This is a genomic window from Janthinobacterium sp. LM6 (assembly GCF_002002885.1).
Lineage (GTDB): Bacteria > Pseudomonadota > Gammaproteobacteria > Burkholderiales > Burkholderiaceae_D > Janthinobacterium > Janthinobacterium kumbetense.
This window is the reverse complement of the sequence record NZ_CP019510.1, coordinates 5,551,445-5,663,961: the sequence shown is the minus strand read 5'-3', so window position 1 is coordinate 5,663,961 and position 112,517 is coordinate 5,551,445. Positions and strand designations below refer to the sequence as shown.

103 protein-coding genes and 2 tRNA genes (2 of these 105 running past the window's edge) are annotated in these 112,517 nt (G+C 64.4%); 69 read left to right on the top strand and 36 right to left on the bottom strand.

Annotated features, from left to right (window positions below; genetic code table 11):
* Together BZG29_RS24870 and miaB are read right to left on the bottom strand one after the other, a co-directional pair.
* Positions 1-610: the 5' portion of a PhoH family protein gene (locus tag BZG29_RS24870; protein WP_077408460.1), read on the bottom strand. It extends 455 nt beyond the left edge of the window; the window shows 610 of its 1,065 coding nt (coding positions 1-610); it begins with the start codon at positions 608-610; its stop codon lies off the left edge, out of view.
* Positions 607-1,974, bottom strand: a complete 1,368-nt coding sequence (gene miaB / locus BZG29_RS24865) for a tRNA (N6-isopentenyl adenosine(37)-C2)-methylthiotransferase MiaB (RefSeq protein ID WP_077408459.1) — start codon at positions 1,972-1,974, stop codon at positions 607-609. The genes BZG29_RS24870 and miaB overlap by 4 nt, the downstream gene beginning before the upstream one ends.
* Before the next feature lie 687 nt (positions 1,975-2,661).
* On the opposite strand from miaB, the gene BZG29_RS24860 reads away from it, so the two are divergent.
* Positions 2,662-2,988 (top strand): hypothetical protein, encoded by a 327-nt coding sequence (locus tag BZG29_RS24860; RefSeq protein WP_034746769.1) that lies wholly within the window; start codon positions 2,662-2,664, stop codon positions 2,986-2,988.
* A 149-nt stretch (positions 2,989-3,137) separates the two neighbouring features.
* On the opposite strand, the gene BZG29_RS24855 is transcribed toward BZG29_RS24860, so the two are convergent.
* On the bottom strand, positions 3,138-3,983 hold the full coding sequence (locus BZG29_RS24855) for an HDOD domain-containing protein (protein ID WP_077408458.1): 846 nt from the start codon (positions 3,981-3,983) through the stop codon (positions 3,138-3,140).
* Positions 3,980-4,318 carry a hypothetical protein gene (locus BZG29_RS24850; protein ID WP_070257435.1) on the bottom strand — a complete coding sequence of 113 codons (339 nt, stop codon included), beginning with the start codon at positions 4,316-4,318 and terminating at the stop codon, positions 3,980-3,982. Before BZG29_RS24850 ends, BZG29_RS24855 begins: the two co-directional genes overlap by 4 nt.
* Before the next feature lie 201 nt (positions 4,319-4,519).
* Here BZG29_RS24850 and BZG29_RS24845 point away from each other — a divergent pair, with 201 nt between their 5' ends.
* The 4 genes from BZG29_RS24845 to BZG29_RS24830 are packed head-to-tail and all read left to right on the top strand — an operon-like array spanning position 4,520 to position 7,277.
* Positions 4,520-6,097, top strand: a complete 1,578-nt coding sequence (locus tag BZG29_RS24845; protein WP_077408456.1) for a HAMP domain-containing sensor histidine kinase — start codon at positions 4,520-4,522, stop codon at positions 6,095-6,097.
* A 15-nt stretch (positions 6,098-6,112) separates the two neighbouring features.
* Entirely contained in the window at positions 6,113-6,700 is a 588-nt protein-coding gene (locus BZG29_RS24840; protein ID WP_077408455.1) for a DUF1697 domain-containing protein, read from the top strand.
* On the top strand, positions 6,700-7,101 hold the full coding sequence (locus BZG29_RS24835) for a DUF3224 domain-containing protein (protein ID WP_077408454.1): 402 nt from the start codon (positions 6,700-6,702) through the stop codon (positions 7,099-7,101). The genes BZG29_RS24840 and BZG29_RS24835 overlap by 1 nt, the downstream gene beginning before the upstream one ends.
* A complete protein-coding gene (locus BZG29_RS24830; protein WP_077408453.1) occupies positions 7,098-7,277 on the top strand; it encodes a hypothetical protein in 180 nt (59 codons plus the stop codon). Before BZG29_RS24835 ends, BZG29_RS24830 begins: the two co-directional genes overlap by 4 nt.
* 83 nt (positions 7,278-7,360) lie before the next feature.
* On the opposite strand, the gene BZG29_RS24825 is transcribed toward BZG29_RS24830, so the two are convergent.
* Positions 7,361-7,762: a hypothetical protein gene (locus BZG29_RS24825; protein ID WP_150131049.1), complete on the bottom strand. Its 402-nt coding sequence runs from the start codon at positions 7,760-7,762 to the stop codon at positions 7,361-7,363.
* Positions 7,763-8,094: 332 nt separating this feature from the next.
* Here BZG29_RS24825 and BZG29_RS24820 point away from each other — a divergent pair, with 332 nt between their 5' ends.
* The 4 genes from BZG29_RS24820 to BZG29_RS24805 are packed head-to-tail and all read left to right on the top strand — an operon-like array spanning position 8,095 to position 10,225.
* Entirely contained in the window at positions 8,095-8,448 is a 354-nt protein-coding gene (locus BZG29_RS24820; protein ID WP_070310209.1) for a metalloregulator ArsR/SmtB family transcription factor, read from the top strand.
* Between the two features lie 8 nt (positions 8,449-8,456).
* Positions 8,457-8,882, top strand: coding sequence for a YeeE/YedE family protein (locus tag BZG29_RS24815; RefSeq protein WP_077408451.1), 426 nt, complete (start codon positions 8,457-8,459; stop codon positions 8,880-8,882).
* Between the two features lie 8 nt (positions 8,883-8,890).
* Positions 8,891-9,322, top strand: a complete 432-nt coding sequence (locus tag BZG29_RS24810) for a YeeE/YedE family protein (protein ID WP_077408450.1) — start codon at positions 8,891-8,893, stop codon at positions 9,320-9,322.
* 45 nt (positions 9,323-9,367) lie between these two features.
* On the top strand, positions 9,368-10,225 hold the full coding sequence (locus tag BZG29_RS24805; protein ID WP_077408449.1) for a ChaN family lipoprotein: 858 nt from the start codon (positions 9,368-9,370) through the stop codon (positions 10,223-10,225).
* On the opposite strand, the gene BZG29_RS24800 is transcribed toward BZG29_RS24805, so the two are convergent.
* On the bottom strand, positions 10,226-11,053 hold the full coding sequence (locus BZG29_RS24800) for an IclR family transcriptional regulator C-terminal domain-containing protein (RefSeq protein WP_077408448.1): 828 nt from the start codon (positions 11,051-11,053) through the stop codon (positions 10,226-10,228).
* 166 nt (positions 11,054-11,219) lie between these two features.
* Here BZG29_RS24800 and BZG29_RS24795 point away from each other — a divergent pair, with 166 nt between their 5' ends.
* The 18 genes from BZG29_RS24795 to BZG29_RS24710 all read left to right on the top strand — a co-directional run bounded on the left by BZG29_RS24795 (position 11,220) and on the right by BZG29_RS24710 (position 33,218).
* The gene (locus BZG29_RS24795) at positions 11,220-11,918 is read left to right on the top strand and encodes a 3-oxoacid CoA-transferase subunit A (protein WP_077408447.1); all 699 of its coding nucleotides are present in this window, start codon (positions 11,220-11,222) and stop codon (positions 11,916-11,918) included.
* An 11-nt stretch (positions 11,919-11,929) separates the two neighbouring features.
* Complete coding sequence (locus BZG29_RS24790; protein ID WP_077408446.1) at positions 11,930-12,571, top strand: 3-oxoacid CoA-transferase subunit B; 642 nt, start codon at positions 11,930-11,932, stop codon at positions 12,569-12,571.
* Positions 12,572-12,605: 34 nt separating this feature from the next.
* Complete coding sequence (gene pcaF / locus BZG29_RS24785) at positions 12,606-13,808, top strand: 3-oxoadipyl-CoA thiolase (RefSeq protein WP_077408445.1); 1,203 nt, start codon at positions 12,606-12,608, stop codon at positions 13,806-13,808.
* A 152-nt stretch (positions 13,809-13,960) separates the two neighbouring features.
* Positions 13,961-15,256 (top strand): MFS family transporter, encoded by a 1,296-nt coding sequence (locus BZG29_RS24780; RefSeq protein WP_077409278.1) that lies wholly within the window; start codon positions 13,961-13,963, stop codon positions 15,254-15,256.
* 76 nt (positions 15,257-15,332) lie between these two features.
* Positions 15,333-16,028: a fumarylacetoacetate hydrolase family protein gene (locus tag BZG29_RS24775; protein WP_077408444.1), complete on the top strand. Its 696-nt coding sequence runs from the start codon at positions 15,333-15,335 to the stop codon at positions 16,026-16,028.
* Positions 16,029-16,046: 18 nt separating this feature from the next.
* Positions 16,047-16,370: a thioredoxin family protein gene (locus tag BZG29_RS24770; RefSeq protein ID WP_150131048.1), complete on the top strand. Its 324-nt coding sequence runs from the start codon at positions 16,047-16,049 to the stop codon at positions 16,368-16,370.
* A 785-nt stretch (positions 16,371-17,155) separates the two neighbouring features.
* Positions 17,156-18,406 (top strand): MFS transporter, encoded by a 1,251-nt coding sequence (locus BZG29_RS24765; protein WP_077408443.1) that lies wholly within the window; start codon positions 17,156-17,158, stop codon positions 18,404-18,406.
* 245 nt (positions 18,407-18,651) lie between these two features.
* The gene (locus BZG29_RS24760; RefSeq protein ID WP_150131047.1) at positions 18,652-19,671 is read left to right on the top strand and encodes an ABC transporter substrate-binding protein; all 1,020 of its coding nucleotides are present in this window, start codon (positions 18,652-18,654) and stop codon (positions 19,669-19,671) included.
* Positions 19,672-19,825: 154 nt separating this feature from the next.
* Positions 19,826-22,000 (top strand): iron ABC transporter permease, encoded by a 2,175-nt coding sequence (locus BZG29_RS24755; RefSeq protein ID WP_253192696.1) that lies wholly within the window; start codon positions 19,826-19,828, stop codon positions 21,998-22,000.
* Positions 21,997-23,082 carry an ABC transporter ATP-binding protein gene (locus BZG29_RS24750; protein WP_077408441.1) on the top strand — a complete coding sequence of 362 codons (1,086 nt, stop codon included), beginning with the start codon at positions 21,997-21,999 and terminating at the stop codon, positions 23,080-23,082. Before BZG29_RS24755 ends, BZG29_RS24750 begins: the two co-directional genes overlap by 4 nt.
* On the top strand, positions 23,079-23,912 hold the full coding sequence (locus BZG29_RS24745; protein WP_150131046.1) for an inositol monophosphatase: 834 nt from the start codon (positions 23,079-23,081) through the stop codon (positions 23,910-23,912). The genes BZG29_RS24750 and BZG29_RS24745 overlap by 4 nt, the downstream gene beginning before the upstream one ends.
* A 109-nt stretch (positions 23,913-24,021) precedes the next feature.
* On the top strand, positions 24,022-25,128 hold the full coding sequence (locus BZG29_RS24740; protein WP_077408438.1) for a porin: 1,107 nt from the start codon (positions 24,022-24,024) through the stop codon (positions 25,126-25,128).
* A gap of 70 nt (positions 25,129-25,198) precedes the next feature.
* Positions 25,199-26,188 (top strand): inositol 2-dehydrogenase, encoded by a 990-nt coding sequence (gene iolG / locus BZG29_RS24735; protein ID WP_077408436.1) that lies wholly within the window; start codon positions 25,199-25,201, stop codon positions 26,186-26,188.
* Positions 26,189-26,200: 12 nt separating this feature from the next.
* Positions 26,201-28,147, top strand: a complete 1,947-nt coding sequence (iolC, locus tag BZG29_RS24730) for a 5-dehydro-2-deoxygluconokinase (RefSeq protein WP_077408434.1) — start codon at positions 26,201-26,203, stop codon at positions 28,145-28,147.
* Complete coding sequence (gene iolD / locus BZG29_RS24725) at positions 28,144-29,997, top strand: 3D-(3,5/4)-trihydroxycyclohexane-1,2-dione acylhydrolase (decyclizing) (RefSeq protein ID WP_077408432.1); 1,854 nt, start codon at positions 28,144-28,146, stop codon at positions 29,995-29,997. Before iolC ends, iolD begins: the two co-directional genes overlap by 4 nt.
* 1 nt (position 29,998) lies before the next feature.
* Positions 29,999-30,913 (top strand): myo-inosose-2 dehydratase, encoded by a 915-nt coding sequence (gene iolE / locus BZG29_RS24720; RefSeq protein WP_077408429.1) that lies wholly within the window; start codon positions 29,999-30,001, stop codon positions 30,911-30,913.
* Positions 30,910-31,704: a 5-deoxy-glucuronate isomerase gene (gene iolB / locus BZG29_RS24715; protein ID WP_077408427.1), complete on the top strand. Its 795-nt coding sequence runs from the start codon at positions 30,910-30,912 to the stop codon at positions 31,702-31,704. Before iolE ends, iolB begins: the two co-directional genes overlap by 4 nt.
* A gap of 14 nt (positions 31,705-31,718) precedes the next feature.
* Positions 31,719-33,218, top strand: coding sequence for a CoA-acylating methylmalonate-semialdehyde dehydrogenase (locus BZG29_RS24710; protein ID WP_077408425.1), 1,500 nt, complete (start codon positions 31,719-31,721; stop codon positions 33,216-33,218).
* A gap of 19 nt (positions 33,219-33,237) precedes the next feature.
* On the opposite strand, the gene BZG29_RS24705 is transcribed toward BZG29_RS24710, so the two are convergent.
* From BZG29_RS24705 to BZG29_RS24650, 12 genes are all read right to left on the bottom strand, one after another.
* Positions 33,238-34,818: a histidine phosphatase family protein gene (locus tag BZG29_RS24705; RefSeq protein WP_253192695.1), complete on the bottom strand. Its 1,581-nt coding sequence runs from the start codon at positions 34,816-34,818 to the stop codon at positions 33,238-33,240.
* A 91-nt stretch (positions 34,819-34,909) separates the two neighbouring features.
* Positions 34,910-36,529: a histidine-type phosphatase gene (locus tag BZG29_RS24700; RefSeq protein ID WP_077408423.1), complete on the bottom strand. Its 1,620-nt coding sequence runs from the start codon at positions 36,527-36,529 to the stop codon at positions 34,910-34,912.
* 79 nt (positions 36,530-36,608) lie between these two features.
* On the bottom strand, positions 36,609-38,009 hold the full coding sequence (locus BZG29_RS24695) for an alkaline phosphatase family protein (protein ID WP_077408421.1): 1,401 nt from the start codon (positions 38,007-38,009) through the stop codon (positions 36,609-36,611).
* 213 nt (positions 38,010-38,222) lie between these two features.
* Positions 38,223-39,242 (bottom strand): LacI family DNA-binding transcriptional regulator, encoded by a 1,020-nt coding sequence (locus BZG29_RS24690; RefSeq protein WP_077408419.1) that lies wholly within the window; start codon positions 39,240-39,242, stop codon positions 38,223-38,225.
* Positions 39,243-39,403: 161 nt separating this feature from the next.
* Entirely contained in the window at positions 39,404-41,884 is a 2,481-nt protein-coding gene (locus tag BZG29_RS24685) for a TonB-dependent receptor (RefSeq protein WP_077408417.1), read from the bottom strand.
* Positions 41,885-41,962: 78 nt separating this feature from the next.
* Positions 41,963-42,970: a FecR domain-containing protein gene (locus tag BZG29_RS24680; RefSeq protein ID WP_077408415.1), complete on the bottom strand. Its 1,008-nt coding sequence runs from the start codon at positions 42,968-42,970 to the stop codon at positions 41,963-41,965.
* Positions 42,967-43,494 (bottom strand): sigma-70 family RNA polymerase sigma factor, encoded by a 528-nt coding sequence (locus tag BZG29_RS24675; protein ID WP_077408413.1) that lies wholly within the window; start codon positions 43,492-43,494, stop codon positions 42,967-42,969. The genes BZG29_RS24680 and BZG29_RS24675 overlap by 4 nt, the downstream gene beginning before the upstream one ends.
* Positions 43,495-43,677: 183 nt before the next feature.
* Positions 43,678-43,754, bottom strand: a tRNA-Met gene (locus BZG29_RS24670).
* 59 nt (positions 43,755-43,813) lie between these two features.
* Positions 43,814-43,890 (bottom strand) — tRNA-Met (locus BZG29_RS24665).
* Between the two features lie 91 nt (positions 43,891-43,981).
* Complete coding sequence (gene miaA, locus BZG29_RS24660; RefSeq protein WP_077408411.1) at positions 43,982-44,941, bottom strand: tRNA (adenosine(37)-N6)-dimethylallyltransferase MiaA; 960 nt, start codon at positions 44,939-44,941, stop codon at positions 43,982-43,984.
* Between the two features lie 114 nt (positions 44,942-45,055).
* Positions 45,056-46,960 carry a DNA mismatch repair endonuclease MutL gene (gene mutL / locus BZG29_RS24655; RefSeq protein WP_077408409.1) on the bottom strand — a complete coding sequence of 635 codons (1,905 nt, stop codon included), beginning with the start codon at positions 46,958-46,960 and terminating at the stop codon, positions 45,056-45,058.
* A 118-nt stretch (positions 46,961-47,078) separates the two neighbouring features.
* Positions 47,079-48,017, bottom strand: coding sequence for a peptidylprolyl isomerase (locus BZG29_RS24650; protein WP_077408407.1), 939 nt, complete (start codon positions 48,015-48,017; stop codon positions 47,079-47,081).
* A 248-nt stretch (positions 48,018-48,265) separates the two neighbouring features.
* Here BZG29_RS24650 and BZG29_RS24645 point away from each other — a divergent pair, with 248 nt between their 5' ends.
* Positions 48,266-48,916: a VTT domain-containing protein gene (locus tag BZG29_RS24645; protein ID WP_071075583.1), complete on the top strand. Its 651-nt coding sequence runs from the start codon at positions 48,266-48,268 to the stop codon at positions 48,914-48,916.
* 99 nt (positions 48,917-49,015) lie between these two features.
* Here the strand turns inward: BZG29_RS24645 and BZG29_RS28605 are convergent, their stop codons facing one another.
* Positions 49,016-49,207 carry a hypothetical protein gene (locus BZG29_RS28605; RefSeq protein WP_251351786.1) on the bottom strand — a complete coding sequence of 64 codons (192 nt, stop codon included), beginning with the start codon at positions 49,205-49,207 and terminating at the stop codon, positions 49,016-49,018.
* Between BZG29_RS28605 and BZG29_RS24640 the strand changes: the two genes are divergently transcribed.
* Entirely contained in the window at positions 49,125-50,105 is a 981-nt protein-coding gene (locus BZG29_RS24640) for a carbonic anhydrase (RefSeq protein WP_253192694.1), read from the top strand. The two genes, BZG29_RS28605 and BZG29_RS24640, sit on opposite strands and share 83 nt — an antisense overlap.
* Here the strand turns inward: BZG29_RS24640 and BZG29_RS24635 are convergent.
* From BZG29_RS24635 to tsaE, 3 genes are read right to left on the bottom strand one after another with little or no spacing between them, the layout of a single operon-like run.
* The gene (locus tag BZG29_RS24635; protein ID WP_077408405.1) at positions 50,102-50,938 is read right to left on the bottom strand and encodes a D-hexose-6-phosphate mutarotase; all 837 of its coding nucleotides are present in this window, start codon (positions 50,936-50,938) and stop codon (positions 50,102-50,104) included. The two genes, BZG29_RS24640 and BZG29_RS24635, sit on opposite strands and share 4 nt — an antisense overlap.
* A 14-nt stretch (positions 50,939-50,952) precedes the next feature.
* On the bottom strand, positions 50,953-52,359 hold the full coding sequence (locus BZG29_RS24630) for an N-acetylmuramoyl-L-alanine amidase (protein ID WP_077408403.1): 1,407 nt from the start codon (positions 52,357-52,359) through the stop codon (positions 50,953-50,955).
* Complete coding sequence (tsaE, locus tag BZG29_RS24625; RefSeq protein WP_077408401.1) at positions 52,323-52,811, bottom strand: tRNA (adenosine(37)-N6)-threonylcarbamoyltransferase complex ATPase subunit type 1 TsaE; 489 nt, start codon at positions 52,809-52,811, stop codon at positions 52,323-52,325. The genes BZG29_RS24630 and tsaE overlap by 37 nt, the downstream gene beginning before the upstream one ends.
* Before the next feature lie 78 nt (positions 52,812-52,889).
* On the opposite strand from tsaE, the gene queG reads away from it, so the two are divergent.
* Positions 52,890-53,981: a tRNA epoxyqueuosine(34) reductase QueG gene (gene queG / locus BZG29_RS24620; RefSeq protein ID WP_077408399.1), complete on the top strand. Its 1,092-nt coding sequence runs from the start codon at positions 52,890-52,892 to the stop codon at positions 53,979-53,981.
* A gap of 19 nt (positions 53,982-54,000) precedes the next feature.
* Here queG and BZG29_RS24615 read toward each other — a convergent pair whose 3' ends face one another.
* Positions 54,001-54,378, bottom strand: a complete 378-nt coding sequence (locus tag BZG29_RS24615) for a DUF3052 family protein (RefSeq protein ID WP_077408397.1) — start codon at positions 54,376-54,378, stop codon at positions 54,001-54,003.
* A 113-nt stretch (positions 54,379-54,491) separates the two neighbouring features.
* Between BZG29_RS24615 and BZG29_RS24610 the strand changes: the two genes are divergently transcribed.
* Together BZG29_RS24610 and BZG29_RS24605 are read left to right on the top strand one after the other, a co-directional pair.
* Entirely contained in the window at positions 54,492-55,148 is a 657-nt protein-coding gene (locus BZG29_RS24610; protein ID WP_077408395.1) for a PadR family transcriptional regulator, read from the top strand.
* A 22-nt stretch (positions 55,149-55,170) separates the two neighbouring features.
* Positions 55,171-56,007, top strand: a complete 837-nt coding sequence (locus BZG29_RS24605; protein ID WP_077408393.1) for a siderophore-interacting protein — start codon at positions 55,171-55,173, stop codon at positions 56,005-56,007.
* Between the two features lie 46 nt (positions 56,008-56,053).
* On the opposite strand, the gene BZG29_RS24600 is transcribed toward BZG29_RS24605, so the two are convergent.
* A complete protein-coding gene (locus tag BZG29_RS24600; RefSeq protein ID WP_034780029.1) occupies positions 56,054-56,638 on the bottom strand; it encodes a response regulator in 585 nt (194 codons plus the stop codon).
* A 32-nt stretch (positions 56,639-56,670) separates the two neighbouring features.
* Positions 56,671-58,689 carry a PAS domain S-box protein gene (locus tag BZG29_RS24595; RefSeq protein WP_253192693.1) on the bottom strand — a complete coding sequence of 673 codons (2,019 nt, stop codon included), beginning with the start codon at positions 58,687-58,689 and terminating at the stop codon, positions 56,671-56,673.
* 129 nt (positions 58,690-58,818) lie between these two features.
* Between BZG29_RS24595 and BZG29_RS24590 the strand changes: the two genes are divergently transcribed.
* From BZG29_RS24590 to BZG29_RS24565, 6 genes are all read left to right on the top strand, one after another.
* Positions 58,819-59,817: a TRAP transporter substrate-binding protein gene (locus BZG29_RS24590; protein WP_077408391.1), complete on the top strand. Its 999-nt coding sequence runs from the start codon at positions 58,819-58,821 to the stop codon at positions 59,815-59,817.
* Positions 59,818-59,935: 118 nt separating this feature from the next.
* The gene (locus BZG29_RS24585) at positions 59,936-60,508 is read left to right on the top strand and encodes a TRAP transporter small permease (protein ID WP_077408389.1); all 573 of its coding nucleotides are present in this window, start codon (positions 59,936-59,938) and stop codon (positions 60,506-60,508) included.
* Positions 60,505-61,785 (top strand): TRAP transporter large permease, encoded by a 1,281-nt coding sequence (locus BZG29_RS24580; protein WP_034746868.1) that lies wholly within the window; start codon positions 60,505-60,507, stop codon positions 61,783-61,785. The genes BZG29_RS24585 and BZG29_RS24580 overlap by 4 nt, the downstream gene beginning before the upstream one ends.
* Before the next feature lie 425 nt (positions 61,786-62,210).
* Entirely contained in the window at positions 62,211-62,711 is a 501-nt protein-coding gene (locus BZG29_RS24575) for a methylated-DNA--[protein]-cysteine S-methyltransferase (RefSeq protein ID WP_077408387.1), read from the top strand.
* Complete coding sequence (xerD, locus tag BZG29_RS24570) at positions 62,711-63,625, top strand: site-specific tyrosine recombinase XerD (protein ID WP_171985180.1); 915 nt, start codon at positions 62,711-62,713, stop codon at positions 63,623-63,625. Before BZG29_RS24575 ends, xerD begins: the two co-directional genes overlap by 1 nt.
* 80 nt (positions 63,626-63,705) lie before the next feature.
* The gene (locus BZG29_RS24565; RefSeq protein ID WP_070257461.1) at positions 63,706-63,912 is read left to right on the top strand and encodes a hypothetical protein; all 207 of its coding nucleotides are present in this window, start codon (positions 63,706-63,708) and stop codon (positions 63,910-63,912) included.
* Positions 63,913-63,977: 65 nt separating this feature from the next.
* Here BZG29_RS24565 and BZG29_RS24560 read toward each other — a convergent pair whose 3' ends face one another.
* From BZG29_RS24560 to BZG29_RS24550, 3 genes are read right to left on the bottom strand one after another with little or no spacing between them, the layout of a single operon-like run.
* Positions 63,978-65,255: a TolC family protein gene (locus BZG29_RS24560; protein WP_077408385.1), complete on the bottom strand. Its 1,278-nt coding sequence runs from the start codon at positions 65,253-65,255 to the stop codon at positions 63,978-63,980.
* Entirely contained in the window at positions 65,252-68,347 is a 3,096-nt protein-coding gene (locus tag BZG29_RS24555; protein WP_077408383.1) for a CusA/CzcA family heavy metal efflux RND transporter, read from the bottom strand. The genes BZG29_RS24560 and BZG29_RS24555 overlap by 4 nt, the downstream gene beginning before the upstream one ends.
* Positions 68,340-69,464: an efflux RND transporter periplasmic adaptor subunit gene (locus BZG29_RS24550; RefSeq protein WP_077408381.1), complete on the bottom strand. Its 1,125-nt coding sequence runs from the start codon at positions 69,462-69,464 to the stop codon at positions 68,340-68,342. The genes BZG29_RS24555 and BZG29_RS24550 overlap by 8 nt, the downstream gene beginning before the upstream one ends.
* Before the next feature lie 228 nt (positions 69,465-69,692).
* On the opposite strand from BZG29_RS24550, the gene BZG29_RS24545 reads away from it, so the two are divergent.
* Together BZG29_RS24545 and BZG29_RS24540 are read left to right on the top strand one after the other, a co-directional pair.
* A complete protein-coding gene (locus BZG29_RS24545; protein ID WP_077408379.1) occupies positions 69,693-70,373 on the top strand; it encodes a response regulator transcription factor in 681 nt (226 codons plus the stop codon).
* On the top strand, positions 70,366-71,763 hold the full coding sequence (locus tag BZG29_RS24540) for an ATP-binding protein (RefSeq protein WP_171985179.1): 1,398 nt from the start codon (positions 70,366-70,368) through the stop codon (positions 71,761-71,763). The genes BZG29_RS24545 and BZG29_RS24540 overlap by 8 nt, the downstream gene beginning before the upstream one ends.
* Here BZG29_RS24540 and BZG29_RS24535 read toward each other — a convergent pair.
* The 4 genes from BZG29_RS24535 to BZG29_RS24520 all read right to left on the bottom strand — a co-directional run bounded on the left by BZG29_RS24535 (position 71,755) and on the right by BZG29_RS24520 (position 77,501).
* On the bottom strand, positions 71,755-72,066 hold the full coding sequence (locus tag BZG29_RS24535) for a hypothetical protein (protein WP_077408375.1): 312 nt from the start codon (positions 72,064-72,066) through the stop codon (positions 71,755-71,757). The two genes, BZG29_RS24540 and BZG29_RS24535, sit on opposite strands and share 9 nt — an antisense overlap.
* Positions 72,066-72,788: an MgtC/SapB family protein gene (locus BZG29_RS24530; protein WP_070223069.1), complete on the bottom strand. Its 723-nt coding sequence runs from the start codon at positions 72,786-72,788 to the stop codon at positions 72,066-72,068. Before BZG29_RS24530 ends, BZG29_RS24535 begins: the two co-directional genes overlap by 1 nt.
* A 360-nt stretch (positions 72,789-73,148) precedes the next feature.
* Positions 73,149-76,268 carry an efflux RND transporter permease subunit gene (locus BZG29_RS24525; protein ID WP_077408373.1) on the bottom strand — a complete coding sequence of 1,040 codons (3,120 nt, stop codon included), beginning with the start codon at positions 76,266-76,268 and terminating at the stop codon, positions 73,149-73,151.
* A gap of 3 nt (positions 76,269-76,271) precedes the next feature.
* Complete coding sequence (locus BZG29_RS24520) at positions 76,272-77,501, bottom strand: efflux RND transporter periplasmic adaptor subunit (RefSeq protein WP_077408371.1); 1,230 nt, start codon at positions 77,499-77,501, stop codon at positions 76,272-76,274.
* Positions 77,502-77,894: 393 nt separating this feature from the next.
* Between BZG29_RS24520 and BZG29_RS24515 the strand changes: the two genes are divergently transcribed.
* Entirely contained in the window at positions 77,895-80,426 is a 2,532-nt protein-coding gene (locus BZG29_RS24515; RefSeq protein ID WP_077409271.1) for an EAL domain-containing protein, read from the top strand.
* An 8-nt stretch (positions 80,427-80,434) separates the two neighbouring features.
* Here the strand turns inward: BZG29_RS24515 and BZG29_RS24510 are convergent, their stop codons facing one another.
* Positions 80,435-81,397, bottom strand: coding sequence for an endonuclease/exonuclease/phosphatase family protein (locus BZG29_RS24510; RefSeq protein ID WP_077408369.1), 963 nt, complete (start codon positions 81,395-81,397; stop codon positions 80,435-80,437).
* A 37-nt stretch (positions 81,398-81,434) separates the two neighbouring features.
* Here BZG29_RS24510 and ybaK point away from each other — a divergent pair, with 37 nt between their 5' ends.
* The 21 genes from ybaK (at position 81,435) to eutC (ending at position 102,647) form a co-directional block, all read left to right on the top strand.
* On the top strand, positions 81,435-81,926 hold the full coding sequence (gene ybaK, locus BZG29_RS24505; RefSeq protein WP_077408367.1) for a Cys-tRNA(Pro) deacylase: 492 nt from the start codon (positions 81,435-81,437) through the stop codon (positions 81,924-81,926).
* Positions 81,927-82,023: 97 nt separating this feature from the next.
* Positions 82,024-82,668, top strand: a complete 645-nt coding sequence (gene plsY / locus BZG29_RS24500) for a glycerol-3-phosphate 1-O-acyltransferase PlsY (RefSeq protein ID WP_253192692.1) — start codon at positions 82,024-82,026, stop codon at positions 82,666-82,668.
* A gap of 90 nt (positions 82,669-82,758) precedes the next feature.
* On the top strand, positions 82,759-83,430 hold the full coding sequence (locus tag BZG29_RS24495) for a DsbA family oxidoreductase (protein WP_077408363.1): 672 nt from the start codon (positions 82,759-82,761) through the stop codon (positions 83,428-83,430).
* A gap of 70 nt (positions 83,431-83,500) precedes the next feature.
* Positions 83,501-83,791: a DUF427 domain-containing protein gene (locus BZG29_RS24490; RefSeq protein ID WP_077408361.1), complete on the top strand. Its 291-nt coding sequence runs from the start codon at positions 83,501-83,503 to the stop codon at positions 83,789-83,791.
* A gap of 35 nt (positions 83,792-83,826) precedes the next feature.
* On the top strand, positions 83,827-84,792 hold the full coding sequence (locus BZG29_RS24485; RefSeq protein WP_077408359.1) for a DUF2157 domain-containing protein: 966 nt from the start codon (positions 83,827-83,829) through the stop codon (positions 84,790-84,792).
* A complete protein-coding gene (locus tag BZG29_RS24480) occupies positions 84,789-86,450 on the top strand; it encodes a GDYXXLXY domain-containing protein (RefSeq protein WP_150131045.1) in 1,662 nt (553 codons plus the stop codon). Before BZG29_RS24485 ends, BZG29_RS24480 begins: the two co-directional genes overlap by 4 nt.
* 102 nt (positions 86,451-86,552) lie before the next feature.
* Positions 86,553-87,797, top strand: coding sequence for a metal-dependent hydrolase (locus BZG29_RS24475; RefSeq protein WP_077408355.1), 1,245 nt, complete (start codon positions 86,553-86,555; stop codon positions 87,795-87,797).
* A 119-nt stretch (positions 87,798-87,916) separates the two neighbouring features.
* The gene (locus BZG29_RS24470; protein ID WP_077408353.1) at positions 87,917-89,668 is read left to right on the top strand and encodes a cation:proton antiporter; all 1,752 of its coding nucleotides are present in this window, start codon (positions 87,917-87,919) and stop codon (positions 89,666-89,668) included.
* 92 nt (positions 89,669-89,760) lie between these two features.
* Entirely contained in the window at positions 89,761-90,669 is a 909-nt protein-coding gene (locus BZG29_RS24465) for an ion transporter (protein ID WP_077408351.1), read from the top strand.
* A gap of 37 nt (positions 90,670-90,706) precedes the next feature.
* Entirely contained in the window at positions 90,707-91,687 is a 981-nt protein-coding gene (locus tag BZG29_RS24460) for a 3-oxoacyl-[acyl-carrier-protein] synthase III C-terminal domain-containing protein (RefSeq protein ID WP_077408349.1), read from the top strand.
* A 10-nt stretch (positions 91,688-91,697) separates the two neighbouring features.
* Positions 91,698-92,735, top strand: coding sequence for an NAD(P)-dependent oxidoreductase (locus BZG29_RS24455; protein WP_077408347.1), 1,038 nt, complete (start codon positions 91,698-91,700; stop codon positions 92,733-92,735).
* The gene (locus BZG29_RS24450) at positions 92,728-93,558 is read left to right on the top strand and encodes an MBL fold metallo-hydrolase (RefSeq protein WP_077408345.1); all 831 of its coding nucleotides are present in this window, start codon (positions 92,728-92,730) and stop codon (positions 93,556-93,558) included. Before BZG29_RS24455 ends, BZG29_RS24450 begins: the two co-directional genes overlap by 8 nt.
* Positions 93,555-94,850: a F390 synthetase-related protein gene (locus tag BZG29_RS24445; RefSeq protein ID WP_077408343.1), complete on the top strand. Its 1,296-nt coding sequence runs from the start codon at positions 93,555-93,557 to the stop codon at positions 94,848-94,850. The genes BZG29_RS24450 and BZG29_RS24445 overlap by 4 nt, the downstream gene beginning before the upstream one ends.
* Complete coding sequence (locus BZG29_RS24440; protein ID WP_077408341.1) at positions 94,847-95,485, top strand: phosphatase PAP2 family protein; 639 nt, start codon at positions 94,847-94,849, stop codon at positions 95,483-95,485. The genes BZG29_RS24445 and BZG29_RS24440 overlap by 4 nt, the downstream gene beginning before the upstream one ends.
* Complete coding sequence (locus tag BZG29_RS24435) at positions 95,482-96,597, top strand: sterol desaturase family protein (RefSeq protein WP_077408339.1); 1,116 nt, start codon at positions 95,482-95,484, stop codon at positions 96,595-96,597. The genes BZG29_RS24440 and BZG29_RS24435 overlap by 4 nt, the downstream gene beginning before the upstream one ends.
* On the top strand, positions 96,594-97,712 hold the full coding sequence (locus BZG29_RS24430) for an acyl-CoA desaturase (RefSeq protein ID WP_253192691.1): 1,119 nt from the start codon (positions 96,594-96,596) through the stop codon (positions 97,710-97,712). The genes BZG29_RS24435 and BZG29_RS24430 overlap by 4 nt, the downstream gene beginning before the upstream one ends.
* Before the next feature lie 67 nt (positions 97,713-97,779).
* Positions 97,780-98,334, top strand: coding sequence for a MarR family transcriptional regulator (locus BZG29_RS24425; protein WP_077408335.1), 555 nt, complete (start codon positions 97,780-97,782; stop codon positions 98,332-98,334).
* A complete protein-coding gene (locus BZG29_RS24420) occupies positions 98,331-98,972 on the top strand; it encodes a DUF4166 domain-containing protein (RefSeq protein ID WP_077408333.1) in 642 nt (213 codons plus the stop codon). Before BZG29_RS24425 ends, BZG29_RS24420 begins: the two co-directional genes overlap by 4 nt.
* A complete protein-coding gene (locus BZG29_RS24415; protein WP_077408331.1) occupies positions 98,969-100,432 on the top strand; it encodes a TIGR01777 family oxidoreductase in 1,464 nt (487 codons plus the stop codon). The genes BZG29_RS24420 and BZG29_RS24415 overlap by 4 nt, the downstream gene beginning before the upstream one ends.
* Before the next feature lie 43 nt (positions 100,433-100,475).
* Positions 100,476-101,864 carry an ethanolamine ammonia-lyase subunit EutB gene (locus BZG29_RS24410; RefSeq protein WP_077408329.1) on the top strand — a complete coding sequence of 463 codons (1,389 nt, stop codon included), beginning with the start codon at positions 100,476-100,478 and terminating at the stop codon, positions 101,862-101,864.
* Positions 101,865-101,873: 9 nt separating this feature from the next.
* On the top strand, positions 101,874-102,647 hold the full coding sequence (eutC, locus tag BZG29_RS24405; protein ID WP_077408327.1) for an ethanolamine ammonia-lyase subunit EutC: 774 nt from the start codon (positions 101,874-101,876) through the stop codon (positions 102,645-102,647).
* A gap of 70 nt (positions 102,648-102,717) precedes the next feature.
* Here the strand turns inward: eutC and tsaD are convergent, their stop codons facing one another.
* Positions 102,718-103,758, bottom strand: a complete 1,041-nt coding sequence (gene tsaD / locus BZG29_RS24400; protein WP_077408326.1) for a tRNA (adenosine(37)-N6)-threonylcarbamoyltransferase complex transferase subunit TsaD — start codon at positions 103,756-103,758, stop codon at positions 102,718-102,720.
* Between the two features lie 208 nt (positions 103,759-103,966).
* Between tsaD and BZG29_RS24395 the strand changes: the two genes are divergently transcribed.
* Positions 103,967-104,374: a nitrite reductase (NAD(P)H) small subunit gene (locus BZG29_RS24395; protein WP_077408324.1), complete on the top strand. Its 408-nt coding sequence runs from the start codon at positions 103,967-103,969 to the stop codon at positions 104,372-104,374.
* Between the two features lie 84 nt (positions 104,375-104,458).
* Here the strand turns inward: BZG29_RS24395 and BZG29_RS24390 are convergent, their stop codons facing one another.
* Together BZG29_RS24390 and BZG29_RS24385 are read right to left on the bottom strand one after the other, a co-directional pair.
* Positions 104,459-105,520 (bottom strand): 3-deoxy-7-phosphoheptulonate synthase, encoded by a 1,062-nt coding sequence (locus BZG29_RS24390; RefSeq protein ID WP_077408322.1) that lies wholly within the window; start codon positions 105,518-105,520, stop codon positions 104,459-104,461.
* Between the two features lie 150 nt (positions 105,521-105,670).
* On the bottom strand, positions 105,671-106,348 hold the full coding sequence (locus BZG29_RS24385) for a hypothetical protein (RefSeq protein WP_077408320.1): 678 nt from the start codon (positions 106,346-106,348) through the stop codon (positions 105,671-105,673).
* Between the two features lie 170 nt (positions 106,349-106,518).
* Here BZG29_RS24385 and ybiB point away from each other — a divergent pair, with 170 nt between their 5' ends.
* The 6 genes from ybiB to rpoD form a co-directional block, all read left to right on the top strand.
* Complete coding sequence (ybiB, locus tag BZG29_RS24380; protein WP_077408318.1) at positions 106,519-107,511, top strand: DNA-binding protein YbiB; 993 nt, start codon at positions 106,519-106,521, stop codon at positions 107,509-107,511.
* Positions 107,512-107,567: 56 nt separating this feature from the next.
* Positions 107,568-108,782, top strand: a complete 1,215-nt coding sequence (locus BZG29_RS24375; RefSeq protein WP_077408316.1) for an NAD(P)/FAD-dependent oxidoreductase — start codon at positions 107,568-107,570, stop codon at positions 108,780-108,782.
* A 162-nt stretch (positions 108,783-108,944) separates the two neighbouring features.
* Positions 108,945-109,157 carry a 30S ribosomal protein S21 gene (rpsU, locus tag BZG29_RS24370; RefSeq protein WP_008451879.1) on the top strand — a complete coding sequence of 71 codons (213 nt, stop codon included), beginning with the start codon at positions 108,945-108,947 and terminating at the stop codon, positions 109,155-109,157.
* A 196-nt stretch (positions 109,158-109,353) separates the two neighbouring features.
* Positions 109,354-109,806 carry a GatB/YqeY domain-containing protein gene (locus BZG29_RS24365; RefSeq protein WP_076567823.1) on the top strand — a complete coding sequence of 151 codons (453 nt, stop codon included), beginning with the start codon at positions 109,354-109,356 and terminating at the stop codon, positions 109,804-109,806.
* Positions 109,807-109,936: 130 nt separating this feature from the next.
* Entirely contained in the window at positions 109,937-111,733 is a 1,797-nt protein-coding gene (gene dnaG / locus BZG29_RS24360; RefSeq protein ID WP_077408314.1) for a DNA primase, read from the top strand.
* 464 nt (positions 111,734-112,197) lie between these two features.
* Positions 112,198-112,517, top strand: the 5' portion of a protein-coding gene (gene rpoD / locus BZG29_RS24355; protein WP_076567827.1) for an RNA polymerase sigma factor RpoD. 1,924 nt of this gene lie beyond the right edge of the window; 320 of the gene's 2,244 nt are visible here — the first part of the coding sequence; its start codon is at positions 112,198-112,200; the stop codon falls past the right edge of the window.

The window sequence follows — 112,517 nt, the reverse complement described above, 5'->3', positions numbered from 1 at the left end:
GACGCAGATACGGGTCGACCTTTTGCGCCAGGTCGCCCGGCAGGAAGCCCAGGCGTTCACCCGCTTCGACGGCGGGGCGCGTCAGAATGATGCGCTTGACGGCGTCGCGTTCGAGCGCGTCGACGGCGCAGGCGACGGCCAGGTAGGTTTTACCCGTGCCCGCCGGGCCGACGCCGAAGCTGATGTCGTGTTCAAGGATGTCGCGCAGGTAGGCGATCTGGTGCGGCGTGCGCCCGCGCAGGTCGGCGCGCCGTGTTTTCAGCACGGGGCTGGCGATGTCCGGCTCGACGAAGGTGCTGGCGGGTGCGTTGGCGTGGTGTTCCGAGGCGGCGGACAGGCCGGCGCGCTGTTCCACCAGGGCCAGCTGTACTTCTTCCAGCGGCACGACCTTGTTGGCGATGGCGTAGAACTGTTCGAGGATTTCCACGGCCCGTTCGGCATTGCTGCCGCCGACGATGAATTTCTCGCCGCGGCGGAAGATCGTCACGTCGAGGGCGGCGGAAATCTGGCGCAGGTTTTCATCGAGGGGGCCGCACAGGTGCGCCAGGCGCGTGTTGTCGAGCGGCTCGGGAATGAAGTAATGCGGCTGTATCGGGGCTTTGGTTTTCAACTGGCTCTTTTCAATGCGGGTGCGCTGGCGACGAGTTCGCCGCGCAGGGTGTAGGAATGGCTTTCGGTGATGCGCACGTCGACCAGCTGGCCGATCAATTGCAAACCGTCGGGGCCGGCGTCGAAATTGACCACGCGGTTGTTTTCCGTGCGGCCTTGCAGTTCGCGATCTATCGTGTCCTTCTTCGAACGGCCTTCGACGAGGATGGTTTGCACGGTGCCGACCATGGCCAGGCTGTATTTGCGCGTGTTGGCGTCGATGGCCGCCTGCAACTGTTGCAAGCGAGCCAGCTTGACTTCATGCGGCGTGTCGTCTTCCAGGCTGGCGGCCGGCGTGCCGGGGCGCTTGCTGAAGATGAAGCTGTAGCTGTTGTCGAAGCCCACGTCGGCGATCAGCTTCATCATGGCGTCGAAGTCGGCCTGGGTCTCGCCGGGGAAACCGACGATGAAGTCGGACGAAATGGCCATGTTCGGGCGTACGGCGCGGATGCGGCGGATGATGGACTTGTATTCGAGGCCCGTGTAGCCGCGCTTCATGGCGCCGAGCACCTTGTCGGAGCCGTGCTGCGCGGGCAGGTACAGGTGGTCGACCAGCTGCGGAATTTTGGCGTAGGCGTCGATCAGGCGCTGCGTGAATTCCTTCGGGTGGCTGGTGACGAAGCGCATGCGTGCAATGCCGGGGATGTCGGCCACGTATTCGAGCAGCAGGGCAAAGTCGGCGATCTCGCCGCCTTCCATCGCGCCACGGTAGGCGTTGACGTTTTGCCCCAGCAGGGTGATTTCCTTGACGCCCTGGGCGGCCAGGCCCGCCACTTCCGTCAGCACGTCCTCGAAGCGGCGCGACACTTCCTCGCCGCGCGTGTAGGGCACGACGCAGTAGCTGCAATATTTGCTGCAGCCTTCCATGATGGAAACGAACGCCGAGGCGCCTTCCACCTTGGCCGGCGGCATGTGGTCGAACTTTTCGATTTCCGGGAAGCTGATGTCCACTTGCGCGTCGCCGCTGGCGCGGCGCAGCTCGATCATCTGCGGCAGGCGGTGCAGGGTTTGCGGGCCGAAGACCATGTCGACATACGGCGCCCGCTTGACGATGGCGTCGCCTTCCTGCGACGCCACGCAGCCGCCCACGCCGATCAAGAGGTGCGGCTTGGCCAGTTTCAGCTCGCGCAGACGGCCCAGGTCGGAAAACACTTTTTCCTGCGCCTTTTCGCGCACGGAGCAGGTATTGAGCAGGATCACATCGGCGTCTTCCGGCGTGTCCGTGCGCACCAGGCCATCGGAGGCGCCCAGCACGTCGGCCATCTTGTCCGAGTCGTACTCGTTCATCTGGCAGCCGAAGGTTTTAATGAATACTTTTTTCTGCATGGCGTCGGGTGCTTATCGGTAAATGTGGCGGCAAATAAGTGGGACAAATAATGGAGCAAATCAGTGTGGCTGCAAATAAGCTGGGCAGGGGGCTTGCGCTGTGCGCCGCTCGGGGCGGGAGGCGGTGGATGACCGGCCGGGCGCCTCTGGCTGCCCGGCGGCAGGCTCGCTGCAATTTCAGGCCATAGTTTAGCGTAAATCGCCGGGGCGGGCCATGTTGTGCTTACCTTGCCGACAAGGTTGTCGCCTGTCTATGTCCGCTTGCATCGTGATGCTTAAAAGCATTTGTTGCCGTGCGACACCATTGATTTGTAACAAGTTGCTGCAAAGCCTTGTGTGCGCCCGCTGGCATCCTAATGTGTTGAAATAGCATCGTTGCCAAGCCAACCAGCAGCTTGATTGATATTTAACAATCAGGAAGTTTGCGCGAGGCGCAGATGCCGCGTGTTTGGGCTAGTATATTGCCTTATATGCAATTCATTTTAGTGGATTGCACGTGCTTTTACTCACGCGGCAAGTTGCGTACGTTGGCTGGGCGTGGCTGTGCGAGTCCTGTGCAGGCAGTGCGATACGGAGGAAGGGCGGGGGAGGGCTGAATCCGATGGACAGACGTTTATTTGAACACTCTAAGCCAGCCTTAAGTTCGTATCGGCATTATTTTCTACATTCACCAGACGAGGAAAAATCATGGCACATCATGCATTAGCATCGCAAGAGAGTTACAACCCGAACCACCTGCTGGATATTCTGCTGAGCAAGATGCAGCTGAAAAACGATGCAGCCCTGTCGCGTCTGCTTGAAGTGGCGCCACCCGTCATCAGCAAGATCCGCCACCACCGCTTGCCGGTCGGCGCCTCGCTGCTGATCCGCATGCACGAAGTGACGGGCATGAGCATTCGTGACCTGCGCGACTTGATGGGCGACCGCCGCACCAAGTATCGCCTGTCCGACGCCCAGGGCCGTCCAAAAGCGGAAGACCGCGGCGATGCGCAAGAATCGAATTACGCGCACTGATGCGGTGGTGGCGCGCTGACTGTGCCGCTTGCGTAGCTGCTGGCGGCAACAGGCTGGCGTGGACCGGGCAAGGTGGAATGATGGCAGTACCCATAACGGCTTTCGCCCTCAGGCGAGGGCCGTTTGCGTTTGCGGCTTTGCCTGCCGAGTCAGCTTAACAAGGCCGAGGTGATTTCGTCGTAGCGCAGTTCCGTTTCGCGGAACAGCTGCAGATACGTGTCTTCGCCCAAGCCCAGGGCATCCCAGGCCACCGGCGAGACGCGCGGCACCATGTCGTCGCCCGCCTGCGCCAGGTCGAGCGCGCAGACGACGGCATTGGCCACGTGGATCAGCGACGCGAGGAAGCCTGCTCCCGGCGTTTCCGGCTGCAGATAGTTGCCCAGCGCCAGGCGCATCGTGTCGGAAAAATTCCAGTGTTCGGCCAGCGCCACGCCGGCCTGCACGTGATCCACGCCCAGCACGGTTTGCTCCGCTTCGAGCAGGCTGCAATCGTGCGCCGCCTGGTGTGCGATGACTTGCGCATAATGCGTGGGAAAACTGCTGACCAGCACCAGGCGGCCGATGTTGTGCAGCAAGCCGGCCGTGAACGCGTAATCCTGGTTGAAGCGGATTTGCCGCGCCAGCACCTTGGCGCAGGCGGCCGTCGCCACCGAATGGCGCCAGAAGGCCTTGTCGTCGAAACCGGGGCAGCGTCCTTCCGGGAAGCAACCCGTGATGGCCGCCGACGTGATCAGGCTGCGCGTGGTCTGGAAGCCCAGGTAAGTGATCGCCTGCTGAATGGTGGTGGCTTTCACTTGCAAGCCATATTGCGACGAGTTGGCCAGGCGCAGGGTTTTCGCCGTCAGCGCCTGGTCGTACGACACTTTTTTGGCCAGCACGGAAATATCGACGTCTTCCTGGTCGATGCTGTTCAATAGTTCCATGACGACGGCGGGCAGCGAGGGCAAGTCATCGAGGTGGGCGACGATGTCGTCGAGCGTCAGCTGGGTGCTCATGCGGCCTCTCCCGTGCCCAGGCGGTAAGCCGTGACATAGCTGCGCAGCAAGGTCGTGGCCGCGTCCAGGGGATCCTCCGGGTCATGTTTGCGGAACAGGTAGGCCAGCCGTTCGCTGTCGGCCGCCTGTTGCGCGGCGATTTCTTCCGGCGAGGGGGGCGGCGCCTGGATCGGCAACATGTCGATGTTGTGGCGCGGCATCAGGGCCAGCATGTTTTCCGTCAATACCGCGCCTTGCGGCAACAGCACTTGTCCATGCGCATCGAGCAATACATCCGACAAAACCATGCCAGGACGAACTTGTTCCAGGGGTAGATGTTGATGCATGACCGCCATGACGACTCCTTAGATGATTGCGGGATATTACCATTGCCATGACGCAATGTCTCAACCTGTATCAAGGCCTGGTGGAAAACGGCATTGCTGTAAATCTTGCCAATAAGCATGTCATACCGTACATTTGATTCAGGCTGTTGTCCGCTGACGTCACTGCGCCCGCGCCGCGGGCTGGCGGCCTGGCCCGGGGAGTGTTGATCGATGGTGAGTATCCAAGTCCGGCTGACCCTGCTTTTTGTCGTGATCGTCACCCTGGTGCTGGGCATTTCGGGTAGCTATACCCAATATACCTTGAGCAAGGAACTCGAATCGGGCAGCGCGCGCCTGCGCAGCGGCGTGCTGACGCGCTTGCAGACCAGCTTGCCGTCCGCCCTGTGGGACCTCGACAAATCCAAGGTCGACAGCATCGTCGCGGCCGAAATGCTGCCGCCGGAACTGGTCGGCATCCGCGTCTACGACGCCTCGGTCGGCCTGTTCGCGGGCGAAGTGCGCGACGCGGCGGGTACCCTGGTGCCGCTGACGGCCGACGTGGCCATGGGCGGCACGCCCGTCGAGGCGCCGCTGGTGTTCCGCGACGCCGTGGCGGCGGCCACGGGCGGCAAGCCGGTGATCGTCGGCAAGGTCATCGTCAATTTCAGCCGTGCCCAGATCGATGCGGCCCTGCGCGGCGAAGTGCGGCGCAAGGTGCTGGAAGTGTTGCTACTTGACATCATTTTGGTGGGCGCCCTGGCGCTGAGCCTGCGCATCGTCTTCGGCCCATTGAAACAGTTGCGCGACGGCTTGTTCGACCTGGCCACGCGCGGCAGCGCCGACGTCGAAGAGCTGCCGGAAAACCGGCGCGACGAGCTGGGCGACGTGATCCGCGGCTTCAATGCCGTGCAGCGCAAGCTCAAGTCCATCATCGAGGGCAGCCGCGAGGCGGAAGACATGGCGCGCCGCTCGCAGCAGGAGACGGCGCAAGCCATGGACGAATTGCGCCGGGCGCAGGAATCGTTGCTGCAGTCGGAACGCCTGGCCTCGCTGGGCAGCCTGGTGGCGGGCGTGGCGCATGAAATCAACACCCCGGTCGGCATCGCGCTGACCAGCGCATCGGTGCTGAAGGAAGCCACCGATCACATCAGTGCGGCGGTGGCGGGCGGCAGCGTCAAAAAGACCGATATCGTGCGCTACCTGGAAACGGCCGGCGAAAGCGCGCGCCTGATCATGAACAATGCCTACCGCGCCGCGCACCTGATCCACAGCTTCAAGCAGATCGCCGTCGACCAGGTCAGCGAGGCGCGACGTTTGTTCGAATTGCGCGACTATATCGGCGAAGTCATCTCGAGCCTGCAGCCGACCCTGAAAAAGACACGCATCCGCATCGATATCGATTGCCCGCCCGGCATCATGCTCGACAGCTATCCGGGCGCGCTGGCGCAGGTGCTGACCAACCTGGTCCTGAACTGCGTCGAGCACGCTTTCGATGCGGACACGGATGGCCACATCCATATCGGCGTGCACGGCGACAACGACTGGATCGCCATGCAGGTGCGCGACAATGGCCGCGGCATCGCGCCCGACATGCTCGACCGTGTGTTCGACCCGTTTGTCACCACGCGGCGCGGACAGGGCGGCACGGGCCTGGGCTTGAATATCGTATTCAACTTGATTGCCAAGCAGTTTGGCGGCACCATCACGGTCAGCAGCACCTTGGGGCAGGGCGCGACGTTCCTGCTGCGCCTGCCCAAGGTGACGCCATTGCCGGAAGGCGCCGCCAGCGTTCCGGCCGGCCAGGCATAGGCAAGGAGACAACACATGGCACAGATGGAAAATAGTCAGCAAGTGGCGCTTTTGCGCGGGATCAATGTCGGCCGCGCCAAGCGCGTGGCCATGGCCGACCTGCGCAAGCTGCTGGGCGACCTGGGTTTTGCGCAGGTGCGCACCGTGCTCAACAGTGGCAACGTCGTGTATGACGGCGGCAAGGTCGCGCCGGCCGACGCCGCTGCCCGCATCGAGGAAGCGCTGGTGCTGAAACTGGGCGTGGCGGCCCGGGTGACGGTGCTGTCGGCCAGCCAGTTTGCCGAACTGATCGAACAAAACACCCTGGCGCCGGCGGCCGATGCGGCGCGTCTGCTGACCTTGGTGCTGAACAATCCGGCCGACATGCAGCGCCTGGCGCCCCTGGCGCAGCGGCCGTGGCAGCCGGAAGCGCTGGTCCTGGGGCGCTGGGCTGCGTATGCCTGGTGTCCCGACGGCGTGTTGGCCAGCAAGGTGGTGGCGGCGCTGGGCGCGCTGCTCGGCGATGGCGTCACCTCGCGCAACTGGGCCACCATGCAAAAATTGCATGTGCTGCTGAACGGGCCGGAGGCGGCCGCCACCTCTTCATCTTCCAAGGAGCACTGATGCCTACCATTACAGGCGAATTCAACGTCACCATCACCCCGGAAACCTTGTCGGATACGGCCGCGCAATCGGGGCTGGGACGCCTGTCGCTAGCCAAGCGCTACCACGGCGCCCTCGACGCCAGCGCGCGGGGCGAGATGCTCAGCGCGCGCGCCAGCGTGGCCGGCTCGGCAGGCTATGTGGCGCTGGAGCGGGTGGAAGGCACGCTGGACGGGCGTCACGGCAGTTTTTATTTGCAGCACAGCGGCACGATGACGCGCGGCGCGCCCGCTTTGTCGGTGACGGTGGTGCCCGATACGGGGACGGGGCAACTGGAAGGGCTGTCGGGCAGCCTGGCCATCCGCATCGAAGATGGCAAGCATTATTATGATTTCACGTACGACATTGCTGAGGCGCAATGAACTGGGATATCGTCAAGGGTATATTGATCCTGCTGGTCGCCGTCAGCGCCCTGGGCACGGCCTTCGTGCTCATTTCCGCCTCGGGCACGGACAAGGCGGCCTGCATCGCGCGCGCCCTGAAGTCGGGCATTCCTGTGGGGAATATCGAACGGGTTTGCCGCTTGCTGGACAAGTGAGCATTGACCGGCACGGCAGGCAAAAAAATTCCGCGCAAGGCGGAATTTTTTTTAAGGCAGCGGCATCGGCTGCCGGAATAGGCTCAGCTATCGAATTTTTCCTGTTTTTCGCCGTGCATGCTAAAGGCCAGCAGGCCCAGTCCCACCAGCAGCATCGAGACCATGCTCGCTTCGGGCACGGGCGGGGGCACGTTCGTTTGCTGCACGGGCGGGGCCGTGGCGGCTGCGGACGGAGGCAGTGCGCCCTGGCGCGCACCGGTGCTGCTCCAGCGCGGGGCCGCGTTGAGCATGGTGCCCTGCGCCAGCAGGCGCGCATACGGCAAGTCCGGTGTGTCCCAGCCGGGATTGTCGGCAGTGCTGGTGAAACCGAGACTGTCGTCGCTCACGACCTGGGCGTGTGCCGTGGGCGGGGTGCTGGCCGCCGCACTGCCGGCACACGCCGACAGCGCCAGCATGGCCATGCCTAGCGGCTGAAGTAACTTCATCTTTGACTCCCTGGTTCACCGTGCGGTGCGGTCGAAAACCGGCCTGCGCCTGGACGGACAATGCGCCTGTACGGGGGCGTATCACGATTTTTCTGAAGAGGTCTTATTACAGCACAAATCGTGGCAATTTTGCTACGCTTATTTGCTTTAAATTACGAATATTTATCATTTTGATAGCGTGATGGCTATCGCTGCCGCACACTTCGCAAGAGCACGCTATCGCCGAAGAACACTGTTGTTTTTTTGTGTGAATCGCCAGCAGGAAAACAGTATATTGATTAGTATATTGTTTATCGCATGATGATCAATATGACCGCCTGTGGGAGGGCACGATGGAGACAGTCGCAACACAACACGCCGAATACAACCTCGACGCCATGCGTGGCTCGGCCTACAAGGCCAGCTCGCTGCTCAAGGCCATGGGCAATGCCGACCGATTGATGCTGCTGTGCCAGCTATCGCAGGGCGAGCATTGCGTCAGCGACCTCGAACAAAAAGTGGGCATCGGCCAGCCGACCCTGTCGCAGCAGCTGGGCGTGCTGCGCGAAGAGATGCTGGTGGCCACGCGGCGCGACGGCAAGCAGATCTATTACCGTGTCGCCAGCGCGCCCGTGCTGGCCGTGCTGCAAGTGCTGTACGCGCAATTTTGCGCGCCGCGGCCTCCGTTCAACGACGAAGCGGACTGAATATTTCCATGCACATCGACTGGCAGCACTTCACGCCGTGGGCCTCGCTGGCCGGCGGCATGCTGATCGGCCTGGCGGCTGCGCTATTGATCTTGTTCAATGGCCGCATCGCCGGCATCAGCGGCATTCTTGGCGGCTTGCTGCGCCCGCGCCAGGGCGATCTGGGCTGGCGCATCGCCTTTCTTGCCGGCCTGGTCGGCACGCCCCTGCTGTACCAGCTGTGGCATGCCTTGCCGCCCGTGCGGATCGACGCCGGCACGCCCGCCCTGATCGTGGCGGGTTTGATGGTGGGCGTGGGCGTACGCTATGGCGCCGGTTGCACCAGCGGCCACGGCGTGTGCGGCCTGTCGCGCCTGTCCCCCCGTTCGCTGGCGGCCACCATCGTCTTCATGGCGGCCGGTTTCCTCACCGTGTATCTGTTGCGCCATCTGTGAGCAAGCTTATGAGCAAGCTGATCTTTTCCCTGTTGAGCGGCCTCGTCTTTGGCCTGGGCCTGATCGTCTCCGGCATGAGCAACCCGGCCAAGGTGCTCGGTTTCCTCGACCTGGCCGGCGCCTGGGATCCGTCGCTGGCGCTGGTGATGGGCGGCGCCATCGGCGTGGCCCTGCCCGCCTTCTGGCTGGCGCGCCGGCGCACCAGGTCGCTGCTGGGCGACTCCATGCAATTGCCGGCATCGCGGCGCATCGACCGGCGCTTGCTGCTGGGCAGCCTGGCCTTTGGCGCGGGATGGGGCATCGCCGGTTTCTGTCCCGGTCCCGCCCTCGTCTCCCTGCTGGCGGGACAGCCGAAGGCGTGGATTTTTGTGCTTGCCATGCTGGCCGGCATGGCCGTCTTTGAAGTGCTGGAGCGCCGCAACGCACCCGCGCCGGCCTGAGACGGTACAATCTGGCGCATCGCCACTTGAAGATACCCGCCTGACATGAAAACCGTGATTTTCCGCGCCGGCGCGCGCGCCGCCCTGTTGTGCAGCGTGCTGGCACTGGCCGCCTGCGGCAGCTTGCTGAAGAAAGACGCTCCGCCCCCTCCCGCGCCCGTGGCCGACGCCTTGCCCAATCCGCAAGTGTTGCTGCTGGGCGAAGTCCATGACAATGCGCAAGGCCAGCGCCTGCGCGTCGAGGAATTGCGCCGCCGCCTGGCGGCCGGCTGGCGTCCCGTGATTGTCATGGAACAGTTCGACCGCGAAAACCAGGCCTTGCTGACGCGCGCCGCGCGCGATTGCGCCGACCCCGATTGCATCATCCGCGTGATGGAACAGCCGCGCTGGGACTGGAGCTTGTACCGGCCCGTGCTGGACCTCGTCATCAGCTACCAGCTGAGCCTGGTCGCCGGCAACCTGTCGCCGGCCGATGCCTCGCGCATCGTGCGCGACGGCATCCAGTGGGGCATGCCGCCCGCCATGGTGGCCACGTACCTGGCTGCGCCCGTGCCGGCCGATATCCTGGACGGGCAACAGAAGGAAGTGCAGGCGGCCCGCTGCAACATGTTGCCCGACATGATGATCAAAGGTGTCGTCAACGCCCAAGTGGCGCGCGATATCTGGATGGCCAAGCTGATCCGCGACCAGGCGCCGCGCGACGTGGTGCTGATCGCCGGCAACGACCACGTGCGCAAGGATATCGGCGTGCCCCGCTGGCTGAAGCTGGCCGACCCGCAGCTGAACGTGCGCAGCATCGGCTACCTGGAGCAGGGTAGCACCGGCTACAAGGGCACGTTTGATCTGACGCAAACGATGCCGGCGCAGCCGCGCCCGGATCCGTGCGCGAAGTTTAACAAGTAATCACTGCTGCACCCGCACCAGGGCGCTGACCCGGCTGGCCGTATCGAGCAGTTTCGGCAAGCTGTGTTCCAGCAGGTGCGCGACGGACGGCCCCGCCGTCTGGCCGCTGACGTTGATCGCCGCCACCACCTTGCCGGCCCGGTCGAACACGGGCGCGGCCAGGGCGATCAAGCCCTGTTCCAGCTCTTCCTGCACCAGGCACCAGCCCTGGCGCCGCACTTGCGCAATCTCTTCCATCAAGACGTCGATATCGACCTTGGTCGCCGGCGTGATTTTTAGCAGCGCCATCTTCGACAGCCGTTCGCGCAGCACCTCGGGCGCCAGGCCCGACAGCAACACCCTGCCCATCGAGGTGCAGTAGGCGGGCAGGCGGCTGCCGATGCCCAGGTTGATCGACATGGTGCGGTGCGCGGACAGGCGCACGACGTACACGATGTCGTCGCCGTCGAGCACGGTGGCCGAGCACGACTGGCGCAAGGTCTGCATCAATTCTTCCAGCAGCGGCTGCGCCTGCGTCCACACGGGCAGCGACGACAAATAGGCATAGCCGAGGTCGAGCACCTTCGGCGTCAGGCGGAACAGCCGCCCATCCGCTTCTACGTAGCCAAGATGCAACAAGGTGTGCAGGATGCGCCGCGCGCCGGCGCGCGTCAGCTGCGCCCGTTCCGCCACTTCGCTCAGGGTCTGTTGCGGCGCGTCCGCGCCAAAGCTGCGCAGCACGGCCAGGCCCCGCGCGAACGATTGCACATAGCTGTCGCCAGGGCGCGGTGCGCCGTCGGCATCGAGGGTTTCTTCGGCGGAAAGGGGCGTGCTGCTGCGTACGGTCATGGCGATTCCAATTGGTCAAGGTGGCAATTATAGCCATGGCGCCGGCGAAAACGGCAAATTGACAAGCGCCCCGATCAGGCATATTCTCACGAATAAGTTCTAAATACGAATATTTGTTCGACATACGAACAAATGGATTGTGAGTTTGATTGGGAGGAGACAGGCAATGATCGACAAACTGCGTTCCAGCGTGCTTGATGCGCTGGCCGATATCCACGATGGGGCCACCGTCATGATTGGCGGCTTCGGCGGCGCGGGCCAGCCGGCCGAGCTGATCGACGGCTTGATCGCCCAGGGCGCGCGCGACCTCGTCATCGTCAACAACAATGCGGGCAATGGCGACACGGGCCTGGCCGCCCTGCTGAAAAACGGGCAGGTGCGCAAGATCATCTGCTCGTTCCCGCGCCAGGCCGATTCCCACGTGTTCGACGCGCTGTACCGCGCAGGGAAGCTGGAGCTGGAATTGGTGCCGCAGGGAAATCTGGCCGAACGCATCCGCGCCGCCGGCGCCGGCATCGGCGGCTTTTTTACGCCCACGGGCTATGGCACGGACTTGGCCAAGGGCAAGGAAACGCGCGAGATCGATGGCCGCATGTATGTATTCGAGTCACCGATCCACGCCGATTTCGCGCTGATCAAGGCGGAGCAGGGCGACCGCTGGGGCAACCTGACCTACCGCAAGACGGCGCGCAACTTCGGTCCCATCATGGCCATGGCCGCGAAAGTCAGCATTGCTTCCGTGCATGAAGTTGCTGAACTGGGCAGCATCGATCCCGAGCACGTCATCACGCCGGGCCTGTTCGTGCAGCGCCTGGTGCAAGTGCCGCGCACGGCCACCGGCCCCGCCGGCTTCAAAGCTGCCTGAGGAATATCAACATGAATAAATGGAATCGAGACCAGATGGCGGCCAAGGTGGCGGCCGACATCCATGAAGGCAATGTCGTCAACCTGGGCATCGGCTTGCCGACCCTGGTGGCCAATCACTTGCCGGCTGGCGCGGATATCATCCTGCACAGCGAAAACGGCGTCATCGGCATGGGGCCCGCGCCCGCGCCGGGCGAGGAAGACTACGACCTGATCAATGCGGGCAAGCAGCCCGTCACCCTGCTGGCCGGCGGCAGTTACTTCCACCACGCCGACAGCTTCGCCATGATGCGCGGCGGCCACCTGGACATCTGCGTGCTGGGCGCGTTTCAAGTATCAAGCACGGGCGACCTGGCCAACTGGCACACGGGTGCGCCCGACGCCATTCCCGCCGTGGGCGGGGCCATGGATCTGGCCATTGGCGCGAAAAAAACCTGGGTCATGATGGAATTGCTGACCAAGACGGGTGAAAGCAAGCTGGTGCAGGCCTGCACGTATCCGCTCACGGGCATAGCCTGCGTCAGCCGCATCTACAGCGACCTGGCCGTGCTCGACCTGGGACCAAACGGTGCCACGGTCGTCGAGCTGGTGGACGGCTTGAGTTTCGAGCAGCTGCAAGCGTTGACGGCCGTGCCGCTGACGGATGCGCGCTAACTCACAATCAATACACTTTCTTGGAGGAAAGAACATGACCCACGCATACATTTGCGACGCGCAGCGCACCCCATTCGGCCGCTACGGCGGCGGCCTGTCCGGCGTGCGCGCCGACGACCTGGGCGCCGTGCCCATCCGCGCCTTGATGGCGCGCAACCCGAATGTGGACTGGACTTTTGTTACCGACGTGCTGTACGGCTGCGCCAACCAGGCGGGCGAGGACAACCGCAACGTGGCGCGCATGGCCGCCTTGCTGGCGGGCTTGCCCGACAGCGTGCCGGGCGCCACCCTGAACCGCCTGTGCGGCTCGGGCCTGGACGCTATCGGCAGCGCCGCCCGTTTCATCAAGAGCGGCGAAGCGGGCTTGCTGATCGCCGGCGGCGTGGAAAGCATGAGCCGCGCACCGTTTGTCATGGGCAAGGCGGACAGCGCCTTTTCGCGCGGCATGAAAATGGAAGACACGACCATCGGCTGGCGCTTCATCAATCCCTTGATGAAGGCGCAGTACGGCGTCGATTCGATGCCGGAAACGGCGGAAAACGTGGCGTCCGACTTCGGCATCAGCCGTCTTGATCAGGATGCGTTCGCCCTGGCCAGCCAGGTGAAAGCGCTGGCGGCGCAGCAGGCGGGCGTGTTCGACAGTGAAATCTGTCCCGTCACCATTGCGCAAAAGAAGGGCGAACCCCTCGTCGTTGCCCGCGACGAGCACCCGCGCGCCACCACCCTGGAAACATTGACGAAACTCAAACCCGTCGTGCGTGCGGACGGCACGATTACGGCCGGCAACGCGTCCGGCGTCAACGATGGCGCCGCGGCCCTGCTGCTGGCCGACGAGGCCAATGCGGCCCGTTTCGGCCTGACGCCCCGCGCGCGGGTCGTGGCCATGGCCACCGCCGGCGTGGCGCCCCGCATCATGGGCATCGGCCCCGCGCCCGCCACCCTGAAAGTGCTGGCCATGACGGGCTTGACCCTGGCCGACTTCGACGTCATCGAACTCAACGAAGCATTCGCCGCCCAGGGCCTGGCCGTGCTGCGCCAGCTGGGTCTGCCCGACGACGATCCGCGCGTCAACCCGAACGGCGGCGCCATCGCCCTCGGCCATCCGCTGGGCGCGTCGGGCGCGCGCCTGGCCATGACGGCCGTCAACCAGCTGCACCGCACGGGCGGGCGTTACGCCTTGTGCACCATGTGCATCGGCGTGGGCCAGGGCATCGCGCTGGTGCTGGAACGGGTCTGATTCCGCCCGCCCGCAGGTGAAAAAAGTTGCCGGCGATACGTATTAACGCGTATGCCGGGCGGCTTTTTGACCCTGATCAAGGGCGTATGATGCAAAACCAGCCCGGGCAACCCGGCTGGCGTTGGCTTTTTCACACGAACAAGAAGACTGATATGACATCCCACGATACTCCGCATGACGTTGCGCAGCTGACATCCCAGCAGCGCATCAAGGCCATCATTGGCGCTTCCTCCGGTAACCTGGTCGAATGGTTCGACTTCTACATTTACTCGTTTTGCGCGCTGTACTTCTCGCACGCCTTCTTCCCTTCCGGTAACCCGACGACGCAGCTGCTGCAGACGGCCGGCATCTTTGCCGCCGGTTTCCTCATGCGTCCGGTGGGCGGCTGGCTGTTCGGCCGTATCGCCGACAAATACGGCCGCCGCCAGTCGATGATGATTTCCGTGCTGATGATGTGCGGCGGCTCGCTGATGATCGCCGTGCTACCCACGTATGAAACCATCGGCGCCTTCGCCCCGTTCCTGCTGCTGGTGGCGCGCCTGTTCCAGGGCTTGTCCGTGGGCGGCGAATACGGTACCAGCGCCACCTACATGAGTGAAGTGTCGGAATCGGGCAAGCGCGGTTTCTTCGCCTCGTTCCAGTACGTGACCCTGATCGGCGGCCAGCTGCTGGCCTTGCTGGTGCTGGTGGTCTTGCAGCAACTGCTGACCCTGGAAGAATTGCGCGCCTGGGGCTGGCGCATCCCGTTCGTGTTCGGCGCCCTGGCGGCCCTCGTGTCGCTGAACCTGCGTAAATCCCTGACGGAAACGACGACCGCCAGCGAGCGCAAGGACAAGGACGCGGGCAGCCTGCGCGGCTTGCTCAAACACAAGCGCGCGTTTATTACCGTGCTGGGCTTTACTGCCGGCGGCTCGCTCGTGTTCTACACGTTTACCACCTACATGCAGAAATACCTGGTCAACACGGCCGGCATGGACACCAAGACGGCCAGCGCCGTCATGACGTGCGCCTTGCTCGTCTACATGATTTTGCAACCGGTGTTCGGCGCCTTGTCCGACCGCATCGGCCGCCGCACCTCGATGCTGTTCTTCGGCGGCCTGGCCACCCTGTGCGTGCTGCCGATCATGCATGCCTTGAAGGATATTTCCAGCCCGTACGCGGCGTTCGGCCTGATCATCATCGCGCTGGCCATCATCAGCTTCTACACCTCGATCAGCGGCCTGATCAAGGCGGAAATGTTCCCCGTCGAAGTGCGCGCGCTGGGCGTGGGCCTGTCGTATGCGGTCGCCAACGCCATGTTCGGCGGTTCGGCCGAATACGTGGCGCTGCAGTTCAAGGCCTGGCACGTGGAAGAGTATTTCTATTGGTATGTCACCATCATGTGCCTGATTTCCTTCATCGTGGCCATCCGCATGCCGGACCCGAGCCGCTCGGGCTTGCTGAAGTAACGTTGTCGTAAAATAGGGGACACTGCGGTGTCCCTTTTTCATCGCCGCCTTTTTATCGTGCCGATCAGGAGTTTTCATGTCGTATGTCATTCCCGCAGCCATCCAGCCCAGTGTTCCCGTCAGCGGCAGCGTTGATACTTTCCCCGTCCACCGCATCTATTGCGTGGGCCGCAACTATGTCGACCATGCCAAGGAAATGGGCCACACGGGCCGCGAGGCGCCGTTTTTCTTCATGAAGCCCGCCGACGCCGTGCTGCCCGTGCCAGCCGGCACGATGGGCGAGCTGCCGTATCCGGCGCAGACGCAGGATTTCCAGCATGAGATGGAACTGGTGGTGGCCATCGGCAAGGGCGGCAGCGATATCGGCGTGGCCGATGCGCTGAGCCACGTGTGGGGCTATGCGATCGGCCTGGACATGACGCGTCGCGACGTGCAGGGCGCGGCGAAAAAACTGGGCCGTCCGTGGGAGACGGGCAAGGCCTTCGAGCACTCGGCGCCCATCGGCCCCATCACGCCGGCCGCGCAGGCGGGTGACGTCCAGCATGCCGCCATCACCCTGCGCGTGAATGGCGAGCTGCGCCAAAGCAGCAGCATCGATATGCTGATCTGGAATGTGGCGGAAACTATCGCCGACCTGTCGACCTATTTCACCTTGCAGCCGGGCGACCTGATCTACACGGGTACGCCGGCCGGCGTGGCGGCCGTGCAGCGCGGCGACGAGCTGGTGGGGGCCATCGATGGCCTGGGCGAACTGCGCGTGAAAGTGGTCTGAGTGGACAAGGAGAGCGGCATGATGAATGACACGTATGCTGTGGCGCAACCCACGCGTGCCGGGATCGACGCGCTGGCGGGCCCGGCCCTGCTGGAATTCGGCACGGGCTGGTGCGGCCACTGCCGCGCCACCCAGGCGCCGCTGGCCGCTGCCTTTGCGCAGCACCCCGAGGTGCCGCACCTGCGCGTGGAAGACGGCCCCGGCCGCGCCCTGGGACGCTACTTCCGGGTGAAACTGTGGCCGACCTTGATTTTCCTCAAGGATGGCCAGGAAGTGGCGCGCCTCGTGCGCCCGCTCGACAGCGCGGAGATCGCCAGGGCGTTCGCCCTGATTGATGCGTAGGTCGTTTTAAGCCCAACGGCAGATGCCGGGGTCGGACCCTCAGGGTCCGACCCCAGTCCTTGCTGTTGGGGTTTGCATTTCAAACTATCTTGCCGCACCGCACCACTGCGCGTATCATAAGCCGCTTACAGCAAGATCAACCGCATCCTTAGTGATGCAGCGCGATGATCGCCGGCCCGCTCCACCCGGAGGGGCCGCAGGCAAGGATTCACCACAAATGACCGATGCCGCGATGCCGACGCGCGGGTCTGGTACGGAATGCCTGGCGATACGCCGGGCCTGATACACGTCGCCCATCCCCTGACGCCTTTCCTGCCGTGCCCCGGGTAACCGGATGGCGCACGACCGTTGTTTCTCTGATCAGCACTGATCACAGCGCGATAGCGCGCGTTTGTTCACCGTTGCCTGCCGTTAACAACGGCGTGTTGCTGCGTGGAATTTGTTTGCGAATTTAGTAGCAAATTCACAGCAAATACGTCCGCGCACAGCTATGATAGGTGAACAATGCGCCTAAGTAATCGTCGGGAAATTATTGTAAATTTATGATGAACAGAAGCGGATGTGATGCAAGGCGGCTGTCGCGACGCAGTGCGAGCACTGCGAGCGGCTGCCAACGCAGCAGCACGCCGCTTATGGAAGTCAGAAATAACAATAATTTACTGGCGGTTACTTTATACAACGTGCTGTGCTGCTGCCTGAAAAAACATCCAGAGAATGGCCTTTAGACACCCTCCCCAAGGAGCGCAGTAAATGAGCACCCCCCCAAGAAAAATTCCCCCGGCACGGTGCTGTTCGCCAGCCTGATCGGCACCACCATCGAGTTCTTTGACTTTTATATCTACGCCACCGCCGCCGTGCTGGTGTTCCCGAAACTGTTCTTCCCCGCCGGCGACCCGTCGGCCGCCGTGCTGCAGTCGCTGGCCACGTTCGCCATCGCCTTTTTTGCCCGTCCCATCGGTTCTGCCGTGTTCGGCCATTTCGGCGACCGCATCGGCCGCAAGGCCACCCTCGTGGCCGCTTTGCTGACCATGGGTATCTCCACCGTCATCATCGGCTTGCTGCCGACGTATGCCGCCATCGGCACCTTGGCGCCGCTGCTGCTGGCGCTGTGCCGTTTCGGCCAGGGCCTGGGCCTGGGCGGCGAGTGGGGCGGCGCGGTGCTGCTGGCCACGGAAAATGCGCCACCGGGCAAGCGCGCCTGGTACGGCATGTTCCCGCAGCTGGGCGCGCCGATCGGCTTCTTCCTGTCGGGCGGCATCTTCCTGCTGCTGAGCGAAACCATGACCGATGAGCAATTCTTCAGCTACGGCTGGCGCATCCCGTTCCTGGCCAGCGCGCTGCTGGTCATCGTCGGCCTGTACGTGCGTCTGAAGATCACGGAAACGCCGGACTTCCAGAAAGTCATCGACAAGAACGAAGTCGTCAAGCTGCCCGTGGCCACCGTGTTCCGCCAGCATGGCCGCATGTTGTTCCTGGGCACCATCATCGCCCTGGCCACCTTCGTGCTGTTCTACCTGATGACGGTGTTCGCGCTGAGCTGGGGTACGACCAAGCTGGGCTTCACGCGCAAGGAATTCCTCGTCGTGCAGCTGTTTGCCGTGCTGTTCTTCGCCCTGACGATTCCATTCTCGGCCGTGCTGGCCGACCGCCGCGGCCGCCGCGCCACCCTGATCTGGGTCTCCGTCGCCATCGCCATCTTCGGCCTGGTGCTCGCTCCCATGTTCGGCTCGGGCGTGACGTGGGAAGTGACGGTCTTCATGGCTGTCGGCCTGGGCCTGATGGGCATGACCTACGGTCCGCTGGGCACGATGTTGTCCGAACTGTTCCCGCCCGAAGTGCGCTACACGGGCGCCTCGCTGACGTTCAACCTGGCCGGCATCCTGGGCGCCTCGCTGGCGCCGTACATCGCCACCTGGCTGGCCACCAACTACGGCTTGCAATACGTCGGCTATTACCTGTCGCTGGCAGCCGTGCTGACTCTGGGCGCGCTGTTGATGGTGGGCAAGCCACGCGCGGGCAAGGAAGCCTGGCAGTAACACCCCTCTGACCCCACCGGTCCCGAAAGCCGCCAGCTGCAACGCTGGCGGCTTTTTTTGTCGGTAAAACACCACGCGGCACGCCTGCCGAGATTCTTGTTGACAGTCAAAATCGGCTGGTGGTAAGGTGTGCACACGTGTGCAATGCAGTGCAAGGCCTTTAAAAGCACATCCCGGGACAGTGACACCGCAAGATAGCGGTGCGGTCTGAAGTACCACAACGACAACAAACTTGGAGTGAGACGATGAAGATGCGCAATGTTGCGATTGCTATAAGCCTGGCCCTGCCGATGACGGCCATGGCCGCCGAGGAACGCCTGTCCGTGCTGTGTTCGGCCGACATGGAGTGGTGCCAGCTGATGAAGAACCGCTTCGAGGCGGAAAGCAAGATCAAGGTATCGATGATCAGGAAGAGCGCCGGCGAGGCGTATGCGAAGATCCGCGCCGAAGCGTCGAACCCGAAATCGGACATCTGGTGGGGCGGCACGGGCGACCCGCATCTGCAAGCCGCCGCCGAAGGCTATACGGAAGAATACAAGTCGCCCACCCTGCCCAAGCTGCAGCCGTGGGCGCTCAAGCAGGCCGAGACGGCCAAATACCGCACCGTCGGCATCTATATCGGCATCCTGGGCCTGGCCTACAACGAAAACGTGCTGAAGAAGAAAAACCTGCCGCCGCCCCAATGCTGGAAAGACCTCGTCAAGCCCGCCTACAAGGGCGAGATCGAGATGGCCAACCCGAACTCCTCGGGCGCCGCCTACAACGCGCTGGCCACCGTGGTGCAGTTGATGGGAGAAGAGGACGCCTTCGATTTCCTGGCGAAAATGGGGCAGAACGTCAGCAAGTATCCGAACGCGGGCGTGGCGCCCGGCGAGGACGTGGGCCGCGGCGAAGCGGGCGTGGCCATCGGTTTCATGCACGACCTGATGAAACTGACCGTGGCCGGCTTTCCCGTGAAAGTCTTGCCGCCCTGCGAAGGCACGGGCTACGAGATCGGCTCGATGAGCATCGTCAAGGGCGCGAAAAACATGGAGCAGGCAAAGAAATTCTATGAATTCGCCCTGCGTCCGGACGTGCAGAGCGAAGCCGTGAAAGCGCTGGCGTTCCAGATCCCGTCGAATACGGCCGCCACCATTCCCGCCGCCTCGCCGCGCCTGGAAAACATCAAGACCATCAACTACGACTTCGCCAAGTATGGCGCCTCGGACACGCGCAAGCGCTTATTACAACGCTGGACCACGCAGATTTATTCTGCCGGCAATTAACGCGCGTCAAAACTTACTGCGCGTCTCGGCCGCAACTCACTGCCGCTCGCTACAGTTTTGGCAGGCGTTAAACCTATATCAATTGTTCAAAACGTCTGGGAAACAGAGCGCACCGCGCAACAGAATTTCAGACGTTCATAGTTGGATGAAACTCATGAAAAAGATATTTTACGGCTGGCTGCTGGCCGCCCTGGCAGCGTTGTGCCTGTTGCCCTGGCAGCAGCAGGAAGCGGGATTGTTCGCCGGCGAGTGGTTGCGGGACGGCCAGTTCTTCAGTGACCGCGGCGCACCGGCCATGCTGCACCTGCTGTCGTTCGGCGCCTGGCCGCTGGGCGTGTTCTTCGCCCTGCTCGCCGCCAGCGCCGCGCTGGTGGCCGCCAATCCCCACCGCAAGACCCTGGGCCTGGGCCAGATCGCCCTCGGCGGCGCGGGCCTGCTGTGGCTGGCATGGCTGGGCTGGGGCCCGCTGGCCGCCGGCACCGGTCTCGGTTTCGGCGCGCTGCTGCTGTCGCTGTGCCTGCTGTTCCTGCTCACCTCGGGCGCCGCCGCCTGCGGCGTGTGCCGCGGCGACGCCTTCGTGGCCGGCGCCATCGGCCTCATCATTTGCTTGATTTCCCTGTTCGTGCTGTTCCCCGTCGCGCTGATCCTCGTCAGCGCCGGCCAGCCGATGGACGATGGCGGCACGGGCGCCGCCGCCCTGGCGCGCCGCATGGCGGATCCCGGCATCTGGAGCCTCAATTGCGTGTCCGGTCCCGGCCGCTGCGGCGTGGCCTGGAATACCCTGGCGCTGGCCCTGCTGACGGGCGTGTCGGCCACCTTCCTCGGTCTCGTGTTCGCCCTCTTGGTGACGCGCACCAATGGCCGCTGGGTACGTCCGATGCGCGCCATCACCATCTTGCCGATCGTCACGCCGCCCTTCGTGCTGGGCCTGGCCCTGATCCTGCTGTTCGGCCGCAACGGCGCCATCACGGGCCTCGTCGGCGACCTGTTTGGTATCGAGCAGAGCCGCTGGCTGTACGGCATGACGGGCGTGTGGCTGTCGCAGATGCTGGCCTTTGCTCCGATTGCCTTCATGACATTGATTGGTGTGGTGGAAGGCGTCAGCCCGTCGCTGGAAGAAGCGTCGGGCACCCTGGGCGCCAGCAGCTGGCAAACCTTCGTCAAGGTGTCGCTGCCCTTGATGCGTCCCGGCATCGCCAATGCCTTTTTGCTGTGCTTTATCGAAAGCATGGCCGACTTCGGCAACCCGATGGTGCTGGGCGGCAACTTCCACGTGCTGTCGACGGAAATCTTCTTTTCCGTGGTGGGCGCCTCGAACGATCAGGGCCGCGCGGCGACTTTGGCCATCGTGCTGCTGACGTTTGCCGTGGGTGCCTTCTTCATCCAGAACCTGTGGCTGGGCAAGAAATCGTATGTGACGGTGACGGGCAAGGCCGACCACGGCGGCCACGCCTCGCTCAACCCGCGCCTGAAAACCACCTTGTGGACCATCGCCCTGCCATGGTTCGCCTTCACGGCCCTGGTCTACGGCACCGTGGTGGCGGGCGGCTTCGTGAATAACTGGGGCCAGGACAACGCCTTCACCTTGCGCCATTACATCGACGCCTTTGGCATCACGGCGGGCGCTTCCGGCTGGCAATGGACGGGCCAGGCCTGGCCGTCGCTGTTCACCACGCTGACGATCTCGGCCATCGCCGCGCCCTTGACGGCCTTTGTCGGCATCCTGTCGGCCTGGCTGCTGGTGCGCCAGCAATTCGCCCTGAAGAGCGCGTTCGAGTTCGGCACCATGCTCAGCTTTGCCATTCCCGGCACCGTCATCGGCATCAGCTACATCCTGGCGTTCAACTCGGCGCCCATCGAGTTGACGGGCACGGCGACGATTCTGATCCTGTGCTTTGTCTTCCGCAACATGCCGATGGGCTTACGCACGGGCATCGCCGCCATGCGCCAGCTCGACGGCAGCCTGGATGAGGCATCGATCACCCTGGGCGCCAGCAGCTGGACCACCATGCGCAAGGTCATCCTGCCGCTGCTGCGCCCGGCCATCGCCTCGGCCCTCGTGTATGGCTTCGTGCGCTCGATCACGTCGATCTCGGCCGTCGTCTTCCTCGTCAGCGCCGATTACGACATGGCCACGTCCTACATCATCGGCCTGGTGTCGAACGGCAACTACGGCACGGCGATTGCCTACGCCACGGTCTTGATCGTCGTCATCCTGCTGTGCATCCAATTGATCCATTTGCTAGTCGGCAAGCGCCGCCTTCGCCGCGTCAGCGCCGAAAAAACGCTGCCGGCCGCCGTTCCCAACCTGGAAAAGAGCTACGCATGAACCACTTTACTACCCAAGCAACAGAGCTTGCCGCGCTGGAATTCGACGGCGTTACCAAACGCTACGGCAAGGCGCTGGCCGTGAACGATGTGTCGTTCACCATCGCGCCGCGCACCATGGTTACCCTGCTGGGCCCCAGCGGCTGCGGCAAGACCTCGACCCTGCGCCTGATCGCCGGCCTGGAACGCGTCAGCGCCGGGCGCATCCTGCTGGCCGGCGAAGACGTCACCCTGACGTCCGCCGCCGAGCGCGACGTCAGCATGGTGTTCCAGTCCTACGCCCTGTTTCCGCACATGACGGTGCTCGACAACGTGTGCTACGGCCTCATCGTGTCTGGTGAAAGCAAGCCGCGCGCCGTGGAACGGGCGCAGGAAAGCTTGCGCCTGGTGGGCCTGGCCGATTTTGCCGCGCGCTTCCCGAACGAGTTGTCGGGCGGCCAGCAGCAGCGCGTGGCCGTGGCCCGCTCGCTGGTGCTGCAGCCCAAGGTCTTGCTGCTGGACGAGCCGCTGTCGAACCTGGACACGAAACTGCGCCGCCGCGTGCGCGACGAGATCCGCGACATCCAGGTCAAGCTGGGCTTGACGGCCGTGTACGTCACGCATGACCAGGAAGAGGCGCTGGCCATTTCCGACCAGATCATCGTCATGAACCGGCAAGTGATCGCGCAAAAGGGCACGCCGCACGAGCTGTTCGAATCGCCGGCCGACAAATTCGTCGCCGACTTCATCTGCAATGCGAACATCGTCGATGGCGTGATCGAAGCGGTGGCCGATGGCAAGGCTACCTGCGTCATGGGCAAGTTGCGGCTGCGTCTGCCATGCCGCAGCCAGCGCAGCGGCGAAGCGAGTTTCGCCGTGCGTCCGGAAGCGATCCTGCTGTCGCCCGCGCAGCCCGACAGCGCCATGGTGGTGCGCGTGGCGCGCGCCACCTACCTGGGACGCGAAATGCAATACACGCTCGACACGCCGGTCGGCGAACTGTTTGCCGTCTCGCACGACTTGAGCCAGGTTTTCACGCAAGGCACATCGGTCGCCATGACCGTACACGAACATGGCGCAGCCATCATTGGAGGACAAGCATGACAGATATGACACAGGCAGCGGTACTGGCCGACGCGGCCACCCTGGAGCGCTATGCCTACGCCCGGCACATCATCCGCCAGGCGGGCGAGATTGCGCTGGGCATGTTCCAGCGCCGCACGGAACTGGTGATCGAGGAAAAAGGCTTGCAGGACATGGTCAGTATCGCCGATCGCATGGTGGAAGACTATGTGCGTGCGCAAATCGCCGCGCGTTTTCCTGACGACGCCGTGGTGGGCGAGGAGCGGGGCGGCGGGGCGTCGGACGCGCGCTGTGTGTGGGTCATCGATCCCATCGACGGCACGGCCTGCTTCGTCAACGGCATGCTGGCCTGGTGCGTGTCGATTGGCGTGCTGGTCGACGGCAAGCCGGCCATCGGCGCCGTGTACGACCCGAACGCGGACGAGTTGTTCCACGCTTGCCAGGGGCAGGGCGCCTACGTGGCGGCGAAGGCCGGGGAAACGCGGCTGCGCGTCAACGACGTGGCCAGTTTGCAGGGCGGCGTGCTGGGCGTGGGCTTTTCGCACCGCGTGGGCACCGATACCTTCCTGCCTTTCCTGCTCGACGTGCTGGAAGAGGGCGGCATGTTCATCCGCAACGGTTCCGGTGCGCTGATGATCGCGTATGTGGCGGCCGGGCGCCTGATCGGTTATTTCGAGCCGCACATCAATTCCTGGGATTGTCTGGCCGGCATCGTGCTCGTCAACGAGGCGGGCGGGCGCTGTAATGATTTTCTGGCCGATAACGGTCTGGAAAAGGGCAACCCCATCCTGGTGGGCGGCCCCCGCCTGTATCCGCAACTGGCAGCGCTGGCCTTGCCGCGCTGTGCCTGAGCACATTTTATTGAAAGGGGGGACAGGCGTCCGGCGAGGGACGCGGAGTGGCAACACACTGTTGAGCATCATGAGTAATCCACCACCATAAAAACAAGCAGGAGACAAAATGAAAAACGGGATGAAAAACGAGATGAACACCATGCAGTTGAGCAAGATCGCCGCCGTATTCTTGCTGGCCGTGCCAGGCTGCGTGCTGGCCGAATCGAGCGTCGTCGTGTACGGCCGCATCCATGCGGGCTTCGACCGTATCGAAACGTCGAGCTCGGCCACGGCACCGAATGGCGAATCCATTTCCCGCGTATCGGACAATTCCTCGAAGATCGGCTTCCGGGGAAGGGAAGACTTGGGCAATGGCAACACGGCCTTCTTCCAGATCGAGGGCAATGCCAAGCTGGACGATGGCACGGGCGCCATCAATAGCAAGGATACCTTTGTCGGGCTGGAAAACCCCGCCTATGGCCGCATCGCGCTGGGCCGCTTCGCCACGCCGATTCGCCAAATCAACGGCTACACCAACCGTTTCGTGGGCGAAGGCATCCAGGATGACGCCAACATCTCCCAGTTGGGCGGCGAAGGCTTCAACCGCCGCAGTTCGAACGCCGTCAGCTACCGCACGCCGGTGCTGCAAGGCTTCAGCGCCACGATTTACCACGCCAGCGAAAACGAGGCATCGAACGGCGACCGCATCTATTCGGGCATCGTGCAATACGTGAACGGCCCCATCAAGGGCGCCGTCGGCTATGAAAAGCATAAGGACTTGCGTCCCGGCTTCAGCGAAAAGATGTTCCGCGCCGTGGGCAATTACAACTTCGGCGGCGGCGACGTGGGCGTGGCCTGGAACCGCATGGTGTATGACGTGGCCGGCGGCGACTTGCAGCGCGACTACTTCACCATCACGGGCGCCTACAAAGCGGGCGGCGGTTCCTTCATCGGCAGGTTCGGCGTGGCGGGCGACGTCTCCGGCAGCGCGCCGAACGGCAGCAGCGTGACCATCAAGGCGACCACCCTGGTGCGCGGCGACGACAGCGGCGCCAAGCAGGCCACCCTGGGCTACGAGTATTACCTGTCCAAGCGCAGCACCGTGTACGCCTATTACACGCAAACGAATAACGACAGGAACGCCAACTACACGTTTGGCGGCAATGCCTTCGCCGCCACCAAGAAGGGGGCCAAGCTCAGCGGCGTAATGCTGGGCGTCATCCACCTGTTTTAATCTTTTTTGCCTGGAAATGCACACGTGTGCATTTCCAGGCAGAATTATTCCGACTATCGAGGAGATGGAAATGATTCAAGTGGCATTGTTCGGCGCCGGGCGCATCGGCCGCATTCACGCCGGCAATCTGGTGCGTCAGCCTGGCGTGCGCCTGAAATACGTGGTCGACGTGCATGCGGGTGCGGCGGCGGAGGTGGCGGCCCTGCATGGCGCCAGCGTGGCCAGCGTGGAAACTGTGTTGGCCGACCCTGAAGTCAAGGCCGTGCTGATCGCGTCGAGCACGGATACGCATGCGGACCTGATCGTGCGCGCAGCGGCCGTCGGCAAGGCCATCTTTTGCGAAAAACCCGTCGATTTGACGCTGGAGCGCGCGCGCGCCGCCGCGGTTGCCGTCAAGGATGTTGGCGTGCTGTGCATGATCGGTTTTCAGCGCCGCTACGACCCCACGTTTGCCGCCGTCAGGCAGCGCATCGCAGCAGGCGAGATCGGCACGCCCGAATTGCTGGTCGTCACCAGCCGCGATCCGGGCCCGCCGCCCGTCAGCTATATCCAGGTATCGGGCGGCATCTTCAAGGATATGCTGATCCACGATTTCGACATCTTCCGCTGGATACTCGACGATGAAGCCGTCAGCGTGCACGCCACGGGCAGCTGCCTCGTCGACCCCGCCATCGGCGCGGTGGGCGACTTGGACACGGCCGTCGTCACCATTCGCACGGCCAAGGGACGTTTGTGCCAGATCAATGCCTCGCGCCGCGCCGCCTACGGCTACGACCAGCGCTTCGAAGTGCTGGGCAGCGCCGGCATGCTGCAGGCGGGCAACCACAAGCCGACGGAAGTGACGGCCTACGGCGCCATCAACGTCAGCGTCGACAAGCCGGAAGACTTTTTCCTGGAACGCTACCGCGCCGCCTACGCCAGCGAAATGGCGCACTTTTTCGAGGCCTTTGCCCATGGTGCGCCCTTGCGCACCACCGTCCACGATGGCTTGAAGGCACTGGAACTGGCCGAGGCGGCCACCGTGTCATGGCGCGAACAGCGCATCGTGCAATTGTCATAAGGAATGCATGTCATGAAGAATACGACTGAATTTGCCCAGGGCCACGCGCTGGACGTCATCTGCCTGGGCCGCCTGGCGGTGGACCTGTACGCGCAGCAGATCGGCAGCACCCTGGAAGACGCGACCAGTTTCGCCAAGTACCTGGGCGGCTCTTCCGCCAATATCGCCTTCGGCACGGCCCGCCTGGGCCTCAAATCGGCCATGCTGTCGAAAGTGGGCGATGACCACATGGGACGTTTCCTCACTGATACCTTGGCGAAAGAGGGCTGCGACGTCAGCCACATCGGCATCGACCGCGACCGTTTGACGGCTTTGGTCATGCTGGGCCTCAAGGATAAAAACACCTTCCCGCTGATTTTCTACCGTGAAAACTGCGCCGACATGGCCATCGACGCATCCTTGGTGGATGCGGCCTTCATTGCCTCGAGCAAGGCGCTGTTGATCACCGGCACGCACTTCTCCACGGCTGCCATGCACGCCGTCAGCACGCAAGCCTTGAAATTGGCCCGCGCGAATAACGTGCGCACCGTGCTCGACATCGATTACCGGCCCGTGCTGTGGGGCTTGTCGGGCAAGGCGGACGGCGAAACGCGTTTCGTTTCGAACGAAGGCGTCACCAAACATCTGCAGGCGATCTTGCCGCAGTTCGACCTGATCGTCGGTACGGAAGAGGAATTCATGATCGCCGGCGGCGGCGCGGACATCATGGCCAGCTTGCGCGCCGTGCGGGCCGCCACCCTGGCGACCCTGGTCGTCAAGCGTGGCCCGCTGGGCAGCGCCGTCATCGACAGCGTGGTGCCGGCCAGTCTCGACGATGCATATAACTACCGCGGCGTGCGCGTGGAAGTGCTGAACGTGCTGGGTGCCGGGGACGCGTTTCTGTCCGGCTTTTTGAAAGGCTGGCTGCGCGGCGAGGATTACGAGGCGTGCTGCCGCTACGCGAATGGCTGCGGCGCCCTCGTCGTGTCGCGGCATGGCTGCGCGCCGGCCATGCCGTCGCCCGTGGAACTCGACTATTTCCTGGCCAATGCGACGAAACTGACGCAGCCGGACCAGGACGCCACCTTGTCGCGCCTGCACCGCACGACGGTGGCGCGCAAACAGTGGAATGAGCTGTGCGTGTTCGCGTTCGATCACCGTACGCAATTCTTTGAGCTGGCGCAACAAGCGGGCGCGCCCGAATCGCGTATCTGCGCCCTGAAGCAATTGATGGTGCAAGCCGTGGCGCAGACGGAAACGGCCTTGCAGTTGTCCGGCAAGACGGGCGTGCTGATCGATGGCCGTTATGGCGTCGACGCGCTCAACGATGCGACGGGCCGTGGCTGGTGGATCGGCCGTCCCGTGGAATTGCCGGGATCGAACCCGTTGCAGTTCGACTGGGGCCGCTCCATCGGTTCGCACCTGCTCAGCTGGCCGAAGGAACACGTGATCAAGTGCCTGGTGCAACTGCATCCGGACGACGCCGTGGAAAACCGGCTGGAACAGGAAGCGCAGATCAAGGCCCTGTATGACGCCGCGCAAGTGAGCGGTCACGAACTGTTGCTCGAAGTCATACCGTCGGACTCCTTGCCGCACGGCGACGACACGGTCTTGCGCGCCGTCAAACGCCTGTACAACCTGGGCATCTATCCGGAATGGTGGAAGCTGGAAAGCATGTCGGCCCAGCAATGGCAAGCCATCGATGCCCTCGTGCACGAGCGCGATCCGTATTGCCGTGGCGTCGTCTTGCTGGGCCTGAACGCGCCCATCGACAAACTGGCTGCCAGTTTTGAACAGGCCAGTGCCAGCACGACGTGCCGCGGCTTCATGGTCGGACGCACCATCTTCCAGGAACCGAGCCGCCGCTGGCTGGCCGGGGAACTCGACGATGCAGGCCTGATCGCCGCAGTGCGCGCCAACTTCGAGCAGCTGATCAGCTTGTGGCAGCGCACGCGCAACCGCCTGGAGCGTGCCGCATGAGCGCCACCATGCACAAAACCATCCGCTTGACCATGGCGCAGGCATTAGTCCGCTACCTGTCCGCCCTGCGCACGGAGGAGGGCGATGGTTCCTTGATCCCCCTGTTCGGCGGCGCCTTTGCCATCTTTGGCCACGGCAACGTGGCGGGCCTGGGCGAGGCGCTGTACCAGTACCGTGACAGTTTCCCGACTTACCGCGCCCACAATGAACAGGCGATGGCGCACTCGGCCATTGCCTATGCGAAAGCGCACATGCGCCGGCGCATGATGGCGGTGACCAGTTCCATCGGTCCCGGCGCCACCAACTTGTTGACGGCGGCAGCATTGGCCCACGTGAATCGCCTGCCGGTCTTGCTCTTGCCCGGCGACGTGTTCGTCTCGCGCGCGCCGGACCCGGTGTTGCAGCAGCTGGAAGATGCCAGCGACGGCAGCGTTTCCGTCAACGATGCCTTCAAGCCGCTGTCGCGTTACTTCGACCGCATCGTGTATCCGGAGCAATTGCTCACCGCCTTGCCGCGCGCCATCGCCGCCTTGACGGACGCGGCCGCCTGCGGCCCCGTGACCTTGTCCCTGCCGCAAGACGTGCAGACGATGGCGTATGACTATCCGGTCGACTTTTTCGAACCGAGAGTCGTGCGTTTCCGCGCCGTGCCGCCCATCGAACAGGAACTGGAAGAGGCGGCCGCCTTGCTGAAAAATGCAAAACAGCCGCTGATCGTGGCCGGCGGCGGCGTGTTGTACGGCCAGGCCGGCGCCGCCTTGCAGGCGTTTGCCGAACGGCATGGTATTCCCGTGGCGGAAACCCAGGCCGGTAAAAGTTCATTGCCGTGGGACCACCCGCTGCAGCTGGGCGCCATCGGCGTGACGGGTTCGCCCGCCGCGAACGCGCTGGCGGCGCAGGCGGACGTCGTGCTGGCCGTCGGCACACGGCTGCAGGATTTTACGACGGGGTCCAATTCCCTGTTTGCGCAAGCGCAACTAGTCAGCCTGAACGTCAACGCTTTCGATGCGCTGAAACGCCGGGGCCTGGGTTTGCAGGCGGACGCGACACTTGGCTTGCAGGGACTGTCGCGGCTGCTGGGCAGCTGGAACAGCGCGGGCCAGTGGCTGGAGCGGGCGCAGCAGGCGGGGAGCGCGTGGCGCGAGACCGTGCTGGCGATCACCGGCAAACGGGAAGTCGCCGGCTTGCCGTACGACGGCGAAGTCATCGGCGCCGTGCAGCGCTCTTCACTTGACTCCACCACCCGCGACATCGTCGTCTGCGCGGCAGGCACCTTGCCGGCCGAACTGCATAAACTGTGGAGAACATCGACGCCCGGCGGCTACCACATGGAATACGGCTATTCGTGCATGGGCTATGAAATCGCCGGCGGCCTCGGCGTCAAGATGGCGAAACCTGAATCGGAAGTCATCGTCATGGTGGGCGACGGCAGTTATCTGATGATGAATTCGGAAATCGCCACCTCCGTCATGCTCGATAAAAAACTCATCATCGTCGTGCTCGACAACCGGGGTTACGGCTGCATCAACCGCCTGCAGCAGGCGTGCGGCAATGCCTCGTTCAACAATATGTTGCCCGACAGCGCACCCCGCATCGACTTCGCCCTGCATGCGCAATCCTTGGGCGCCTTGAGCGAGCACGTGGCCAGTATCGCAGAACTGGAGCAAGCCATGCTGCGCGCCCGCGAAGCTAGCCGCACGTATCTGATCTGCATCAATACGGACGACACGCGCACAACCGAGGAGGGTGGTTGCTGGTGGGAAGTGGCCGTGCCCGAAGTCTCGACGCAAGCCGGCGTGCAAGCTGCCCGTGCCCGTTATGAAAATGATCGCCTGAAACAAAGGAATTGAAATGACTACATGGAATGTGAAGATCGGCATCAACCCGATCTCGTGGATGAACGACGATTTGCCGAGCCTGGGCGGCGAGACGCCTTTGGAAACGGCGCTGAAAGAGGGCGCCGAGATCGGCTACGTGGGTTTTGAGCTGGGCAACAAGTTTCCGAAAGATGCCCCGGCCCTGAACGCCATGCTGGGTAAATACAATCTGGCCTGCGTCTCCGGCTGGTATTCGGGCCGGCTGGCGCACCGCAGCGTCGAAGAGGAGATCGCTTCCGTCGCATCGCACTTGCGCTTGCTTGCCGACAGCGGCGCCACCGTCATGGTCTACGGCGAAGTGGCCGACGCCATCCAGGGCGAAGCCCGCCCGTTATATAAACGTCCGCGTTTCCAGACGCAGCAGCAATGGCGGGCCTATGCCGACAAGCTGACGGCGTTTGCGAAACACTTGCTCGACCACGGCGTGCGCCTGGCCTACCACCACCACATGGGTGCTTACGTGGAAACGCCGGCTGACGTGGATCAACTGATGGCCCTGACGGGGCCGGAAGTTGGCTTGTTGTTTGATACGGGTCATATCACCTTTGCCGGCGGCGACGCGTTGGCGGTGCTGAATAAACATATCGATCGCATTTGCCACGTGCATTGCAAGGACGTGCGCCCCAACGTGGTGAAACTGGCGAGAAATGGCCACTGGAGTTTCCTGCAGGCCGTCATCAACGGCGCCTTCAGCGTGCCGGGCGACGGCAGCATCGACTTCCCGGCCATCCTGACGCGTTTGTATCTGCACGGCTACGAGGGCTGGCTGGTGGTGGAAGCGGAGCAGGACCCGGCCGTCGCCCCCAGCTACGAATACGCGAAGATGGGCCACGATTACCTGGCAAGTCTGGTCGACGCGATTCCGCGCCTGGGCCGGGAGGCGGCATGAGCCCGCTGCTGGTGAAAGCGGGGCAGGGACAGACCATCGTCGAGGTCACGCCCGAGTCCGCCGGCTGGACGCACGTGGGCTTTGCCGCCCACCGCCTGGCGGCCGGCGAATCGCTGAGTCTGGAGACGGGCAGCCGCGAGCTGTGCCTCGTCGTGCTGACGGGCACGGTCACCGTGCAGGCGGGCGAGCAGACCTGGGAAGCCATCGGCAAGCGCGCCAGCGTCTTCGAGGACGTCTCGCCCTATGCCGTGTATGTGCCGCTGGAAACCACGGTCGGCATCACGGCCGTGAACGCCGCGGAAGTGGCCCTGTGCAGCGCGCCGGCCACGACGCACCGTCCGGCACGCCTGATCGAACCGGCCAGCATGACGCGCTCCGTGCGCGGCAAGGGCGCCAACACGCGTTATGTGTGCGACATCCTGCCGCAGACGGAGGAAGCAGACGGCTTGCTGGTAGTCGAGGTGGTCACGCCGTCCGGCCATTCGTCCAGCTATCCGCCGCACAAGCACGACAGCGACAATATTCCAACCGAAAGTTCTCTGGAAGAAACTTATTACCACCGTTTGAACCCCGAACAGGGCTTTGCCTACCAGCGCGTCTACACGGATGACCGTTCCATCGACGAAGCCATGGCCGTGGAAAACCACGACGTGGTGATGGTGCCCAGGGGCTACCACCCCGTCACCGTGCCGTATGGCTACGACGGCTATTACCTGAACGTGATGGCCGGCCCGAAACGCGTGTGGCACTTTAAAAACGACCCGGCCCATGACTGGCTGATGACGAAATAACCAAGGACAAGACAATGACGACCCCGACAATCGGCCACTTTATTGGTGGCAACCCCATGGCCTCGCGCTCCGAGCGCACGAGTGACGTGTTTAACCCTGCCACGGGCGCCGTGACGGCCAGGGTGGCGCTGGCGACGCCTGCCGAGCTGAACGCGGCCGTGGCCGCCGCCCACGCGGCCTTTCCCGCCTGGTCGCAAACCTCGCCGCTGCGCCGCGCCCGTGTCATGTTCAGGTTCAAGGAATTGCTGGAAGAACATGCGGATCAATTGGCGGCCCTGATCACGGCCGAGCACGGCAAAGTGTTCACGGATGCGAAAGGGGAAGTGACGCGCGGCATCGAAGTGGTGGAGTTTGCCTGCGGCATCCCGCAAATGATGAAGGGAGAATATTCGGAGCAAGTGGCCGGCGGCATCGACGCCTGGTCCATCCGCCAGGCGCTCGGCGTGTGCGTCGGCATCACGCCGTTCAACTTTCCCGTAATGGTGCCGATGTGGATGTTTCCGATGGCGATTGCCTGCGGCAATACCTTCGTATTAAAACCGTCGGAGCGCGTCCCGTCGGCCAGCCTGCTGCTGGCGCAGCTGCTGACGGACGCGGGCTTGCCCGACGGCGTCTTCAACGTGGTGCAGGGAGATAAAGAGGCCGTCGATGGCTTGCTGCATCACCCGGACGTGCGCGCCGTCAGTTTCGTCGGTTCCACGCCGATTGCCGAGTATATCTACGCCACCGGCTGCGCGCAGGGCAAGCGCGTGCAGGCGCTCGGCGGCGCGAAAAACCACATGGTCGTCATGCCCGACGCGGATATTCCCCAGACGGTCGATGCCCTGATGGGCGCCGCGTTTGGCTCGGCCGGCGAGCGCTGCATGGCCATTTCCGTCGTCGTGGCGGTGGGCAATGTCGCGGACCAGCTGGTGGAAGCCCTGGTGCCGCGCATCGCGGCGTTAAAGATCACGCAGGGCATGGATCTGGCGGCCGAGATGGGCCCCGTGGTGACGCAGGTACACAAGGACAAGATTGCCGGCTATATCGCCACGGGCGTCAAGGAAGGCGCCAGGCTGGTCAGTGACGGGCGCGGTTTCGTGCTGCCCGGCCATGAAAAGGGCTTTTTCCTCGGCGGCAGCCTGTTCGACCATGTGACGCCGGAGATGACGATCTATCAAGAGGAAATCTTTGGCCCCGTGCTCTGTATCGTGCGCGTGCCCGATTTTGCCAGCGCGCTGGACCTGGTCAATGCGCATGAGTACGGCAACGGCACGGCCATTTATACGCGCGACGGCAACACGGCGCGCGAGTACACGCACCGCGTGCAGGTGGGGATGGTGGGCGTGAACGTGCCGATCCCCGTGCCGATGGCCTTCCACAGCTTCGGCGGCTGGAAGCGCAGCCTGTTCGGCGACCACCACGCGCATGGCCCGGAATCGGTGCGCTTCTACACGAAACAGAAGGCGGTGACGCAGCGCTGGCCGGCCTCGACGGCTGCCGGGGCCGAGTTTGCCATGCCGACCTTGAAGTAATCAGGCCAGTGGCGGTGCCTTAGCGCGCCGCCACGTGTCCGTAGCAGGTTTTCAGTTGCGCATAGTCGTAGAAGACGCTGCCCGGTGCGATGCGGGCGCCTTCGCAAGCGGCCTGGAAGTCCGTTTCCTTTTCGTTGTACAGCAGGCGCACGATGAGCTGCCCTGCGCCGTTGCGGTACACATCCCACTGCATATTGGCCGCCAGCGGCGAGACGCTCTGTCCGCGCCATGGATTGTTTTCATAACTGTAGCTGAGCGATGCCGGCAAGGGGGCCAGCGCCTGCTGCAAGCCCATGGCCGACGCGAGCGGAATAATCATCTCGGCGTGCGTGAAGCGCAGCTTCGCCGCGTGGCGCAAATCTCCGCTGGCCAGCGCGTCGACTTCCTTGAAAAAATCCTCGCGCAAGGCCAGCGCGAAACGCCAGGTCACGCCACTGCTTTCCATGGTGGCCGGTCCCTTCTGGTAAAAATCCTCATGGTCGGCCACATACGCGTAGTAGCGCGCATCTTCGGCGGGCATGTAGCGGCTGAAATCGGCCGGTACTTCATGCCGCATGCCGGCGGCGATCGCATACAACTCATACAGTTTTGTCGTGGCGGCATTCAGGCTGCGGATGACGGTTTTGCCGCTGCCCGTCATGGTGCGCGTGAGCTTGCCGTCGTCGCTGGTGAAGGTGTAGCTGCCCGTGTCCGCATAGCTGGCGCGGCCGCCTTCAAACTGGTCGAGGAAGGCAGGAGAAAACAGCCGTTCGAGCACGTGGCGCGCATGTGCGGTCGTCGCAGGCAGCCTGGCCGGGGCGTCCATCAGCGCGTGCAGCTGCTTGGTTCGTTCATAGTACTGGTAGGCCTGGCTGGCGGCATAGGTGGCGTAATACGGGTTGGCCGGATCGGTGACGCGGTCCGTCTGCGGCGCCAGCTTGTGCGCGTACAACAGGAAGCGGTTGACGCCGGCTGGCTGCAATATCGGCTGTACCGCAGCCTTGCGTCCTTGCGGATACGGCGCCGGCGCGGGCGGCAGATATACCAAGGGTGTCAGCGCTGGCGCGTGCTCCAGCAGCGACTGCGTGAAGAAGCGCGAACTGTCGCGCGCGCGGTCCACGCCGGAATGGATGGTGACGAGCTGGCGCGGCGCCGTCGCCGCGTCTTGCCCCACTTGCGCAAACAGGGCGGGCAGGCGCGCCAGCATGCGCACGGCCAGCTGCCGGTGCTCGTCGATACCCGTCTGCGACAGATTGCCGTAGCCGGGCCGCTCGATGCCAGCCACGCCATAACCGAGCAAGGCATTGGCCTTCATCAGGGCCAGGATGTCGGGACCGAGTTCGCGTCCCAGGGGCGTGAGCGCATCCTGCGCGGCGGCCTGCTGCCACATCGCATACAGGGCCGCGTCGTTCTTCATGCTGGTGAGCCCGCGCGAACCGTGGCGCGCCACCAGTTGCGTGAAGATGGGCTGGAAGCCGGCCGGCGGCGCGGCATAGGTGGCCGGGTCCTGCTGCGGCGCATACGGCGTCTTGGTCTGGTAATGGCCTTCGACGGCCAGGGCGGGAGCGGCGCAGATGGTGAGGGCCAGCAGCATGCTGGACAAGGGGAGCGGTGGGGGCATGGCGATCCGTAAGTGACGTGATTGATTCTTACGTGCAAGCCTAGCAGCAAACGTCGAACAGGCGGGCACGGCTGCCCGCCTGCATTCGTACTTACTGCGTCACGTGGCCGTAGCAGGTCTTCAGCTTCGCATACACATAGAAATGGCTGCCGGCGGCAAAGCGGGCGTCATCGCAGGCAGCCTGAAAGTCGGTTTCCTTTTCGTTGTACAGCATTTTCACGAGCACATTGCCGCTGGCGTCGCGGTACACATCCCACTGCATGTTGGCCGCCATCGGCGCCACGTACAGGCCGCGCCAGCTGCTGTTGTCATAGCTGTAGGTCTGCGCCGCCGGCAGCGCGCCGACGACGGTCTTCAGACCCATGGCCGTGGCCAGCGGGATGATGGCTTCCGCATGCGTGAAGCGCAGCTTGGCGCCGTGTGACAGGTCGCCGCGCGCGATGGCGTCCACTTCCGTGAAGAAGTCGTCGCGCAGCGCGCGCACGTAGTTCCAGGTGACGCCGGCGCTTTCCGTGGTGCCGGGACCCTTGTTGTAGAAATCCTGGTAATCCTGCACGAAGGCCTGGTACTTGGCCGCGTCCGACGGCATGTACTGCACGAAGTCGGCTTTGACCTCGTTCGTCATGCCGGCCACGATGGCGTACAGGTTGTACAGCACCGATGCGGCATCGGCCAGGCCCTTGATGGTGGTGCCGCCGTCGCCCGTGACGGTGTTGGTGAATTTGCCGTCGTCGCTGGTAAAACTGTAGGTGCCCGTGTTGGCGAAGCGGTAGGTGCCGTTGTCGATCTTGTCGACGAAGGTCTTGGTGAACAAGCGTTCCAGTACTTCGCGGCCCAGGGTACGCGCCGTGGCGTCCGTGTCGATGGCCGTGTATTTGCCCAGGAAGCCGGGGCTTTCCAGGTAGGCTTGATAGGCCTGGCTATCCTGATAAGTCTGGTAATGGCTGTCGAGGGTGTCGGTGACCAGGTCCGTCTTCGGCACCAGCTTGTGCGCATACAGCAGGAAGCGGTTGGTGCCAGCTGGTTGCGCCACGGGCTTGCTGGCCGGGTAGCCGGCCGGCGCGGGCGGCAGGGTAATCAGCGGCGCGACGGCCGGTGCCGTGGCGGCCAGCGACTGCGCAAAGTACGCGGCGCTGTCCTTGGCGCGGTCCACGCCGGAGCTGACGGTGACGATCTGGCGCGGTGCGCTGGCGGCATTGCTACCCAGCTGCGTGAACAGGGCGGGCAGGCGCGCCAGCATGCGCACGGCCAGCTGCTTGTGTTCATTGATGCCCGTCTGCGACAGGTTGCCGTAGCCGGGCGCCGTGATGCCGTCCACGCCGTAGCCGAGCAGCGCGTTGGCCTTCATCAGTTTCAGGATGTCGGCGCCCAGCTTTTGCCCCAGCGGCGTGAGCGCATCGTCGGCCGCCGCCCGTTGCCAAACGTTGTAGAAGGCGGCGTCATACTTCATGCTCGACAGGCCGCGCGAACCGTGGCGCGCCACCAGTTCGGTGAACACGGGCGCGTAGCCGGCCGGCGCGGCCTCGTAGGTGGCGGCGTCCTGCTGCGGCGTGTAGGGCGTCTTGGTCTGGTAGTAGGTGGCGGGGGCGGCCGGCGTCACGGGCGGCGTTACCGGGGGCGTGACGGGGACGGGCGGCGTATCGTCGCCGCCGCCACAGGCGGCCAGGGAAAGCATCAGGAGGGACAGGGGAAGATGGCGTGCGTGCAGCATGGTGTTTCCTTCAGATGTGGTTAGTCCGGGCGCGCCGAGCAGACGGCGCACCCTGGGCAGACAGGCAGGGGAATGGGTATTACAGCTTGAGGGCTTTGGCCAGGCTGTTGGCGCGCGCATCGCGCTCGCTCAATGGCGCCAGGCCATGGCGTTCCTCGATGAACTTCAGGATCGACACGGTTTCATATTCGGTATGGTCGATATGGCCGCCCTCGCTGAAGGGCGAGATGACGAGGGCGGGGATGCGCGTGGCCGGGCCGAAGCGGTCGCCTTTGGGCGGCGCCACGTGGTCCCAGAAACCGCCGTTTTCATCGGTGGTGACGATGATGACGGTATCCTTCCATTGCGGACCTTCCATGATGGCGTTGATGATGGCCACGCCCTCGTCGTCGCCTGCCGCCACGCTCGATTTGTCCATCCCCGGATGCATGTTCTTCTTGCCCATGGGCTTGTAGAACGAGACGGGCGGCAGCTTGCCCGCCTGGACATCGGCGATCATGTCGGAGCGGTCCTTCAGGTGCGTGGCGCGCTGCTGCGGGCTGTCGATGAAGCGCTTGAAGTAGGTGAACGGCTGGTGGTGATATGAGAAATCGTCTGCCTTCTTGCCCGACTTGGTCGAGGCGACGGCGATGTCGTAGCCGTCCGCATAATAGACCCAGGATATGCCCTTGTCCGTCAGGCGGTCGCCGATGGTGGGCATGGTTTGCGGCGGCAGGAACGTCTGCTTCTTAGTCGGATCGAACAGCAGCGGGCCCTGCATGGTGTTGACGGCGTAGCCGTCCTGCGTCACTTCCGCTTCCTCGCCCTTCTTGTGGCCCGTGCCGCGCTCATCCTGGGCGACGATGGACTTGGGCGCGTTCGGGAACACGGGCGTGCAGGCGCAGGTCAGCCACATGTGGTTAAGGAAGGAACCGCCGTAGGCGGACTGGAAAAAGCGGTCGGCCAGGGTGTAGCGCTGCGCCAAGGCCCACAGTTTGAGCTTGCTGCCGTCGAAATAGCCCATGGGCAGGGCGCCCGTGTTGCCCTCGACGACGAAGCGGTCGTTCTTGCCGTCGTTGATCTGGCGCTTGTGCGTCCAGAACGCGTGCACGGGACTGGCCGTCTTGTCGCCCAGCGACACGCTCGGCTCCATGTGGAAGGGCGCGTTGGCGATGTCGGCCTTGAAGCGCTGGTCCAGGCCGCCCTTGTCGAGTGCCACGGCGGGCAGCATGGCATAGGGCTTGCCATCGGGGCCGGTCTGCGTGGTGGTGTCGGGCGAGCGGCCATTGGCGATGCCGTCGGCGCCGGGGAAGGTGCCGAACAGGTGGTCAAAGCTGCGGTTTTCCATGTACACGACGACGATCTGGCCGATCTTCGCCAGTTTCGGATCGGCAGCGGCACCGGCAGCCGTATTGTGCTGCATGCCGGTGGGGGTGGTGCAGGCCGCCAGGCCGATGGCCCCGGCGCCAAACAGGGCGATTCTTAGAACGTGGTTCAACATAACGGTCTCCTTGATACGCCTCCGTGGGCGGGGCGCTTTTTTTAGTGGTATGGCCAGAACAGGCTTTTTGAAGAAATTGCACACGTGTGCAGTACACGTGTGCAAACAGTAACCCGGATTTTTTTTGATGTCAACAAGTACGGGCGGGGGACGAAAAAGTGTGGAAAACGGGGTACGGCAGACGGCGTTGCGCCATCTGCCGTGTTGCAGCGCTTAGCGCGTCGTGCCGCGCCGCACCAGGGTGACGGGCACTTCCTTCAATCGGCCCGGCATGGCAAATTTTTCCATGCGCTCGACCAGGCTCTTGACGGCGCGGCGCGCCAGTTCGCCCGCATCCTGGCGGATGGTGGTCAGCTGGTAGGCGTCCAGCGCCGCCATGGGAATGTCGTCGAAGCCGATCACCTGCAGTTGCGCGGGCACGTCGATGCCGTACTTGCTGCGCGCCGCATCGATGAAGCCGCAGGCGATCAGGTCGGTGGCGCAAAAGACGCCGTCAGGCAGCTTGCTTGATGCGAGCAGGGCGTCGGCCGCTTCCTGGCCCGCCTGGTAGCCGATGGCCTCGGCCAGGTATTCGTCGGCCGCGCAGTGCTTCTTCGCCACGGCCGGCGCCAGGTGGTCGAGGAAGGCCTTGCCGCGCGCGATGCCGCTGAAACTGCTGGCGCGCGTGTTGACGAAGGCCAGCCGTTTGGCGCCGCTGTCGAGTAGGGTGCTGGCCGCCAGTTCGCCGCCATGGCGGTTGTCGCTGTTGACCACGTCCACGCCCTTCAGGTCGCGCGCGCGGTTGATCATGGCCACCGGAACTTGCCGCTGCAGGTATTCCGTCGCCACGGCGGACGGCGGCGAGCCGGACGTCATGATGACGCCGGAAATCTTGTAGCTGAGGAGGATGCGCAGCAATTCGCTGAGGCGCTCGGGGTCTTCCGCATTCATCAGCAGCGGCACCAGCGCATGTTCGCTCAGGCTGCGCGTGACTTCGCCGAGCAGGGCCACGCGGAACGGGTCCGTGAAGCCAGTGATGACGACGCCCACCAGGTTGCTCTGGCCCTGGTTCATGCTGCGCGCCAGGATGTTGACCTGGTAGCCCAGCGACTGCGCCGCTTCCATCACGCGGGCCCGCGTTTCGGGCGCCACGCTGGCGCCGGGCGTGAATGTGCGCGAGACGGCGGAGCGGGAGACGCCGGCCCGTTTGGCGACGTCCACCGAAGTGACCCAGGACTTGTCTTTTTGTTCCATTGACGGTGTAGATGAATGAGAGGCCGATGCACGATGCGGTGCGGCGCAATGCCGCGCCATCATCTTAGCCGAAAATCCCGGCCGCGGCGCGAACTGAATGCCGGTTGCACTATCAGTCCCGCGCCTTGGCCATCGTGCCGGTGCTCAGCTTCTCACTCGCCTTACCACTTCGGCGTGTACTTCAGGGTGAACTGCACGTTGCGCGGGTCGCCATAGTAGTTATTCGACCCGGTGGTATTGTAGGCCGGGATGATGTAGCTCTTGTCGAAGACGTTGTTGACATTGAGCGACAGGGCCACTTGGGGCGTGGCTTGCCAGGCCATGCGTGCATTCCAGATCGAGACGCCGGCAACCTTGAAGGTGCTATTGGTATCGAGCGTATGGCTTTGCGTGTTGACGCCGGCGCCCACGCTGAATTTGTCCCAGGCGCCGGGCAGCGTGTAGCTGGACCACACGCGCAGCATGTGCTTGGGCGTCCATGTGGAAAAGACCTTGCCCTGGTTGTCCGGGTCGTTCAGATAGGTCGTCGTCGTGTAGGCGTAGCCGGCCGACAGCTGCAAGCCGCGCGCCACTTCGCCCGATACTTCCGCTTCCAGGCCCTGGCTACGCACCTTGCCCGAGGCGCGCGAGCAGTACCCGTCGGCGCACACCATGCCCGCAGCATAGTCGGTGACGGCGCGGTTCTTGTGGTCATAGCGGAACACGGCCAGCGAGGTGTTGACCTTGCCATCCATCAGCTCACCCTTGATGCCCGCCTCGTAGTTGCTGCCCGTGATGGGTTTGAGGACCTTGTTTTGCGCATCGCGGATACTTTGCGGCGTGAAGATGTCGGCATAGCTGGCGTAGGCCGACCATTGCGGATCGAGCGCGTAGATCAGGCCTGCCGATGGCGTGAACTTGGCGGTGGCGTTGAGCTGTTCTTCAGGACCTTTGGGCGTCGCATACACGAAGTCGTACCAGCTGAAGCGTCCACCCAGCACGGCTTTCAGCTTGCTGGTCAGTTGGCCGTTCCAGCTGCCATACAGGCCTTTCTGGCGTATTTCATAGGTGCTGACGGGACGCACGCCCTTCGGGCGCGCGGCGATGCTGTCGAGGTCTTGCCATGGGCGGTTGTGCCTGATGTTGAAGACGTCCGCACCAGATTCCCAGGCGCGGGCGTAGACGTCGTCCGACGCCATCGTGACATAGCTGGCGCCCACGAGGACTTCCTGCGCCATGCCCAGGCCGTCGAATTTGCCGCGCACGTAGGTATCGATGCCGCGCTTGCGGTTGTCGAAATCCATGCCAAAGTCGGCATAGCTCGCACCGCTGCCGTCGGGATTAATGGGCAAGGCCACGCGCTGGTGCACGGAGCCGGTGTTTTCCTTCATGTTCACGGCGGATGCCTTCAGGCTCCACTGGCTGTTGAAATGGTGTTCCAGGTCGAGATACACGTTGGTTTGTTTGGCCTCGCTGCGGTTCCAGTCGGCGCCCGTGAAGGTGGAGCGGGGCAGGTTCAGCGCGCTGCCGTCCGCGTAGCGGGGCAGGCCGATGAAGGTGGGACGGCCGTGGTCGTTGACGTTGCTGATGGCCAGGCCCAGGGTGGTGGCCGGTCCCAGGTCGTAGTCGAGCGCCGCGTACAGGGTGCGGTTCTGGCTCCATACCTGGTCGACGAAGGAATGGGTATCGTCTTCATCGACGATGGCGCGTCCGCGCAGGCTGCCGTCCGCATTCAGGGGCATGCTGACGTCGAGCTGGGCGCCGTAATGGTCCCACGAGCCGGCGCGCGCCGTCATGCTGACACTGCGCGCGGCGGTCGGGCGCTTGCGCACCAGGCTGACGGAGCCGCCGGGACTGCCCGTGCCGACCAGCATGCCCGAGGCGCCGCGCAGCACTTCCAGGCGGTCGTAGATGACCATGTTTTCCTGGCCCCAGTTGCCCAGCGCATAGGTGTTGCGGTCGATGGGCACGCCATCGTACTGCCATTGATCGATCTGGAAGCCGCGCGCCGTGATCACCACGCCCGGTCCCACGCCATGCACGCCCACCACGCCGGTGACGTTGTTGACGGCTTCGCGCAGATCCGTGATGCCCTGGTCGTCCAGGCGCTGGCGCGTCAGCACGCTCACGGATTGGGGGATGTCCTTCATCGATTGCTCGCCCTTGCCGATGGTGATGCTACGCGCCGTGTAGGAGCCGCTGCCTTCCGTGGTGGCGCCTTGCTCGGCCTGGCCGACGATGGTAATCGAGGGCATGGTGCGCTCGGCCGCCGAGGCGGCATTGGCAGCCGCCGTGGGTGCGGACGCCGGCGCGGTCACCAGCACATAGCCGGTGGAGGTCTTGCCGATGGCGTAGCCGCTGCCGCGCAGCAGCACGGCGAAACCGTCATCGATGGCGTAGCTGCCTTGCAGGCCTGCACTGGTCAAGCCCTGCACCCGGGATGCATCGATGACGATGGACACGCCCGCCTGCTGCGCATAGCGGTTCAGGGCGCCGGCCAGCGGGCCGGCGGGGATGGCGTAGCTGGCGACAGCCGGGGCGGTCTGGGCGGTAGCCTGGGCGTGCAGGCCGGCGCTTGCCAGCAGCATGGCCGCCAGGGCGAGCGGACGCAGACGCGTGCGCAGGGTGTTCGGGGAGGAAGCGGCAACGACTTGAACGTACATGGTGACAGCCTTTTTTGAATGATCTCAGCTGCCTTGACGCATGAGATGCGCAAAGTGGAACCGCGAACGCACAATTTCTTATTTATTTTTTGCGGGGCCGCTGGCGGGGACATCGACCATCACCAGGTAGCGCGTCAGCATGCGGATGCGAAGTTGCGGGAAATTGTCGATCAACAGCTGCAGCGCCTTGTCGGTGTCGTCCAGCGGCAGCACGGCGGCCACGCGGATGCCGGCGATCTGCGCGCGGTCGTAATGCAGCTGGCCGGGACGGTGGCGCGCCAGCTCGTCAAGCACCTCGGCCAGCGGCAAGTCGTCGACCACCAGCTGGTGCGCGCGCCACGCTTCCTGCACGCTGGCCGTATCGATGGCCGTGATCGGCCCCACGCCATCGTCCGTGATGCGCGTGCGTTGGCCCGCCTGCACCACGACGGCCGGATGTTGCGGCACTTGCGCCAGCACCTTGGACTCCAGCATGCTCAAGATGGTGGCGCCGTCTTCCCTGCGCACGCTGAAACGCGTGCCCAGTGCGCGGATCGCCGCCTGCCGGCTGTCGACGATGAAGGGGCGCTGCGCATCCTTGGCCACGTCGACTAGAATGTCGCCGCGCACCAGCTCCACATGCCGCTCGCCCGCATTGAAATGCACGTTGACGGCGCTGTTGCCGGCCAGGGTGATCCGGCTGCCATCGGCCAGGGTGTGCGTGGACCATTGTCCCGTGGGGCTGCGCAGGTCGGCCAGCAGGTAGGCGGGGCGTTCGCTGAAGGCCAGCGCCCCGGTCAGCGTCAGCACGGCCACGGCGCTGGCGGCGGCCAGCTGGCGCAGACGCTGGCGGGGACGGTCGGGGGCGATGGCGGCAAGGGCGGCGCGCGCGGGGCGATGGTCGCCGCCGGCCGGCTCGCGCACGGCGTTCAATTGACGCAGCAGGTTTTCCATGCCGGCGGCCGCCGTCGCGTGCAGCGGGTCGGCCGCCTTCCATGCGGCGAAGCCGGCCTGCGCGGTGTCGCGTTCGGCCGGGTCGTCGGCGCTCAGGCGCACGATCCACCGTGCGGCCTGTTCGGCGGCGATATCCGTGCGGGGGCTATTCATGCCGCCAGGGCCGGGCAGGCGTGGCGGCAGGCCAGCAAGGCTTGCACCAGGTATTTTTGCACCATGCGCGTGGAGACGTTCAGTTGTGCGGCGACGGCGGCCTGCGGCTGTTCTTCCAGATAGTGCAGCAAAAAAGCGTCGCGCGCCTTGGCGGACAAGCCGGCCAGCGCCGTGGCGATCTGCTCGAGCGCCTGCACGGCCATCAGGATTTCATCCGGCGAGGGCGCGCCGGGCAGGCTGTCGGCCAGCAGGGCCAGTTCCGCCAGGTAGCTGCGCTCGAGTATCTGGCGGCGCGCGCGGTCGAGCAGCAAGCGCTTTGCCGTGGTGGACAGGTAGGCGCGCGGCTCGCGCATGCCGAACAGTGCGTCGCGCGAGGCGATGATGCGCACAAAGGTGTCTTGCGCCACGTCGGCCGCGCCATGCGGGCAGCTGAGTTTTTTGCGCAGCCAGCCGACCAGCCAGCCGTGATGCTCGCTGTAGAGCGACTGCACTTGCTGTTGCAGGCTGGGCTGGATGGCGGACATGGGCGATGAATAATATAAATGAGAATTATTCTCATTGTAAGCGCCAGCGGCGGATTGCCACAATCCCCGATTGCATGTGGATGGGGCTGGTGTTGCGTACAGGCCGCACGCGAGGCGGTGCCGGAAATGAAAAAACCCGCCGCTGCACGGGGCAGAGGCGGGTTTATCAGTGCTGCAAATTCTTGGTGGTGATAGGTGGACTTGAACCACCGACCCCAGCATTATGAATGCTGTGCTCTAACCAACTGAGCTATATCACCAAACAGACCGGTCAGACCGGATGCTCGTTTTGACCAGGTGAAACCTGATCGATGTTCTTTGGTGGTGATAGGTGGACTTGAACCACCGACCCCAGCATTATGAATGCTGTGCTCTAACCAACTGAGCTATATCACCCAACAGCCGAGCATTATCCAGTCTTCCCATTTCCTTGTCAATGCCGGCGCAAAAAAATGTGCGGTTTTTTCACGCGCCGGCGCTGGCGTGATTATTTTTGTAACGGCGTCAACAAAGGCTGGATTTGCGCCAGCATGGCCGCGGCTGGATCGGCGCCCAGGCAATCGATGACGAGGCGTTCCGGCATGGAGCGTAGCCAGGTGAGCTGCCGCTTGGCCAGTTGGCGCGTGGCGATGATGCCCGTCTCGCGCAAGGCGGCGCGGTCGATGCGGCCGTCCAGGTAATCCCAGGCTTGGCGGTAGCCCACGCAGCGCATCGAGGGCAGGCCCGGGTGCAGGTCGCCGCGGCGGCGCAGCTGCTCCACTTCATCAAGCAGGGCGTCGTTTTTCAGCATGAGGTCGAAGCGCGTGGCGATGCGCGCATGCAGCACGGCGCGGTCGGACGGCTCCAGCGCGAACGACTGCAGCCGGAACGGCAGCACGGTTTTTTCGCGCAGGGCCAGCAAGGCCGACATCGGCTGGCCGGACAGGGCGATGATTTCCAGCGCGCGACCGATGCGCTGCGCATCCTGCGGCGCCAGGCGCGCTGCCGTGATGGGGTCTTGCTCGGCCAGGCGCGCATGCATGGCGGGCCAGCCGATGGCGGCCGCATCCTCTTCCAGTTGGGCGCGCAGGGCAGGATCGGCGCCGGGCAAGTCGTCGAGGCCATCGGCCAGGCCCTTGAAGTACAGCATGGTGCCGCCGACGAGCAGCGGCAGCTTGCCGCGCGCCGTGATCTCGGCCACCAGGCGCAGGGTATCGTTGCGGAACTGCGCCACGGAGTACGCGTCCAGCGGGTCGATGATGTCGATCAAATGATGCGGCACCTGGGCCAGTTCTTCCTTCGACGGCTTGGCCGTGCCGATATCCATGCCCCGGTAGACGAGGGCGGAATCGACAGAGATGATCTCGGACGGGATGGCTTGCGCGATGGCCAGCGCACTGGCCGTCTTGCCGCTGGCCGTGGGGCCCATGATGGCGACGGCCAGGGGGAGGTGTGGGGTGGTTTGCATGTTGAATCTTGTAAGGTGGTGCGCAAGTCTGCGTAGGTCTTTGCCAAACCCGGCGTTAAGGGCTGGGGTCTGCCCCTCAGGGGCCGACCCCGGTATTCGCCGTTTGGGGGAAACTCACTGTCCCCGTAAAAATAGCTTGTCCAGCGCATTGATTTCCACCTGCACCCACGTGGGCCGGCCATGGTTGCACTGGTCGGCGCGTTCCGTGCTCTCCATCTGGCGCAGCAGGGCGTTCATTTCCTGCACCGACAGGATGCGGTTGGCGCGCACGGCCGTGTGGCAGGCCAGGGTGCCCAGCAATTCGTTCTGGCGCTCGATCAGCACGCGCGAGCCGCCGTATTCGCGCACGTCGCGCAGCACGTCGCGCGCCAGCGTCTGCGCGTCCGCGTTTTTCAGCAGGGTCGGCACGGAGCGCACGGCCAGAGTGGTGGGCGACAGGGCGGCGATGTCGAAGCCCAGCGCCTTCAAGGTGTCCTGGTTTTCATTTGCCGTCGACACTTCGATGGCGTCCGCGTAGAACGTCACGGGGATCAGCAGCGACTGCACCTGCATGTCCTGGCCGGAGACCTGCGCCTGCAGCGCGTTTTTCAGCTGTTCGTACAGGATGCGCTCGTGCGCCGCGTGCATGTCGACCAGCACCAGGCCCTTGGTATTTTGCGCCAGGATGTAGATGCCGTGCAGCTGGGCCAGGGCAAAGCCCAGCGGATATTCTTCGCGCGCCATCGCTTCGGGCGAGGCGATGTAGGGCTCCACCTGCGTGATGGGAGAACTGGCGCCGCCGCCGAACAGGGCGCCGTAGGCGGACGTGTCCTGCGCCACGCCTGGCGCGTCGGCAAAGAACGGGCGGTTGGCGCCGGGCGAGGCAGGCGCGAAGGTATTCGTGAATTGTGTGCCGAACGAGGTCTGCGTCTGTTCGCGGCGCCAGATGTCGGGGCCGCCGGGAGCCGCACCCGCGTCGCCGCCGCCCAGGGTGGAGGCGGCAGGCAGCGGTGCCGGCACGCTGCCGAAGGCCGTGGCCGATGTTTGCGCCAGCGCGCGCTGCACGGCGTGGAAAACGAACTGGTGCACGGAGCGGCTGTCGCGGAAACGCACTTCGATCTTCGACGGGTGCACGTTGACGTCGACCAGGGCCGGGTCGAGGTCGAGCGCCAGTACGTACGACGGGAAGCGGTCGCCGTGCAGCACGTCTTGATACGCCATGCGCACGGCGTGCACCAGCAGCTTGTCGCGCACGAAGCGCCCGTTGACATAAAAGAACTGGCCGTCGGCGCGCGCCTTGGACGCCGTCGGCAAGCCGGCAAAGCCGTGAATGCGCAAGGTGCCGGCCGATTCGTCCAGCGCCAGCCGGGCCTCGGCGAAGTCATTGCCCAGGATGTGGGCGCTGCGCTTGGCCAGTTCGCTGATATTCCACTGGTCGATGGTGCGGCCATTGTGCGACAGCGAGAACGACACGTCGGGCCGCGCCAGAGCGATGCGGCGCACGACTTCGGCGCAATGGCCGTACTCCGTCTGCTCGGATTTGAGGAATTTGCGCCGCGCGGGCGTGTTGAAATACAGGTCCTGCACGTCGACCGTGGTGCCGTGCGCGCCCGACGACGGCGAGACGCTGCCATTGTGCGAGCCGACGATTTCCCAAGCGTGCGCCGCGTCCGCCGTGCGCGAGGTCACGGTGACAGCGGCCACCGAGGCGATGGACGCCAGCGCCTCGCCCCGGAATCCCAGGGTGCCCACGTTTTCCAGGTCGTGCAGGGATGCGATCTTCGACGTGGCGTGGCGCGCCAGGGCGAGCGGCAGCTGGTCTTTGTCGATGCCGCGCCCGTTGTCGGTGATCGCGATGCGTTTCACGCCCCCTTCTTCCAGCCGCACCGTGATCTGCGTGGCGCCCGAGTCGAGCGCGTTTTCCAGCAACTCCTTGACGACGGCGGAGGGCCGTTCGACCACCTCGCCGGCGGCGATTTGCGAAATCAACTGGTCAGGCAGGGCCTGGATCGGGCGGTGGGGCGTAATGGGAGCGTTCATACCCTGATTATAGCGGGTTCGCAAGGGGAGGCACTGCTGTGCTGATGCCTTAAACCCAAAACGAAGACTGGGGTCGTACCCTCAGGGTACGACCCCGGAATTTGCCCTTCGGCGCGTTTTACTTCCCCACCTCCCGCACCGGTATCGGCGCATTGCACAGGTCGACATGGCCGGCCGTGACCTTGCTCCATGGGCCGCCGCGGTGGCGCTGGGCTTCCAGCACGGCCTGGTAGGCGGCGCTGTCGGTGCGCATCACTTCCAGGTTGCTGCGCTGTGCCAAAGGCACGCTGGCGGCCAGGCGGATGGACTTGATCGGCACGTTTTTCTCGGGGCTGTCATAAAAGCCCATGGGGCCGGCGCCGCGCGGCAGTGTCGACAACAGCGGCATGCCGGAGACGACTCTGCCGACGACCGTGATGTCGCGGTCCAGGTGGCGCGGCGACTGGCCGATGACGGCGTACAGCTCGGTGCCGCCGCCGCTGTCGCTGGCGCTGTCGCGGCCCACGCCCACGGTGGCGTAGCAATGCGTGAGCCAGGCCGTGCCGGTTTTCGGGTCGCGCGCGGACGGGAAGCCGTTCGAATGCCCCACTTGCGGCGCATAGCCATCGACGTCCGGCAGGCGGGTGAAGCTCTTGACGTTTGTCAAAGGTACCGTGAATTCGCCAGGCAGGGTGCGCTGGGCATGCTGGATAGGCTTGGGATTTTTCTCGTTCGGATCTCCCCACTGCGCCACCCAGTTGTCCTGCGCGCGCGTGATGGCCAGGCCGTCGTAATACTGCTCGGCCACCAGAGCCTTGATGTTGGCCACGTGTTTCGGCGCGAAATCCGGCGCCAGTTCGATCACCACGCGGCCGGCGGGAATGTCCATATACAAGGTGTTGTCCGGGTCCAGCGCACGCCAGTCGGACGGCTTCGAGGCCTTGATCACGTCGGCCAAGGTCGCCTTGGCGGGCAGTTCGGCGGGCGCCTTGATCTGGACGGGCGCCGCGTGGGCAGCCAGATGTGCAAGGCCCAGTACGGTGGCCATGGTCAGGCCGCTCAGTGGGTGTCGATACATGTTTTCTCCTGGTCGACGCGGGTTGCGCCGTGCAGAAAGTGTATACCGGAATGCCAATATTTCGTTGGAAAAACATTGCATATGGCAATCCTGACAGTTGCCTGTCGATAAGGCGTTTCCTTAACCTTTACTTAAAATGCCACGCCGCCAAGGGCGCTGCCGAATTAATCACGAAATATCGGCCCGGGGACTGCCGTTGCGCTGGCCGGGTGGTGTATGATTCCGCCGCTACCTTTAGGGAAAAATATATGGATTTTGTGCAATTCCTCGACATGATCGTGCATGTCGACAAGACGCTGGGTCTCTTGATCGAGCAGTACGGTACCCTCGTGTATGCAGTGCTGTTTGCCATTATTTTTTGCGAGACAGGCCTCGTGGTACTGTTTTTCTTCCCTGGGGATACCTTGTTGTTTATCGCCGGCGCGTTTTGCGCGACGGGACAGATGCACCTGGGCTTGCTGATAGCCTTGCTGGTGACGGCTGCCGTCACGGGCAACACGCTCAATTACTGGATAGGCGAGGCCATCGGGCAAAGGGTGTTTACCCACGATTACCGCTGGATCAACAAGGATGCCATGCGCCGCACGCATGAATTCTTTGAAAAGCACGGCGGCAAGACCATCATCCTGGCCCGTTTCGTGCCGGTGGTGCGCACCTTCGCGCCGTTCGTGGCCGGCATTTCCGACATGACGCATGCGCGCTTCCAGATGTACAACGTGACGGGCGCCCTGTTGTGGGTGGTCGGTCTGGTGACGGCCGGTTACTTCTTCGGCAATATCCCATGGATCCGCGACCACCTGACCTTGATCGTGCTGATCGGAGTCGGCGCCGCCGTCGTGCCGGTAGTACTGGGCGGCATGTGGAAACTCTACAAGCGCATGGTCGGCAAGTCGGCGTAAGGCCGCATGAATCCGGGGCAAGCGCGCTGCGGCACAGCCCGCAGCCGGCCCCGGATCCCGTTTTTCTCTGCCTTGTTTCTGTTTTACTCCCGCCCTGATTCAAGTTTTGTTGCTTTCCAGCCGTAAACCAGAGGGTATTCTCACTTTCTGGATTTCCATGCGACATTTGAGCGCCCTGTTAGCTTGCAGCCTTGCCGCGATGGCGGCCATGGCAAGCGCCAAAGATGCCCCCGCTTCGGCGAGCGCCGCTGCATCCGCGCCCATGTCGGCGTCGGCGCGCGCGGCCGCCATGAAAACCCTGACCGAATCGGTGAAGGGCAAGGAGGCCAAGGCGCCTGTCGTGGTCGCGCCGACGGCGCGCGAGAAGGAAGAAGCGGCCGAAGTCGACCTGTCCGAACGCATCGCGGCGCGCCTGGCGGAAATGCGCGCCACCCAGGCGGCCCGCGCCGCCGCCCGCGCCAAGCGCGCCGCCGTGGTGAAGGCCGCGCCGCCGCCACCGCCACCCGTGGCGCGCGGCACGCACTGGTCGTACGAGGGCGACAGCGGCCCGGCCAACTGGAGCAAGATCAATGTCGACTGGGCCAAGTGCGGCAATGGCAACCGCCAGTCGCCGATCGACATCCGCGATGGCATGAAGGTGGAGCTTGAACAGATCAGCTTTGACTACCACCCGTCGTCGTTCAATGTGGTCGACAATGGCCACACGGTGCAGGTGGGCGTGAGCGGCGGCAATTACATCACGGTGCAGAACCGCATGTTCGAGCTGCAGCAATTCCATTTCCACCGGCCGTCCGAAGAGCGCATCAATGGCAAGGCGTTCGAGATGGTGGTGCACCTGGTGCATCGCGATGCAGAAGGCCGGCAAGCCGTGCTGGCGTTGCTGCTGGAGCGGGGCGCGCCGCAGGCGACCATCCAGACCGTGTGGAACAATCTGCCGCTGGAAAAATTCGAGACCATGCAGCCGACCATCCTGCTCGACCCGGCCGAGATGCTGCCGACGCGGCGCGATTACTACACCTACATGGGATCGATGACGGAGCCGCCTTGCAGCGAAGGCGTGCTGTGGATGGTGATGAAGCAGCCGGTGCAGGCTTCGCCGGCGCAGATGGCGCTGTTCAGCCGTTTGTATCCCTTGAATGCGCGCCCGATTCAGTCTGCCAACGGCCGCATCATCAAGGAGTCGAATTAAATAAATGCGAGATGCTGGCGGCCGGTCCATTCGGCGCCGGCAGCCAGCGAATCGGGCTGGATCAGGGCTGGCTCGATGCAGAGGAAGCGCTGGTATTCGTCGTCGGCCAGGTCGGGCAGGGCGGACGCATCCTGCGCGCCCGGGTTCCACACGACGGCGTCCGTGAAGCCCTGCTGTTCCAGGCGCAAGGTGTGGCCGCCGGACTGCAGGCTCAAGGCGCCAGGCAGCTGGTAGTAGATGCGGTCCAGCTTGTCCGAAAATTGCAGCACCTCTTCCGCCTGCAGGGCATCTTGCGGCGTCTCGTCCGAATAGCGCACGCGCTGCAAGCCGCCAATGCGCGCCTCGCTCAATTGATCAATCGCAAAATAGCTGTGCAGGGCGGCCGAGAACGGAAACGCCTGCTCGCCCGTGTTATGCACGGACAGGTTCAGTTCCAGCGTCTGCGCCTTGACGGCCACGCGCAGGCGCAGGGTGAAGGCCCAGGGCCAGGTGGCGGCGATCGCTTCCGGCAAGTCAGCCTGGGTCAGGGCAAATTGCGCCCAGGCCGCGCCATCGGCTTCGCCCGTCGATTCCAGCTGCCAGGTCGCCACGCGGGCAAAGCCGTGGCGCATGCCCGTGCCGCGCGCGCCGAACTGGGGGAAGATCACGGGCACGCCGCCACGGATGGCGCGGCTGCCGTCGAGTGCTGAATCGCGGCTGCAGAACAGGCGTTCCCGTCCATCGCTGGTCCGCCACGAGACCAGATGGCCGCCGTACAGGGTGACGGTCGCCTGCGCGCCGTCGGCAGCACGGATGGTCACGGCCGGCAGCTGGCCAAAGGTGCTGTTGCTCATGCTAGGCTTTCATGTCAGGTCAAACGGCTTTTCGCCAGCGGCGGATTCTTGGCAAAGTAATTCTTGATGCCCGTGACGATGGCGTCGGCCATCTGGTCCTGGTAGCCGTTGTCGGTCAGCTTGGCTTCTTCTTCCGGATTCGAGATGAAGGCCGTCTCGATCAGGATGGAGGGAATGTCGGGCGCTTTCAGCACGGCGAAGCCGGCCTGCTCGACGGAACCCTTGTGCAGGCGGTTGATGCCGCCGATTTCGCGCAGCACGGCCTTGCCCAGCTTCATGCTGTCATTGATCTGCGCCGTCGTCGACAGGTCGAGCAGCACGCTGGCCAGCTGCTTGTCGTGGTTCTTCACGTTCACGCCGCCGATCAGGTCGGCCTGGTTTTCCTTGTTGGCCAGCCAGCGCGCGGCCGTCGAGGTGGCGCCCTTTTCGGACAGCACGAACACGGACGAGCCGCGCGCCGTCGGCTGGATGAAGGCATCGGCGTGGATCGAGACGAACAGGTCGGCCTGCACCTTGCGCGCCTTTTCCACGCGCATGCCCAGCGGGACGAAGAAGTCGGCGTCGCGCGTGAGCATGACGCGCATGTTCGGCTGCAGTTCCAGCTTGGTCTTGAGGCGCTTGGCGATGGCCAGCACCACGTCTTTTTCGCGGCTGCCACGGCTGCCCATGGCGCCCGGGTCTTCGCCGCCGTGGCCGGGATCGAGGGCGATGGTAATCATGCGCACCACTTTCTGGCCCGGCAGGGGACGTGCTTCGGGGCGCTGCTCCGGGCGGATATCGGGCACGGGCGGCACGATGGGGGCTACCGGCGTTACCGGCGTGACGGCGGCCACGGGCGGCTTGCCGCTGTCGGGCAGGGGCAGCGCGGGCGGCGGCGTATGCGTGCCGGCCATTGGCGGCTTGGCCGGGTCGCTCGACCAGTCGCCCTTTTCGATCATCTGCGCGATCAGGTCCGGCTCGCGTACGGGATACAGGTCGAAGATCAAACGGTGGTTGTAGGAGCCGGCCGGCGGCAGGGTAAACAGCTGCGGCGTGACTTCTTCCTTCAGGTCGAACACCAGGCGCACGACGTTGGGCCGGTTCTGGCCCACGCGCACCTGCTTGATATACGGGTCGTTCGACTGGATCTTCGCCACCAGGCCCTTCAGGGTGGGATTGAGTTCCAGCCCTTCGATGTCGACCACCAGTCGTTCCGGATCCTTGACGATGAAGTGGGTCGCCTTGAGGATGCTGTCGTTTTCCAGGGTGACGCGCGTGTAGTCCTCGGCCGGCCAGACGCGCACGGCGAGAATTTGCGCCGCCATCGCCGACATGGGCGCGAACACGGACAACAGCAGGGTGCCGCCGGCCTTGAGTACCGTGCGCCGGGTGATGGGCGAGGAAATCAAAGGTTCGGGGCGAATTTGAGACGGTGAAGGCATGACAGACCCAATTCAGAAGACGCTTGCAATTCTACATCACGTCCTGTACCCGCAACGTTCAAATAAACATTCAGGTCGGCCGGCGGCAGCACCGGTTCGGCTTTCTCCGGCCATTCGACGATGCAGATATTGCGGCCGTCGAAGTCTTCGCGAAAACCGGCGTCGAGAAATTCCTCGGCGCTGCCCATGCGGTACAGGTCGAAGTGGATGACGTTGACGCTCTGGCCATCGAGCTGCACCGTGTACGGTTCGGACAAGGTGTAGGTGGGGCTTTTCACGTGGCCAGCATGGCCGGCCGCGTGCAGCAGCGCGCGGGTGAGGGCCGTCTTACCGGCACCCAGGTCGCCGTGCAGGTAGATCGCCAGGCCCGGCGCCAGCGCGCGCGCCAGCGCGGCGCCCAGCGCGGCGGTGCCGGCTTCGTCGTGGAGGTGGGCTTTGAAGTGTTCGGTCATTATCTTCTGTATCGCATAAAATGGAGGCTGCTGTCATTGTAACCGTCCGCGCGCCTGCCGTTTTCCGTAAAGTCCCCTATGTCCGCCACCGTCACCGATCTCGCCGCCTTGGCGCGCACCATTAAAGAATGGGGGCGCGAGCTGGGTTTTGCCGAAGTGCGCATCGCCGACGTGGACCTGTCGCACATGGAAGCGCCGTTGCAAGCCTGGCTCGATGCAGGGTATCACGGCGAAATGGATTACATGGCCAGTCACGGCATGAAGCGCGCCCGCCCGGCCGAACTGGTGCCGGGCACGGTGCGGGCCATCAGCGCGCGCATGAATTATCTGCCGCCGGCGCTGGGGCCCGACTGGCGCACACACGAGGCGGCGCGCGACGCCGATCCCGCGGCGGCCGTGATCTCCGTGTATGCGCGGGGCCGCGACTATCACAAGGTGATGCGTTCGCGTCTGCAGCAGCTGGCCGAGCGCATCAAGGGCGAGATCGGCGACTTCGGCTACCGCGTCTTCAGCGATTCGGCGCCCGTGATGGAAGTGGAGCTGGCGCAAAAGGGCGGCCTGGGCTGGCGCGGCAAGCACACCTTGCTGATCAACCGCCAGGGCGGCTCCTTTTTTTTCCTCGGCGAGATCCTCATCGACGTGCCGCTGCCAGTCGACCCGCCGGAGACCCCGCGTTGCGGCCAGTGCTCGGCGTGCATCACGGTGTGCCCGACGCAAGCCATCCTGGGGCCGTACAAGCTCGACGCGCGGCGCTGCATCTCCTACCTGACGATCGAGCTGAAAGGCGCCATTCCTGTCGAGATGCGCCCTCTGATCGGCAATAAGGTGTACGGCTGCGACGATTGCCAGACCGTCTGCCCGTGGAACAAGTTTGCCCAGCGCGCCGTCGTACCCGATTTCGACGAGCGCCACAGCCTGGGCAGCGCCGGCATGGTGGAGCTGTTCGCCTGGACGGAAGAGGAATTCAACCGCCGCATGGAAGGCAGCGCGATCCGCCGCATCGGCCACGAACGCTGGCTGCGCAACCTGGCCGTCGGCATGGGCAACGCGGCGACCAAGGCCCGGGGCCAGGCCGACATCGTCGCGGCCCTGCTGTTGCGCCGCGAGCATCCATCGGCCATCGTGCGCGAACACGTCGAATGGGCGCTGGCGCTGCACGGCATCGCTTGACCTGCGTTTATAACTGCGTTTAAACCTGCTTCAGGCGCAGCGCCGACCACTCACTATCGATGGCGACCATCGCCACGCTGTCGAGTCCCATGGTTTGCGCAAAGTCGCGGATATCATCGCGGTGGATATCGCTGCCCGCTTTGATTCCACCCTTGCGGTACGCCACCCAGACCGCACCGCCGGGCGCCAGGCGCGCCTGCGCCGCCGGCAGGAACTGTTCCAGTTCCGCGCGGCTGCGCGCGAACAGCAATAGCCAGTCGGCGCTTTCCCCTTCACTCGCCCGCCGCTCCGCCGGCAGCTGCGCCAGCAGGGCATCGTGCCCGCCGCCGTCATTGAGCACGGCCAGGGCCTTGGCATTTTTCACATACATTTTTTCAGCGACGGTTTTTTCAGGCATGGCATCGGCGTGTCGATTGCGGAAAGACGAGCATAACAAATTTCTCCTTGATTTATCGATATATCGTTATAAAATGTCGATGCCTACTAACGATATATCTTTAAAGAGAAAACATGAGAAACTCACACCACGCAGAACACGGCCATCATGGCCATCAGCATCATCACGGCCATTGCGGCCAGCATCACCACCATGGCGAACACCGCCATGACTATTTCACACACGGCCGCGGCCCGCGCGGCTTCGACGAGCGCGGCGACGGCATGGGCCATGGCGGCCCCGGTGGCCGGGGCGGGCGCGGCGAACGGGCCGAGCGCGTCTTCGGCCGCGGGGACCTGCCGCTGATCGTGCTGGCGCTGATCGAGATCAGCCCCCGTCACGGCTATGAAATCATCAAGGCCATCGAAGAGCGTTGCGGCGGCGCCTATGCGCCCAGCCCGGGCGCCGTGTATCCGACCCTGACCCTGCTGGAAGAGCAGGACCACGTGACGTCCTCCGAAAGCGCCAGCGGCAAGAAGCTCTATACGATCACGGACCTGGGCCGCGCGTATCTCGACGAAAACCGCGCCCAGGTGGACGGCATCCTGGCCCGCCTCGACATGTTTGCCCGCGTCCAGGCGAAAAACGCCTTGCCCGAGCGCGTGCGCCAGGCCATGCACACCCTCAAGCATGCGCTCTTGCTGAACAAGACCAGCTGGAGCGACGCGGAAGCCGAGCGCGTCTCCGCCGTGCTGGAACAGGCGGCGAACGCCATCGTCGACGGCCACTGAGCCCACTTTACAAGGACAAGCAATGACTACTGCCTCACCAGCATCACCTGCAGCACCACGTCCGCATGCCATCGAGCGCGTGCGGCATGACTTGAAACTGCGCGTGCTCACCGTCGTGCGCACCGAGCAGCTGACGCCGCACATGCGCCGCATCACCCTGGCCGGCGACGATCTGGATGGCTTTGTCTCGCCGGCGCACGACGACCACGTCAAGCTGTTCTTCCCCGCCCCCGGCGAGACCACTCCTGTGTTTCCCGTGCTGGGCAATGGCGCGAATCCCATCCAGTATGGGGAAGGCGCGCGTCCCATCGCCCGCAACTACACGCCGCGCCGCTACGACGCGGCGCGGCGTGAGCTGGAAATCGACTTCGTGCTGCATGGCGACGGCCCCGCGGCCAGCTGGGCGGCGCAAGCCGCGCCCGGCCAGACCCTGGGCGTGGGTGGGCCGCGCGGCTCCATGCTGGTGCCGCTCGATTTCGACTGGTATGTGCTGGTGGGCGACCAGACGGCCTTGCCGGCCATTGCCCGCCGCCTGGAGCAGCTGCCGGCCACGGCGCGCGCGACGGCCGTGATCGAGATCGTCGAAGACGGCGAGCAGATCGCGCTCGAGTGCGCGGCGCAGCTGGACGTGCGCTGGGTGGCGCGCAATGGCCGCAAGGGCCCGCTGCTGCTGGATGAATTGGCGCAGGTCACCTTGCCGCAGGATGGCGATGGCTATGTGTGGGTGGCGTGCGAGCATGCGCAGGTGCAGGGCTTGCGCGGGCATTTCATTGATGCCGGGGTGCCGAAGCAGCATCTGCACGTGGCCAGCTACTGGAAGCATGGCGTGGAAGAGCACCATGAGCATCACGACGACTGATTAGATACTTGAAACCTCAATCCGGGGTCTGACCCCGGATTTCAGTCTACTTCAACAACCCCGCCAGCTCCACCGCCGTCTTGACCTGCATCTTGTCGAAGATATGCGCGCGGTGGACTTCCACGGTGCGCATGCTGATGCCCAGCTTGTCGGCCACCACCTTGTTCATCTTCCCCGCCAAAATCAGGTCCAGCACTTCGCGTTCGCGCGTCGATAGGGTGGCCAGGCGCGCGTGCACGGCGGCCAGTTCGCCCGCCTGGCGCGAGTTGGCCAGGCCCTGCTGCACGCGGTCCATCAGGTCGTTGTCGTTGAACGGCTTTTCAAAGAAATCGAAGGCGCCCCGTTTCAGGCTGTCGACGGCCATCGGCACGTCGCCGTGGCCGGTGAGGAAAATCACGGGCAGGCGCGCCGTCAGGTCGCGCTTGACCAGCTGGTCGAACAGGGCGATGCCGTTCATGTCGGGCATGCGCACGTCGAGCAGCACGCAGTCGCCGGCCGCGTCGAAGCTGCCGTCCAGGCTATCGAGAAATTGCTGGGCGCTGGCGTAGTTGCGCGCCTCGATGCTGCGCGAGGCGGCCAGCCAGGACAGGGAGTCGCGTACGACCTCTTCGTCGTCAATGATGTGCAGCATGGTGTCTCCGGATTGTCGTTATGCGTTATTCGTTAATGCGAGTGCGGCGCTTGCGGCGCGGCCGGCACGCTGAATGTAAAGATCGTACCGCCAGCGGGGTTGGCGCCGAAGGTCAGCGCGCCGCCGTGAAATTCGATGGCGGTGCGGCAGATGTTCAGGCCCATGCCCATGCCTTCGGACTTGGTCGAGAAAAACGGCGAAAACAGCCGCTCGGCCACGTCTTGCGCAATGCCGTGGCCATGGTCGATCACGTCCACCGTCACCATGCCTTGCTGCGCATCGTGGCTGGCCCGCAGGCGCATGATACGCCGTCCCGGCGCCGCATCCTGCATCGCCTCGATGGCGTTGCGCGTCAGGTTCAGCAGCACTTGCTCGATCATCACGGGATCGGCGCGCAGCAGCGGCAGGTCCGGCGGCAGCTCTTCCTGGATGGTGACATAGTATTTGCGCGCCTGCAGGTCGATCAGCGCGCGGATGCCGTCGATCAGGGTGCGGATGGCGATATCCTGGCGCTGCGGCTCGCTCTTGCGCACGAAATCGTGCACGCTGCGGATGATTTGGCCGGCCCGCTGCGCCTGCGCGCTGGCCTGCTCCAGCGCCGGTTTCAGGGTGCCTGGATCGACGGGGGCCTCATGCTCGATGGCCCTGCGGATCAAATTCAAGGCCCCTGTCGTGTAGCTGGAAATGGCCGCCAGCGGCTGGTTCAATTCATGCGCCAGCATCGACGCCAGCTCGCCCATGGTGGCCAGGCGCGAACTCGTTTGCAGTTTTTCCTGCTGCTGGCGATTGAGTTCCTCGACGCGCTTGCGGTCCGAGATGTCGAGCACGGAGCCCATCCAGCCCGTCTGCTGGCCGTTCTTGTCCACCAGCGGCGCTTCGAAGATCAGCACGGGCACGCGCGTGCCGTCCGGGCGCTGGAAATAGGTTTCGAACTGCGGCGTGGGATTGCCTGCCAGGGCCTTGACGAAGCGCTGCTGGTATTCCTCCAGCGCCTCCGGCACCCAGTAAGGCATGGGCGGCAGCCGTCCCAGGATTTCCTCGGGCGGATAGCCGACGATCTGGCAAAACGCGGGATTCACGTAGGTGACTCTTCCTTCCAGGTCGCGTGCGCGCATCCCCGTCACCAGCGAGTTTTCCATCGCCGTGCGAAACAGCATCTGCTGGCGCAGCGCGCCTTCGGCCACCAAGCGGCGCGAAATATGCCGCCACAGGGCCAGCAAGCTCCATAGCAAACCCAGCGACAGGGCGATGACGGAGCCGACCAGCAGATTGGGCAGCAGCTTGGGCTGGCTTTTTACGCTGTCGGTAAACAGGGTGATGCTGGCGCCGGGCACGTCGAGGGCGCGCTTGTGCGTGTACACGCCGTGGCCGGGACCGGCTGCGGCGCGCCGCGCCAGCACCTTGTCGTCGCGGTCGATCAGCGAAATCTGGTTATCCTGCGCGAACCACCACGGCACCATTTCATCGAGCAGGCTGCTGATCTGGTAAGTGGCCACCAGGCTGCCCACGTAGCGCTGGCCATCGAACAGGGGCTGGTGGTAATCCATCAGCATGGCGCCCGGCGGCGCGTCGGGAAAGCCCGTCTGCTGCGAAGGCTGGGCGTATTGGCCCCGGTGCAGGCGGCGCGCATTGTCGGCCGCCGTCAGCGAGGCGGGCGAAAACGACAGGGCGTGCGGCAGGTTGCTGTCGCTAGTGGCCAGCACCTTGCCGCTGGTGTCGAGCCAGAGAACGCGCTGCAGTTCGCGGCCATTGCGCAGCATCTGCTGCAGCCGCTCGTGCACTTTTTCCGCCGACAGGGAGCTGCTGGCAATGTCCACGCCCAGGTTGAACAGGCTTTCCTCGTTGCGCGCCAGCTGGAAGCGGATGGTCTGCTCCACCCACAGGGTGTCGGCGATCAGCTGCTCCTGGCGCTCGTTGCTCTCCATCTGGCGCGCCTGCCAGGGCAGCCAGAACAGGATGGACAGGAACAGCAGCAGCAGGATGACGGGCAGCAGCCAGCGCATCGGGCTCGACAGCTTGAAACGGCGCGCAAAGGTGGGGGAAGTCGGCATGGCTGGCAGGGTAGCGGCTTATCGGGAGCCGGCTATTGTGGTTAACCACAATAGCCGGGGCAGTTTCTTTGGCACAATATCCAAATAGACAAATAATAAAGTTTTTTAAAAACCACTCAGGAGACAATAATGCAGATGAAAACCATGTTCGTCGCGCTGTGCGCGGCCATCGGCGCCACCGCCGGCGTTCACGCTTACGCGCAAGCCCCCATCGTCATCAAGTTCAGCCACGTCGTGGCCACCGACACGCCGAAAGGCCAGGCCGCCGAGCGCTTCAAGCAACTGGCCGAAAAAGCCACGAATGGCAAGGTCAAGGTCGAACTGTACCCGAACAGCCAGCTGTACAAGGACAAGGAAGAACTCGAAGCCCTGCAGCTGGGCGCCGTGCAGATGCTGGCGCCGTCGCTGGCCAAGTTCGGCCCGCTGGGCGTGAAGGAATTCGAAGCGTTCGACCTGCCCTACATTTTCCCCACCAAGACGGCGCTGTACAACGTCACCGAAGGCGAAATCGGCAAGAGCCTGCTGAAAAAACTGGAACCCAAGGGTATCACGGGCCTGGCCTACTGGGACAATGGCTTCAAGGTGATGTCGGCCAACAAGCCGCTGCACACGCCGGCCGACTTCAAGGGCCTGAAAATGCGCATCCAGTCGTCCAAGGTGCTCGACGCGCAAATGCGCGCGCTGGGCGCCAACCCGCAGGTGCTGGCCTTCTCGGAAGTGTATCAGGCGCTGCAGACGGGCGTGGTCGACGGCACGGAAAACCCGCCATCGAATATGTACACGCAAAAGATGCATGAAGTGCAAAAGCACGTGACCGTGTCGAACCACGGCTACCTGGGCTATGCCGTCATCGTCAACAAGAAATTCTGGGACGGTCTGCCGCCCGAGATCCGCGGCCAGCTGGAAAAAGCCATGCGCGAGGCGACCACGTTTGAAAAAGCCATCGCCCAGCGCGACAACGACCAGGCTCTCGACGCCATCAAGAAAGCGGGCAAGACGCAGATCTATACCCTGACGGTGCAGGAACAGGCCGAGTGGCGCAAGGCGCTGGCGCCCGTGCAGAAGACCATGGAAGCGCGCATCGGCAAGGACCTGATCTCGGCCATCAACAAGGAAAGCGCGAAGTAAGGCGCAGGCTTTGGCGCACCGCCTGGTGCGCCAGGCAGGGCATCCCTGCCACTCGCTCGAATGACTCCTGCGCGTCCTGCGCGGGAGTCCGTGTACCCGCATTCTTTGAAAGTCCACCATGAAATTTCTGGATCACCTGGAAGAGTGGCTGATCGCGACCCTGATGGGCGCGGCCACCTTCATCATCTTCGTCGCGGTCGTGCACCGCTACCTGGCAGGCTTGCCGATACCGGTCGTGCAAGACTTCCTGATTCAAATCAATACCAGCTGGGCCCAGGAACTGTGCATCTACATGTTCGTCTGGATGGCCAAGTTCGGCGCCGCGTACGGCGTGCGCACGGGCATCCACGTGGGCGTCGACGTCTTGATCAACCGCATGAACCCGCGCTGGCGCGACCGATTCATCGTCTTTGGCCTGGCCGCCGGTGCCCTGTTTACGGGTGTCGTGGGGACCCTGGGCGCCAGCTTCGTGTGGTCGATCGGCCACACGGACCAGACCTCGGCCGACATGGAAGTGCCGATGTGGCTGGTTTACCTGGCCGTGCCGCTCGGTTCCTATCTGATGTGCTTCCGCTTCCTGCAAGTGATGGTGCATTTCATCAAGACGGGCGCCTTGCCAAAACACGACCACTCGCATGTCGAGGGGCTGGAAGAGGAATTGACGGCTGAAGAAAAAGGAGCCAAGGCATGAACGCGCTGATCATTTTTGTGTTGCTGCTGGCGCTGATGCTGACCGGCATGCCGATTTCCATTTCGCTGGGCCTGACGGTATTGACGTTCCTGTTCACCATGACCAGCGTGCCCATCGAATCGGTAGCCCTGAAGATTTTCACGGGCATCGAGAAGTTCGAGATCATGGCCATCCCGTTCTTCATTTTGGCGGGCAACTTCCTCACGCATGGCGGGGTGGCGCGGCGCATGATCAACTTCGCCAGCTCCATGGTCGGCCACTGGCATGGCGGCCTGGCGCTGGCCGGCGTGATGGCCTGCGCGCTGTTTGCCGCCGTCTCCGGCTCCAGCCCCGCCACCGTGGTGGCGATCGGCTCCATCATCCTGCCGGCCATGGTCAAGCAGGGCTATCCGCGCGGTTTCGGCGCCGGCGTCATCACCACCTCGGGCGCGCTGGGCATCTTGATACCGCCATCGATCGTGATGGTGATGTATTCCGTCAGCACGAATACCTCGGTGGGCAAGCTGTTCATGGCGGGCGTGATTCCCGGCATGATGCTGGCCATGCTGCTGGGCCTGACCACATGGTTCTTGGCGCGCAAGCACAATTATCCACGCATGAAAAAGGCCAGCTGGGGCGAGCGTTTCGTCACGTTCAAGAAGAGCGCCTGGGGCCTGCTCCTGATCGTCATCGTCATGGGCGGTATCTATTCGGGCGCGTTCACGCCGACGGAAGCGGCCGCCATGGCCGCCGTGTATGCCTTCATCATCGCCGTCTTCGTCTACAAGGACTTGAAGATCAAGCAGGTGGGCAAGGTCTTGCTCGATTCGGCCGCCATGTCGGCGATGCTGTTGTACATCATCACGAATGCCGTGCTGTTCTCGTTCCTGATGACCAGCGAAAACATCCCGCAGGCGATGGCCGAATGGATTACGGGCAAGGGCCTGGGCGTGATCAGCTTCTTGCTGGTGGTCAACGTGCTGCTGCTGTTGGCTGGTAACGTCATGGAACCGTCGTCCATCGTGCTGATCATGGCGCCGATCCTGTTCCCCGTCGCCATGAAGCTGGGCATCGACCCAGTGCACTTCGGCATCTTGATCGTGGTCAATATGGAGGTCGGCATGTGCCATCCGCCTGTGGGACTGAACTTGTACGTGGCGTCCGGCATCACCAAGATGGGCATCTCGGAGCTGACTGTGGCCGTGATGCCATGGCTGCTGACGATGCTGGCCTTCCTGGGCTTGATTACTTACGTACCACAAATCTCGCTGTGGCTGCCAAATTTAATTTACAACTAAAACAGTTGTCCCCGTCATGGTGCAAAAAAAGTCGATCCGGCCGAATAAATGCGCTATGATGGGCAGCCTTAAGGGGAAACACGTATATGCATATACGCCCAGGTAGCAAGGCTGAAATACAGAATTGGCAATAAAGTTAGTGGGGGAGTGGTCTATAAAAACGGTATTGATACCGGGGATATATTGAGGAGACACACGTTTCACAGAAGTTGTTGAGTCATAGCTGTCTGCGGCCACAAGCCGGCACCGGCGGACCCAAACGACCGGGAACGTGAAGCAATATTTGAAGCGCACCGTCTGGTGCGCTTTTTTTTCGTGCGGGGGAAACGTCCGCCGGCAGGCCCAAAGTCGGTGCATAATTCCCGTGGCGCTGTTTCCGGCGCCGGCAGGTTGCATATATGCCACACTTGAATAATGATCAGCAGATGAAAAAACAACAGGGCAGTGAACTGTTCAGCGCCATCGTGGCCGCGCCGTTCGGCGCCATGGGCGTGCGCGCGCAGGATGGCCAGTTGCGCGAACTGGTGTATTTGCCGCCGCACTTCGACGAGAAAGCGCCGCAGGATGCCGTCTCCGAACGGGCGTGCCAGCAACTGGCGCGCTATTTCCTTGATCCCGATTATGACTTCGACCTGCCGCTGGCAGACGCGGGCAGCGCCTACCAGCAACGGGTATGGGCGGCGATCGCCGGCATCCCGCGCGGCCAGGTGCGCACGTATGGCGACGTGGCGCGGCTGATCGGTTCGGCCCCGCGCGCCGTGGGCCAGGCCTGCGGCGCCAACTGGTTTCCTGTGGTGATTCCCTGCCACCGCGTGACGGCCGCTGGCGGCCTGGGCGGCTTCGCCCACCACGACGATGCGACGGGCTTTCACCTGGGCGTCAAGCGCTGGCTGCTGGCGCATGAAGGCGTGGAAGCGTACCGATGATGAGCAGCCTGCTGGCGCCCGACAACGCCACCCTGATCGATGAATTCTGCGACAGCCTGTGGCTGGAAGACGGCTTGTCGAAAAACTCGCTGGACGCCTACCGGCGCGACATGCGCTTGTTTTCGCGCTGGCTGGAAGTGGCGCGGCCCGGGCGCGAGGGCCTGTACGAGGTGTCCACGGCCGATATCGAGGCGTATTTCGCCGCCCGCCACGACGAGAGCAAGGCGACATCGTCGAACCGGCGCTTGTCCGTGCTCAAGCGCTTTTACCAGCTGGCCTTGCGGCACAAGCATATCGCCGCCGATCCGTGCCTGAAGATGGTGTCGGCCAAGCAGCCGGCGCGCTTCGTGCACACCTTGAGTGAAGCGCAGGTGGAAGCCTTGCTGGCGGCACCCGACGTGAGCACGCCGCTGGGCCTGCGCGAACGCACGATGCTCGAACTCATGTATGCGAGCGGCTTGCGCGTGTCGGAGCTGGTGGACTTGAAATCGGTCGAGCTGAGCCTGAACGATGGCGTGCTGCGCATCACGGGCAAGGGCAGCAAGACGCGCCTGGTGCCGTTCGGAGAGCAGGCGCGGCTGTGGGTCGAGCGTTACCTGAAGGAAGCGCGCGGCGTCATCCTCGACGGGCAGATGGACGACGCGCTGTTCGTCACGCGGCGCGGCGGCGCCATGACGCGGCAAATGTTCTGGGTCATCATCAAGAAACACGCGCTGAACGCGGGCATCACGGCGCCGCTGTCGCCGCATACCTTGCGCCACGCATTTGCCACGCATTTGCTCAACCATGGCGCGGACTTGCGTGTTGTGCAATTGTTACTGGGGCACTCCGATATTTCCACCACGCAGATTTACACGCATGTGGCGCGCGAACGGCTGAAACTGCTGCATGCGCAGCATCATCCGCGCGGCTAAAAATTTTGTATTTGCTCCAACTGCGTCATAATGTGCCCTATGTGCTTATCTGTAACAATAAAAAACTAAAGAGGTAGTAAATGGCCAAGACAAATTTCCAATACGAAAAACGGCAAAAAGAGCTGGAAAAGAAGAAGAAAGCCGAGGAAAAAGCCAGACGCAAGCTGGAAGCGAAGAACAATCCGAAGCCGGCCGACGGCGGCGAAGGCGATGAGCCGGAAGCGGACGACGCCGACGTCGACGCAGATCCGGCCGCCGAAGGCGACGCCCCCGCCCAGCCCCAGTAACTCCCCGTTCCTGACGACCGGTGCGGCATCGCCGCGCCGGTATCTCCCCGTTTTCCCTTCCTCCGCTACAAGCGTGGCCGCTGGCCAAGCGCCAGTTGCAGCTGCGTGCTGGCAATGGCCGCATCGGCGCGCGCCTGCACATAACCCTGATACGCCTCATCGGCCGAACGCTGCGCCGCCAGCCATTCCAGCAGCGAGGCATTGCCTTTGACGTAGGACAGGCGCATGCCGTCGACCACCTTTTGCGCATCGACCAGCACGCCGTCGCGGTAGCGTGCCAGTCTGTCCTGCGCCGCATGCAGCTGCCGCTGCGCCGTGCGCACCTGCGTTTCCGCCGTCAGTTCCGCCTGGCGCAGGGCCAGCATCGCCTGCGTCACACTTGATTCCGCCTGCACCACGTCGCCCGTGTCGCGCCGCGACAGGGGAATTGGGATTGCCAGCGAGAGGGACAGCGCGCGGGAACGGGACGCGCCATCGACGGGATTGCCGCCAGCGTCGATGCCGTCATGGTAGCCGCGCGTGGCGGCCAGGCCTACGGTTACGGTCGGGTCGACGGCGCGGTTGGCGCGCACCAGCGCCGCACCGTCGCGCAGGTTGTCCAGCGTGGCGCGGGCGATGCGCACATCGCTGCGGGCCTCGAGCGCCTGCGGCGCCAGCACGCTGGCATCCTGGTCGGCATACGCGGCGAGGTCGCAGCCCAGCTGCGCGTCAGGAAACAGTGCGTCGAACTGGCGCCCCAGCGGCGGCGACAAATTCAACATGGCGCTGTCCGCCTCGCTGCGCGCCTGCGCCAGCTCGGCCTGGAACTGGTCGCGTTCCACGCGCGACTGCAGCAGCTCGATGCCGCCCACGTCGCCCGCCTTGCGCCGCACGGCATTCGCGTCGACGACTTTCGACAGGGCCGCCATGGTCTGCTCCTTGCGCGCGAGGACTTCGCGCGTGCGGCACGCTTCCGTGAACGCGGCGGCGGCCGTGCCATACAGTTCGCTCCTGAAACCGGCCACCGTTTCCTCGGCCAGCGCGACATGGCTGTGCGCCGCCTTCAAGCGCGCGGCGCGCTTGCCGCCCGTCTCGATGGCCATGCTGATGGCCGGATTCCACGTGATGGGACGGTGTTCGACGCTGCGCACGGTCTCGCGCGTGGCGCCCAGGGTGAATTCGGGATCGGGACGCAGGCCGGCGATGCCGATGCCGGCCTTGGCCGAGACGATGTCTTCCTGCTGCGCCTGCAGTTCCAGGCTGTGGCTTTCCACGGCGGACAGATAGGTTTCAAAGCTCAAGGGCGCGGCACTGGCGCCGGTGGCGATCAGCCAGGCTGCCAGCAGTACATTAATACGTGTCATGGGGTCTCTCCTTCGGTGTCGATCCGGCGTTTTTGCAGGTGCGCCTCGATCAGGTAATACAGGGCTGGCAACAGCAGCAAGGTCAGTGCGGTCGCCGTCACCAGGCCGCCCACCACGACGGTAGCCAGCGGGCGCTGCACGTCGCTGCCCAGGCCCGTTGCCAGCATGGCCGGCGTCAGCCCCAGGGCGGCCACCGTGGCCGTCATCAGCACGGGACGCATGCGGTCGCGCGCGCCTTCGAGCACCGCCTCGCGCAAGCTTTTCCCCTCGTCGCTGCGCAAGCGGTTGATCTGCGCCAGCATCAGCACGGCATTCAGGACGGCCACGCCGAACAGGGCGATGAAGCCGACGGCGCTCGACACGTTCAAGGTCATGCCGCGCAGGTGCAGCGCGGCCAGGCCACCGAGCATGGCCAGCGGCACGGCCAGCAAGACCAGCGCGGGCTGGCGCAGGTTGCGGAACTGGCCAAACAGCAGCAGGAACATGGCGCCCAGGGTCATCGGCAGGATCAGCGCCAAACGGCTTTGCGCGCGCTGCAGGTTTTCGAACTGGCCGCCCCATTCGACGCTGATGCGCTGGTGTTCGTCGGCTACGGTTTGCGCCACCAGCGGGCGCGCTTCGGCCAGGAAGCCTGCCAGGTCGCGCCCGCGGGCATTCAGGCGCACGATGATGTGGCGCCGTCCCATTTCGCGCACGATCACGCTTTCGCCCGAGGTGGTGCTGATGGTGGCCACCTGCGCCAGCGGAATCCTCGCGCCGTTGGCGGCGTTGAGCTTCAAGTTGGCGATGGCGTCCGGGCTGGAACGCGTGGCCGGCGGGAAGCGCACGGCGATGTCGTAGCTTTTCTCGCCGACGTACACCTGGCCGATGGGTGCGCCGCCGATGCCGGTGGCAATCAGGTCGGCCACGTCGGCCGCGTTGATGCCGTAGCGTGCCGCTTTTGCCCTGTCCAGTTCCACCTTCAGGTTGGGCAGCGGCGGCTCCACGTCCACCGCCACGTCGGAGGCGCCAGGGACGGTTTTCAGGACGTTGGCCACCTTGCCGGCGATGCCGCGCACTTCATCGAGGTCGCTGCCGAAGATTTTCACCGTCAGGTCGCTGTGCGCGCCCGACAATTTATCCTGCACGCCGTCGATCATCGGCTGCATGAAAGCCACCGTGACGCCGGGCATGCTGGCGAAGCGCGCGTTCATGTTGGCGATCAACTGCTGCTTGTTCATGCCCGACTTCCAGCTCTTGTACGGGTGTAGGCCCACGCTCGCTTCGATGTGCGACGGCGTCCAGTAATCGGTGCCGTCGTCGTTGCGCCCCGTCTGCGTGACGATGGTCGACACTTCCGGGAATTCCAGCGCGGCGCGCCGCAGTTCGCTGGCCATCTCGGACGCCTTGTCCAGGGTGATCCCGGGCGGCATCTGCACCTGTAGCCACAGCGAACCCTCATCGAGGTAGGGTAAAAAATCGCGGCCGATGCTGCCGCCCAGCAGGGCCAGACCCGCCAGCGACGCGGCGCACACCATCGCCACCCAGCGCTTCTTGCCCACCATGCGTTCGAGGAAGCGGCCGTACGCGCCCGCCAGCTTGTCCAGCGCGCGGTTATGGAAGGTGCGGCGCGGTTTGCGCAGGGCCAGCCAGGCCAGGCCCGGGATCAGTACCAGCGCCACCACCAGCGCACCCACCAGCGCCGCGCCCACCGCATACGCCATGGGCGAGAACAGTTTGTATTCGATGCGCTGGAAGGCGAACAGGGGTAAATAAGCGGCGATGATGACGGCCATGCCGAACATGATGGGGCGCGCCACCTGCAGGGTTGCCTCGATGGCATCCTGCAGGGTCAGGGGCCGTTCCTGGTCCCGTTCGCGGCGGCGCAGCAGGTTTTCCAGCACCACCACGGAACCGTCGACGAGGATGCCGAAGTCGATCGCCCCCAAGGATAGCAAATTGGCGGGAATTTTAAAGTGGTGCATGAAGATGAAGGCGATCAGCAGGGCCAGCGGAATCGTCAGCGCGACGATGGCGGCCGCGCGCGGGCTGCCCAGATACAGCAGGAGCACGAGGGCGACCAGCAGCATGCCTTCGCCCAGGGTAAATCCCACCGTATGCAGGGTGGCGTCGATCAGCGAGCTGCGGTCCAGGTAGGGCACGACTTTCACGTCCTTCGGCAGCACGTTGGCGTTCAGGTCGTCCACGGCAGCATGGATGCCGGCCAGCGCTTCGGACGGATTGAAGTCCTTCAGCAGCAGGGTGATGCCTTCGATGGTGTCGGGATTGTCGTCCTTGCCGAGGATGCCGCGCCGCTCGACGTTGCCGTAAGCGAGTTTGCCCAGGTCTTTCACCAGCACGGGCACGCCATCCTTGCTGCTCACGACGACGTTGCCCATGTCATCGAGCGAATGCAGCAAGCCCACGCCGCGCACCACGTACGATTGCTGGCCGCGGTCGATGACGCTGCCGCCGCCGCTGATGTTGTTGGCGTTGATGGCGTCCTTCACCTGCGCCAGCGAAAAGCCGTAGCTGTCCAGTTTTGCGGGGTCGAGTTCCAGCATGAACTGCGTGGTCAAACCGCCGAAATTGCTCACGTCCGCCACGCCGCGCACTTGCTGCAGGCGCGGGATCACGGTCCAGAATTGCAGCTCCGACAGTTCGCGCAGGCTGCGCGACTTCGATTCCAGCGTGTAGCGGTAGATTTCGCCCGTCGGCGAGGTGTAGGGATCGAGGCCCGGCTTGGCGTCGTACGGCAGGTTCACGCTGGCGAGGCGTTCCTGCAGCCGTTCGCGCGTGAAATAGCCGTCGCTGCCATCTTCGAACACCACCGTGATCAGCGACAGCGCGAACAGGCTGCGCGTGCGCAGAACGTGCATGCCGGGCGTGCCCAGCAGGGCGCGCTCGAGCGGGATGGTGATCTGCTGCTCGATTTCCTCGGCGCCCAGGCCCGGCACCTGCGTGACGATTTGCGAGGTGACGTCGGCGATGTCGGGATAGGCTTCGATGGGCAGCTGCTTCCAGCAATACACGCCGTAGGCGGCGACGAACAGCAGTACCAGCCAGACGATGCCGCGCCGCTGGCAGCAGGTGGCGATGAAACGGTCAATCATTGAGCAGCACTCCTTCCTTGACGACGATGCGCTCGCCTGCCTTCAGGCCGGAGACGATTTCCACCTGGTCTCCATGGCTGGCGCCCACTTCCACCGTGCGCGGCGTGAATACCAGCGCGCTGCGCTCGACCATCACGCGGGTCGACAGCCCGCTTTGCAGCACGGCCGCCGCGGGCACGAGGAGGGCGCGGCGGCTGGCGCCAGCGAATCCCGCATGAGCGAACATCCCCGGCTTGAAGGCGCCGGCGCGGTTGTCGATGGCCACGCGTACTTGCACCGTGCGCGTCTCGGGATCGAGCACGGCGCCCACATATGCGACCTTGCCTTCAAAATCCTTGCCGGGCCAGGCGTCGACCTTGATGCGGGTCTTTTGTCCCACGGCCACCTGCGCCAGGTCCCTCTCGGCGACATTCGCCGACAGCCACACGGTGGAGAGATCCGCCACCGTCATGACGGGCGCGTTGATATCGTTCCAGTAGCCGCCCTGGGCGCCGTCCATGGCGATCACGGTGCCGGCGATGGGCGAACGCAGCACGTAGTCGCGGCGCGAACCGCGCGCGCCGGCGCCGTACTGGGCCAGCTTGTCGGCGCTGGCCTGGGCGTCGCTGCCCGCCTGCACAAAGGCCGCCTGGGCTGCTTCGTACTCCTTGCGCGCGGCGATTTCCGCCTCGAACAGGGTTTTCTGACGCTCCAGTTCCTGGCGCGCCTGCAGCAGGGCGGACTTCGCCTTGCTGTCGTCCGCGTAGGCGGCACTCAGTTCCGCCGAGTCCAGGGTGAACAGCGGGTCGCCCGCCTTCACGCTGTCGCCCAGCGCGCGCTGCAAGCGCGTGATGCGTCCGGCCAGGGGCGGCGTGATCTTCACCAGTTTTTCCGGCATCGCTTCGATGCTGCCCGGCGCCTCCGTCTGCGTGGCGATCTCCTGTTCTTGCACGGCGGCGATCTGCAGGCGCTGGCGCAGCGGCGACATCTTGTCGACGGCGATGCTGCCGTCGTCCAGATGCATCGATTGGACGGGCGGCGTGGCTGCCGCCGTCGGTTTGGCGCAGCCGGCCAGGGCCGAGCAGGCTAGAGCGAGGGCGCAGCTGGCGCCCAGGGCGTTGCGGGTGGTCGTGTTCATCCCGTGTTTCCTTGTTATTGATGGTGATGGGGCATGCGTGGATGCCGTGCCCAGGCGGGCGGTCAGAGGGGAGCGCGGGCAGCGGTATGACAGCGCCGGAAAAGCATAGCAATGTGCTCCTGAAGAAGCGCCCAAGAACGCCTGAATCATTCTTCAGGTTCCGTGCGCGCGCGGTGGAGCGCGGTAAAATGCCAGCATGGAAAACACGGCGCAATGCGAAAGGCAGGCATGAGAATCCTTCTGGTGGAAGATGACCGCAAGGCGGCGCGCCTGCTGGCGCGCGGCTTGCAGGAAGAAGGCTTTGTCGTCGACGTGGCGCACAGCGCGGAAGAGGGCGAGGACGAAAGCTATGCCATCGACTACGACGTGATCGTGCTGGACTGGATGTTGCCGGGCAAGCAAGGCATCGATTTTTGCCGCGACTTGCGCGCGCGCGGCATCCAGACGCCCGTGCTGATGCTCACGGCGCGCGACGCCACGGCCGACCGGGTGGCGGGCCTGAATACGGGCGCCGACGATTACCTGACCAAACCGTTCGAATTCGAGGAGCTGCTGGCGCGCATCCGCGCCTTGCTGCGCCGCTCCGACATCAGCCGTCCGCTGGTGCTGGCGCTGGCCGACCTGACGCTCGATCCCGTCAGCCACCAGGCGACGCGGGCCGGCGCGCCGCTGGTGCTGACACCCAAGGAATATGCGATTTTATTGATCCTGCTGCGCCAGGCGGGCGAGGTGGTCAGCCGCGCGCGCCTGGCCGAGCAGATATGGCAGGCGGACCTGATCGGCATCGATAACCTGATTGATGTCCACGTGCGCAACCTGCGGGGAAAAGTCGATGCGCCGGGCTTGCCGCCATTGATCCACACGGTGCGCGGACGCGGCTTCCGCCTGGCGGAAAACAATGGTGGCTAGTTTTCGCAAGCGATTGCTGCTGGTGCACCTGGCCGTCATCCTCGCCATCGTCGCCTGTACGGCGCTGGCCGGTTACTGGGGCTTGTCGCGCGCCGTGCATGGCCAGCTCGATGCGGCCCTGCTGGCGCTGGCCGAAACGGAAATGGCCATGCTGCCGGCCGCGCCGCGCCAGCCCGTGCAGGTGCACGAGGTGGCGCCTGGCCTGGCGCCGCCGTCGTTGACGCGGCTGGACCGCCTGGTGCAGATCATCGATGGCGAGGGGCGCGTGCTGGCGCGCAGCCGCAACCTGGAGGCGGCGCAGCTGCCGGCGTCGGCCGCCCTGCTGGCGCGCCTGGCGGCCGGCGAGACCGTCTTCGAAACCCTGCCGAAGTTCGGCGAAGAGCCGCTGCGCATGATCTCGATTCCCGTGCCCTCGTCCGGTTCGCGCCTGGCGGTGCAGGTGGCCGGTTCGCTCGACGACACGAATCACGTGCTGGCCGCGGCCACCGTGCTGTTTGGCGCCATGGCGCTGGCCTTGCTGGCGGCCGTGGGGCTGGCCGGCGAAATGCTCACGCGCCGCGTGCTGGGCGCCATCGACGACGTGGTCGACCAGGCGCATTCGATCGGCGAAGCCAGCCTGCACCAGCGCCTGCCCCATCCCGGCACGCAGGACGAGATCGGCCGCCTGGTCGATACCCTGAACGCCATGCTGGACCGCCTGGAACACGGCTACGATGCGCAGCGCCGCTTCACGGCCGACGCTTCGCACGAACTGCGCTCGCCCCTGTCGCGCCTGCGCACGGAAATCGAAATCACCCTGCGCCGCCCGCGCGAGTCGCCCGAGTATGTCGACGCGCTGGCGTCCTGCCTCGATGAAGTGCAGCGCCTGACGACCCTGGTGGAAGAACTCCTGATGCTCACGCGCCTGGACGTGGGGCAGGAGCGCAATGCCGTGGAAACCATCGAACTCAATCCGCTCGTGCGGGCGGCTGCGCAGCGGCTGGAAAAGCCGGCGGCGCAGCGCGGCATCCGCATCGTCTTCGATGACAGCGTGGCCGTGCACGCGCGCGTGGCGGCCGGCCCCGTGGACTTGGTGCTGGCCAATCTGCTGGATAACGCCGTGAAGTTTTCGCCGCCCGGAACCAGCATCAGCGTGCACGTGGCGCGCGATGGCGCGCATGCGATCGTCGGCGTGGCCGATGCGGGACCGGGTATCGGCGTGGAAGACTTGCCGCATCTGTTCGAGCGCTTTTACCGTGGCGCCCAGGCGCGCGCGGGCGAGGCACCCGGTTTCGGCCTGGGCCTGGCCCTGTCGCAAGCCATCGTGCACGCATACGGCGGCAGCATCGAGGCGCGGAACCGCCCGCAAGGCGGCGCGCTGTTCCTCATGCGCCTGCCCGCCTTAGATTGACGGTGCGACGCCTTCCCAGCGCACTTGTCGTACTTGCGGCCAGGCGCCCGCACGGTTGACGAAGCGCACCAGCACGGCGCGCTGCACGGCCTGGCACAGCACCGTGGCGATCAGTTGCACCACCTGCCTGGCCGCGTCCCAGCTGCGCAGCATTTGCGACGGCGCCAGGCCCGCGCCTTTGAGTTCGGCCAGCAGCAGGCGCACCACGTGGTCGGCCTGCGCCGCCGGGCAGGTGACGGTCAGGCGGTAGGTGGCGATAGCCGGACCGCGCCGGGCGAACCAATGGAAGAATTTTTTCATCATCACACTCCCCGTTCGGCGACAAATTCCGCGTTGTTCACCAGCGCCCAGCGCACGGCCGAGACGCTGCCTTCCAGGCTGACCTGGCTGACGATCTGTTCCAGCAATCCCAGACTGGACAGGGGCGTGAGCAGGTCGGCCCGCACTTCGATGCGCCCGGCCTGCGCGGCATCCTCGCTGTGCAAGGATTGCAGCATCAGCGCCGGCATGCCGCTGATCAAGCGCAGCATCAGCTTGCGCACCTGGACTTCCTGCTCCGCCTCGCACACGGCCGTCACGCGGTAGATGCTTTCCGTCTCGATGCCCGCTTCGCTGCCGTGCGCGTTGATGCGTTGCGCCAGGTGGCGCAGCACCAGGTTGGCGATCAGCACGAAGCCCGTGCCGATGGCCGCTTCCAGTGCGAAGCCCAGGCCGCACAGGATGCCGATGGCGGCCGAGCACCACAGGGTGGCCGCCGTGTTCAGGCCGCGCACCGTCATGCCTTCGCGCATGATGACGCCGGCGCCCAGGAAGCCGATGCCGGACACCACCTGCGCGGCGATGCGCATATGGCCAGAGGCATCGCCTTCGAGCACGGAAACCATCACGAACAGCGAGGCGCCGACGGAGACCAGCGCGTTCGTGCGCAAGCCCGCCATGCGCTGGCGCAGCTGGCGTTCGGCGCCGATCATGGCGCCCAGGGTCAATGCCGCGGCAACGCGCAGCGCAAAATCAAATACCACCATCAGTTTCTCCCGGCTGGGGAGGAACAGGCGAGTGCAGGGGCGAAGACAATTCGCCCCGAAACGGGGCAGCAGACGATAACGGTGGAACGATGAGGAGGGAAGTGGCGGCGAGAGAGTACTGCCGCTGATAAAACCGCACCTTGCCATGGGCAGGGCGGGCGGAATGCGCGCGTCTTGCCTAAGGCCGATCGCCGATGGTCAATCGACTACTGTCACTGGAACAAGCACCCACGAGTCACTCCATATCATTGATAACGGGGACAGTCTAGCCAGTGGGGCAGCTTTGGTCAACTGAAGCTCTCTTCAGGAAGCCGCCGCGTCGTCCCCGCCAATGCGGGGACGGTGAAGGCGACCGGTCAATCAGTGGGCGTGTGCCTTGCCGTCGTCGGCGGATTCGGCATGCGCATGCTCGCCGCCGCCGAAAAAGCGCGCGGCGCGCTTGCCCAGGCTGTCGAGGTAGGTGTAGGCGACGGGCACCACCACCAAGGTCAGCAAGGTCGAGGTGATCACGCCGCCGATGACGGCGCGGCCCATCGGCGCCTGCGATTCGCCGCCGTCGCCCATGCCGATGGCCATCGGCAGCATGCCGAAGACCATCGCCAGGGTCGTCATCAGGATGGGGCGCAAACGCACTTGCCCCGCTTCCATCAGCGCCTCGAACTGGCCCAGTCCTTCGCGCTGGCGCTGGTTGGTGAAGTCCACCAGCAAGATCGCGTTCTTGGTCACCAGCCCCATGAGCATGATGAAGCCGATCACGGAGAAAATGTTCAGGGTGCTGCCCGTGATCAGCAGGGCGGCCAGCACGCCGATCAGGGACAGCGGCAGGGACACCATGATGGCGATCGGCTGCAGGAAGCTGCCGAACTGCGACGCCAGCACCAGGTAGATGAAGATCACGGCGATCCCCAGCGCCATCATCGCGCCGCCCATGGTTTCGGCCATCTGCTGCGCATTGCCGGCCACGTCGAAGCGCACGCCGGGCGGCAGGTCGATGGACTTGATGGCCTTCTGCACGTCGGCGTCGACATCGCCTGCAGGGCGGCCCTGCGTGCCCGCATAGATGGCGACGCGGCGCTGCAAGGCCTGGCGTTTCAGCACTTGCGGGCTCGATGACGGCACGAAGTCGACCACCTGGCGCAGCGGGATCATGACGGGCTTGCCGTTCGCATCAAGCTTGCTGGACGCCAGCGACAGGTCGGCCAGGTCGGCCACTTTCTGGCGGCCCGATTTCGGCAGCTGCACGTTGACGTCATAGTTTTGCCCGTCGCTGGCCAGCCAGTGGCTGACCGTGTCGCCCGCAACAAAAGGCCGCAGGGCATTGCCGATCTGCTGCACCGACAGACCCAGGTCGCTGGCCAGTTCATTGTTGATCTTCACGGTGGTCGATGGATTGGCGCCTTCCTGGCTGTATTCCATGTCGGCCAGGCCCTTGATGCCGCGCATCTTGTCCATCAGGGTGTGCGCCACGGCATCGAGCTTGCCTTCATCCGTGCCGAGGATGGCGATGAAGATGGGGCGCTGGCCGACGGACAGGGTGATGCCGGCAATCGGCGCCAGGCGTTCGCGGATCAGCTTTTCCAGCTCCTGCTGCGAGCGGCGCTTGTGCTTCTTGATGTCCGTCAGCTTCAGGTTCACCTCGGCCGTGTTGCGCCCATCCTGCGTGCCGACATTGGCCACCAGGCTGTCGATTTCAGGGAATTCCTTCAGCGCCGTTTCGATCTGGCGCACCTTGGTATCCGTGTATTCGAGGCTGGAGCCGACAGGCGTCTTGAAGCGCAGGTTGACCCAGCCCTGGTCCGTTTCCGGGAACATCTCGCCGCCGATCATGGGCACGAGCATCAGGCTGCCCGCGAACAGGGCCAGGGCCGTAGCCAGGGTCGTCTTGCGCCAGCGCAAAGCGACAGCCAGCACCTTGCCATACCATACATGCAGGCGGTCGATGCCCGTCTCGATCCAGGCCATGAAGCGGCCCAGCCACGGCGCGTACTTGAAGCGGTCCTTGACGGGGTCGCGCCAGACGGACGACAGCATGGGGTCGAGCGTGAAGCTGACGAACAGGGAGACGAGAACGGCGACGGCGACGGTGATACCGAACTGCAGGAAGAAGCGGCCGATGATGCCGTCCATGAAGGCGACGGGCACGAACACGGCGACGATGGCGAACGTGGTGGCCATCACGGCCAGGCCGATTTCATTGGTGCCGTCGTTGGCCGCCTTGTAGTGGTTCTTGCCCATGCCCAGGTGGCGCACGATGTTTTCGCGCACGACGATGGCGTCATCGATCAACAGGCCGATGCACAGCGACAGCGCCATCAGCGTAAGGAAGTTCAGGGTGAAGCCGAAGGCCTTCATGGCGATGAAGCTGGCCAGCACGGAAATCGGCAGGGTCAAGCCCGTGATGATGGTCGAACGCCACGAGTGCAGGAACAGGAAGACGATCACCATGGTCAGCACGGCGCCTTCGATGATGGTGCGCTTGACGTTATCGAGCTGGCTTTGCACGCGCTCCGATTCGTCGTCCAGCACGCGCAGGGTGATATCGGGCGGCAGCGTCTTTTGCAGGTCCGCCGCCACTTTCAGGATGCCGGTGCCCACTTCGACCACGTTGGCGTCCTGCACCTTGGTGATTTCCATGGTCACGGCCTGCTGGCCGTTCATGCGCGAAATCGACAGTTCTTCCTGTTCGCCGTCGACGACGGTGGCCACCTGATCCAGGTAGACGGGGCCGACGGCGCGGCGCGCGACGATGATCTTGCCGAATTCGCGCGCATCCTTGATCTTGCCTTCCACGCGCACCAGCTGTTCGGCCGCGCCATGGCTGATGGATCCGGCCGGCAGATTGGTATTCGTCGCCTGGATGGCGCGGATCACTTCATCGACGCCGATGCCCTGGGCATTGAGTTCGATCGGCTTCATGCTGATGAGGATCTGGCGCGCGCGCAGGCCGCGCAGCTTGACTTGCCCCACGCCGGCCACGCCCTGGAAGCGCTTGCTGATGATCTGTTCCGTCATGGTCGACAGCGAGCGCAGGTCATGCCCGGTCGAGGTCAGCACGATGGTGGCGATGGGGCGCTCGTTGTCGCCCTCGGCGCGGGCGATGAACGGGTCCTTGGCTTCCTTCGGGAAGCGCGGGCGCACCAGGGCCACCTTGTCGCGCAAGTCCTGCATGGCCTTGTCCATGTTCGTCGACAGCTCGAATTCCAGGTAGACGCCGGCGCGTCCTTCCCACGAGTTGGCGCGGATGGTCTTGATGCCGCTGACGGTGTTGACGGCGTCCTCGATGGGGCGCGTGATGTCGTTTTCCACGGCTTCGGGCGAGGCGCCCGGGTAGTTCACCTCAATGGCGGCGAACGGGAACTGCACGCTGGGCATGCTTTCCACGCCCAAGCCACGGTAGGAGAAGATGCCCAGCACCACCAGCGCCACCATGACCATGGTGGCGAAGACGGGATTTTGAATACTGACTTTGGTCATCCACATGGCTTAATCCTTCCGTGCCAGCACGGCTGCCGGCGCAGTAGCGGCGGCGGGTGCGGCGAAGGTCACGCCATGGCCCGGTTTGACGCCATCGAGCCTGGCGATGATGACTTTCGCGCCCGACACCAGGCCGGATTTGACTTCCGCATAGCCTTCATCCTCGTTGCGCAGGCCCAGGGTGACGGGCTGGGCGACCACCTTGTTGTTCACCAGCGCATACACGACGGGACCCTGTTTTTCATTGCGCACGGCCGTCAGAGGCACCAGCGGCGCCACGATTGATCGCTCGGTGACGATGCTGCCCTTGGCGAACATGCCGCCGCGCAGCGCGCCATCGCCATTGTCGACGGCGATGTAGACGAGCATGGCGCGCGAGCCGCTCTCGGTGGTGGGGTTGATGCGCGTGACCTTGCCGGCGAAGTCGCGCGCGCCGAAACCGTCGACCTTGAAGTGCACGTCCTGGCCCAGCTTGATGCGGGGGATTTCCGCGCTGGGCACGGGCGCTTCCAGGGTCAGCTGCGCCAGGTTGACGATGGTGTAGACGGGCATGTCGGGCGAGACTTTTTCCCCGGCCTGCAGGTGGCGCTTGCTGACGATGCCGGCCATCGGCGCGCGGATCACCGCATCGGCCAGCGCGATGCGGGCGATATCGACCATGGCGGCGGCGGACTTGACGCTGGCGCGCGCCAGGTCGACCGAGTTTTGCGTCGTGTCGTAGGCCGTCTGCGAAATGTATTTTTGCTTGAGCAAGGCCTGGCTATTGGCCTCGTTTTTGCTCGCCATCGACAGGCGCGCCTGCGCTTCGTCGAGCATGGCTTGCTGCTGCGTCAGGCGGGCGCGCAGGTCGGCCGCATCCAGGCGCACGAGGATTTGCCCATTCGCCACTTGCTGGCCTTCCTGCAAGGTCGTTTCCTGGATCACGCCGGAAACCTTGGCCTTGATGGTGGCCTGGGTCACGGGCGCCAGCGAGCCGGACAGGGGCAAGCTGATTGCCAGCGCGCGCGCCGCGATGGCGGCTACGTCGCCCTGCGCCAGTTCATGCACGGGCGTCTTGGCCTGCTCCTTCTTCTTGCTCGCTTGCAATTCGGCCGCCTTGGCGGCTTGCTGCTTCGATTGCATCACCGTCCAGCCGCCGCCGGCCAGGCCCAGCACGACCAGGATCAGCACGGGGGTGCGCCAGCGCCGGCGGCGCGTGGCTGCAAGGGGAGAGGCGGGGGGCAGGGTCTCGTTTTTCATAGGTATTTTTAGTCAGGAGCGGCGCAGGGGCTCGGCGCCAGGTCTCGGTGCGGACCCGGCCTGTCGCTGGCCGGGGGAATTCGGGTAGCGCATCACCGTGGCGGCCGCAGACAACACGCCTGCCGCTGCAGCCGTTCACGGCGATGCGCATGTTGCCACTTTAGGAAGAGTCAAGCCCGGCCGCCATCGCCGTGCGACAGATTGCACAAAATCGGGGCTGGAATGCAAAAAACGGCGACCAAAGACACTGCCGGCATCGGCGCCGTGCGCGTCACGATGCTTGCGCATCCTCAAGAAGCCGATTCGCCGGCGCGCAAGAATGGTCGGGATGGTTGCGCCACCGGACAGGCCATACGCTCGCCGGTTGCCGCGCAGCCGCGCCACGGGGGGCTGATGTCTGATCGGATTGCCGGAGCCGCCCCGTCGCCGGGCCGTTTGCTGGCCGCAGCCGAACCGCAGGCGGGCGCGGCCGCCAAGGCGCTCGATTTGCTGTCCATCATCGTCGCCGCCGTCGAGCAGGCACCTGGCCTGGCCGTGCGCGGCATCGACCGCGATGGCATCGTGCGCTACTGGAGCTTGGGTGCGGCGCGCCTGTATGGCGTGACGGCCGAGCTGGCGCTGGGCCAGCCGTGGGCCAGGGTGGCCGCCTCGCTGCCGGATGCCACCCTGGCCGAGGAGGTTGCCGGCGAACTGGCGGCCGTGTGGAACAGCGGCAAGGCGCGCAGCGCGCGCCTGTGGAAGCTCGGCGCCGATGGGGCCGCGCCGCGCTGCATCTGTTCCACCGTGTTTCCTGTCATTCAGTCCGGGCGAGTGCGGCAAGTGGTCTGCATCGACGTCGACATCACGGCCAGCGGCCAGGATGGCGCGGCGCAGGGCGCCTTGTTGCTGATGGGCGACAATTTCCGCCAGCTGTACGAGAAATCCGCCGACGCCATTTTGCTGCTGCGCGACGAGCATATCGCCGACGCGAATCCCGCCGCCATCGTCCTGTTTCAATGCGAAGACCGGCCACGGCTGCTGGGGCGCCGCCTCAGCGATTTTTCACCGTTGCGCCAGCCCGATGGCGAATTGTCAGCGTTGCGCGGCACGCAACTGGCGGGGCAGGCCCACGCGGACGGCAACTGCCGCTACGACTGGCGCTACCAGACGTGCGCGGGCGAGCTGTTCTGGGGCGAGGTGCTGCTCACGTCCGTCACGCTCGACCACACCTATCTGTTTTACGCCGTGATCCGGGATATTTCCTCGCGCAAACTGGCCGAGCGCGCCCTGTACCTGTCGGCGCAGGTGGTCGAGCATGCGCGCGAAGCCATCGTCGTGCTCGATCCGCAGCAGCGGGTCGTCAGCATGAATCCCGCGTACAGCGAGATCAGCGGCTATAGCCTGGACGACATGCTGGGCAAGCCCTTCGTCCTGCACGGCGCGGAACCGGACGCGCCGGCGTTTTTCGACCACGTGTGGGACGAAGTCGGGGACAACGGATATTGGCAAGGCGATATCGTGGGCCAGCGCAAGGCGGGCGCGCGCTACCCGGCCTGGCTGTCGCTGACGGCCATCCGCGACTCGCAGGGGCAATTGAGCAATTACCTGGCCATCCTCAGCGATATCAGCGAGCGCAAGAAAAACGAGGAGCACACGCGCCACCTGGCCGAGCACGATTTCCTCACCGACTTGCCGAACCGGGTGCTGTTGCTGGACCGGCTGTCGCTGGCGCTGGCGGCCGCGCGGCGCAAGCTGAGCATGCTGGCCATCCTGTACCTGGACCTCGACCATTTCAAGCACATCAACGACAGCATGGGCCACCACGTGGGCGACCTGCTGCTCAAGGAAGTGGCGCGGCGCCTGGTGCGCTGCGTGCGCGGCGTCGACACAGTCAGCCGGCATGGCGGCGACGAGTTCGTCATCATCCTGGCCGAGGTGGGCGGCATCGACCAGGTGGCCCACGTGGCGTCCAGCCTGCTGCATGCCGTCACGCAGCCCTATCAGCTGGGCGAATACGAATTGCATGTGTCCACTTCGATCGGCGTGGCCATCTTTCCCAGCGATGGAGACAATATCGATACCCTCGTGCACAACGCCGACATTGCCATGTACCACGCCAAGGAAAGCGGGCGCAACAATTTCCAGTTTTTCAATGCCGAGATGAATGCGCAAATCGTCGAGCGGGCCAGCCTGGAGCAAGGCTTGCGCGAGGCGCTGGGTCGCGAGGAATTCGTGCTGGAATTCCAGCCTGCGCTCGATGTCGCCAGCGGGCAAATCGTCGGCGCCGAAGCGCTGTTGCGCTGGCGCCACCCGCAACTGGGCGTGCTGCCGCCCGAGCGCTTCATCGCCGTGGCCGAGGAATGCGGCTTGATGGTGTCGATCGGCAACTGGGTGCTGCGCCACGCCTGCCTGCGCGCGCGCGCCTGGCACGACGCGGGCCATGCCTGGCGCGTGGCCGTGAATCTGTCGCCGGCGCAATGCCTGCACAATAACTTGTTGCTCAGCGTACAAGAGGCGCTGGCCGTGTCGGGCTTGCCTGCCGGCTGCCTGGAACTGGAAGTGACGGAGTCCTTGCTGATGAAGGGCGGCGCGCGCCTGGCCGGCGTGCTGGCGCAACTGCGCGCGCTGGGCGCCAGGCTGGCCATCGACGACTTCGGCACCGGCTATTCGCGCCTGGCCAATCTGCGCCATTACCCGGTGGATAAGCTCAAGATCGACCCCTCGTTCCTGCCCGCCGCGGCGGACGGCGCGGCAACCGAGTCCGACACGGCCGTGGCCGCCACCATCATCGCCATGGCGCGCGAGCTGCAATTGACGGTGATCGCCGAAGGCGTGGAAACGGCGCAGCAGCTGGCGTATCTGCGGGGGCAGGGCTGCCAGCAATACCAGGGGCGCTATGCCAGCGCGCAGATGGAGGGCAGCGCGCAGGCGAAGTTGCTGCATTAGTGACTGAGTTAGTCAATATTTCCCAGCAGCTTGATGCGTGCCAGCACCTGGCCATGGTCGGAGGCGTGCCGCAAGCCCAGCAGCAGATGGTCGTTGAGATAGGTCACTTCCTGCAGCACGCCGATGGCGCGCGGCGAGGCGGGATGAAAGTGTTCGGATACGAGGATGTGATCGATCGTCATGTAGGCGCTGTCGTGGATATTCGTGTAGCCCACGTGGCGCAGGGCGTCCTGGCGCTGCTGGATGGCGTTGGAGTCGTACAGGCGTTCGCGCATCTCGGCACCCGCTTCGCACGGCGCGCCCGCCCCCATGACGATGGCCGTGGTGACGGCATTGGCGATGTCGTTGAAGTCGCCCAGCACGATGCGGGGACGGCCGCTGTGGCCCAGTTCGCTTGCCAGCACGCGCAGGGCCACGGCTTCCGCGCCGCGCCGCTGCAGCGAGCGCAGGTTGGCCAGCGCGTAGGCGGCCGCATCGTTGCCGTCGCCATGGCGGTAGTCGGGGCGGCGCGATTTCAAATGCACAACGACCACGTCGGTGAGTTGTCCGCCAGGCAAGATGACCTGGACATGCAGGGGGGCGCGGGCGAAGCGGCAGGCGTTGTCGTCGGCGGACGCGGCCACGCCGGCCGGAAAATCCGTCCAGGCAACACCGGCGCCCGCCAGCGGCAGCCGCGACACGAGCGCCACCGTGGGCAGCATGCGTCCGGCAGCATCGATGGCATCGTAGCCGGCCAGGGTGGCTTCGCGGAAATGGCGCGTGCGCGACAGCACGTCGCGCAGGGCCGCTTGCGAGAAAATTTCCTGGAAACCGATCACGTCGGCGTCGAGCAGGTCGATTTGCCGCGCCGTCCATTCCGCCTTGGCTTCGTATTGCGCGGGGCTCAACGGTTCCAGGTTGTCATACAATTTTGCCCCGGCCGGGGCCAGGTTGCAGACATTGAAGGTGGCAAAGCGGATTTCTTGCTGCATAATTAGGACTCCTCACTGAACGATCAGCGTATCACGCATGGCTAAAAAAGAGCATATTTCCGAAACCCAGGCGACGCAGTTGCTGCGCAAGCATCAAGTTTCCTTTGAAGAACACCCGTATCCCTACGAGGAGCACGGCGGCACCAGCGTCTCGGCGCGCGAATTGAACGTGCCCGAACACGCGGTGATCAAGACCCTGGTGATGCAGGATGAGGCGGCCAAGCCGATGATCGTGCTCATGCATGGCGATTGCAAGGTGTCGACCAAGAATTTGGCGCGCGGCATCGGCTGCAAGTCCGTCGAGCCGTGCAAGCCCGAAGTGGCACAGCGCCATTCCGGCTACATGATCGGCGGCACCTCGCCCTTCGGCACGAAGAAGGCGATGCCCGTGTACGTGGAGCAATCCATCCTGGCGCTCGAGCGCATCTATATCAATGGCGGGCGGCGCGGTTTCCTCGTCTCGCTGGCGCCGCAGGTATTGCTCGACTTGCTCAAGGCCAAGCCCGTGCAGTGCGCGCTGCAGGATTAAGAAAACCAGACGCCACCCTGTCCGTAGGCTGGACGCTGGTGTATATTCTGCTGCGCCAGCCTCGACGCTGGTGTAATAAACACAATAAAGGGAAGAAATGAATCCAGTAATCACAACCGTGGCAATGACAGTGGCCGCTTACTTGCTCGGCTCGATATCGTTTGCCGTGGTGATGAGCAAGGTCTACGGCATTGCCGATCCGCGCACCTATGGCTCGAAAAATCCGGGCGCCACCAACGTGCTGCGTAGCGGCAACAAGGGCGCCGCCATCATGACCCTGCTGGGCGATGGCGCCAAGGGCTGGCTGGCCGTGTTCCTGGCCGACCATTTTGCCGCTGCGCTGGGCGTGGGCGACACGGCCGTGGCCCTGGTCGCCATCGCCGTCTTCCTCGGCCATCTGTGGCCCGTGTTCTTCCGCTTCGTCGGCGGCAAGGGTGTGGCCACGGCCCTTGGTGTGTTGCTGGGCATCAATCCCTGGCTGGGCCTGGCGACTCTGGCCACCTGGCTGATCATCGCTTATGCCTTCCGCTATTCCTCGCTGGCAGCCCTGGTGGCGGCCCTGTTTGCGCCGTTTTACTATGGCTTGCTGTTCGGCGTTGATCCCATCTTGCTGGCCGTCATCGTCATGAGCGTGCTGCTGGCTTACCGCCACAGCCAGAACATCGCGAACTTGCTTTCTGGCAAGGAAAGCAAGATCGGCGGCAAGAAGGATGCGGTCAAGGCGCCCGTCAAGAAGAAGTAAGCGCTTGATTTCCCGCGGCCCGCACGCATATGCTGTGCTTGCGGCGCCGCGCGGTGCGGCCGCCACCGACTCGCGCAAAGGCTGCCCACCATGACTGTCCCCACCTCCTCCGCCACTCCCACCCCCATCCGTATCGATTTCGTGTCCGACGTTTCCTGCCCCTGGTGCGTGGTCGGCCTGAAATCGCTGGAGCAGGCGCTGGACACGCTGCAAGGCACCGTCCAGGCCGACATCCACTTCCAGCCCTTTGAGCTGAACGCCAACATGCCGCCCGAAGGCGAGGATGTCGGCGAACACATCGCCCGCAAATACGGCTCCACCCCGGAACAGATGGCGCAGTCGCGCGAAGCGATCCGCGCGCGCGGCGAGCAGCTGGGCTTTACCTTTGCCATGGACAAGCGCGGCCGCATCTACAACACGTTTGACGCGCATCGTCTGCTGCGCTGGGCCGGGCTGGAAGGGCGCCAGAAGGCATTGAAAATGGCGCTGTTCGATGCGTATTTCACGCAGGGACAGGATCCGTCCTCGCACGCGGTGCTGCTGGCCGTGGCCGGCAAGGTGGGGCTCGATAGCGCGAAAGCGGCCGAGGTGCTGTCCTCCGGCGCGTATGCGGACGAGGTGCGCGCGCAGGAACAGTTCTACCAGCAGAACGGCATCAATTCGGTGCCCGCCGTCATCATCAACGAGCGCCACCTGATTTCCGGCGGCCAACCTCCCGAAGTGTTCGAACAAGCCTTGCGCCAGATCATCGCCGGCGCTTGAGCGGGGCGCCAATGGCGCGCGCCGTGGCGGACTTTTTGCGCTACACTCGGCGCAGAAGGAGGATAGTCAAATGCCAACAGCCAGCTGGAATGGCGCCGTCATCGCGCAAGCCACCGATGCGCAGGTGCAAGTCGTTGAAAACAATGTATATTTTCCTTTAGCTACCGTGACGCAGGAATACCTGCGTCCCAGCAGCCACACGAGCATCTGCCCGTGGAAGGGCACGGCCAGCTATTACGACCTCGTCGTCGATGGCCAGACGAATGCCAACGCGGCCTGGTATTACCCCCAGCCCAAGGATGCCGCCAAGCAAATTGCCGGCCACGTCGCCTTCTGGCGCGGCGTCAGCGTCGAGCGCTGACGCTTTCTTACGACCAATTAACCTGAAAGCAGACGATGGATCTACGCCTCGCCGTGTACCAACTCGCCTCGGACTATGCGCTCGATGCCCAACAAACCCGGCAGTTGCAGGAAGTGGCCGGCTTCCAGCGCGAACCGGCGCGCCTGGCCTACTGGCTGCCGCGTGGCGTGGCCGTGCTGGGCGCCGTGCTGCTGGGCATGGGCTTGATCTGCTGGGTGGCCGCCAACTGGGAAGACCTGGGCCGCATGGGCCGCTTTGCCCTGCTGCAAGGGGTACTGGCCGCTGCCTGCGTGGGCGCGTTTGCCGTGCCGAAAGCGCGCGTGCCCTTGCTGCTGCTGGCCTTGCTGACCATCGGCGGCCTGTTCGCGTATTTCGGCCAAACGTACCAGACGGGCGCCGATCCGTGGCAGTTGTTCGCCCTGTGGGCCGCGCTGGCCTTGCCCCTGTGCCTGGTGGCGCGCAGCGACGTGCTGTGGACGCCGTGGATGCTGATCCTGTCGACGGCCGCCACCCTGTGGATGCAGGCGCATGCGCACAACAGCTGGCGCGTCGATTCAGCCGATCTGCCCATTTTCGTCGGGGGCTGGCTGGCCGTGCTGGCTGGCTGTGCGTTTGTTTCGCCCCTGCTGGCGCGCTGGACGGGCGCGGGCAGCTGGGCCTTGCGCCTGGGCCTGGTGCTGGCCACCATCCTCATCACGGGCACGGCCGTCAGCGCCCTGTTCGGCAGCGAGATCGAATCGCCGTACTGGGCCGGTCTTGGCTTGCTGGCCGTCGCCGGCGTCCTGCTGGCCACGCGCCAGTTCTTTGACGTGTTCGGCCTGAGCGCCGTCGCGCTGGGCCTGAACACCTTGCTGGTGTGGGGGCTGGGGCACGTGCTGTTCCATGGCGGCGGCAATGGCGATGGCATCGGCAGACTTGTGATGCTGGGCTTGTTCGCCGCCGTGCTGCTGGCGCTGACCGTGCAAGGCATTTTGTGGCGCACGCGCCGGGAGGCGGCATGAGCAATATCAATAGCCAACGAGCCGATGCGCTCGCTACCCTGATCGATGACGCCACGCGCGCCGGCCTGTTGCCGTCCGGCGCTGTCCGTCCCGTGCAGGACGTACGGCCGTGGCCGCTGGTGCTGATGACGGCCCTCGGCGCCTGGCTGGCCGCCATCCCCCTGGTCCTGGCATTGGGCGCGGGCCTGGAAAGCGTCGTGCGCCATGGCCCCGGCGCGTATGTCGTGGCCGCCATCGTGCTGGTGGTGGCCGTGCTGCTGATCCGCACGCGCGGCGTGGCGTTGTTTGTCGAACAACTGGCCGTGCCATGCCTGCTGGTGGGCGGCAGCTTGCTCGGCTATGCCCTGTTCCGCGATTATTCCACGCAGACGGCATCGCTGCTGATGTGCCTGGCATGCCTGGTGGTGGCCGCCGCCTTGCCGCGCGACTGGCTGCGCGTGCTGCTGGGACTGGTCGCCTGCGGCTTGCTGGGGCTGGGCATCATCGACAGCACGCGCGACTGGATTTTCGAGAACGACCCCACGCAGCTGTACAGCGCCTGGATGCTGGCCCTGGCATTCTGGCTGGGCGCGCACTGGCTGCAGAAGCAGGCCTTCAACGATGGCCGCGGCGCGTCCATTGCCGCCTTCCTGGAATCGCTGTCGACAGGGTGGGTCCTGGCAATCTTGCTGGGGCTGGTTTTCTGGTCCGGCATGACCTTCATGCTGGGCGGCGCGCTGGGCGGCAGTATTGTCGGCGACGTGGCGCGCGAAGTGACCCGGCACCAGGCCGTTGCCTGGTATGCGCAAGTGTTGAATGGGGTGTCGCTCGTGCTGGCCACGGCGGCGGCCGCCTGGACGGGCTGGCGCTGGCCGGCGCTGCGCCAGTTGCCCGCCATCGGCGTGGCGCTGGTGCTGATCGTGCTGGCGTGGTTCATGCCGGCGCTGGGGCCCGTGCTGCTGATCCTCGCGTATTGCGTGACGAGCGGGCGTTCGCGCGTGGCCGTGGCGGCCGCGCTGGCGGCGGCGTGGATCATCGGCAGTTTTTATTACCAGCTGGCCTGGCCGCTGGCCAGCAAGGCGGCGCTGCTGGCCGTGGCTGGCGCCGTGCTGTGCGCCCTGTCGTGGCTGGCCACGCGCGGCGCCGTGCTGCATCTGGTGGAAAGCAAGCCGGCGGGCGTGGCGGTCGAACGCCGCTTCTTGCGCCTGGGCGTGCTGGGCGGCTTGCTGCTGGTGTTGCTGGTCGCCAATGGCGGCATCTGGCAAAAAGAGCAATTGATTGCCAAAGGGCAAGCGATCTTCGTGGCGCTGGAACCCGTCGATCCCCGCTCGCTGATGCAGGGCGACTACATGCGCCTCAATTTCGTCAACCTGGGTGTCCTGTCCACCCTGGCCAGCGTGGACCGGGCGCCTGGCCGGCCCCTCGTGGTGGCGATGCGCGATGCGCGCGGCGTGGCCGAACTGCTGCGTCCGTACACCAGGGAAACCCTGGCGCCCGGCGAATTCCTGCTCGAGCTGACGCCAAAGGATGGCAACTGGGTGCTGGTCAGCGATGCCTGGTTCTTCAAGGAAGGCGAAGCGGCGCGCTGGGAAAAGGCGCGCTATGGCGAGTTCCGCGTGCTGCCCGACGGCCGCGCCTTGTTGGTGGGCATGCGTGGGGAAGATTTACAGGCGCTGTAGCCGCTTGATTGAACAAACCCAATGGCAGAATCCGGGGACGTACCCTCAGGGTACGACCCCAGCCTTTGCTCTTGGGGTGGCCGCATCCTGTAAAATTGCCCGATGGATAATATAACGCATTCGGTCATCGGCCTCGGGGTCGGCGAACTGGTACACCGCAGCCTGCCGCCCGAGCCGCAAGCCCCCGCCCAGCGCACCCGGCGTGCGCTGTTTCTGTTTACGGCCTGGTTCGCCAGCAACGCGCCCGACCTCGACCTGGTGTTGACCAGGCTGTTGCCGCGCCCGTTCGGCTACATGTTGCACCACCGCGGCCACACGCATACCTTGCTGCTGGCCTTGCCGCAGGCGCTGCTGTTGCTGGCCTTGCTGTGGCTGCTGTGGCCCGGCGCCCGGCGTTTGCTGAAGGAGAGCGTGCCCGCCCGCATCGGTCTGGCCGCTTGCCTGTTGCTGGGCTTTTGCTTGCACATGGGCATGGATTTCCTCAATTCCTATGGCTTGCACCCGTTCTATCCGTTTGACAGCCGCTGGCTGTACGGCGACATGGTCTTCATTGTCGAACCCATGTTCTGGGTGCTGCTGGGCGTGCCCGTGATCATGTCCTTGCACTACGGCATCGTCAAAAGCGTGCTGCTGGCGGGGTTGGCGGCGGCCTTGTGTTTCTTCACCCATAAAACCTATCTGGCGCCCGCCTCGCTGGTCATCCTGCTGGGGCTGGGCGCGATCCTGGCCGTGCTGCAGGGACGGGCCGGCGAGCGGGGACGCGGTCCGCTGCTGCTGGCCTTCGCGCTGTCCGCCACCTTCATCGGCATGCAGGGCGTGGCGTCGGCCCTCGGCCGCAGCCGCATCGAGGCGGCCGTGCAGCGGCTGGACCCCGGCACGCGCGTGTGGGACGTGGCGATGACGGCGTTTCCCAGCAACCCGCTGTGCTGGATCTATGTGTCGCTCGACAGCAAGACGGACGCCAAGGCGGACGTGTACACCTTGCGGCGCGGCACGCTGAGCCTGCTGCCCGGGTCGCTGGCGCCCGCCGCCTGCCCGGCCGGGCTGGCCGAGACGGGCAAGCGGGAACAGCAACTGGCGCCCGGCATCGCCGTCTCCGCGCAGGCGGCAGGCAGCTTGGCCGCCTTGCGTACCTTGCAGGAAGACAATTGCTATGTCGACGCCTGGTTCCGCTTTGCCCGCATGCCCCGCTTGCATGCGGACAAGCTGACAGACGTGCGTTTCAACCCCGGCATGCTGCCCAATTTTACGAGCGTGGAACTGGCGCAGTTCCGCAACCGCCCTTGTCCCGCCTACGTACCGGGCTGGGACCGCCCCCGCGCCGACATGCTGGCGGTGCCGAAATAGGGCGCCGGGAACGAATATATTGCCTTGTGGCAAAAAATATCGCGTGTGCACTGACTTCGCCGCGGCAGTGCATGCGACAATTATCAATTCGATATGGATGTCATTAAGTTAGGATTATTTTGGAAGAGCAACACGCCTTACCGTATTTGCGGGAAACCCTGCTGTTTCTTGCCCTGGCCGGGATTTTTATTCCGTTATTGCAACGCCTGAAGGTCAACCAGGTCCTTGGTTTCCTGGCCGTCGGCTGCCTGTTCGGCCCGTTCGGCTTCGGCCTGTGGGCCGGTGATTTCACGTGGCTGACGTATTTCTCGTTCGTGCGCGCCGAGCAGGTCAGCGGCCTGGCCGAGCTGGGCGTGATGTTTCTGATGTTCATGATCGGCCTGGAACTGTCGACGGAACGGCTGTGGGCGCTGCGGCGCTGGGTATTTGGCGCGGGCGTGGGGCAGGTGGCCGTCAGCGCCTGCCTGATCGGCGGCGTCGCGTATTACTTCGGCCTGTCGCTGGAAGCGTCCATCGTGCTGGGCCTGGTGCTGTCGCTGTCGTCCACGGCCGTCGTGATGCAGCTGCTGACCGACCAGCGCTCCCTGCAGACGCCGGCCGGCCAGGCGGGCTTTTCCATTTTGATGTTCCAGGATCTGATGGTGGTGCCGCTGTTCATCCTGATCGACGTGTTCGCCAGCGGGCGCAGCGACGATCTGGCGTATCTGCTCAGCTTTGCGGCCGTGAAATCGGCCGGCGCCATCCTGCTGATTTATTTGCTGGGGCGCCGCGTGATTCGTCCGCTGTTCCAGTTTTTCGTCAAGAAACGCCAGCCCGACGTGTTCATGGCCTTGACCCTGCTCAGCACCCTGGGCATCGCGGGGTTGACGTACCTGGCGGGCCTGTCGATGGCGCTGGGCGCCTTGCTGGCCGGCCTGCTGCTGGCGGAAACGGAATTCCGCCACGAAGTGGAAGTGACGATCGAGCCCTTCAAGGGCTTGCTGATGGGCTTGTTCTTCATGTCCGTGGGCATGCAGATCGACGTGCGCGAAATCCTCAAGTCGCCGGTATTGATTCCCTTGGCCGTGCTGAGCCTGTTTGCGCTGAAAACCCTGGTCATCAGCGTGATTTTCCGCCTCGGCGGCTTTCACTGGGGGCGCGCCGTGGAAACGGGCGTGCTGCTGGGGCAGGGCGGCGAATTTGCCTTCATCGTCGTCGCGTATGCGCTGGGCACCAAGCTGATCGGTCCGCAGGTGGCGCAGTTCGTCATGCTGGTGGTGGGCCTGAGCCTGTTCGCCACGCCGGCGCTGGCGAAGGCGGCGCGCGCGTTCGGCAACTGGTGGGAGCAGCGCCACCACCATCAGCTGGCCGACCTGGCGCACGGCGCGCCGCCGCCGCAGGGCAGCACCGTCATCATCGCCGGTTTCGGCCGGGTGGGGCAGTTGCTGGCCAAGGTGCTGACGGAGCAGGATATCGCGTATGTGGCGATTGAAAATGATGCGCGCCTGGTGACGACCCTGCATCCGCGCGGTTTCCCCGTGTATTTCGGCGATGCGTCGCGCGCGGAATTGTTGCAAAAGGTCAATGCCGACCGGGCCGCGGCCGTGGTGCTGACGATGGACCATGCGGCGTCCGTGCTGCACGCCGTGAAATCGATCCGCCGCGAATATCCGCAGCTGCCCGTGTATGCGCGGGCGCGCGACGAGGCGCATGCGGTGGCCCTGATCCAGGCGGGCGCTACCCTGGTCGTGCCCGAGGCGCTGGAATCGGCGCTGCAACTGACGGCTACCGTGCTGCACACGGTGGGCCTGTCGGAAGCGCGCACGACGGACATCGTGCAAGCGGAGCGCGACCGGCGCAATGCCGTGCTGCTGGCGAAAAAGCTGTCGTAGTGTTGTTGTAGTGAAACCTGTAGCGCAACCGTGCGTGTCGCCGTGCTTTGTCAATTATCTATACAATAATAGTATATGAGCACATTACCCACATGAAAGCCGCGACGAAGAGCGGCGCGGCACCGTTGACGCCGCAGCAAATTGCCGCGCAGGAAACGCAACAGAAATATGGCAAGCCCGAGCGGGGCTGGCGCGAGCAGGTGTACACCGTCATTTTCGAGGCGGAAACGCGCACGGGCCGCGCCTTCGATTTGCTGCTGATCGCCGCCATCCTGATCAGCGTGACGGTGGTCGTGCTCAGCAGTGTCGCCTCCGTGGCCGAGCGCTATGGCACCTGGCTGACGGCGCTGGAATGGTTTTTCACCATTTTATTTACCATCGAATATTTCGCCCGCCTGGCGTGCCTGCAGCATCCGGTGCGCTACGCCAAGAGTTTTTTCGGCATTATCGACTTGCTGGCCATCGTGCCGACCTACATCGGCTTGCTGCTGCCGGGCGCGCACGTGCTGATCGACGTGCGCATTTTGCGCCTGCTCCGCATGTTCCGCATCCTCAAGCTCACCTCCTATGTGCATGAATACACGGTGCTGGGGCGGGCCTTGCTGGCCAGCCGGCGCAAGATCCTCATTTTCTTGTCTTTTGTCATGATGGTGGTCTTTCTGTTGGGTACTGTGATGTATGTGGTGGAAGGGCCCGATAACGGTTACAGCAGTATCCCCACGTCGATTTACTGGGCCATCAGCACCATGACCACGGTCGGGTTCGGCGATATCACGCCGCGCACCGACATCGGGCGCACCATCGCTTCCCTGATGATGTTGCTCGGCTGGGGCATCCTGGCAGTGCCTACCGGCATTATCAGCGCCGAAATGACGGTACAGCGCAGTTCCAAGCTGGTCACCACGCGTACCTGTCCCACGTGCCTGAAAGAAGGGCTCGATGACGATGCCAATTTCTGCAAGAACTGCGGTGTCGATTTGCCGCCGCTGGCACGCGATTAATTCATAACCATATTTACTTTACTTTGTTAAGGCCAACATGATTCCAGTTCGCCTGATCGCGACGGGCAAGGCCGTGCCGTCGCAGAGTGTGACTTCCGCCAGCCTGGACCAGACATTGGGCCATCCGGCTGGCTATACCTTGCGCAAGAGCGGCGTGCTGTCGCGCTTTGTCGCCGCGCCCGATGAATCGCAAAGCCAGCTGGGCGCCGCTGCCCTGCTCGACGCGCTGAAGAATGCCAGCCTGCGTCCGGCCGACATCGACTTGTTGATCTGCGCCAACGGCGTGCCCGAGCAAGCCTTGCCGAATACGGCCTGCTTCGTGGCCGAACATGCGGGATTGCCGCCAGGCACGCAAAGCTTCGACGTCAACGCCAGCTGCCTCAGTTTCATGGCTGCCTTCCGCGTGGCCGCCTCGATGCTGGCCGGCGGCGCCTACCGGCGCATCGCCATCGTTTCGTCCGACCTCGCCTCGCGCGGCGTCGACTGGAGCGAGCCGGAAGCGTCGATGATCTTTGGCGACGGCGCCGCCGCCGTCATCGTCGAGCGCGGCGACGGCAGCGCCGGCATCCGCGCCTACAAGATGGGCACGTATCCGGAAGGACGGCGCTACTGCGAAATCCGCGGCGGCGGCACCGAGCGCAATCCGCGCAACGGCTGCGAACCGGGCGATTATCTGTTCCGCATGGATGGCAAGGCCGTGTTCCGTCTGGCCGTCAAGGTGATGCCGGATTTCCTGGCGGAACTAATGCAGGAATCGGGCGCGGGACTGGAAAAAGTCGACGTGGTCGTGCCGCACCAGGCCAGCCCATTGGGACTTGCGCATGCGGCGCGCATCCTCGACGTTCCCGATGCTAAAATTATCAAGATATTTGAAACGCATGGCAACCAGGTGGCCGCGTCCTTGCCCACCGCCCTGCACGAGGCGGTGATGACGGGGCGGGCCGTGGCCGGCCAGCGTTTGCTGATGATGGGCACGGCCGCGGGCCTGACCATCGGCGGCATGATTCTTGACCTGTGAAGGTGGTGCGATGAGGCGGATACTGGTCACGGGAGCGACGGGCGGCTTGGGGCGCAATGCCGTGCGCACCTTGCTGGCGCAGGGCGTGGAAGTGCGCGCCACGGGCCGCAACGCCGCCGTGGGCCGCGAACTGGAACGCATGGGCGCGCAATTCGTCGCGCTCGACCTGGCACAGGCATCGCCACGCCAGGTCGATGAACTGGTGCGCGGCATGGACACCGTCTGGCACTGCGCCGCGCTGTCGTCGCCGTGGGGCGCTGAGCGCGACTTCATCGCCGCCAACGTCACGGCCACGGGCCAGCTGCTGCGCGCGGCAGCCAGCCTGCACGTGGCGCGCTTCGTGCACATCTCCACCCCGGCCATCTATTTCGACTACCGCAACCGCTACGAGGTGCCGGAAACCTTCCGCCCCGACGCTTTCGTCAACGCGTATGCGCGCAGCAAGGCGATGGCGGAAAAGCTGGTGCAGGATTGCGTCGACCGCCACCACGGCATGACCTGCGTGATCCTGCGCCCGCGCGCCATCTTCGGACCGCACGACCAGGTGCTGATCCCGCGCCTGGCGCGGGTGCTGCAGGAGCGCGGCGGCAAGCTGCCGCTGCCCAACGGCGGCGCGGCCACCATCGACATCACCTATGTCGACAATGTCGTGCACGCGATGTGGCTGGCCACCGTGCACAAGACCATCACTTCCGGCGCCGCCTTCAACATCACGAATGGCGAACCGGCGCGCCTGTGCGACATCTTGCGCATCCTGTTCTGTGATCATCTGCAGCAGCCGTTCGAGATCGTCAGCGTGCCTTACCGCGTGCTGGCGCTGGCCGCGCGCCTGATGCAGTTCGCCTCGCGCTTTACCCGCCGCGAACCGTCGCTCACGCCCTACAGCATCGGCGCGCTCAGTTTCGACATGACGCTCGATAACGCCAAGGCGCGCAAGGTGCTCGGCTACCGTCCCATCGTCAGCCTGCAGGAAGGCATCGCCCTGACGGCGCAGTGGATGCGCCAGGAAGCGGCGGCGCACAAGGTGGGCAAGGAGCGCAATGGCTAGCATCACCGCGTTTCGCGTCGGCCACTGCACCCACCCTTCGTGCATGGTCTTGAAAGGCAGCGGGCTGGCCAGCCGCTGCTTCCCCTCGCGCGCCTACCTGATAGCGACGCGCGCGGGCCTGTACCTGTGGGACACCGGTTACGCCGAACACTTCCGCGCCGCCACGTCGAAGGGCGTGTACCGCATGTACGCGTGGGTGACGCCGATTTCCTTCGACGAGAGTGAATCGCTGCAGGGCCAGTTGCGCGCGCATGGCGTGGCACCCGGCGACATCCATACCCTGCTGCTGTCGCACTTCCACGCCGACCATATCGCCGGCCTGCGCGACTTTCCCGGCGCGCGGCTGATGGCCTCGAAAACGGGCTGGGACGCCGTGCGGGGACTGTCCGGCGTGGCCGCCGTGCGCCAGGCCTTCGTGCCCGAGCTGCTGCCAAACGACATAGCCGACCGCCTGGATTTCGTCGAAAGCGTGCCCGAGACGGCTTTGCCGGCCGCCTTGCTGCCGTTCACGCACGGGCGCGACGTCAGCGGCACGGGAGAAATCTACATCGTCGACCTGCCCGGCCACGCCATCGGCCATCTGGGCGCCTTCGTGCTGCAGGACGGCGGCTGGACCCTGCTGGCGTCGGACGCGGCCTGGGTGCCGGAAAGCTTCCAGCAGCTGCGCGGGCCGTCCGAACTGTCGTTCCTCATCCAGCACAAGCGCGCGCCGTATTATGAGACGCTGAACCGCCTGCACCAGCTGCACCGGTCGGGCAATGCGCAGATCCGCATCACGCATGAAGACACCAACGATTATTTGCCAGTGGCGGGCCGCCCGTGAAGCGTATTGTCTGGCTGTTGCTGTCGTACTGGCGCACGCGCCGCCTGCATTTTGCTGACCGCGCGCAGCTGGACGCCTACCAGCGCAAGCAGCTGGCGCGCTTCACCGAGGTGCTGTGCGCGCGCAGCAGCTACTTTGCGCCGTTCCGCGATCTGCCCCTGGCGCAGTGGCCGACCATGAACAAGGCGCTGATGCTCGAACATTTCGACGCCATGAACACGGAAGGCATCACGCTGGCGCAGGCGATGGACGCGGCCATGGCGGCCGAGCATAGCCGCGATTTTACCCCCGCCGTGGGCGATATCACCGTGGGCCTGTCGTCGGGCACCTCGTCGCGGCGCGCCGTGTTTACCGTCAGCCCCCGCGAAAAGGCGCAATGGGCGGGCGTGATGCTGGCCAAGGCGCTGCCCGACGGCCTGTTTTCCGGCGAAAAAGTGGCGCTGTTCCTGCGCGCGAACAGCAATCTGTACACGGCCGTGCGCTCGCCGTGGCTGACCTTTGCCTTCTACGATTTGTTCGAACCGTTCGACAGCCTGTGCGCGCGGCTTGCGCAATATCAACCTTCCGTCATCGTCGCACCGGCCCAGGTGCTGCGCCAGCTGGCCTTGCGCGTCATCGACGGCAGCCTGGCGCTGGCGCCGAAAAAAGTCATCTCGGTGGCCGAGGTGCTGGAGGCGCAGGACCGCGCGCTGATCGTGCAGGCGTTTGGCGCTGTGCATGAAATCTACCAGGCCACCGAGGGTTTCCTCGCCAGCAGCTGCGAGCATGGCGTGCTGCATTTGAACGAGGAATACGTGCACATCGAGCCGCAGTGGCTCGATGGGGAAGAACGTCGTTTTGTGCCCGTGATTACGGACTTCACGCGCATCACGCAGCCCATCGTGCGCTACCGCCTCGACGACATCCTGCTCGCGCGCGCCACGCCATGCCCGTGCGGCCGCGCCACGCGCGCCATCGACGGCATCGAAGGGCGCTGCGACGACATGCTGCTGCTTCCCTCTGCACGCGGCGGCGCCCCCGTCGCCGTGTTCGCCGACGTGTTGACGCGCGCGTTCGCGCAAGCCTTGCCGCCGGACGCCGATTACCGCCTGCTGCAGCAAGGCGAATCTGCCCTGCAGCTGCACGCGGCCCTGGACGACGCGGGCCTGGCCGCCTTGCGCGAACACCTGGCGGCGGTGCTGCGGGGCCTGGGCGTGTCCGTCGACGCCCTGGCCTGGACGACGAGCAGCGAACTGCCTCCCTTTGACCCCACCATGAAACGGCGCCGCATCCGGCGCCTTGCTTCCGCATGAACCATTCATCCATGACCGTACGCGGCCGCCTGCTGCATTTGCTGGCCGGCTGGGGCAGCGTCGGCCTCGTGTATTTTTCCAGCGACCTGCTGCAAGGGCAGGGGGCGCTGCTGCCGGAAACGGCCATCGACCGCGCCATCCCCTACACGGATGCCGCCATCTGGCTGTACCTGTCCTTCTTCATCCTGATTCCGTACGCCTACCTGGCGGCCGATGCGGCGAAGGTACGTTGGCTGGCGCGCGCCATGGCGCTTTCCGCGCTGGCTTGCGGCGTGGTCTTCCTGCTGTACCCGACCACGCTCGCGTATCCGCCCGTGGGTGACGGTCATGCCTGGAGCACGCAGGCGCTGCGCCTGCTGCAGGCGGCGGACTCCACGCAAAACTGCCTGCCCTCGCTGCATGGCGCCCTGACCTTGCTGTGCGTGTGGGCCTTGTGCGGCAGGCGCCACCTGCTGCGCTCCGCGCTGGCCGTGGTGCTGGGCGTGGCCATCTGCTACGCCATCATCGCGCTGCGCCGGCACGTGAGCATCGACCTGGCCGCCGGCCTGTTGGTCGGCATCGCTGGCGGCATGCTGGCGAAAATGCAGGTATTCTGGGCTGCGCGCCGCGCCATTTCTACTGAAACCGCATCATGATGAATCCCTTCGCCCTCTCTTTCCTTGTCATGCTGGCCTTCGTGCTGGCCGAACTGCTGATCCTGAAATGGGTACGCAAGACGCCCGTGCCGTGGAAGGACGTGATCTTCAACCTCAATTCCGGGCACATATTGATGTGGGTGTTCCGCGGCGTGGAGGTGGCGGCCTTCGCCCTGCTGCTGCGCCATGCGAACCTGCACCTCGTCGACCAGTGGCCCGTGGCGGCGCAATGGGTCTTCGCCTTCTTTGCCTGGGATTTGTGCTTTTACTGGATGCACCGGCTGCACCATAAAATCCCGCTGCTGTGGGCCGTGCACGTGGTGCACCACCAGGGCGAGCATTTCAACCTGTCGCTGGGCGTGCGCAATTCCTGGTATTCGTCGCTGACGAATTTTCCCTTCATCGCCATCCTGGCCGTGCTGGGCGTGCCGCTGGAAATCTTCCTCGTCGTCTCGTCCCTGCATTACACGGTGCAGTTCTACAACCACAACGCGCTGGTGAACAAGTCCGGCATCCTCGATAGCTTCATGGTCACGCCGTCGCACCACCGCGTGCACCACGGCACCGATAAACGTTATATCAACCGCAATTTCGGCGGCACGCTGTTGATCTGGGACAAACTGTTCGGCAGCTTCCAGCCCGAACTCGAGGGCGTGGAAATGCGCTATGGCGTGAAGGGCATGACACCCACGCACAACCCGCTGTTGGCCAGCAATGGCAAACTCTTCAAATGGCTGCGCGCGCGCTTCCCCCACTGGCAGTCGCGCGGCACTTTCCACGTGCCCGAGCTGTTCATCGGCATCGGCGGCGTAATCCTGTTTGGCCTGGTGATTTATTACGTCAACCATGAAGCGCTGCTGGCCGGCGCGCAGCAAGCGATCCTGTTCGCGCTGATTTTTGGCGGCACGCTGGCGCTGGGCGGCCTGTCGGATGCGCGGCGCTGGGGCGCCGTCGCCTGGGTCGCCATCGCCCTGGCCATGCCGGCCCTGTACCTGGGCTGGTATGGCGCGCGCGATGCGTGGGGCATGGTTTTCCTGGCCGCGCTGCTGGCGCATGGCCTCGACGGCGCGCGCCGCCTGTGGTGGCCGGCAGCGGCGGGGACGCGCGCGTGACGCCGCCTGTACCTTCCCTGCCGCCGCTGCGCTTCCAGCCCGCACGCGATTCCGCCTTCCGCCGCGAATTGCGCGCCCGCGCCGACGCTTACCTGGCTGACGAAGGAAAACACCGCTTCGGCGACGCGCGCCTGCATGCGAAAACCGTGTTCCTCGCCGCGCTGACGGCGGGGCTGTATGCGCTGGCGCTGCGCGCTGAAAGCACCTGGCCGTTTGTCGCCAGCTACGTGGCTTGCCTGGTCGCGGCCATGACCTTGGCCATGAATACCCTGCACGATGCGGCCCACAGCGCCGTCTTCCGCCAGGGAGCCTGGAACCGCGTGCTGATCCGCCTGGTGGGCTTGCCCGTGGGCGTGGACACGGATTTCTGGACCATCCGCCACGTGCATTTCCATCACACGTATGCCAACGTGGAAGGCTATGACCTCGACACGGAGCCGAATCCCTTCCTGCGCCAGACGCCGTACCAACGCTGGTCGCCCCAGTACCGTTATCAATACCTGTACTGGCCCGTGGTGGCGGCCCTGTCGCTGCCTTATCTGAACTGGTATGGCGACTGGCTGGACCGCTTCGGCAAGACCCCCGTGGCCGCGCACAGCCGCCTGCAGGGCTGGCGCGGCTGGCTGTCTTTCCTGGGCTGGAAGCTGGGCCATGTGGCGCTGGTGCTGGCGCTGCCCATGTGGGTGCTGCAGCAGCACGGCATCGGCTGGGGCGTGGTGCTGGGCGCGTATTTCGTGGGCCAGATGATCGCCTCGTGCGCGCTGGTGGCGCTGATCCTCGGTACGCACTGGGCCGAAGTCGAGTTTTTCCAGCCGGGCGCGGACGGTACGCTGCCGCACGACTGGTACCAGCACACGTTTTATACGGCTTGCGACTGGACGCCGCAGCCGCGCGCCTTGCGCTGGCTCGGTTACTGGCTGGGCGGCTTGAATCTGCACCTGACGCACCACCTGTTCCCCACCTGGAACCACCGCCACTACCCGGCGCTGGCGCGCATCCTGGCCGAGCTGGCGCCGCGCCACGGTCTCGTGTACCGCGAACTCGGTTACGGCCAGCTGCACGCTTCGCAGCAGCAATTCCTGCGCGCCATGGGCCAGCCGCCCGCACAGTCCTGACGAATCGCGCTTGACTGGATTTCTCTTCTGTCTTACATTTCTGTAACGACAGAAATAAGAGAAAATCATGGAATTGAGTCCGACGACGCAGAAATACATTCTCCACTGGGGCGAGATGGGCACCCGCTGGGGCGTCAACCGCACGGTGGCGCAAATCCATGCGCTGCTGTTCCTGGCGAATGAACCGCTGACGGCGGAAGACATCGCGGCCAGCCTGAACGTGGCCCGCTCGAACGTCAGCAACAGCCTGAAGGAATTGCAAAGCTGGGGCCTGGCGCGCATCACGCACGTGATGGGGGACCGGCGCGACCATTTCGTTGCCCTGCAGGATGTATGGGAAATCTTTCGCGTCATCATGGAAGAGCGCAAGCGGCGCGAGATCGACCCCACTCTGACGGTGCTGCGCGAGTGCGCGATCGAGGGCGAGCACGATGCGGCGATACCGCCGGAGACGCTGGCGCGCATGGGCGAAGTGCTGGCCTTCCTGGAAATGCTCAGCGCCACCTACAGCGACTATAAAAACCTGCCGCCGGCGACCTTGCAGCGCATGCTGGCCATGGGCGGCAAGGTGGCCAAGTTCCTCAGCCCGGAAGACAAGCCGGGCAAGCGCGAGAAATCATGAACGGCCCCTCGGAAGGAGAACTGTTCAGGAAGGTCATGGGCGAGCGGTGGCTGACGCTGCACCCGGACATCCGCCGCCGCTTCGAGAAAAATCCCGCGCCGGGCCAGCCCCTGTATTACCGGGGCGAACTCAGTGAACTCACGAGTTCGCGCCTGGGCAAGGTGCTGGGCTGGCTCACGCGCCCCTTCATCGACGGCGCGCTGATCCCGTATGACGACCACGACTTCCCCGTGGATATCGAAGTCTATTCGCGCCCCGGCTGCCCCTTCATCTTCAAGCAGCGCACCTACCGCCTGCACGGGCGCGCGCCGATCCGCTTCACGTCCTACATGGCCGAAAGCGAGAAAGGCGAAGTGCTCGAATACGTGGGCATGGGCCTGGGCATGAAGCTCGTCCTGCACGTCGAGGATGGCAATCTGCACTTCACCAGCGACGGCTATTTTTGGGACCTGTTCGGCTGGCGCATGCCGCTGCCCGGCGTACTCACGCCCGGCAAGACCTATCTGTGCCACCGCAACGACACGCCGCAGCAGTTCAACATCCGCATCGAGATCCGCCACGCGCTGTTCGGCACCACGTTTACCCAGGCCGGCGTGTTTCGCGAGTCCGCCGCACCAGAAATGAAGGAAACACCATGAATACGCATCTGCTGGCCCTGCAACTGATGGCGGCGCAAGGCTGCCTGGGCGCCTTCGACACCATCTACCACCATGAAATCACGGAGGCGCTGCCGCAAAAGGCGTCAGCGCGCCTCGAATTGACCATCCATGCGACGCGCGCCCTGATCTACAGCCTGCTCTTCGTGGGCCTGGCAGCCTGGGAGTGGCATGGCGCCTGGGCCTGGGTGCTGGTCATCGTGTTTGGCGTGGAAATCGTGCTGACACTGTGGGACTTCGTTGTGGAAGATCAAACCCGCCTCTTGCCAGCCACGGAGCGGGTGACGCACACGGTGCTGGCGATTAACGCGGGCGCCTTCATCGCCCTGCTGGCCTTGAACAGCAGCGAGTGGGCCAGCTTGCCGACGGCCCTCGTGTGGCAGCCGTATGGCTGGCTCAGCGTCTTCCTCGCCCTGTGCGGCGTGGGCGTGGGCTTGTCCGGCCTGCGCGACGCGTACGCCGTGTGGCAGCTGGGACGGCGCAAGGTGCAGGAGCAGCAAGAGCAAGAGGAGCGCCTGCGCTTTGCCGCCGCGCCGCAATCGGTGCTGGTGACGGGCGCCACCGGTTTCATCGGCCAGCAACTGGTCAGCGCCTTGCTGGCCGACGGCCATGCGGTGACGGTGCTGACGCGCCAGCCGAAGCAGGCCGCGTGGACCTTCGACGGCCAGGTGCGCTGCATCGACTCGCTGGACGCATTGTCGGATGCGCAGCGCATCGACATGGTGGTCAACCTGGCCGGCGCGCGCATCGTCGGCAAGCGCTGGACGCCAGCGCGCAAGGCGGCCCTGCGCCGCAGCCGGGTGGCGCTGACGCAGGAACTGGTGGCGTGGATCGCCCGCGCGCAGCACAAGCCGCGCGTGCTGCTGTCGGCATCGGCCATCGGCTATTACGGCGTGCAGCCGCAGGGCGACGTGGCGGAATTGACGGAGGAGAGCGCGCCGCAAGCCATCTTCATGTCGCAGCTGTGCCAGGAATGGGAAGCGGCGGCGCGCCAGGCGGAGCAGCATGGCGTGCAAGTGGGCTGCATGCGTTTCGGCCTCGTCTTCGGCCACCAGGGTTCGCTGCCGCAGATGCTGCTGCCAGTCCGCTTCGGCGCGGGCGGCCCGCTGGGCAGCGGCAGGCAGTGGGTCACGTGGGTGCACGTGCGCGACGTCATCCGCGCCATCGCCCACCTGGCGCGCCGCAGCGAAGAGGGAGTGGTGAAGGGCGCGTATAACATCTGCGCGCCGGAAGCGATCGAACAGCGCCATTTTGCCCAGGTGGCGGGCGCCGTGCTGCACCGCCCCAGCGTCATGCCCACCCCAGCCTTCGTCATGCGCGCCTTGCTGGGCGAGCAGGCCGACTTGCTGGTGGAAGGCCAGCGGGTCGCGCCGCGCCGGCTGCTGGACGAGGGATTCAGCTTCCGCTATCCGCAGCTGGAAGGGGCGCTGCGCAGCCTGTAGCCTGGCGTAGAATGGGCCATTGGGATGCCTTGGAGCACAATCTATGCCCCGCTTCAGCCATACGATAGACAGCCATGTTTACCAGTTCGCCAGCCTGAAGGAGCTGCTGGCCAAGGCCACGCCGCCCCGTTCGGGCGACGTGTTGGCCGGCGTAGCGGCAGCCAGTGCGCGCGAGCGCGTGGCGGCGCAGCTGGCGCTGGCCGAGGTGCCGTTGTTGACATTTCTCAATGAGGCGCTGGTGCCGTATGAAGACGATGAAGTCACGCGCCTGATCATCGACACCCACGCGCGCGCCGCGTTCGCGCCCATTTCCCACCTGTGCGTGGGCGATTTCCGCGACTGGCTGCTCGATGACGCGACGGATACGCCAACGCTGGCACGCGTCGCCGCCGGCATCACGCCGGAAATGGCGGCTGCCGTCTCGAAAATCATGCGCCTGCAGGACCTGGTGCTGGTGGCGCGCAAGTGCAAGGTCGTCACGGCCTTTCGCAATACCCTGGGCCTGGAAAGGCGCCTGGCCACGCGCTTGCAGCCGAATCATCCGACCGACGACGCCACGGGCATCGCGGCGTCGATGCTCGATGGCCTGCTGCTGGGCAGCGGCGACGCCGTGATCGGCATCAATCCGGCCACCGACAATGTGGCGCAGGTGGTGTCGCTGCTGCACCTGCTCGACGCCGTCATAGCTCAATATCAGATTCCCACGCAGTCCTGCGTGCTCACCCACATCACCAATACGCTCGAGGCGATACGCCGCGGCGCGCCCGTCGACCTGGTGTTCCAGTCGGTGGCGGGCACGCAGGCGGCCAACCGCAGCTTCGGCATCGACCTGGCGCTGCTGGCCGAGGGCCGGGCGGCGGCCCTGTCGCTGGGACGCGGCACGGCGGGCAACAACGTCATGTATTTCGAGACGGGGCAGGGCAGCGCCCTGTCGGCCGGCGCCCACCACGGCATGGACCAGCAGACGTGCGAGGCGCGCGCATATGCGGTGGCGCGCGCGTATCAACCGCTGCTGGTCAATTCCGTGGTGGGCTTCATCGGCCCCGAATACCTGTACGACGGCAAGCAGATCATGCGCGCCGGGCTGGAAGACCATTTCTGCGCCAAGCTGCTTGGGCTGCCCATGGGCTGCGACGTGTGCTACACCAACCATGCGGAAGCGGACCAGGACGACATGGACGCCTTGCTGACCATGCTGGGCGTGGCCGGTTGCAATTTCATCATGGGCGTGCCGGGGGCGGACGACATCATGCTGGGCTACCAGAGCACCTCGTTCCACGACGCGCTGTATGCGCGCCGCGTGCTGGGCCTGCGTCCCGCACCGGAATTCGAAGCCTGGCTGGCGCACATGCAGATCACGGATGCGCAGGGGCACCTGAACACGGCGCTGGCGCCGGCCTTCCAGGCGGCCCTGCTGCGCCTGGAAGGCTAGGGAGGATACATGGACGAGAAAACCCCGTGGCAGGCGCTGCGCGCGCATACGGCGGCGCGCATCGCGCTGGGGCGCCGCGGCGTAAGTGTGCCGACCCGCGCGCAGCTGGCGTTCCAGCTGGCCCACGCGCAGGCGCGCGACGCCGTGCACCTGGCGCTCGATGGCGAAGCGCTGGCAAGCGCCCTGGCCGCGCAGGGGCAAGACTGCGTGCGGCTGCACAGCGCCGCCGCCACGCGTGCCGACTACCTGCAACGCCCCGACCTGGGGCGCCGCCTCGACGACGCTTCACGCGCGCGCCTGGATGGCGGCGCCAAGGGCGTGGACCTGGCGCTGGTGGCGGCCGATGGCCTGTCGGCGCTGGCGATACAACGCCACGCGGCACCCTTCCTGGCCGCCCTGCGCGCACGGCTGGCGCCGGAGGCGTGGACGCTGTCGCCGCTGCACATCGTGGCGCAGGGACGGGTGGCCATCGGCGATGAAATAGGGGAGTTGTTGAAGGCGCGCGCCGTGCTGGTGCTGATCGGCGAGCGGCCGGGCCTCAGTTCCCCGGACAGCCTGGGCCTGTACCTGACGTGGGCGCCAAAAATAGGCTTGCTGGACGAGCGCCGCAACTGCATCTCGAACGTGCGCCCGGAAGGGCTGGCGTATGCGCAGGCCGCCTACCGGCTGCATTATCTGCTGTCGCAGGCGTTTACCAGGCAGTTGTCTGGCGTGGAGCTGAAGGATGAAACGGTGGAAGAGGGTAGCGTGGCGGTCGGTCGGAATTTTTTGTTGGCGAAGTAAAACCCAGCAGCAACGACCGGGGTCAGACCCACAGGGTCTGACCCCAGCCCTTCGTTTTAGGGTTTCTATATTAAACTTCGCGGATTTCGTCGAGCGGCCAGCGCGGGCGCACGTTGAACGAGTAATCGTGCTTGGCGGCGTCCGGATTGATCTGCAGGCGCATGGCGCCGGCAAAGGCGATCATGGCGCCGTTATCGGTACAGAATTCCAGCTCCGGGTAATACACTTTAAAACGCTTCTTGGCGGCCGCCGCGTTGAGCGAGGCGCGCAATTGCGCATTGGCGCCCACGCCGCCGGCGATCACCAGGCGCTTCAAGCCCGTGTGCTTGAGGGCCGACACGCATTTGGCCGTCAGCACGTCGACGATGGCGTCGACGAAGCCGCGCGCGATGTTCGCCTTGTCCTGTTCGCAGATATTCGCGATGACTTTTTCTTCATGGTTCTTGACCACCGTCAGCACGGCTGTCTTCAAACCGGAGAAACTGAAATTGAAATCCTTCGAGTGCAGCATGGGACGCGGCAGTTTATACGCCAGCGGGTCGCCGAATTCGGCCAGGCGCGAAATGGCGGGGCCGCCCGGATAGCCGAGTCCCAGCAGCTTGGCCGACTTGTCGAACGCCTCGCCGGCCGCGTCATCGAGCGTTTCGCCCAGCATCGCGTACTGGCCCACGCCGTCGACGCGCATCAGCTGCGTGTGGCCGCCCGACACCAGCAGGGCGATGAAGGGGAATTCCGGCGGCTCGGACGCCAGCAGCGGCGACAGCAGATGGCCTTCCAGGTGGTGGATGCCCAGCACCGGCTTGTTGATGGCCAGGCCCAGGCTGCAGGCAACCGACGAACCGACCAGCAGCGCGCCGGCCAGTCCCGGCCCTTGCGTGTAGGCGATGGCGTCGATTTCGGGCAGGGTGACGCCGGCCTTGGCCAGGGTTTCTTCGAGCAGCGGGATGGCGCGGCGGATATGGTCGCGCGACGCCAGTTCCGGCACCACGCCGCCATATTGCTCGTGCATGGCTACTTGCGAGTAGAGGGCGTGCGACAGCAGGCCGCGTTGCGTGTCGTACAAGGCCAGGCCGGTTTCGTCACAGGAGGATTCGACGCCAAGAACAATCATGAAGGTACTGAATAGGGAGGAGTAATCCGCCATTGTAAAGGAAAGCCGGCTGGTCCACCGTGCGGCGGGCGCACCATTTCGGCGGCAGTGTGCACTTGCGCAGTGCGCTGCGGTGCCGTTTTTCCCGGATGTTGGCCATTTTTCGCCTGTGCGGCACTGGCACCGCTCTTGCTTAGACAGGCGTGTGCCTTTCTCGAGGGAGCTAGCGATGTCGGAACAATGGAAAATGATTTGCCGCCTGAAGGACATGCCGCCGGCGGGCGCGCGCATGGTGCAGCGGGGCCTGGCCTGGCAGGACTTGCCCGGCGTGGCGCTGTTTCGCGCCCTGGATGACACGGTGTATGCGCTGCTCGACACGGTGCCTTGCCTGGGAGGCCCGCTGGCGCACGGGGTGCTGATGGAGAAAAACCTGATGGGGCCGAAGAACGGCTGGATCATCGAGCTCGATTCGGGGCGCCTGGTGGCGCCCGTGCAGGGCATGGCGCGCACGTACGCCGTGCGCATCCTGGACGGACGCATCTACCTGGATGTCAATGAACTCAATATCCCGGCCAGCAAGGCGGAACAGGCGCTGGCGGGATCGTTCGCCGTGCTGCCGCATGTGCTGATGGCGTGACCTGTATGGGGTCAGACCCTCAACACCACTAACGCAAAGGTCAGCGCCAACGTGGTCGGGGGTCTGACCCCGGCACTGCGCTGCTTACTTAGGACGGTTCAACAAGTGCGCATGCGCATCGCGCAGCATGGTGGCCGTCGTGTCCCAGTCGATGCAGCCGTCGGTGACGGAGCAGCCGTAGGTCAGTTGCGACAGGTCTTGCGGGATCTTCTGGTTGCCGCTGACGATATTCGATTCGATCATCACGCCCACCAGCGAGCGGTTGCCCTGGCGGATCTGGTTGACCACGTCGCCCATCACCAGCGGCTGCAGTTCCGGCTTTTTATAGCTGTTCGCGTGCGAGCAGTCGACCACCAGGTTGGCGGGCAGCTTGGCCTTGGCCAGCGCCTGTTCGGCGATGGCGATCGAGACCGAATCGTAGTTCGGGCGGCCGTCGCCGCCGCGCAGCACCACGTGGCCATACGCGTTGCCGCGCGTACGCACGATGGCGACGTTGCCTTCGGCGTTAATGCCCAGGAAGGAGTGCGGGTGCGCCGACGACAAAATCGCGTTGACGGCGATGCTGATGTCGCCATCGGTGCCGTTCTTGAAGCCGACCGGTGTCGACAGGCCCGACGACATTTCGCGGTGCGTCTGCGATTCCGTCGTGCGCGCGCCGATGGCGGTCCAGGCGATCAGGTCGCCCAGGTATTGCGGCGAGATGGGGTCCAGTGCTTCGGTGGCGGTGGGCAGGCCCAGCTCGCACACGTCGAGCAGGAACTGGCGCGCCTTTTCCATGCCTTCGTTGACCTTGAAGGAATCGTCCATGTACGGATCGTTGATATAGCCCTTCCAGCCCGTGGTGGTACGCGGTTTTTCGAAATACACGCGCATCACCAGCAGCATCGTGTCCTTGACTTCCTCTTGCAGCGCTTTCAGGCGGCGCGCGTAATCGAGGCCGGCGACGGGGTCGTGGATCGAGCACGGGCCGACGACGACGAACAGGCGCTGGTCCTTGCGGTCGATGATGTTGCGTAGCGCTTCGCGGCCGCGGCTGACGGTGTCGAAGGCGCTTTCCGACAGGGGCAGCTTGGCGTGCAGTTCGGCCGGTGTCGGCATGGGCGCGAAAGAGGTGACGTTGATATTTTCGATGTCTGGCGTATTCATGATTCTGGCTCGGCTTTCGCTATTGCGTTCTTTAAGAGGCAATAGTGTAGCGGAAATGCGGCCTGGCGGCGGGGATGGGGCCAAAACGGTAATGGCTGAGTTGTTTTTATGGCAGGACCGGCACGCCGCCGGCCCCTTGCCTCGGGGCGCTCAATGACCGCCGGCCAGGCTGGCGCCAACGCTGTAGCGGGCGATGCGCGGGTAGTTGCCGGCCAGCTCGGGCGGCCGGGGCAGGTCGGGATGGCGCCGCACATGCGTGAGAATGGCGCTTTCGTGCTGGCGTATCTGCGCGTCCAGGCAGGCGATTTGCTGGCGCAGCAATTGATGCAGCGCAATCTGGCCCGCATGGAAATGGGTTTCCAGGCGCGCCATTTCCTGCTGCCGCAGCTGCCGCACGGCTTGCAGGCGGCGCAGCCACTGGCACAGCTCCACGTAGGCGGGCGAAGGGGGCGTCCAGGGGGCAGGGCGTGCCGCCGCGCAATACTTGGCCAGCACCACGGCGCCGCGCGCCGCGCCGCCGTGCAAGCCGCAGCCGCGCGCATACGCTTCCAGCCGGACGGGCTCGGCATCGCAGACCAGCATGCCCATGCCGGCCAGCGCGCTGGCGGCAGCCTCGCTGTGCGGCTCGTTTATACGCATGCAGACGCGCAAGCCCATGACGGACACGTCGTTCCTTTGCAGCCAGCTGCGCAGCCAGCGGTAGCCGGCTACGTCGTTTTCCAGCACCTTGCACAGCACTTCGCCGCCCGAGAGCAGCACGGCTTTCAGCAGCAGCTTGCTCGTTTCGATGCCGACGAAGGCAGTTTCCTGTTTGATCGCGTGTTCCATGATGAGTTCCCCCCTGTGCAGTCTTATACGCAGCGGCGGCGCGTTTGGATGCAGCCGTGATGCACATTCGTCCAAAGTCGTCCAAGAAATAGCTGGAAAGACTGTTGCATTGGCGTCTATGGCGTCGTCCAGCCCGTCTGCAAGGGGGAGAATCCGTGTAAACTGGCGCCATGACGACTGTTTCCATCCCCCATACCGATGTGGCCGGCGAGCCATTCCCCGCTGCACGTTTCATCAAGGAAATAGGGCGCGGCAAGAACGGCGCGCGCAGCATGACGCGCGATGACGCCCGCGCCCTGTACCGCGCCATGCTGGAGGGCCGCGTGTCAGACCTGGAATTGGGCGGCATTTTGTTGTCGATGCGCATCAAAGGCGAGTCCGTGGACGAGATCGCCGGCTTTCTCGATGCGGCCGAAGCGTCATTCGTCCCGCTGGCCGCGCCGGCCGGCGAATTCGCTCCCATCATCATTCCCAGCTACAACGGCGCCCGCAAGATGGCCAACCTGACGGCCTTGCTGGCGCTGCTGCTGGCGCGCGCGGGGGCGCCCGTGCTCGTGCATGGCGTGACGAGCGACCCGGGCCGCATCACGACGGCCGAAGTGCTGGCCGCGCTGGGCGTGCCCGCCTCGCCGGACCATGTGCAGGCCGAGGCCGCCATGGCGCGCGGCGCAGCCGCCTTCCTGCCCATCGAGGCGCTGGCGCCGCGCCTGGCGCACATGCTGTCGTTGCGGCGCGTGCTGGGCGTGCGCAATTCCACGCATACCCTGGTGAAAATCATGCAGCCGTTCGCCGGTCCCGCCCTGCGCCTGGTGTCGTACACGCACCCGGAATACCTGGAAATGCTCGGTGAATATTTCCTGACTGCATCAGATCCGGCGCGCGGCGACGCCTTCCTGATGCGCGGCACGGAAGGCGAAACGGTGGCCAATGCCAACAAGGCGCAGCAGATCGACTGGTTTCACGGGAGCGAACGCACGGTGCTGGTGGAAAAGCAGTTGCTGGTGGAAGAGTTGCCGCACTTGCCGGCCGAGCGCGACGCGGCCACCACGGCCGCCTGGATCGCCGCCGTGCTGCGCGGCGAGGTGCCCGTGCCGCCATCGATCGCCGAACAGGTGGAGCAATGCCTGATGGCATCGCGGCAGATTGCAGCACGGCCGCGCTAGCCGCGCCGCCGCAGTTTACAATGGCGTCTTTGTAATCAGCGGTGACCGGAATTCTTATGGCAAAACAATTTGATGTGGCAGTGATCGGCGCGGGCGCGGCCGGCATGATGTGTGCGGCTGTTGCCGCCCAGCAAGGCAAGCGCGTGGTGTTGATCGATCACGCGGCCAAGCTGGCCGAAAAGATCCGCATCTCGGGTGGTGGACGTTGCAATTTCACCAATATCAACGCCACCCCGCAAAATTTCCTCTCGGAAAATCCGCATTTCTGCAAGAGCGCGCTGTCGCGCTACACGCCGCAGGATTTCCTCGCGCTGGTAAAAAAATACCGGATCGGCTACCACGAAAAGCACAAGGGCCAGCAATTCTGCAATGAATCGGCCGAGCAGATCATCGACATGCTCAAGGATGAGTGCGCCGCTGGCGGCGTGCATTGGCGCATGCCGTGCAAGATCGACAATGTTGTCCAGCAAGCGGACGGCGGCTTCGTGCTGCAGACGGACAGCGGCGACATCGAGACGGCCAGCATCGTCATCGCCACGGGCGGCCTGTCGATCCCGAAGATCGGCGCCACGGATTTCGCCTACCGCATCGCCAAACAATTCGATTTGATGATGGTCGAGCCGCGTCCGGCCCTGGTGCCGCTGACATTCGACCCGGCCAGCTGGGCGCCGTTCGCGGAACTGTCCGGCATCGCGCTGGAAGTGGATGTGGAAACGGGCAGCCTGAAAGGCCGCAAGGCCACGGGCGCGCGTTTCCGCGAAGATTTGCTGTTCACGCATCGCGGCTTGTCGGGCCCGGCGATTTTGCAAATTTCCAGCTACTGGCTGCCGGGCGAGCCCATCGTCATCAACCTGTTGCCGGAAGTGGACGTGGCGCAGACCTTGATCGAAGGCAAGGGTACCTTGAAGAAGCAGCTGGGCAATATCGTCGCGCAATGGCTGCCGCAGCGCCTGGCGGACTGTTTGCTGGCCGTCAATGGCCTGGCGCCGGACGCGCGCATCGCCGACATGCCCGACGCGCAGCTGCGCAAGCTGGGCCAGGCCATCAATGCCTGGTCCATCGTGCCCAACGGCTCCGAAGGCTACCGCAAGGCGGAAGTGACGCGCGGCGGCATCGACACGCGCGAGCTGTCGCAGCAGACCATGATGGCGAATAAGGTGCCGGGCCTGTATTTCATCGGCGAATCGGTCGACGTGACGGGCTGGCTGGGCGGCTACAACTTCCAGTGGGCCTGGGCTTCCGGCGTGGCGGCAGGTATTGCCTTGCAGTAAGCAACTCTGTAGGATGGGGGCACCGGTGCGTGGTTTACGCCACATTCCGGCAGCGACCTCAGGCTGCATGCCGCACGCAAGTGGGGAGGGGCTTCCCTTTCCGAATAAAAGCTGCTACTATCTATCTCTTCCTATACACCACCTCAACGGTTTGAATTTTACATGACCACTATTCGCCTTAAAGAAAACGAGCCGTTCGAAGTCGCAATGCGTCGCTTCAAACGCACCATCGAAAAAACGGGTCTGCTGACCGAATTGCGCGCACGCGAATTCTACGAAAAGCCAACAGCTGAGCGCAAGCGCAAGCTGGCAGCTGCTGTCAAGCGTCATTACAAACGCATCCGCAGCCAACAACTGCCGAAAAAATTATTCTAAGACTGTTCAGTCAGAACCAACCCGGGTAGTTCGGCGCATTGTTCGCCACGGGTTTTGTTTTGATTCGCCTGGAGTGATACTTCAGATGAGTCGCATACCCGCTCCGGTTCGCCGCAGCGGGTTTTCGCTTTTGTGGCCCGTACTTGTTTCTGGCCGCGCCCGAGCACCGTTCCCATACTGACCAACGAGGATTGCCATGAGCTTGAAAGAACAAATTACCGAAGACATGAAAAACGCCATGCGCGCCAAGGAAGCGGGCAAGCTGGGCACGATTCGCCTGTTGCTGGCGGAAATCAAGCGCAAGGAAGTCGACGAGCGCATCGAATTGACGGATGCTCACGTGACGGCCATCGTGGAAAAGATGATCAAGCAGCGCAAGGATTCGATCACCCAGTTCGAAGCCGGTGGCCGCGCCGACCTGGCCGATATCGAAAAAGCCGAGCTGGTGCACCTGATCGGCTACATGCCTGCCGGCCTGTCGGAAGAAGAAGTGGCGGCCGAAGTGGCTGCCGCCGTGGCCGCCTCGGGCGCCGCCGGTCCGCAAGACATGGGCAAGGTCATGGCCATCGTCAAGCCGAAGCTGGCGGGCCGCGCCGACATGACGGTGGTGTCCGCCCTGGTCAAGAAAGCCTTGACGCCGGCAGCGTAAGCATACAATAGTAGCAAGGGCTGCCAGCCGTCGCGCTGGCAGCCTGTTAACAGCCCACACGTTGACCTGGCTCAACCTCAGGCCGCGTGCGGTAGTATAGTCTGACCTATAACAAGACCCGCCCTCGCCAGTGATACCTCAATCCTTCATTTCCGATTTGCTCAACCGCGTCGATATCGTCGATGTCGTGGGCCGCTATGTGCAGCTGAAAAAAGGCGGCGCCAATTTCATGGGCCTGTGCCCGTTCCACAGTGAAAAATCGCCCAGCTTTACCGTCAGCCCCACCAAGCAGTTCTATCACTGCTTCGGCTGCGGCGCGCATGGCACCTCGATCGGCTTCCTGATCGAGTACTCGGGCATGGGCTTTGTCGATGCCGTCAAGGACCTGGCGCAGAACGTGGGCATGGTCGTGCCGGAAGCGGACGACAAGATCCCGCCGGCCCAGCGCGCGCAGATCCAGGCGCAAAGCCTGGCCCTGTCCGACGCCATGACGCAGGCGTGTGATTATTACCGCGGACAATTGCGCTACGCGCCGGAAGCCATCGCCTACCTTAAAAACCGGGGCTTGACGGGCGAAGTGGCCGCTCGCTTCGGCATGGGATTCGCGCCCGGCGGCTGGGATAATCTGCGTTCCGTCTTCCCCGATTACGACGTGGTGGCCCTGGCCGAGGCCGGTCTCGTGATCGACAAGGTCGATGAAGAAGGCAACAACCGCAAGCGCTACGACCGTTTCCGCGAACGCATCATGTTTCCGATTCGCAATACCAAGGGGCAAGTGATCGCCTTTGGCGGCCGCGTGCTCGACCATGGCGAACCGAAATACCTGAACTCGCCGGAAACCCCCTTGTTTTCCAAGGGTTTCGAACTATATGGGCTGTTCGAGGCGCGCCAGGCCATCCGCGACGCCGGCTACGTGCTGGTGACGGAGGGTTACATGGATGTGGTGGCGCTGGCGCAGATGGGTTTCCCGCAAGCCGTGGCCACTTTGGGTACGGCGTGCACGCCCACCCACGTGCAAAAACTGCTGCGCCAGACGGACAACGTGATTTTCAGCTTCGACGGCGACAAGGCCGGCCGCCGCGCCGCGCGCCGCGCGCTGGAAGCGAGCCTGGCCCACGTGTCGGACAATAAGACGATCAAATTCCTGTTCTTGCCGTCGGAACACGATCCGGACAGCTATATCCGCGAATTCGGCGCCGAAGGTTTTGAGCAGCAAGTGCATGAAGCGATGCCGCTGTCGCAGTTTTTGCTGAAAGAAGTGTCGGGCGAGCATGACCTGTCGGAACCGGAAGGGCGCGCCCGGGTGCAGTTCGACGCCAAGCCATTGCTGCAGCTGATGGCGCCGTCATCCTTGCGCTTGCAGATCGTGCGGGGTCTGGCGCAGCTGACGCAGTCCACGCCGGCCGAGATCGAAGCCCTGTTCGAGCTGGCGAAACCCGTTGCTGTGGCGCACCGCGCGCCGCCGAAATCGGGCCGTCCCGTGCCTGTCGGCCTGGAATTGAAGATCATGCGCATGCTGGTGGCGCATCCGCCGCTGACGATGCGCATCGACGAAGCGGCCCTGGCCGCCTTCCAGCACCTGGGGCCCGATGCGGCGCACAGCCTGGGGCAGCTGGTGGCCGTGGGCCAGGCGCTGGGCGAGCACGGCAGCTTTGCCGCGCTGGCGCAGCAATTGAAGGAGCTGGGCAGCGAATATGACGAGATCATCGGCGAGATCGCGGCCGGCACGGAATCCGATTACGACAGCGAATTGTCGTGGCTGGTGAGCACCATCCGCGAGATCAAATTGAATGCCTTGAAGGCTGAATTGCAGCAATTGTTTGCGTCGGGTTTGCCATCCGAGAAAATTGGTGTACGCTACCGCGAAATCATGCAGGAGCAGGGGGCGCTGGAGCGCGAGCGCGATGCCGAGTTGGTGAATCGCTAACCTTGCCTTGAGGGTATGGCGCGCACTGGAAAAACATTTTTCGCGTGCTATAATTAAATGCTAAGTATTGTGTGCTTTGGCAAGCTAGTTCTGTTTCGTAAATAGTATTTGTTTTCAGTAAGTTAGGCTCTTGATCGGCGCGGTGGATCGTGTCGGCAGCCAGGGCCAACTGGCGTTTTCGGCGTTGCGGGCAAGGCTCGCAGACGCTGGCAAGCCGCGCCAGGCTCTCGCTCCCAACGCGGTCGATGCAGGAATTTTTGCCGAGGCGGCTGGCAACAGCCGGTGGACAGGAATTGCTGCGCTTCCCGCGGATCGTGGCCGATGAGGTGTAAGTAACGTAACAGTGTCGAATTTGCGTAGTCGGCAGGTTCGAAGATGGTGGTTCCCGCAGGTAGACAGGGAACTGGCAGCAAACTTTATCCTAATCCACCGTAAAGCAAGTCGTTGTGTAATCGAAAGCGCCTGTGCCAATCAAGAAACCCGAATCCAAAGCGGCTGCAAAGCCCACTAAAGTTACCACGAAAGCCGAAAAGGCGCTCGACCGGCCAGAAGCGCGCGTGACCAGCGCGCCGCCTGTGGTCAGCCAGACCACCGACGCTGCCACCCTGGCGGCCATCGATACGTCCGGTTATGTCTTGCCGTCGGTAAAAGTGCCAGGCCGCCGCGGCCGCAAGCCAAAAGAATTCCAGCCAGAAAATGATGAAGTCGCCGCCCTGAACGCCGTCGAACGGGCCGAACTGAAGGCCGTCGACAAGGCCAAGGCCAAGGACCGCAAGGCGAAAGA

What these genes read in the sequence shown, in the direction of transcription:
- miaB (WP_077408459.1), bottom strand. Translation starts at nt 1,974, where the DNA reads ATGCAGAAAAAAGTATTCATTAAAACCTTCGGCTGCCAGATGAACGAG.
- BZG29_RS24860 (WP_034746769.1), top strand. Translation starts at nt 2,662, where the DNA reads ATGGCACATCATGCATTAGCATCGCAAGAGAGTTACAACCCGAACCAC.
- BZG29_RS24855 (WP_077408458.1), bottom strand. Translation starts at nt 3,983, where the DNA reads ATGAGCACCCAGCTGACGCTCGACGACATCGTCGCCCACCTCGATGAC.
- BZG29_RS24850 (WP_070257435.1), bottom strand. Translation starts at nt 4,318, where the DNA reads ATGGCGGTCATGCATCAACATCTACCCCTGGAACAAGTTCGTCCTGGC.
- BZG29_RS24845 (WP_077408456.1), top strand. Translation starts at nt 4,520, where the DNA reads ATGGTGAGTATCCAAGTCCGGCTGACCCTGCTTTTTGTCGTGATCGTC.
- BZG29_RS24840 (WP_077408455.1), top strand. Translation starts at nt 6,113, where the DNA reads ATGGCACAGATGGAAAATAGTCAGCAAGTGGCGCTTTTGCGCGGGATC.
- BZG29_RS24835 (WP_077408454.1), top strand. Translation starts at nt 6,700, where the DNA reads ATGCCTACCATTACAGGCGAATTCAACGTCACCATCACCCCGGAAACC.
- BZG29_RS24830 (WP_077408453.1), top strand. Translation starts at nt 7,098, where the DNA reads ATGAACTGGGATATCGTCAAGGGTATATTGATCCTGCTGGTCGCCGTC.
- BZG29_RS24825 (WP_150131049.1), bottom strand. Translation starts at nt 7,762, where the DNA reads ATGAAGTTACTTCAGCCGCTAGGCATGGCCATGCTGGCGCTGTCGGCG.
- BZG29_RS24820 (WP_070310209.1), top strand. Translation starts at nt 8,095, where the DNA reads ATGGAGACAGTCGCAACACAACACGCCGAATACAACCTCGACGCCATG.
- BZG29_RS24815 (WP_077408451.1), top strand. Translation starts at nt 8,457, where the DNA reads ATGCACATCGACTGGCAGCACTTCACGCCGTGGGCCTCGCTGGCCGGC.
- BZG29_RS24810 (WP_077408450.1), top strand. Translation starts at nt 8,891, where the DNA reads ATGAGCAAGCTGATCTTTTCCCTGTTGAGCGGCCTCGTCTTTGGCCTG.
- BZG29_RS24805 (WP_077408449.1), top strand. Translation starts at nt 9,368, where the DNA reads ATGAAAACCGTGATTTTCCGCGCCGGCGCGCGCGCCGCCCTGTTGTGC.
- BZG29_RS24800 (WP_077408448.1), bottom strand. Translation starts at nt 11,053, where the DNA reads ATGACCGTACGCAGCAGCACGCCCCTTTCCGCCGAAGAAACCCTCGAT.
- BZG29_RS24795 (WP_077408447.1), top strand. Translation starts at nt 11,220, where the DNA reads ATGATCGACAAACTGCGTTCCAGCGTGCTTGATGCGCTGGCCGATATC.
- BZG29_RS24790 (WP_077408446.1), top strand. Translation starts at nt 11,930, where the DNA reads ATGAATAAATGGAATCGAGACCAGATGGCGGCCAAGGTGGCGGCCGAC.
- pcaF (WP_077408445.1), top strand. Translation starts at nt 12,606, where the DNA reads ATGACCCACGCATACATTTGCGACGCGCAGCGCACCCCATTCGGCCGC.
- BZG29_RS24780 (WP_077409278.1), top strand. Translation starts at nt 13,961, where the DNA reads ATGACATCCCACGATACTCCGCATGACGTTGCGCAGCTGACATCCCAG.
- BZG29_RS24775 (WP_077408444.1), top strand. Translation starts at nt 15,333, where the DNA reads ATGTCGTATGTCATTCCCGCAGCCATCCAGCCCAGTGTTCCCGTCAGC.
- BZG29_RS24770 (WP_150131048.1), top strand. Translation starts at nt 16,047, where the DNA reads ATGATGAATGACACGTATGCTGTGGCGCAACCCACGCGTGCCGGGATC.
- BZG29_RS24760 (WP_150131047.1), top strand. Translation starts at nt 18,652, where the DNA reads ATGAAGATGCGCAATGTTGCGATTGCTATAAGCCTGGCCCTGCCGATG.
- BZG29_RS24755 (WP_253192696.1), top strand. Translation starts at nt 19,826, where the DNA reads ATGAAAAAGATATTTTACGGCTGGCTGCTGGCCGCCCTGGCAGCGTTG.
- BZG29_RS24750 (WP_077408441.1), top strand. Translation starts at nt 21,997, where the DNA reads ATGAACCACTTTACTACCCAAGCAACAGAGCTTGCCGCGCTGGAATTC.
- BZG29_RS24745 (WP_150131046.1), top strand. Translation starts at nt 23,079, where the DNA reads ATGACAGATATGACACAGGCAGCGGTACTGGCCGACGCGGCCACCCTG.
- BZG29_RS24740 (WP_077408438.1), top strand. Translation starts at nt 24,022, where the DNA reads ATGAAAAACGGGATGAAAAACGAGATGAACACCATGCAGTTGAGCAAG.
- iolG (WP_077408436.1), top strand. Translation starts at nt 25,199, where the DNA reads ATGATTCAAGTGGCATTGTTCGGCGCCGGGCGCATCGGCCGCATTCAC.
- iolC (WP_077408434.1), top strand. Translation starts at nt 26,201, where the DNA reads ATGAAGAATACGACTGAATTTGCCCAGGGCCACGCGCTGGACGTCATC.
- iolD (WP_077408432.1), top strand. Translation starts at nt 28,144, where the DNA reads ATGAGCGCCACCATGCACAAAACCATCCGCTTGACCATGGCGCAGGCA.
- iolE (WP_077408429.1), top strand. Translation starts at nt 29,999, where the DNA reads ATGACTACATGGAATGTGAAGATCGGCATCAACCCGATCTCGTGGATG.
- iolB (WP_077408427.1), top strand. Translation starts at nt 30,910, where the DNA reads ATGAGCCCGCTGCTGGTGAAAGCGGGGCAGGGACAGACCATCGTCGAG.
- BZG29_RS24710 (WP_077408425.1), top strand. Translation starts at nt 31,719, where the DNA reads ATGACGACCCCGACAATCGGCCACTTTATTGGTGGCAACCCCATGGCC.
- BZG29_RS24705 (WP_253192695.1), bottom strand. Translation starts at nt 34,818, where the DNA reads ATGCCCCCACCGCTCCCCTTGTCCAGCATGCTGCTGGCCCTCACCATC.
- BZG29_RS24700 (WP_077408423.1), bottom strand. Translation starts at nt 36,529, where the DNA reads ATGCTGCACGCACGCCATCTTCCCCTGTCCCTCCTGATGCTTTCCCTG.
- BZG29_RS24695 (WP_077408421.1), bottom strand. Translation starts at nt 38,009, where the DNA reads ATGTTGAACCACGTTCTAAGAATCGCCCTGTTTGGCGCCGGGGCCATC.
- BZG29_RS24690 (WP_077408419.1), bottom strand. Translation starts at nt 39,242, where the DNA reads ATGGAACAAAAAGACAAGTCCTGGGTCACTTCGGTGGACGTCGCCAAA.
- BZG29_RS24685 (WP_077408417.1), bottom strand. Translation starts at nt 41,884, where the DNA reads ATGTACGTTCAAGTCGTTGCCGCTTCCTCCCCGAACACCCTGCGCACG.
- BZG29_RS24680 (WP_077408415.1), bottom strand. Translation starts at nt 42,970, where the DNA reads ATGAATAGCCCCCGCACGGATATCGCCGCCGAACAGGCCGCACGGTGG.
- BZG29_RS24675 (WP_077408413.1), bottom strand. Translation starts at nt 43,494, where the DNA reads ATGTCCGCCATCCAGCCCAGCCTGCAACAGCAAGTGCAGTCGCTCTAC.
- miaA (WP_077408411.1), bottom strand. Translation starts at nt 44,941, where the DNA reads ATGCAAACCACCCCACACCTCCCCCTGGCCGTCGCCATCATGGGCCCC.
- mutL (WP_077408409.1), bottom strand. Translation starts at nt 46,960, where the DNA reads ATGAACGCTCCCATTACGCCCCACCGCCCGATCCAGGCCCTGCCTGAC.
- BZG29_RS24650 (WP_077408407.1), bottom strand. Translation starts at nt 48,017, where the DNA reads ATGTATCGACACCCACTGAGCGGCCTGACCATGGCCACCGTACTGGGC.
- BZG29_RS24645 (WP_071075583.1), top strand. Translation starts at nt 48,266, where the DNA reads ATGGATTTTGTGCAATTCCTCGACATGATCGTGCATGTCGACAAGACG.
- BZG29_RS24640 (WP_253192694.1), top strand. Translation starts at nt 49,125, where the DNA reads ATGGCAAGCGCCAAAGATGCCCCCGCTTCGGCGAGCGCCGCTGCATCC.
- BZG29_RS28605 (WP_251351786.1), bottom strand. Translation starts at nt 49,207, where the DNA reads ATGGCGGCCGCGCGCGCCGACGCCGACATGGGCGCGGATGCAGCGGCG.
- BZG29_RS24635 (WP_077408405.1), bottom strand. Translation starts at nt 50,938, where the DNA reads ATGAGCAACAGCACCTTTGGCCAGCTGCCGGCCGTGACCATCCGTGCT.
- BZG29_RS24630 (WP_077408403.1), bottom strand. Translation starts at nt 52,359, where the DNA reads ATGCCTTCACCGTCTCAAATTCGCCCCGAACCTTTGATTTCCTCGCCC.
- tsaE (WP_077408401.1), bottom strand. Translation starts at nt 52,811, where the DNA reads ATGACCGAACACTTCAAAGCCCACCTCCACGACGAAGCCGGCACCGCC.
- queG (WP_077408399.1), top strand. Translation starts at nt 52,890, where the DNA reads ATGTCCGCCACCGTCACCGATCTCGCCGCCTTGGCGCGCACCATTAAA.
- BZG29_RS24615 (WP_077408397.1), bottom strand. Translation starts at nt 54,378, where the DNA reads ATGCCTGAAAAAACCGTCGCTGAAAAAATGTATGTGAAAAATGCCAAG.
- BZG29_RS24610 (WP_077408395.1), top strand. Translation starts at nt 54,492, where the DNA reads ATGAGAAACTCACACCACGCAGAACACGGCCATCATGGCCATCAGCAT.
- BZG29_RS24605 (WP_077408393.1), top strand. Translation starts at nt 55,171, where the DNA reads ATGACTACTGCCTCACCAGCATCACCTGCAGCACCACGTCCGCATGCC.
- BZG29_RS24600 (WP_034780029.1), bottom strand. Translation starts at nt 56,638, where the DNA reads ATGCTGCACATCATTGACGACGAAGAGGTCGTACGCGACTCCCTGTCC.
- BZG29_RS24595 (WP_253192693.1), bottom strand. Translation starts at nt 58,689, where the DNA reads ATGCCGACTTCCCCCACCTTTGCGCGCCGTTTCAAGCTGTCGAGCCCG.
- BZG29_RS24590 (WP_077408391.1), top strand. Translation starts at nt 58,819, where the DNA reads ATGCAGATGAAAACCATGTTCGTCGCGCTGTGCGCGGCCATCGGCGCC.
- BZG29_RS24585 (WP_077408389.1), top strand. Translation starts at nt 59,936, where the DNA reads ATGAAATTTCTGGATCACCTGGAAGAGTGGCTGATCGCGACCCTGATG.
- BZG29_RS24580 (WP_034746868.1), top strand. Translation starts at nt 60,505, where the DNA reads ATGAACGCGCTGATCATTTTTGTGTTGCTGCTGGCGCTGATGCTGACC.
- BZG29_RS24575 (WP_077408387.1), top strand. Translation starts at nt 62,211, where the DNA reads ATGAAAAAACAACAGGGCAGTGAACTGTTCAGCGCCATCGTGGCCGCG.
- xerD (WP_171985180.1), top strand. Translation starts at nt 62,711, where the DNA reads ATGAGCAGCCTGCTGGCGCCCGACAACGCCACCCTGATCGATGAATTC.
- BZG29_RS24565 (WP_070257461.1), top strand. Translation starts at nt 63,706, where the DNA reads ATGGCCAAGACAAATTTCCAATACGAAAAACGGCAAAAAGAGCTGGAA.
- BZG29_RS24560 (WP_077408385.1), bottom strand. Translation starts at nt 65,255, where the DNA reads ATGACACGTATTAATGTACTGCTGGCAGCCTGGCTGATCGCCACCGGC.
- BZG29_RS24555 (WP_077408383.1), bottom strand. Translation starts at nt 68,347, where the DNA reads ATGATTGACCGTTTCATCGCCACCTGCTGCCAGCGGCGCGGCATCGTC.
- BZG29_RS24550 (WP_077408381.1), bottom strand. Translation starts at nt 69,464, where the DNA reads ATGAACACGACCACCCGCAACGCCCTGGGCGCCAGCTGCGCCCTCGCT.
- BZG29_RS24545 (WP_077408379.1), top strand. Translation starts at nt 69,693, where the DNA reads ATGAGAATCCTTCTGGTGGAAGATGACCGCAAGGCGGCGCGCCTGCTG.
- BZG29_RS24535 (WP_077408375.1), bottom strand. Translation starts at nt 72,066, where the DNA reads ATGATGAAAAAATTCTTCCATTGGTTCGCCCGGCGCGGTCCGGCTATC.
- BZG29_RS24530 (WP_070223069.1), bottom strand. Translation starts at nt 72,788, where the DNA reads ATGGTGGTATTTGATTTTGCGCTGCGCGTTGCCGCGGCATTGACCCTG.
- BZG29_RS24525 (WP_077408373.1), bottom strand. Translation starts at nt 76,268, where the DNA reads ATGTGGATGACCAAAGTCAGTATTCAAAATCCCGTCTTCGCCACCATG.
- BZG29_RS24520 (WP_077408371.1), bottom strand. Translation starts at nt 77,501, where the DNA reads ATGAAAAACGAGACCCTGCCCCCCGCCTCTCCCCTTGCAGCCACGCGC.
- BZG29_RS24515 (WP_077409271.1), top strand. Translation starts at nt 77,895, where the DNA reads ATGTCTGATCGGATTGCCGGAGCCGCCCCGTCGCCGGGCCGTTTGCTG.
- BZG29_RS24510 (WP_077408369.1), bottom strand. Translation starts at nt 81,397, where the DNA reads ATGCAGCAAGAAATCCGCTTTGCCACCTTCAATGTCTGCAACCTGGCC.
- ybaK (WP_077408367.1), top strand. Translation starts at nt 81,435, where the DNA reads ATGGCTAAAAAAGAGCATATTTCCGAAACCCAGGCGACGCAGTTGCTG.
- plsY (WP_253192692.1), top strand. Translation starts at nt 82,024, where the DNA reads ATGAATCCAGTAATCACAACCGTGGCAATGACAGTGGCCGCTTACTTG.
- BZG29_RS24495 (WP_077408363.1), top strand. Translation starts at nt 82,759, where the DNA reads ATGACTGTCCCCACCTCCTCCGCCACTCCCACCCCCATCCGTATCGAT.
- BZG29_RS24490 (WP_077408361.1), top strand. Translation starts at nt 83,501, where the DNA reads ATGCCAACAGCCAGCTGGAATGGCGCCGTCATCGCGCAAGCCACCGAT.
- BZG29_RS24485 (WP_077408359.1), top strand. Translation starts at nt 83,827, where the DNA reads ATGGATCTACGCCTCGCCGTGTACCAACTCGCCTCGGACTATGCGCTC.
- BZG29_RS24480 (WP_150131045.1), top strand. Translation starts at nt 84,789, where the DNA reads ATGAGCAATATCAATAGCCAACGAGCCGATGCGCTCGCTACCCTGATC.
- BZG29_RS24475 (WP_077408355.1), top strand. Translation starts at nt 86,553, where the DNA reads ATGGATAATATAACGCATTCGGTCATCGGCCTCGGGGTCGGCGAACTG.
- BZG29_RS24465 (WP_077408351.1), top strand. Translation starts at nt 89,761, where the DNA reads ATGAAAGCCGCGACGAAGAGCGGCGCGGCACCGTTGACGCCGCAGCAA.
- BZG29_RS24460 (WP_077408349.1), top strand. Translation starts at nt 90,707, where the DNA reads ATGATTCCAGTTCGCCTGATCGCGACGGGCAAGGCCGTGCCGTCGCAG.
- BZG29_RS24455 (WP_077408347.1), top strand. Translation starts at nt 91,698, where the DNA reads ATGAGGCGGATACTGGTCACGGGAGCGACGGGCGGCTTGGGGCGCAAT.
- BZG29_RS24450 (WP_077408345.1), top strand. Translation starts at nt 92,728, where the DNA reads ATGGCTAGCATCACCGCGTTTCGCGTCGGCCACTGCACCCACCCTTCG.
- BZG29_RS24440 (WP_077408341.1), top strand. Translation starts at nt 94,847, where the DNA reads ATGAACCATTCATCCATGACCGTACGCGGCCGCCTGCTGCATTTGCTG.
- BZG29_RS24435 (WP_077408339.1), top strand. Translation starts at nt 95,482, where the DNA reads ATGATGAATCCCTTCGCCCTCTCTTTCCTTGTCATGCTGGCCTTCGTG.
- BZG29_RS24425 (WP_077408335.1), top strand. Translation starts at nt 97,780, where the DNA reads ATGGAATTGAGTCCGACGACGCAGAAATACATTCTCCACTGGGGCGAG.
- BZG29_RS24420 (WP_077408333.1), top strand. Translation starts at nt 98,331, where the DNA reads ATGAACGGCCCCTCGGAAGGAGAACTGTTCAGGAAGGTCATGGGCGAG.
- BZG29_RS24415 (WP_077408331.1), top strand. Translation starts at nt 98,969, where the DNA reads ATGAATACGCATCTGCTGGCCCTGCAACTGATGGCGGCGCAAGGCTGC.
- BZG29_RS24410 (WP_077408329.1), top strand. Translation starts at nt 100,476, where the DNA reads ATGCCCCGCTTCAGCCATACGATAGACAGCCATGTTTACCAGTTCGCC.
- eutC (WP_077408327.1), top strand. Translation starts at nt 101,874, where the DNA reads ATGGACGAGAAAACCCCGTGGCAGGCGCTGCGCGCGCATACGGCGGCG.
- tsaD (WP_077408326.1), bottom strand. Translation starts at nt 103,758, where the DNA reads ATGATTGTTCTTGGCGTCGAATCCTCCTGTGACGAAACCGGCCTGGCC.
- BZG29_RS24395 (WP_077408324.1), top strand. Translation starts at nt 103,967, where the DNA reads ATGTCGGAACAATGGAAAATGATTTGCCGCCTGAAGGACATGCCGCCG.
- BZG29_RS24390 (WP_077408322.1), bottom strand. Translation starts at nt 105,520, where the DNA reads ATGAATACGCCAGACATCGAAAATATCAACGTCACCTCTTTCGCGCCC.
- BZG29_RS24385 (WP_077408320.1), bottom strand. Translation starts at nt 106,348, where the DNA reads ATGGAACACGCGATCAAACAGGAAACTGCCTTCGTCGGCATCGAAACG.
- ybiB (WP_077408318.1), top strand. Translation starts at nt 106,519, where the DNA reads ATGACGACTGTTTCCATCCCCCATACCGATGTGGCCGGCGAGCCATTC.
- BZG29_RS24375 (WP_077408316.1), top strand. Translation starts at nt 107,568, where the DNA reads ATGGCAAAACAATTTGATGTGGCAGTGATCGGCGCGGGCGCGGCCGGC.
- rpsU (WP_008451879.1), top strand. Translation starts at nt 108,945, where the DNA reads ATGACCACTATTCGCCTTAAAGAAAACGAGCCGTTCGAAGTCGCAATG.
- BZG29_RS24365 (WP_076567823.1), top strand. Translation starts at nt 109,354, where the DNA reads ATGAGCTTGAAAGAACAAATTACCGAAGACATGAAAAACGCCATGCGC.